Origin of the sequence: Micromonospora rhizosphaerae, from assembly GCF_900091465.1 — a bacterium.
GTDB classification, from domain to species: Bacteria; Actinomycetota; Actinomycetes; order Mycobacteriales; family Micromonosporaceae; genus Micromonospora; species Micromonospora rhizosphaerae.
The window spans coordinates 2,869,772-2,985,114 of sequence record NZ_FMHV01000002.1 but is presented as its reverse complement, the minus strand read 5'-3'; the positions used below and the strand labels follow the sequence as shown (position 1 = coordinate 2,985,114).

The 115,343-nt window shown below is 72.1% G+C and carries 91 protein-coding genes, 1 pseudogene and 1 riboswitch (2 of these 93 running past the window's edge); of the genes and pseudogenes, 49 read left to right on the top strand and 43 right to left on the bottom strand.

All coding sequences use genetic code 11. From position 1 onward, the window contains the following. From GA0070624_RS14320 to GA0070624_RS14305, 4 genes are all read right to left on the bottom strand, one after another. Positions 1–682, bottom strand: the 5' end (the start) of a protein-coding gene (locus GA0070624_RS14320) for an NADP-dependent succinic semialdehyde dehydrogenase (protein ID WP_091341289.1). 731 nt of this gene lie to the left of the window's left edge; only the first 682 of its 1,413 coding nucleotides appear in the window; the start codon lies at positions 680–682; its stop codon lies beyond the left edge, outside the window. A gap of 12 nt (positions 683–694) precedes the next feature. Next, positions 695–958, bottom strand: coding sequence for a DUF6343 family protein (locus GA0070624_RS14315; RefSeq protein WP_091341288.1), 264 nt, complete (start codon positions 956–958; stop codon positions 695–697). Between the two features lie 160 nt (positions 959–1,118). After that, positions 1,119–1,865: an EcsC family protein gene (locus tag GA0070624_RS14310; protein WP_091341287.1), complete on the bottom strand. Its 747-nt coding sequence runs from the start codon at positions 1,863–1,865 to the stop codon at positions 1,119–1,121. A 67-nt stretch (positions 1,866–1,932) separates the two neighbouring features. Further along, on the bottom strand, positions 1,933–2,865 hold the full coding sequence (locus GA0070624_RS14305) for a peptidase M23 (RefSeq protein WP_091341286.1): 933 nt from the start codon (positions 2,863–2,865) through the stop codon (positions 1,933–1,935). A gap of 433 nt (positions 2,866–3,298) precedes the next feature. Here GA0070624_RS14305 and GA0070624_RS14300 point away from each other — a divergent pair, with 433 nt between their 5' ends. Genes GA0070624_RS14300 through GA0070624_RS14290 form a run of 3 tightly spaced genes read left to right on the top strand, consistent with a single transcriptional unit; the run spans position 3,299 to position 5,385 of the window. Continuing rightward, positions 3,299–4,219 carry a proteasome assembly chaperone family protein gene (locus tag GA0070624_RS14300; protein WP_091341283.1) on the top strand — a complete coding sequence of 307 codons (921 nt, stop codon included), beginning with the start codon at positions 3,299–3,301 and terminating at the stop codon, positions 4,217–4,219. 37 nt (positions 4,220–4,256) lie between these two features. Next, the gene (locus GA0070624_RS14295) at positions 4,257–5,054 is read left to right on the top strand and encodes an exodeoxyribonuclease III (RefSeq protein ID WP_091341282.1); all 798 of its coding nucleotides are present in this window, start codon (positions 4,257–4,259) and stop codon (positions 5,052–5,054) included. 19 nt (positions 5,055–5,073) lie between these two features. Continuing rightward, positions 5,074–5,385 carry an antibiotic biosynthesis monooxygenase family protein gene (locus GA0070624_RS14290; RefSeq protein WP_091341281.1) on the top strand — a complete coding sequence of 104 codons (312 nt, stop codon included), beginning with the start codon at positions 5,074–5,076 and terminating at the stop codon, positions 5,383–5,385. Positions 5,386–5,505: 120 nt separating this feature from the next. On the opposite strand, the gene GA0070624_RS14285 is transcribed toward GA0070624_RS14290, so the two are convergent. After that, the gene (locus GA0070624_RS14285) at positions 5,506–6,174 is read right to left on the bottom strand and encodes a class F sortase (protein WP_091341280.1); all 669 of its coding nucleotides are present in this window, start codon (positions 6,172–6,174) and stop codon (positions 5,506–5,508) included. A gap of 3 nt (positions 6,175–6,177) precedes the next feature. Then, a complete protein-coding gene (locus GA0070624_RS14280; RefSeq protein ID WP_091341279.1) occupies positions 6,178–6,783 on the bottom strand; it encodes a hypothetical protein in 606 nt (201 codons plus the stop codon). Positions 6,784–6,911: 128 nt separating this feature from the next. Between GA0070624_RS14280 and trmB the strand changes: the two genes are divergently transcribed. From trmB to GA0070624_RS14225, 11 genes are all read left to right on the top strand, one after another. Then, the gene (gene trmB / locus GA0070624_RS14275; RefSeq protein WP_425413506.1) at positions 6,912–7,619 is read left to right on the top strand and encodes a tRNA (guanosine(46)-N7)-methyltransferase TrmB; all 708 of its coding nucleotides are present in this window, start codon (positions 6,912–6,914) and stop codon (positions 7,617–7,619) included. Between the two features lie 96 nt (positions 7,620–7,715). Further along, a complete protein-coding gene (locus GA0070624_RS14270) occupies positions 7,716–10,235 on the top strand; it encodes a DEAD/DEAH box helicase (protein WP_091341277.1) in 2,520 nt (839 codons plus the stop codon). A 574-nt stretch (positions 10,236–10,809) separates the two neighbouring features. After that, positions 10,810–12,318, top strand: a complete 1,509-nt coding sequence (locus GA0070624_RS14265) for a glycosyltransferase family 4 protein (protein WP_141715017.1) — start codon at positions 10,810–10,812, stop codon at positions 12,316–12,318. After that, complete coding sequence (locus GA0070624_RS14260) at positions 12,319–16,230, top strand: polysaccharide biosynthesis C-terminal domain-containing protein (RefSeq protein ID WP_091341275.1); 3,912 nt, start codon at positions 12,319–12,321, stop codon at positions 16,228–16,230. Next, a complete protein-coding gene (locus GA0070624_RS14255; RefSeq protein WP_091341274.1) occupies positions 16,227–17,366 on the top strand; it encodes a glycosyltransferase family 4 protein in 1,140 nt (379 codons plus the stop codon). The genes GA0070624_RS14260 and GA0070624_RS14255 overlap by 4 nt, the downstream gene beginning before the upstream one ends. Next, positions 17,363–18,031: a protein-tyrosine phosphatase family protein gene (locus GA0070624_RS14250; protein ID WP_091341273.1), complete on the top strand. Its 669-nt coding sequence runs from the start codon at positions 17,363–17,365 to the stop codon at positions 18,029–18,031. The genes GA0070624_RS14255 and GA0070624_RS14250 overlap by 4 nt, the downstream gene beginning before the upstream one ends. A 10-nt stretch (positions 18,032–18,041) precedes the next feature. Further along, complete coding sequence (locus GA0070624_RS14245) at positions 18,042–19,241, top strand: glycosyltransferase family 4 protein (protein ID WP_176731696.1); 1,200 nt, start codon at positions 18,042–18,044, stop codon at positions 19,239–19,241. A 17-nt stretch (positions 19,242–19,258) separates the two neighbouring features. Continuing rightward, positions 19,259–20,146: a hypothetical protein gene (locus tag GA0070624_RS14240; protein WP_091341271.1), complete on the top strand. Its 888-nt coding sequence runs from the start codon at positions 19,259–19,261 to the stop codon at positions 20,144–20,146. Continuing rightward, on the top strand, positions 20,125–20,967 hold the full coding sequence (locus tag GA0070624_RS34720) for a hypothetical protein (protein ID WP_091341269.1): 843 nt from the start codon (positions 20,125–20,127) through the stop codon (positions 20,965–20,967). Before GA0070624_RS14240 ends, GA0070624_RS34720 begins: the two co-directional genes overlap by 22 nt. Further along, positions 20,964–22,121, top strand: a complete 1,158-nt coding sequence (locus tag GA0070624_RS14230; RefSeq protein WP_091341268.1) for an alpha-amylase family protein — start codon at positions 20,964–20,966, stop codon at positions 22,119–22,121. Before GA0070624_RS34720 ends, GA0070624_RS14230 begins: the two co-directional genes overlap by 4 nt. Positions 22,122–22,228: 107 nt before the next feature. Next, positions 22,229–22,495 (top strand): hypothetical protein, encoded by a 267-nt coding sequence (locus GA0070624_RS14225; protein WP_091341265.1) that lies wholly within the window; start codon positions 22,229–22,231, stop codon positions 22,493–22,495. A 49-nt stretch (positions 22,496–22,544) separates the two neighbouring features. On the opposite strand, the gene GA0070624_RS14220 is transcribed toward GA0070624_RS14225, so the two are convergent. Further along, a complete protein-coding gene (locus tag GA0070624_RS14220) occupies positions 22,545–25,181 on the bottom strand; it encodes a right-handed parallel beta-helix repeat-containing protein (protein WP_141715014.1) in 2,637 nt (878 codons plus the stop codon). A 468-nt stretch (positions 25,182–25,649) separates the two neighbouring features. Between GA0070624_RS14220 and GA0070624_RS14215 the strand changes: the two genes are divergently transcribed. Together GA0070624_RS14215 and GA0070624_RS14210 are read left to right on the top strand one after the other, a co-directional pair. After that, positions 25,650–26,294 carry a hypothetical protein gene (locus GA0070624_RS14215; protein ID WP_091341261.1) on the top strand — a complete coding sequence of 215 codons (645 nt, stop codon included), beginning with the start codon at positions 25,650–25,652 and terminating at the stop codon, positions 26,292–26,294. 222 nt (positions 26,295–26,516) lie between these two features. After that, entirely contained in the window at positions 26,517–27,410 is an 894-nt protein-coding gene (locus tag GA0070624_RS14210) for an endonuclease domain-containing protein (RefSeq protein ID WP_141715013.1), read from the top strand. Positions 27,411–27,529: 119 nt separating this feature from the next. Here GA0070624_RS14210 and GA0070624_RS14205 read toward each other — a convergent pair whose 3' ends face one another. From GA0070624_RS14205 to GA0070624_RS14190, 4 genes are read right to left on the bottom strand one after another with little or no spacing between them, the layout of a single operon-like run. Beyond that, complete coding sequence (locus GA0070624_RS14205; protein WP_091341258.1) at positions 27,530–28,477, bottom strand: ABC transporter substrate-binding protein; 948 nt, start codon at positions 28,475–28,477, stop codon at positions 27,530–27,532. Continuing rightward, positions 28,477–29,319 (bottom strand): ABC transporter ATP-binding protein, encoded by an 843-nt coding sequence (locus tag GA0070624_RS14200; RefSeq protein ID WP_091341256.1) that lies wholly within the window; start codon positions 29,317–29,319, stop codon positions 28,477–28,479. The genes GA0070624_RS14205 and GA0070624_RS14200 overlap by 1 nt, the downstream gene beginning before the upstream one ends. A gap of 25 nt (positions 29,320–29,344) precedes the next feature. Further along, on the bottom strand, positions 29,345–30,427 hold the full coding sequence (locus GA0070624_RS14195; RefSeq protein ID WP_245718786.1) for a FecCD family ABC transporter permease: 1,083 nt from the start codon (positions 30,425–30,427) through the stop codon (positions 29,345–29,347). A gap of 35 nt (positions 30,428–30,462) precedes the next feature. Beyond that, positions 30,463–31,509, bottom strand: coding sequence for a FecCD family ABC transporter permease (locus GA0070624_RS14190; protein ID WP_091341254.1), 1,047 nt, complete (start codon positions 31,507–31,509; stop codon positions 30,463–30,465). Between the two features lie 125 nt (positions 31,510–31,634). Here GA0070624_RS14190 and GA0070624_RS14185 point away from each other — a divergent pair, with 125 nt between their 5' ends. Beyond that, on the top strand, positions 31,635–31,994 hold the full coding sequence (locus GA0070624_RS14185; RefSeq protein ID WP_091341252.1) for a YciI family protein: 360 nt from the start codon (positions 31,635–31,637) through the stop codon (positions 31,992–31,994). A gap of 5 nt (positions 31,995–31,999) precedes the next feature. Here GA0070624_RS14185 and GA0070624_RS14180 read toward each other — a convergent pair whose 3' ends face one another. Further along, positions 32,000–32,449, bottom strand: coding sequence for a cytidine deaminase family protein (locus GA0070624_RS14180; RefSeq protein ID WP_245718785.1), 450 nt, complete (start codon positions 32,447–32,449; stop codon positions 32,000–32,002). A gap of 291 nt (positions 32,450–32,740) precedes the next feature. On the opposite strand from GA0070624_RS14180, the gene hrpA reads away from it, so the two are divergent. Beyond that, positions 32,741–36,784, top strand: coding sequence for an ATP-dependent RNA helicase HrpA (gene hrpA / locus GA0070624_RS14175; RefSeq protein ID WP_091341248.1), 4,044 nt, complete (start codon positions 32,741–32,743; stop codon positions 36,782–36,784). Positions 36,785–36,886: 102 nt separating this feature from the next. On the opposite strand, the gene GA0070624_RS14170 is transcribed toward hrpA, so the two are convergent. Next, a complete protein-coding gene (locus tag GA0070624_RS14170; RefSeq protein WP_091341246.1) occupies positions 36,887–37,819 on the bottom strand; it encodes a LysR family transcriptional regulator in 933 nt (310 codons plus the stop codon). 77 nt (positions 37,820–37,896) lie between these two features. On the opposite strand from GA0070624_RS14170, the gene GA0070624_RS14165 reads away from it, so the two are divergent. The 5 genes from GA0070624_RS14165 (at position 37,897) to GA0070624_RS14145 (ending at position 44,453) form a co-directional block, all read left to right on the top strand. Then, positions 37,897–38,586 (top strand): succinate dehydrogenase cytochrome b subunit, encoded by a 690-nt coding sequence (locus tag GA0070624_RS14165; protein ID WP_281180974.1) that lies wholly within the window; start codon positions 37,897–37,899, stop codon positions 38,584–38,586. Position 38,587: 1 nt separating this feature from the next. Then, entirely contained in the window at positions 38,588–40,525 is a 1,938-nt protein-coding gene (locus GA0070624_RS14160; protein ID WP_091341212.1) for a fumarate reductase/succinate dehydrogenase flavoprotein subunit, read from the top strand. Next, a complete protein-coding gene (locus GA0070624_RS14155; RefSeq protein ID WP_091341210.1) occupies positions 40,522–41,283 on the top strand; it encodes a succinate dehydrogenase/fumarate reductase iron-sulfur subunit in 762 nt (253 codons plus the stop codon). The genes GA0070624_RS14160 and GA0070624_RS14155 overlap by 4 nt, the downstream gene beginning before the upstream one ends. Positions 41,284–42,032: 749 nt before the next feature. Continuing rightward, positions 42,033–43,217 carry a zinc-dependent alcohol dehydrogenase gene (locus GA0070624_RS14150; protein ID WP_091341208.1) on the top strand — a complete coding sequence of 395 codons (1,185 nt, stop codon included), beginning with the start codon at positions 42,033–42,035 and terminating at the stop codon, positions 43,215–43,217. Positions 43,218–43,310: 93 nt separating this feature from the next. Next, complete coding sequence (locus GA0070624_RS14145) at positions 43,311–44,453, top strand: MBL fold metallo-hydrolase (RefSeq protein ID WP_091341206.1); 1,143 nt, start codon at positions 43,311–43,313, stop codon at positions 44,451–44,453. Between the two features lie 24 nt (positions 44,454–44,477). Here GA0070624_RS14145 and GA0070624_RS14140 read toward each other — a convergent pair whose 3' ends face one another. Further along, positions 44,478–45,989 (bottom strand): deoxyguanosinetriphosphate triphosphohydrolase family protein, encoded by a 1,512-nt coding sequence (locus GA0070624_RS14140; RefSeq protein WP_091341204.1) that lies wholly within the window; start codon positions 45,987–45,989, stop codon positions 44,478–44,480. A gap of 97 nt (positions 45,990–46,086) precedes the next feature. Here GA0070624_RS14140 and GA0070624_RS14135 point away from each other — a divergent pair, with 97 nt between their 5' ends. Then, complete coding sequence (locus GA0070624_RS14135) at positions 46,087–48,534, top strand: Tex family protein (RefSeq protein ID WP_245718784.1); 2,448 nt, start codon at positions 46,087–46,089, stop codon at positions 48,532–48,534. A 52-nt stretch (positions 48,535–48,586) separates the two neighbouring features. Here the strand turns inward: GA0070624_RS14135 and GA0070624_RS14130 are convergent, their stop codons facing one another. Next, complete coding sequence (locus tag GA0070624_RS14130; protein WP_245718783.1) at positions 48,587–49,582, bottom strand: LCP family protein; 996 nt, start codon at positions 49,580–49,582, stop codon at positions 48,587–48,589. A 230-nt stretch (positions 49,583–49,812) separates the two neighbouring features. Then, positions 49,813–50,838, bottom strand: a complete 1,026-nt coding sequence (locus GA0070624_RS14125; protein WP_091341199.1) for a DUF389 domain-containing protein — start codon at positions 50,836–50,838, stop codon at positions 49,813–49,815. A 236-nt stretch (positions 50,839–51,074) separates the two neighbouring features. Between GA0070624_RS14125 and GA0070624_RS14120 the strand changes: the two genes are divergently transcribed. From GA0070624_RS14120 to GA0070624_RS14100, 5 genes are all read left to right on the top strand, one after another. Beyond that, positions 51,075–52,202 carry a DegT/DnrJ/EryC1/StrS family aminotransferase gene (locus GA0070624_RS14120; RefSeq protein ID WP_091341197.1) on the top strand — a complete coding sequence of 376 codons (1,128 nt, stop codon included), beginning with the start codon at positions 51,075–51,077 and terminating at the stop codon, positions 52,200–52,202. Beyond that, on the top strand, positions 52,199–53,239 hold the full coding sequence (locus tag GA0070624_RS14115; RefSeq protein ID WP_091341195.1) for a GNAT family N-acetyltransferase: 1,041 nt from the start codon (positions 52,199–52,201) through the stop codon (positions 53,237–53,239). Before GA0070624_RS14120 ends, GA0070624_RS14115 begins: the two co-directional genes overlap by 4 nt. Beyond that, on the top strand, positions 53,236–53,871 hold the full coding sequence (locus tag GA0070624_RS14110; RefSeq protein WP_218105155.1) for a sugar transferase: 636 nt from the start codon (positions 53,236–53,238) through the stop codon (positions 53,869–53,871). The genes GA0070624_RS14115 and GA0070624_RS14110 overlap by 4 nt, the downstream gene beginning before the upstream one ends. A gap of 65 nt (positions 53,872–53,936) precedes the next feature. Further along, complete coding sequence (locus tag GA0070624_RS14105) at positions 53,937–55,004, top strand: hypothetical protein (RefSeq protein ID WP_091341193.1); 1,068 nt, start codon at positions 53,937–53,939, stop codon at positions 55,002–55,004. Continuing rightward, the gene (locus tag GA0070624_RS14100) at positions 54,998–55,633 is read left to right on the top strand and encodes a GNAT family N-acetyltransferase (protein WP_091341191.1); all 636 of its coding nucleotides are present in this window, start codon (positions 54,998–55,000) and stop codon (positions 55,631–55,633) included. The genes GA0070624_RS14105 and GA0070624_RS14100 overlap by 7 nt, the downstream gene beginning before the upstream one ends. Before the next feature lie 152 nt (positions 55,634–55,785). Here GA0070624_RS14100 and GA0070624_RS14095 read toward each other — a convergent pair whose 3' ends face one another. Both GA0070624_RS14095 and GA0070624_RS14090 read right to left on the bottom strand, forming a co-directional pair. Further along, positions 55,786–56,856 (bottom strand): 3-oxoacyl-ACP synthase III family protein, encoded by a 1,071-nt coding sequence (locus GA0070624_RS14095; RefSeq protein WP_091341189.1) that lies wholly within the window; start codon positions 56,854–56,856, stop codon positions 55,786–55,788. Between the two features lie 22 nt (positions 56,857–56,878). After that, a complete protein-coding gene (locus tag GA0070624_RS14090; RefSeq protein WP_141715012.1) occupies positions 56,879–58,084 on the bottom strand; it encodes a glycosyltransferase in 1,206 nt (401 codons plus the stop codon). An 829-nt stretch (positions 58,085–58,913) separates the two neighbouring features. On the opposite strand from GA0070624_RS14090, the gene GA0070624_RS14085 reads away from it, so the two are divergent. Then, complete coding sequence (locus tag GA0070624_RS14085; RefSeq protein WP_245719154.1) at positions 58,914–60,104, top strand: glycosyltransferase; 1,191 nt, start codon at positions 58,914–58,916, stop codon at positions 60,102–60,104. An 86-nt stretch (positions 60,105–60,190) separates the two neighbouring features. On the opposite strand, the gene GA0070624_RS14080 is transcribed toward GA0070624_RS14085, so the two are convergent. From GA0070624_RS14080 to GA0070624_RS14070, 3 genes are all read right to left on the bottom strand, one after another. Beyond that, positions 60,191–61,561 carry a glycosyltransferase gene (locus tag GA0070624_RS14080; protein WP_091341183.1) on the bottom strand — a complete coding sequence of 457 codons (1,371 nt, stop codon included), beginning with the start codon at positions 61,559–61,561 and terminating at the stop codon, positions 60,191–60,193. A 93-nt stretch (positions 61,562–61,654) separates the two neighbouring features. Continuing rightward, positions 61,655–62,938, bottom strand: a complete 1,284-nt coding sequence (locus tag GA0070624_RS14075; protein WP_176731695.1) for a lipopolysaccharide biosynthesis protein — start codon at positions 62,936–62,938, stop codon at positions 61,655–61,657. 41 nt (positions 62,939–62,979) lie between these two features. Next, positions 62,980–64,323 carry an O-antigen ligase family protein gene (locus GA0070624_RS14070; RefSeq protein ID WP_091341179.1) on the bottom strand — a complete coding sequence of 448 codons (1,344 nt, stop codon included), beginning with the start codon at positions 64,321–64,323 and terminating at the stop codon, positions 62,980–62,982. 436 nt (positions 64,324–64,759) lie between these two features. On the opposite strand from GA0070624_RS14070, the gene GA0070624_RS14065 reads away from it, so the two are divergent. Together GA0070624_RS14065 and GA0070624_RS14060 are read left to right on the top strand one after the other, a co-directional pair. Beyond that, positions 64,760–66,625 carry a nucleoside-diphosphate sugar epimerase/dehydratase gene (locus tag GA0070624_RS14065; protein ID WP_091341177.1) on the top strand — a complete coding sequence of 622 codons (1,866 nt, stop codon included), beginning with the start codon at positions 64,760–64,762 and terminating at the stop codon, positions 66,623–66,625. 87 nt (positions 66,626–66,712) lie between these two features. Then, complete coding sequence (locus GA0070624_RS14060; protein ID WP_091341176.1) at positions 66,713–67,642, top strand: NAD(+)/NADH kinase; 930 nt, start codon at positions 66,713–66,715, stop codon at positions 67,640–67,642. Positions 67,643–67,648: 6 nt separating this feature from the next. On the opposite strand, the gene pgm is transcribed toward GA0070624_RS14060, so the two are convergent. Both pgm and glgC read right to left on the bottom strand, forming a co-directional pair. After that, complete coding sequence (gene pgm, locus GA0070624_RS14055; RefSeq protein ID WP_091341174.1) at positions 67,649–69,292, bottom strand: phosphoglucomutase (alpha-D-glucose-1,6-bisphosphate-dependent); 1,644 nt, start codon at positions 69,290–69,292, stop codon at positions 67,649–67,651. Between the two features lie 74 nt (positions 69,293–69,366). Next, positions 69,367–70,599, bottom strand: coding sequence for a glucose-1-phosphate adenylyltransferase (gene glgC, locus GA0070624_RS14050; RefSeq protein WP_091341172.1), 1,233 nt, complete (start codon positions 70,597–70,599; stop codon positions 69,367–69,369). A gap of 70 nt (positions 70,600–70,669) precedes the next feature. Here glgC and glgA point away from each other — a divergent pair, with 70 nt between their 5' ends. The 4 genes from glgA (at position 70,670) to GA0070624_RS33965 (ending at position 76,453) form a co-directional block, all read left to right on the top strand. Then, positions 70,670–71,890 (top strand): glycogen synthase, encoded by a 1,221-nt coding sequence (gene glgA, locus GA0070624_RS14045; RefSeq protein WP_091341170.1) that lies wholly within the window; start codon positions 70,670–70,672, stop codon positions 71,888–71,890. A gap of 38 nt (positions 71,891–71,928) precedes the next feature. Further along, positions 71,929–74,025: an alpha-1,4-glucan--maltose-1-phosphate maltosyltransferase gene (locus GA0070624_RS14040; RefSeq protein ID WP_091341168.1), complete on the top strand. Its 2,097-nt coding sequence runs from the start codon at positions 71,929–71,931 to the stop codon at positions 74,023–74,025. Beyond that, on the top strand, positions 74,013–76,115 hold the full coding sequence (gene glgB / locus GA0070624_RS14035) for a 1,4-alpha-glucan branching protein GlgB (protein WP_091341166.1): 2,103 nt from the start codon (positions 74,013–74,015) through the stop codon (positions 76,113–76,115). The genes GA0070624_RS14040 and glgB overlap by 13 nt, the downstream gene beginning before the upstream one ends. Before the next feature lie 119 nt (positions 76,116–76,234). Continuing rightward, a complete protein-coding gene (locus GA0070624_RS33965) occupies positions 76,235–76,453 on the top strand; it encodes a hypothetical protein (protein ID WP_141715011.1) in 219 nt (72 codons plus the stop codon). Between the two features lie 29 nt (positions 76,454–76,482). On the opposite strand, the gene GA0070624_RS14025 is transcribed toward GA0070624_RS33965, so the two are convergent. Next, positions 76,483–77,523, bottom strand: a complete 1,041-nt coding sequence (locus tag GA0070624_RS14025; RefSeq protein ID WP_091348821.1) for an App1 family protein phosphatidate phosphatase — start codon at positions 77,521–77,523, stop codon at positions 76,483–76,485. A gap of 84 nt (positions 77,524–77,607) precedes the next feature. Between GA0070624_RS14025 and GA0070624_RS14020 the strand changes: the two are divergent. The 4 genes and pseudogenes from GA0070624_RS14020 (at position 77,608) to GA0070624_RS14005 (ending at position 81,910) form a co-directional block, all read left to right on the top strand. Further along, a pseudogene (locus GA0070624_RS14020) lies at positions 77,608–79,258 on the top strand (ArnT family glycosyltransferase). A 21-nt stretch (positions 79,259–79,279) separates the two neighbouring features. Then, on the top strand, positions 79,280–80,077 hold the full coding sequence (gene yaaA, locus GA0070624_RS14015) for a peroxide stress protein YaaA (protein WP_091341162.1): 798 nt from the start codon (positions 79,280–79,282) through the stop codon (positions 80,075–80,077). A 95-nt stretch (positions 80,078–80,172) separates the two neighbouring features. Then, positions 80,173–80,850: a hypothetical protein gene (locus tag GA0070624_RS14010; RefSeq protein ID WP_091341160.1), complete on the top strand. Its 678-nt coding sequence runs from the start codon at positions 80,173–80,175 to the stop codon at positions 80,848–80,850. A 97-nt stretch (positions 80,851–80,947) separates the two neighbouring features. After that, positions 80,948–81,910: a TAXI family TRAP transporter solute-binding subunit gene (locus GA0070624_RS14005; protein ID WP_425413505.1), complete on the top strand. Its 963-nt coding sequence runs from the start codon at positions 80,948–80,950 to the stop codon at positions 81,908–81,910. Here GA0070624_RS14005 and GA0070624_RS14000 read toward each other — a convergent pair. The 3 genes from GA0070624_RS14000 to GA0070624_RS13990 all read right to left on the bottom strand — a co-directional run bounded on the left by GA0070624_RS14000 (position 81,907) and on the right by GA0070624_RS13990 (position 84,458). Then, a complete protein-coding gene (locus GA0070624_RS14000; protein WP_091341157.1) occupies positions 81,907–83,382 on the bottom strand; it encodes a sensor histidine kinase in 1,476 nt (491 codons plus the stop codon). The two genes, GA0070624_RS14005 and GA0070624_RS14000, sit on opposite strands and share 4 nt — an antisense overlap. A 9-nt stretch (positions 83,383–83,391) precedes the next feature. Further along, positions 83,392–84,060: a response regulator transcription factor gene (locus GA0070624_RS13995; protein ID WP_176731694.1), complete on the bottom strand. Its 669-nt coding sequence runs from the start codon at positions 84,058–84,060 to the stop codon at positions 83,392–83,394. 86 nt (positions 84,061–84,146) lie between these two features. After that, on the bottom strand, positions 84,147–84,458 hold the full coding sequence (locus GA0070624_RS13990; RefSeq protein WP_091341151.1) for a hypothetical protein: 312 nt from the start codon (positions 84,456–84,458) through the stop codon (positions 84,147–84,149). A gap of 101 nt (positions 84,459–84,559) precedes the next feature. Here GA0070624_RS13990 and GA0070624_RS13985 point away from each other — a divergent pair, with 101 nt between their 5' ends. Together GA0070624_RS13985 and GA0070624_RS13980 are read left to right on the top strand one after the other, a co-directional pair. Continuing rightward, on the top strand, positions 84,560–84,898 hold the full coding sequence (locus tag GA0070624_RS13985) for a DUF952 domain-containing protein (RefSeq protein ID WP_091348812.1): 339 nt from the start codon (positions 84,560–84,562) through the stop codon (positions 84,896–84,898). A 156-nt stretch (positions 84,899–85,054) separates the two neighbouring features. Beyond that, positions 85,055–85,597: an acyltransferase gene (locus GA0070624_RS13980; protein ID WP_091341149.1), complete on the top strand. Its 543-nt coding sequence runs from the start codon at positions 85,055–85,057 to the stop codon at positions 85,595–85,597. 66 nt (positions 85,598–85,663) lie between these two features. Here the strand turns inward: GA0070624_RS13980 and GA0070624_RS13975 are convergent, their stop codons facing one another. The 3 genes from GA0070624_RS13975 to GA0070624_RS13965 all read right to left on the bottom strand — a co-directional run bounded on the left by GA0070624_RS13975 (position 85,664) and on the right by GA0070624_RS13965 (position 90,455). Further along, entirely contained in the window at positions 85,664–87,412 is a 1,749-nt protein-coding gene (locus tag GA0070624_RS13975; protein WP_091348807.1) for a CDP-glycerol glycerophosphotransferase family protein, read from the bottom strand. 192 nt (positions 87,413–87,604) lie between these two features. Next, positions 87,605–88,888: a nucleotide sugar dehydrogenase gene (locus GA0070624_RS13970; RefSeq protein ID WP_091341146.1), complete on the bottom strand. Its 1,284-nt coding sequence runs from the start codon at positions 88,886–88,888 to the stop codon at positions 87,605–87,607. Between the two features lie 4 nt (positions 88,889–88,892). Further along, complete coding sequence (locus tag GA0070624_RS13965) at positions 88,893–90,455, bottom strand: glycosyltransferase family 2 protein (RefSeq protein ID WP_091341144.1); 1,563 nt, start codon at positions 90,453–90,455, stop codon at positions 88,893–88,895. Between the two features lie 333 nt (positions 90,456–90,788). Here GA0070624_RS13965 and GA0070624_RS13960 point away from each other — a divergent pair, with 333 nt between their 5' ends. Beyond that, entirely contained in the window at positions 90,789–91,973 is a 1,185-nt protein-coding gene (locus GA0070624_RS13960) for a mannosyltransferase family protein (RefSeq protein ID WP_245718782.1), read from the top strand. A gap of 80 nt (positions 91,974–92,053) precedes the next feature. Here the strand turns inward: GA0070624_RS13960 and GA0070624_RS13955 are convergent, their stop codons facing one another. The 3 genes from GA0070624_RS13955 to GA0070624_RS13945 all read right to left on the bottom strand — a co-directional run bounded on the left by GA0070624_RS13955 (position 92,054) and on the right by GA0070624_RS13945 (position 97,350). After that, complete coding sequence (locus tag GA0070624_RS13955; RefSeq protein WP_091341141.1) at positions 92,054–94,000, bottom strand: DUF6311 domain-containing protein; 1,947 nt, start codon at positions 93,998–94,000, stop codon at positions 92,054–92,056. Between the two features lie 47 nt (positions 94,001–94,047). Then, on the bottom strand, positions 94,048–95,592 hold the full coding sequence (locus GA0070624_RS13950) for a glycosyltransferase family 4 protein (protein ID WP_091341138.1): 1,545 nt from the start codon (positions 95,590–95,592) through the stop codon (positions 94,048–94,050). A 288-nt stretch (positions 95,593–95,880) separates the two neighbouring features. Further along, positions 95,881–97,350 (bottom strand): glycosyltransferase family 39 protein, encoded by a 1,470-nt coding sequence (locus GA0070624_RS13945; protein WP_091341136.1) that lies wholly within the window; start codon positions 97,348–97,350, stop codon positions 95,881–95,883. A gap of 356 nt (positions 97,351–97,706) precedes the next feature. On the opposite strand from GA0070624_RS13945, the gene wecB reads away from it, so the two are divergent. Beyond that, positions 97,707–98,795: a non-hydrolyzing UDP-N-acetylglucosamine 2-epimerase gene (wecB, locus tag GA0070624_RS13940; protein WP_091341134.1), complete on the top strand. Its 1,089-nt coding sequence runs from the start codon at positions 97,707–97,709 to the stop codon at positions 98,793–98,795. Positions 98,796–98,851: 56 nt separating this feature from the next. Here the strand turns inward: wecB and GA0070624_RS13935 are convergent, their stop codons facing one another. The 4 genes from GA0070624_RS13935 to GA0070624_RS13920 are packed head-to-tail and all read right to left on the bottom strand — an operon-like array spanning position 98,852 to position 102,655. Next, a complete protein-coding gene (locus GA0070624_RS13935; RefSeq protein WP_141715010.1) occupies positions 98,852–99,463 on the bottom strand; it encodes a hypothetical protein in 612 nt (203 codons plus the stop codon). Further along, on the bottom strand, positions 99,460–100,848 hold the full coding sequence (locus GA0070624_RS13930; RefSeq protein ID WP_176731692.1) for a glycosyltransferase: 1,389 nt from the start codon (positions 100,846–100,848) through the stop codon (positions 99,460–99,462). The genes GA0070624_RS13935 and GA0070624_RS13930 overlap by 4 nt, the downstream gene beginning before the upstream one ends. Continuing rightward, positions 100,845–101,411: a hypothetical protein gene (locus GA0070624_RS13925; RefSeq protein WP_141715009.1), complete on the bottom strand. Its 567-nt coding sequence runs from the start codon at positions 101,409–101,411 to the stop codon at positions 100,845–100,847. The genes GA0070624_RS13930 and GA0070624_RS13925 overlap by 4 nt, the downstream gene beginning before the upstream one ends. Positions 101,412–101,440: 29 nt before the next feature. Next, positions 101,441–102,655: a glycosyltransferase gene (locus GA0070624_RS13920; protein WP_245718781.1), complete on the bottom strand. Its 1,215-nt coding sequence runs from the start codon at positions 102,653–102,655 to the stop codon at positions 101,441–101,443. Positions 102,656–102,790: 135 nt separating this feature from the next. On the opposite strand from GA0070624_RS13920, the gene GA0070624_RS13915 reads away from it, so the two are divergent. Then, on the top strand, positions 102,791–104,455 hold the full coding sequence (locus tag GA0070624_RS13915; RefSeq protein ID WP_091341126.1) for a glycosyltransferase: 1,665 nt from the start codon (positions 102,791–102,793) through the stop codon (positions 104,453–104,455). A 66-nt stretch (positions 104,456–104,521) separates the two neighbouring features. Here GA0070624_RS13915 and GA0070624_RS13910 read toward each other — a convergent pair whose 3' ends face one another. The 3 genes from GA0070624_RS13910 to GA0070624_RS13900 all read right to left on the bottom strand — a co-directional run bounded on the left by GA0070624_RS13910 (position 104,522) and on the right by GA0070624_RS13900 (position 107,461). Next, complete coding sequence (locus tag GA0070624_RS13910) at positions 104,522–105,565, bottom strand: Gfo/Idh/MocA family protein (protein ID WP_091341124.1); 1,044 nt, start codon at positions 105,563–105,565, stop codon at positions 104,522–104,524. Further along, on the bottom strand, positions 105,562–106,671 hold the full coding sequence (locus GA0070624_RS13905; RefSeq protein ID WP_091341122.1) for a DegT/DnrJ/EryC1/StrS family aminotransferase: 1,110 nt from the start codon (positions 106,669–106,671) through the stop codon (positions 105,562–105,564). The genes GA0070624_RS13910 and GA0070624_RS13905 overlap by 4 nt, the downstream gene beginning before the upstream one ends. A 157-nt stretch (positions 106,672–106,828) precedes the next feature. Further along, positions 106,829–107,461 carry a TetR/AcrR family transcriptional regulator gene (locus GA0070624_RS13900; protein WP_091341120.1) on the bottom strand — a complete coding sequence of 211 codons (633 nt, stop codon included), beginning with the start codon at positions 107,459–107,461 and terminating at the stop codon, positions 106,829–106,831. A 167-nt stretch (positions 107,462–107,628) separates the two neighbouring features. On the opposite strand from GA0070624_RS13900, the gene GA0070624_RS13895 reads away from it, so the two are divergent. The 4 genes from GA0070624_RS13895 (at position 107,629) to GA0070624_RS13880 (ending at position 112,726) form a co-directional block, all read left to right on the top strand. Then, entirely contained in the window at positions 107,629–108,531 is a 903-nt protein-coding gene (locus GA0070624_RS13895; protein WP_091341117.1) for an ABC transporter permease, read from the top strand. After that, the gene (locus tag GA0070624_RS13890) at positions 108,524–109,324 is read left to right on the top strand and encodes an ABC transporter ATP-binding protein (RefSeq protein ID WP_091341115.1); all 801 of its coding nucleotides are present in this window, start codon (positions 108,524–108,526) and stop codon (positions 109,322–109,324) included. The genes GA0070624_RS13895 and GA0070624_RS13890 overlap by 8 nt, the downstream gene beginning before the upstream one ends. 140 nt (positions 109,325–109,464) lie before the next feature. After that, entirely contained in the window at positions 109,465–110,976 is a 1,512-nt protein-coding gene (locus GA0070624_RS13885; protein WP_091341114.1) for a bifunctional cytidylyltransferase/SDR family oxidoreductase, read from the top strand. A gap of 31 nt (positions 110,977–111,007) precedes the next feature. Next, complete coding sequence (locus GA0070624_RS13880; RefSeq protein ID WP_091341113.1) at positions 111,008–112,726, top strand: CDP-glycerol glycerophosphotransferase family protein; 1,719 nt, start codon at positions 111,008–111,010, stop codon at positions 112,724–112,726. A 66-nt stretch (positions 112,727–112,792) separates the two neighbouring features. Here the strand turns inward: GA0070624_RS13880 and GA0070624_RS13875 are convergent, their stop codons facing one another. From GA0070624_RS13875 to GA0070624_RS13865, 3 genes are all read right to left on the bottom strand, one after another. Continuing rightward, complete coding sequence (locus GA0070624_RS13875; protein ID WP_091341111.1) at positions 112,793–113,545, bottom strand: alpha/beta fold hydrolase; 753 nt, start codon at positions 113,543–113,545, stop codon at positions 112,793–112,795. A 117-nt stretch (positions 113,546–113,662) separates the two neighbouring features. Further along, entirely contained in the window at positions 113,663–114,490 is an 828-nt protein-coding gene (locus tag GA0070624_RS13870; protein ID WP_176731691.1) for a C39 family peptidase, read from the bottom strand. A 213-nt stretch (positions 114,491–114,703) separates the two neighbouring features. Continuing rightward, positions 114,704–114,845: riboswitch (cyclic di-AMP (ydaO/yuaA leader) on the bottom strand. Positions 114,846–115,132: 287 nt separating this feature from the next. Beyond that, positions 115,133–115,343, bottom strand: the final stretch of a protein-coding gene (locus GA0070624_RS13865; RefSeq protein ID WP_091348792.1) for a hypothetical protein. 563 nt of this gene lie beyond the right edge of the window; the window shows 211 of its 774 coding nt (coding positions 564–774); its start codon lies off the right edge, out of view — the gene reads right to left on this strand; it ends in the stop codon at positions 115,133–115,135.

The following is a 115,343-nucleotide window of genomic DNA, read 5'->3' as shown; positions in this document are numbered from 1 at the left end:
TCTTCTTCAGCTCGCGGCCGGCGATCTGGGCGATCGAGCGGCCGGCGCCCTCGCTGCCGGTCAGCGTGGCGGCCCGGACCCGCGGGTCGCGGAGGATCCGGTCGACCGCGTCCGAGCCGACCAGCAGCGTGGTGAACGCGCCCTCCGGGAAGCCGGCCCGCCGGAACAGGTCCTCCAAATAGAGCGCAGCCTGCGGAACATTGGAGGCGTGCTTGAGCAGGCCGGTGTTGCCGGCCATCAACGCCGGCGCGGCGAAGCGCATCACCTGCCAGAGCGGGAAGTTCCACGGCATCACCGCGAGCACCGCCCCGATCGGCTGGTAGCGGATGAACGCCCGGGTCGCCTTCACCGCGCCGGCGTCGGCCGGTTCGTCGGCGAGCATCTGCTCCGCGTTCGCGGCGTAGAACCGGCAGGCGGTGGCGCACTTGGTCACCTCGGCCTTCGCCGCCGCGTACGTCTTGCCCATCTCGGTGGTCATCAGCCGGGCGGTCTCGTCGCGCTCGGCGTCGAGCAGGTCGGCCGCGGCGGTGAGCCACTGCCCCCGTTGGGCGATCGTGGTGCCGCGCAGCTGCCGGAAGGCCAGATCGGCCCGTTCGATGGCGGCGTCGATCTGCTCGTCCGACATCGGGTCGTACGTCTTGAGCACCTGTCCATTGACCGGGTTGATGGTGGCGATGGGCATCTCGTACTCCTGTCACTCGAAGAGTGAGTGCCGCTTACCCGGCTCCTCGCGGTGGCGGGCGGCGCGGCGGCGCTGGATGACGAACAGGTCGACCAGGGCCACGACGGCCAAGACCGCGCAGAGGACGCCCAGCCCGGCCACGCCGGCCCGGAAGGCCAGCACCGCGAAGATGGTCATGGTCACCAGGCCGAAGATGGCGAGCGCGAGCCGCATGTTCAGCGCGCTGTACGCGTGGCCGACGGTGCCACGGGCACCGCGGGGCTGTGATCGCGTCATTTCTTCGTGCTACCCGGCCCCCGTGGCGGCTAACCTGCCCCGGTCCTCCCACCTGACCCGGCGACGGACGGGGGTAACGAGCCGGCGCCCTGGCGGAGCGGTCGCGTACCACGCCGTTTTTGAGGGGTTGACCGGGCGCGAGCGGCTCCGTCGGAGTCCGTCAGAGACGTCGGTTGAGCAGGCCCTCAGGGCCGTTGCGGTAGAGGGCGCGGGCCCGCTCGGCGAGGTCCCTGGTCGCCGAGGAGTTGGCCCAGGTGCCGAGGATGATCGCCGCGCCGGGGACCACCTTGGCGAAGATTCGCTTCGCCGCCCGCACCCCGGCCATCTGCGCCAGCCGTACGCCCAACTGGAGCATCACCCTGCCGATCGGGCGCTCCCCGGCCTTGCCGAAGAGCGCCCCGGCGCGTTCCCGGCCGGCGGCCACCCCGAGGGCGAGCCGCGCGGTCTCGGCGACCTTGTGCACCTTCTGCAGCACCAGCAGGTCGGTGGCCCGGTCCGGATGCACCGGGTCGACGCCGTACGCCGCTGCGACGTGCAGCACCAGCCGGGCCTGGGTCCAGGCCAGCACGCCCACGTCGATCACCGCGCCGGGCAGCCCGGCGGCGCCGGAGACCGCGCCGGAGAGCCGGGCGTGGTTGACGAACCGGCGGACCGCCTGGTCGGCCAGTTCGTCGGCGGGGAAGTCGGGTCGCTCCGAGCGTTCCCGGGCGGCCCAGTGCGCCGCCTCCGGCCCGAGCCGGCGAACGGCCTCCAGGGCCAGGTGCTCCGGGGCGTACTGCGGGTCCTCCCGCATCCGGTCCCAGAGCCTGGCCGGCGGCGCCTCAGGGGCGTCCGGCGGCGCGGCCGGCGTCACCGCGGGCGGCGTGGGGACGGCGGACTCGCCGTCGACGGGCGCGGAGTCGGTCACGAGGGCTCCTCCTGTCGATTCTCCCCATCATGTGTACCCGCGACCGGGCGGTGCCGGGTACCCGCGGTCAGCCGGCGATTGCGTTGACCACCTCGTTGGCCCGCCACTCGTGCTGGGCGTAGGCCCAGGGGAAGGCGGAGACCTGCACGGTCTGGGCGGCGAGGGTCAGCGGCATGTCCTGCCAGCCGGGGACCGCAACCAGGGCGGTGAGGAACTGCCGGGTGGCGAACTCCGGCTTCATCAGGTCGGGCACCGACCCCCACCCGCTGCTCGGGCGCTGCTGGAACAGGCCGACCGAGTCGTGGTCCCAGCCGATCGCCTGGTGCGGGTAGTTCTGCGACTCGGGCAGCACACCGCTGGCGTAGTTGTAGAGGTTGCTCTCCTGCATGGCGGTGGCAACCGCGATGACCAGCGCCCGGCGGGGCACGCCCATCTCCTGGCCGGCCTTGACGATCGCCTCGGCGTTGTCCATCTGGGCCTTGTCCAGCCCGGCAACCGGGGCGATCTCCTTCGGCTTCGGCTTGTCCTCGGGCTTCTTGTCCTCGGGCTTCTTGTCCTCGGGCTTCTCGTCCTCGGGCTTCGCGACATCCGGGTCGGCCGTCTGGGCGACCGGCGCGGACGACTGGCGATCAGCGTCCCGGGAGGCGGCGTCCTCGGTCGCCCGCGGGGCGGCCTGCACCGGCTGGGCGGCCTCCACCGGCTGGGCCGGCGCCTCGGAATCGCCGGCGGCGCCGGCGCCGACCTGGGCGAGGCCCACCAGGCCGAGGCAGCAGACCGCGCCGGTGGCCACCGCCACGCGGGCCCGGCCGGGCCGATCGGTGAGGGGGTTTGTCAGGCCGCCGAAGCGGGTACGGAGGAAGTCGAGCCGGGCTGCGAGGTCGAACCGGGAGGCGAGGCGCTCGAGAGGCGTGGTTGACCGATCGGTGGAGTGGGTATCGTCCGAACGGTCAGCCGAGCCGCCGAGGCCGTCGTGGTCGTCGAGGGTGCCGTCGTTACGCATTCGACGAGGCTAGGCAGGTGGAACGCTGGTGACCCAGCGTGACCGAGTGGTCCTGGCCACATTCTTGCCCATTGAAGCCGGACCTCGTGTACGGCAGCGACGGCGATCGACACAAACCTCGCGGAACCGGCAAACCTCCAACCGGGCACGAGGCGTGTGCTCGAAGGCAGCTACCACGCGTCCGGCCACCCACCCCCCGATGATCAACTAACTCATACTTTCGGGCGAAGGATGACTCGACCTTCCGGCCTGGCGGTCAGGGAAGATCAGTGGGTTCGCCCCGATTTGATCACCCGGTTCGCCGAATTGTGATCATCCATTGCCCACCGGACCCACCCGGAACGGAATGGATCACTATTGGCGGTACGTTGCCCGAACCGGGTGCCGTCCACGCACGGCCGCCGTACGCGCGTTTCCAGGGAGGTCCCAACCGGTGCTCGACCCACACGAGCTCTACGAACTCGCCGACGATCTGCCCGACCTCGGTCAACCGGTGCTGATCCAGGCGCTCACCGGCTTCGTCGACGCCGGCAGCGCCACCCGGCTGGCCCGGGAGCAGCTGCTCACCTCCCTCGAGGCGCGCCCGATCGCCCGCTTCGACGTCGACCAGCTCTTCGACTACCGCTCCCGCCGCCCGATGATGACCTTTGTCGAGGACCGCTGGGCCGAGTACGACGCCCCGGAGCTGGCGCTGCACCTGCTCCACGACGATGACGAGACCCCCTTCCTGCTGCTCACCGGGCCCGAGCCGGACCTGCAGTGGGAGCGGTTCGTGGCCGCGGTCGCCGGCCTCACCGCCCGGCTGGACGTCCGGCTCACCGTCGGGCTCAACTCCATCCCGATGGCGGTGCCGCACACCCGCCCCAGCGGGGTGACCGCCCACGCCACCCGGCGGGAACTGATCGCCGGCTACGAGCCGTGGCTGCAGCGGGTGCAGGTCCCGGGCAGCGTCGGGCACCTGCTGGAGTTCCGCCTCGGCGAGCAGGGCCGCGACGCGCTCGGCTTCGCCGCGCACGTGCCGCACTACGTCGCCCAGACCGAGTACCCGGCCGCGGCCGAGGTGCTGCTCGCCTCGGTGTCGCGCAGCACCGGCCTGCTGCTGCCCCGGGACGGGCTGCGCGCGGCCGCCGAGGTGGTCCGGGTGGAGATCGACCGGCAGGTCGCCCAGACCGAGGAGGCGGCCACCCTGGTCCAGGCCCTGGAGGAGCAGTACGACGCGTTCGCCCGGGGTCGCGGTGAAAAGAATCTGCTGACCCCTGAGACCGGCCCACTGCCCACCGCCGACGAACTCGGCGCCGAGCTGGAACGCTTCCTCGCCGAGCAGACCCGCCCGAACGACACCCCGGGGAGCTGACCCGGCGAGTCGGCCGCCGATGCGGCAGGCTGGAGCCATGCGCCTGGCGACGTGGAACGTGAACTCGGTGAAGGCCCGCCTGCCCCGGCTCCTCGACTGGCTGGCCACCACGAAACCCGACGTCGTCTGCCTCCAGGAGACCAAGTGCCCCGACGGGGCGTTCCCGGTGGCCGAGGTGGGTGAGCTGGGCTACGAGGCGGCCAGCCACAGCGACGGCCGGTGGAACGGGGTGGCGATCCTGTCCCGGGTCGGGCTGGCCGACGTGGCGGTCGGTTTCCCCGGCGAGCCCGGGTTCCCGGAGCCGGAGGCCCGGTCGATCTCGGCCACCTGCGACAGGCTGCGGGTCTGGTCGGTCTACGTACCGAACGGGCGCACGCCCGTCGACCCGCACTACGCGTACAAGCTGGCCTGGTTGGCGGCGCTGCGGGACGCGCTCGAACCGGAGCTGACCACCGGGCTGCCGCTGGCCGTCTGCGGTGACTTCAACGTCGCGCCGACCGACGCCGACGTGTGGGACCCGGCCCTCTTCGTCACCTCCACCCACGTCACCCCGGCCGAGCGGGCAGCCCTGGCGGCGCTGCGCGACCTCGGGCTCAGCGACGTGGTCCCCACCCCGATGAAGGGCCCGCACCCCTTCACCTACTGGGACTACCGGGCCGGCATGTTCCACCAGAACAAGGGCATGCGGATCGACCTGGTGTACGCCTCGGCGCCGTTCGCCCGCGCGGTCCGCAGCGCCTACGTGGACCGCGAGGCCCGCAAGGGCAAGGGCCCTTCCGATCACGCGCCGATCGTGGTCGACGCCGACCTGGTCCCGGCCGTCGAGGCGTTCTGAGGCGGTTAGGGTGGGTCGCATGGCAGTCGTGAAGATCAACGCGATCGACGTCCCGCCCGGCGCCGGTGAGGAACTGGAAAAGCGGTTCGCCGCCCGGGCCGGCGCCGTGGAGAACTCGCCCGGCTTCCTCGGCTTCGAACTGCTCCGCCCGGTCGCCGGGGAGAGCCGCTACTTCGTCTACACGAAGTGGGAATCGGAGGAGGCGTACCAGGCGTGGGCCTCCGGGCCGTCCCGGGCCGCGCACGCCGGTGGCGAGCAGCGCCGGCCGGTCGCCACCGGGGCCACGCTGCTGGAGTTCGAGGTGGTCCAGCAGGTGCCCGGCAAGGGCTGAGGCCGTCACTTTGGCCCTGCCCCTTGCGCGGTCCCCATATGCCTCAGCAGCGATATGCCTGAGAGTCATGAACATGCCGGAGAGTCATATTGCTCTCGGCCTCGAACGCGGCAATGACGGTCAGGGCTGGCGAGTGTCCACAAGGGACGCGAAGGCGATGACGTTGTCCCGGTAGCCGGTCCTCCCGCCGACCCACTCGCCGCCGCAGGTGATCAGCCGCAGCCCCGGCGGGCCCTCGTCGCCGTACACCCGGTCGGCGGGCAGTTCCGCCTTGTCGAAGTGCTCGACCGTGTCGACCTTGAAGATCACCACGCTCCGGTCCGACCGGGTCACCTCGATCCGGTCGCCAGGCTTGAGCTTGCCCAGGTTGTAGAAGACCGCCGGGCCGCTCTTGGTGTCCACGTGCCCGACGATGATCGCCCGGCCCGGCTCGCCCGGAGTCGGGCCCTTGTCGTACCAGCCGGCGTCGTTGTGCTTGCTCAGCGGCGGCACGTCGATGGAGCCGTCCCGGGCCTGCCCGACCCGCATCACCGGGGCGGTGACCTTGATCGCCGGGACGGAGAGGCTCACCGGTCGGCTGGCCTGAAGCTCGCCCCGCTCGCGCGACTGGCGCGGGACCTCAGCGGCCCAGTCGAACGGCCCGACGGTGCGGCCCAGCCCGGCCCCGGTGGCGAAGACGCCGACCAGCACCAGCACCACCGCCAGCGGCGCCGACCAGGGGCGACGCCCCGGCCGCCGGTCGCGGCGCGCCACGCGGGCGGCCGGCTGCGGGGCGGAGTGGCTGGCCATGGCTCACCGTCGCGCGGCGCCACGGACGGTACGGGGGCGGCGCAGCGCCACCAGGCCGACGATCACCCCGGCCAGGGTCAGCGCCAGTCCCAGGGGTACCAGCAGGTTACCGAGGTTGAATCCGGCGGTGCCGCCGAAGCCGGTCGCCGGCCCGCGGCTGGGGGCGGTCGCCGGCCCGGGACCGGGGTCGCTCGCCGGCCCGCGGCTGCGCTGGACGCCCCGCACCACCTGGAGCATCGTCGAGGCGCTCTGACCGCCCGGGCACTCCAGCTTGACCCGGTAGCTGCCGGGAAGGGCGCGCTCCTTCACCATCGGCGAGGCGGTCAGCAACCCCCGCTGCGGCTGCACCTGGATCCGGCCGAAGGCGTCCGAGACCACGATGGCGGGCACCGAGTTCTCCCGGCAGCTCGCCCGGATGCCGACCAGGAAGCCGGCCTCGACCGTGCTCGGTGTCACCTCCACGAAGATCACGTCTGCCGGCGGCTGCGCGGTGGGCGCCGGCTCGGCGACGGGGAGCGGGCCGGCCAGGGCCGGGGCCGCCCCGAACAGGAGGGCGGCGAACGCGGCGCACGCGATCACCGACGCCGTGCGTCGTGTGACTGACACCATGTCCCCTCCCGGCGCCGGAGGCGGTACCGGGCAGCGGGCCGCCCGTCCTGCCGTACGGGATGAATCCTCTCACCCCCGGCCGCACCTCACATCCGATCCGCGGAACCGTCGCGTACGCTCGAATCGCTGTGACCTCCACCGACCAGACCCTCACCGCACGGCCGGTCCACGCCGCCCCGATCCGCACCTTCCATCCCCGCCGCGGCCGGATGAGCGACCGCCAGCGCGACGCGCTGCAGCGGCTCTGGCCCGCGTACGGCCTGGACATCGGCGCCCCCGACGGGCCGTTCGATGCGACGGCGCCGTTCGGCCGGCGGGCCCCGCTGGTGCTGGAGATCGGCTCCGGCATGGGTGACGCCACCGCCGCGATGGCGGCGGCCGACCCGGACCGACACTATCTGGCGGTTGAGGTGCACACGCCCGGAATCGCCAACCTGCTCGAGTTGGTCGAGCGGCACGGGCTGAGCAACGTCCGGGTGGCCCGGGGTGACGCGTTGGACCTGGTCCGGGCGATGCCGGAGGGCTCGCTGGAAGCGGTGCACGTCTTCTTTCCGGACCCGTGGCCGAAGGCCCGGCACCACAAGCGGCGGCTGATCCAGCCGACGCACGTCGCGCTGCTGCGCTCCCGGCTGGTCCCCGGCGGGACGCTGCACTGCGCCACCGACTGGGCCGAGTACGCCGAGTCGATGCGGGAGACCCTGGCCGCCGACCCGGGCCTGGTCGACGCCCACGACGGGTTCGCGCCGCGCCCGGGGCACCGGCCGGTCACCAGGTTCGAGCGCCGCGCCCTCACCGCCGGCCGCTCGATCTTCGACCTCGTCCACCACCGGCGCTGAGGCGCCGCCCGGCCGACGCGGTTTCGCTCCCGGCGGAGCAGGGCCGGACGACCCGGTTGGCGCGGCGGACCATGATCCAGGCACGATAGAACGGCTATGACGCTCACCGCCGCGCTGCCGAGAAGCGCCGACCCCGACACCCTTTACGACACGTTTGCCGGCTGGGCGAAGGAGCGCGGCCTCGACCTCTACCCCCACCAGGAGGAGGCGGTCATCGAGATCGTCTCCGGGGCGAACGTGATCATGAATACGCCGACCGGCTCCGGCAAGAGCCTGGTCGCGATCGCCGCGCACTTCGCCGCCCTGGCCGACGACCGCACCACCTTCTACACCGCGCCGATCAAGGCCCTGGTCTCGGAGAAGTTCTTCGCCCTCTGCGAGGTGTTCGGCGCGGAGAACGTCGGCATGCTCACCGGCGACGCCAGCGTCAACGCCGACGCGCCGATCATCTGCTGCACCGCGGAGATCCTGGCCAACCTCGCGCTGCGCGAGGGCACCCGGGCCGACGTCGGCCAGGTGATCATGGACGAGTTCCACTTCTACGCCGAGCCGGACCGGGGCTGGGCCTGGCAGGTGCCGCTGATCGAGCTGCCGCAGGCGCAGTTCATCCTGATGTCCGCCACGCTCGGCGACACCACCCGCTTCGTCGACGACCTGACCCGGCGCACCGGGCGGCCGACCGCCGTCGTCCGCTCGGCCGAGCGGCCGGTCCCGCTCCTCTTCTCGTACGCGATGACCCCGCTGCACGAGACGCTGGAAGAGCTGCTGGAGACCAGGCAGGCCCCGGTCTACGTGGTGCACTTCACCCAGGCCGCCGCGTTGGAACGCGCCCAGGCGCTGATGAGCGTCAATGTCTGCACCCGGGCCGAGAAGGACATGATCGCCCAGGCGATCGGCGGGTTCCGGTTCACCTCGGGCTTCGGTAAGACGCTGTCGAGGCTGGTCCGGCACGGCATCGGCGTGCACCACGCCGGCATGCTGCCCAAGTACCGCCGGCTGGTGGAGACGCTGGCCCAGGCCGGGCTGCTCAAGGTCATCTGCGGCACCGACACCCTCGGCGTGGGCATCAACGTGCCGATCCGCACGGTGCTCTTCACCGGCCTGTCCAAGTACGACGGGACGCGTACCCGGCTGCTCAAGGCCCGCGAGTTCCACCAGATCGCCGGCCGGGCCGGGCGGGCCGGCTTCGACACCCTCGGCCGGGTCGTCGTGCAGGCCCCCGAGCACGTCATCGAGAACGAGAAGGCCCTGGCCAAGGCGGGCGACGACCCGAAGAAGCGGCGCAAGGTGGTCAAGAAGAAGCCGCCGGAGGGGTCCGTCGGGTGGGGCAAGCCCACCTTCGAACGGCTGGTCGAGGCCGAGCCGGAGCCGCTCACCTCCAGCTTCCAGGTCAGCCACTCGATGCTGCTCAACGTCATCGGCCGCCCCGGCGACGCGTTCGCCTCGATGCGGCACCTGCTGACCGACAACCACGAGGACCGGGCCGCCCAGCGCAGGCACATCCGGCGGGCCATCGCCATCTACCGGGCGCTGCGGGCCGGGGGTGTCGTGGAGGAGCTCGACGAGCCGGACGAGACCGGCCGGCGGGTCCGCCTCACCGTCGACCTCCAGCTCGACTTCGCGCTCAACCAGCCGCTGTCCCCGCTGGCGCTGGCCGCCGTCGAGCTGCTGGACATGGAGTCCCCGTCGTACGCCCTCGACGTGCTCTCCGTCATCGAGTCGATCCTCGACGACCCGCGCCAGGTGCTCTCCGCGCAGCAGTTCAAGGCCCGCGGCGAGGCGGTCGCCGCGATGAAGGCCGAGGGCATCGAGTACGAGGCCCGCCTCGAACTTCTCGACGAGGTCACCTGGCCCAAGCCCCTCGCGGAGCTGCTGGAGTCGGCGTACGAGATGTACCGGCAGGGCCACCCGTGGGTCGCCGACCACCAGCTCTCCCCCAAGTCCGTCGTCCGCGACATGTACGAGCGGGCGATGACCTTCACCGAGTACGTGCAGTTCTACGGGCTGTCCCGGTCCGAGGGCCTCGTCCTGCGCTACCTCGCCGACGCGTACAAGGCGCTGCGGCAGACCGTCCCCGAGGACGCCAGGACCGAGGAGCTGGTCGACCTCATCGAATGGCTCGGCGAACTGGTCCGCCAGGTCGACTCCAGCCTGATCGACGAGTGGGAGCGGCTGCGCAACCCGTCCGACGTGGCCGAGGCGGCCGAGGCGCACGCCTCCCTGGACGACCGGCCGCCGGCGGTCACCCGCAACGCCCGGGCGTTCCGGGTGCTGGTGCGGAACGCGCTGTTCCGCCGGGTCGAGCTGGCCGCCCTGCGGCGGTGGGACCTCCTCGGGGAACTGGATGCGGAGAACGGCTGGAACGCGGACGCGTGGGCGGACGCGCTGGAGCCGTACTTCGATTCCTACGACTCGATCGGGGTCGGGCCGGACGCGCGCGGGCCGGCGCTGCTGATGATCGAGCAGGGCCGGGAGCGCTGGCTGGTCCGGCAGATCCTCGACGACCCCGAGGGCGACCACGACTGGGGCATCAGCGCCGAGGTCGACCTCGCCGCCTCCGATGAGGCCGGTGCGGCGGTGGTCCGCGTTACCGAGGTCGGTCAGCTTCAGCCCTGACCGGGCGTCACCGCCGGGCGGGTGAGCGGCGCAACCGCACCCGCCCGCCGGACACGCCCGACACGGGATTCGGTTTTCCCGGTTCGCCCTCATTAGGGGGTTTTCCCTCGCTACTCTCGTTCACTGTACGCACCGCCGCCATGACTCTTCGCATGGCCCGGTCCACGGACCCAGGTGGCGCGCTGGCAAGCGAAAGCATCCAGTGATCGAGTGAACGTCGAGGTCTAATCGTGATGTATCGGGCAACCCCGAGCGCTCGTCCACCTGAGTCGGACACGGACCGCGGCGGTCGCCGCGCTCCACGAGGCGCGCCCGGTTCGCCGAGCCCCGGACAGGCCGAGCGGCGGACGTAGTCCAATCTCCTCCCCCGCTCCGCACGCCCGCCCGGTCGGCCGCGCGTCGACCAGCCGGCAGGGTCGCACTCCTTCTCATCGCATCCGCGGACGGTGGCGCTGCGCCCTGCGTGACCTGCGCCGCGCAGCCTCCCCGTGCTTTGTCCGCACGACCGTTCGCCAGCGCCCCGGCACTCCGACCGCGAGAGTTTGTAGAGGTACCTGTGCGCATCCTCATCCTGGTGTCAGAAGCGCCACCCATCGTTTCGGGCATCTCCCGCTGCATCGACCGGCTCACCCAGGGCCTGCAGTCGCGTGGGCACCTGGTCGACGTCATCTCGGCCATGGACATCCCGCGCATGGTGCTGGGCGAGATCCGGATCAGCTCCTTCGGGCTGTTCTGGCCCCGGATCGCCCGACGACTGTCCCAGTACGACATCGTCAACCTGCACGGGCCGGCGCCCACCATGAGCGACGTCTTCCTGCTGCTCAACCGCCTGTCCCCGGGAAGGCGGCGGCCGCAGATCGTCTACACGCACCACAGCGCCATCGAGATCAGCGGCGTGCGGGCGGCGTGCGCCGTCTACAACCGGGTGCACGAGGGGCTGGCTCGCACGGCGGACCGCATCATCGTCACCTCCCGCGCGTACCGGGACCTTCTTGCCAGACCGCTCGGGCCCACCGTGGAGGTGGTGCCGTGGGGGGTCGACGGCGCGGACAGTTCCCTCCCGCGTCCACTCCCGAAGACCGGGCCGCTGAAGGTCCTCTTCGTCGGCCAGATGCGTCCGTACAAGGGAGTCGACACCCTGCTCAGGGCCGTGGCCGGGCAGCCGGCGCTCAGCGTGACCCTCGTCGGGTCGGGCCCCCTCCTCGACCAGTACCGCGCCCGGGCTCGCGCGGCGGGCGCAACCAACGCGACCTTCACCGGCCGGGTCAGCGACGAGGAGCTGCAGGCTCATTACCGCGCCCACGATGTCGTCGTCCTGCCGTCGACGACCAGGGCCGAGGCCTTCGGTCTGGTGCTGCTCGAGGGAATGGCGGCCGGCTGCGTCCCCGTCGCGTCCGACCTTCCCGGGGTGCGGGACGTCGCCTCCCCCACGGGCTTCGTGGTCCCCCCACGCGACCCGCACGCCCTCCGCCGAGCCTTGCTGTCCCTCTCCGCCGATCCCGCTCGCCTGCACCACCTCCAACAGGTCTCACAGGAGGCGGCGCGCCGGATGGGCTGGAGCCGGGTGGTGGAGCGCTACGAGCAGGCGTTCGTCAAAACGGTCGAAGCCTGGCAGGCAAGGCAGCCAAGAGCGCTGCCGACGCCGTGGGCCAGCGGGCGGCTCACGCTGACCGGCCTGGTAGAGGACTTCAAGGCGAGCTCCGCGTCGCTGCTCCTGTTCCGCCGGGGACACGTGCCTCGGGTCGCCGTCGCGTGGGGATCGGCGACGTTGCCGGAGCGCCGGCTCGCGCAGCGCACCTGGACCGCGGGTCGCCCCCAGTTGCTCGATCCGACCACTTCGGACTCCGACCTCACGGACTTGATGACGCTCGCCGGCATCGGCAGCGCGATGTCCGTCCCGTTCTCGTGTCGCGCCGGCATGACCGGGGTGCTGAACTTGTCGTTGGCCAGCACCGAGGAAAGGGCCTTCACCCCGTACGACCTGGAACGACTGGTCGGGCTGTTGTCCTCGGATCGGCGGGGGGAACTCGCCGACACGAGCAGTCACTCCCGCGAGGTGGCGTCCGACCCCACGGGGCACTAGGTGTCGGTCGCCACACGTGATGAGACGGCCGCCAAGGGCGGGGTGCTGCTGGTGGCCCGTTTCGCGGTCATCGCCCTGCTGAACTACGCCCTGGGCATCGTCCTCGCCTGGCTGCTGTCCGACGAGGAGTACGGCCAGGTCAGCACCGTGCAGGCCGCGCTGCTTCTCGCGGCCTACACGGTCAATTCCGGATTCCCGTGGATCGTGGCCACGACCGAGGCCCGGCGGGGGCGCATCGATCCCGGCTACGCCGGGGCGGTCTTCCGAAGTTCCCTGCTCGGCAACACCGCCTTCGGCCTGGCGCTCGCTTTCGGCTTCGTCTTTCTCCAGGCGGCCGGCGTCCGACTGCTACCGCCGGAATCACTGCTGATGGTGGCGATGGTGGCCGCCTCCTTCCCGATCTTCGCGGTCAACGCCGTGTTCAAGGGGGCGCTGCACGGCCGGCGTCGCTTCAGCGCCTTCGGGCTCGTCCAGGTCGCGGAAGTGCTCGTCAAATGTCTGGTCGCGGTGGTCCTGGTCGTTGCGCTCAACCTCGGCGCCGCCGCCGTGGCCTGCGCCTTCCTGGCCGGCAGCCTGGTCGCGGCCGTACTGGGCGCCTGGCGACTACGCGACGACCTGCCGCTGCGCGGCGGACGTCTGGCCGGGATCAGCACCTACCGCAGCACCCTCCCGATGTTCGTCGGGAGCGCGGGTTTCGCCCTGTTCGCCACCGCCGACGTGCTCGGACTGCACAGTATCGGGTACGCCTCCGGCCTCACCGCCACCACGGTGGCGATGTACCAGGTCGCGGTCCTGCTCGGCCGGGCCCCGTACTTCGTCGCCGACGCCCTCGTCGACGCGGTCTTCCCGTTCATCGCCCGGAGGCACGACTCACCGGAGTCCTCCCACCGGTGGTTCAGCGCCGCGGCCCGGTGGATCTTCCTCGCGGTCGTCCCCATCGAACTGGTCCTGGTGGTACGGCCGCAACCGTTCCTGCAGTTGTTCTTTCCGGCGGCGTACCAGGCGGTGCTCCCGCTCATCCAGGTGGTGTCGCTGGGCGCACTAGGGATGATCGGCTGCGGGATCTACGGAAAGAGTCTGCAGGCGCTGGGACGGCGCGGAGCGGTCGCGACGGTGATGCCGGCCGTGCTGGTCGTCGAATTCACGGTCCTGGCGGTCCTGGTGCCCCGGCTGGCGGCCATGGGAGCGGCGATCGCGTTCGCCCTCGCCGGCTGGACCGGAGCGCTGCTGCTCGCGCTGACATACCACCGGCATCAGCGGATCGGATTGCCCGGGAGAGACCGGGCGGCCCGCTACGCCGCCGCGCTGCTGGCGCTGCTCGGCGGCCTGGCCGTGACACCGCAGGCGCCGGCGGTCCTGACCCTCGGACTCGTCACGGTGGCCGGCCTGGCGTACCTCGGGGTGGCCCGGTCGCTCAACCTGATCACGTCGGCGGACGTCTCGCGGCTGCGGGGCCTGGCGGATAAGGCCCGGCTGCTTCCGGTCGGGGCCATGCCGCCCATCGCCACCGCCACCGTCCGAGCGCTTCGCACCGGGTGGGGCAGGTACGGGTGGCGAAGAGCCCGTCTTCCGGCAGCGCTCATGCTGGCCCTGCTCGCGCTGACCGGATTGCTGTTCACGGCCAACATCACGACCAGTCCGGACACCCAGTACGACGAGGTGGTCTACACCCGCGCAGCGCAGCAGGTGGCAACGACCGGGGAGCTCACCTGGTCCACCGAGCCGGTGTTCGTACACCCACCGCTGTACTTCCTCCTGCAGTCGGCCTGGCTGAAACTGCTCGGCCTCGGCGACGCCCCGCTGTTCGACGCCATCCACGCCGCTCGGCTGATCACGGCCACCGCGGGCGCCGTGGACGTCGTCCTGCTCGGACTGCTCTGTCTCGCGGTGACTCCGACCGTGCGGCGGGGCCGGCGCCTGCTGCTCGTCGCCGCGGTGGTGGTCGTGGCCGCGACCGACCCGGTCCTGCTGCGCTACAGCAGGCTGGCGATGATCGAGCCGCTGGCGCTGCTGGGTTGTCTGGTCACGATTCTCGTCTCGTGGCGTGCCCGCCACTGGAGTACCCGCCGCCACCTCCTCGTGGTCGGACTCCTGACCGGCATGACGCTGCTCGTCAAGGAGATCTCGGTCTTCCTGCTGCTGTCCCCGGTCGTCTTCGGAGCCCTCGCGTCCGAGCGACGCTACCTGAGGCGAGCCGCCGGCTCCCTGGCCATCGGTTGCACCTTCTGGCTGGCGTTCCCGCTGTGGGCCGCCCTGCTCGGCGCGTCGGGCCGGTTCTGGGAGGTCAAGCTCTTCACGCTGCAGCGCCTGCTCGGTCTGCTCCAGGTCACCGGGTGGAACCGCCCCGGCGTCTCGTTCACCGCGGCCGTGACCCGTTCCGCCCCGCAGTATCTGAGCACCTATCTGCTCCTCGCGCTGGGCGCGGTCGCCCTGGTCTGGTTGTTCCTCCGACGCAACAACGAGGCCGCCACCTACCTCCTGGCGTTCCTCGGCTGCAGCTACACGTTCGCGGCGTACATCCTGGTCCAGGGCACGCTGAACGAGCAGTTCTTCGTGTACATCGTGCCGGCGGCGATCATCGGCGCCCTCCTGGGACTCGACGCGCTGCTCACCGCGCTGCTGTCCCGAGCCCGCACGAGCTTCCTGCCGGCGATGGGCACGCTGCTGGCCGGCGGCCTCGCCGTCGGACTCGCCGCCCTGCTGCCGGTCACCGCGCTCCTCAGCTGGGGATCCCAGTACGCCCGCAGCCACAACAACGGCATCGAACAGATGTCCGGCTTCGTCGACACGCACTTCCCGGCCTGTGCCACCTTCAACACCAGCGGCGACGTCCAGAAGTACGTCTACTCCCTGCAAGGCCAGACGGTCACGCGGTTCGGCAGCGGGCCGGGAGCGCTCGCCCACGGCGTCCACTTCTTCTTCCTCAATCCCAAGGACGCGATTTCCGGCTACGGGCGGATGTCCCCTGACCTGGCGGACTGGATCCGCAGCAACGGCCATCCGGTGGCCACCTACGCCAGCAACACCCACCACGGTGTCCAGCTGTGGGAGGTGAAACCCGACCAGTACGAGCAATCCGCCGACCTCGAGCCGATCCACGGTGGCGTGTTCGTGCACACCGTGGGTTCCCGCTGCGGGGGCTTCTCGGTCAAGGACGACGCGGACGGCCTGTTCCTCCGCGAGTTCGGGGCCCTCGGTGGCAAGAGCGTCGTCGGCGCGCCGATCAGCCGTCCCTGGCGGCAGGGTGATCGGGCGTATCAGGCGTTCAACGGCGTGCTCATGGAGAGCTCGCCGCGGGCACCCGGACGACTACCGGCCGTCCGTTCCGTTCCCGCAGTGGCGGGTCTCGCCACCCAACACCCCGCCACGTACCGGCGGTACCAGCTGCCCCCGATCCGCTACCCGGACACGGCGCGACCTCCGACGAGTCAGGTGCTGGGGCACCTGAACGACGTACGGATCGCCCGCGCGTATCTCGGCGTGCCGCTGGCGGAGGCGACGGACTCCGATGTGGCACGCGCTCTGGACCACCTGGGATCGCCGTTGGGCCCCGCCACCACCATGCCGGACGGGGCCGTCCGGCAGGCGTTCTCGGCGGTGATCTTCGAGCGGCCGGCCGTCGCTGCCGACGTGGTGCGGCTGGCACCGGTCGGCCGGGCACTGGACGAGGCCCGGCACGTCGTGCCGGCATCAGCCGCTCAGCCGCAGGCCCCTCCGCCCCTGCCGGCTGCGCCACAGGCCCGGCTGCCCAGCACGGTGGCGCCCCTGATCACGTCACTCGCCGGACTACTCCTGGCCCATCTCGCGGTGAGCGCGGTCCTGGCCCGCCCGCGGCGGCTGCCCCGCAGAACCGTACGCCCCTCTCCCGCCTCCGTGTGGACGCCTGACACATCGAAAGGACCGGCGTCATGAGAGTTCTGGTGGACGGACGCGTCATCGCGGACCGCTATCACGGCATCGGACGGCACACCCTCGAACTGTTCCGGGCGCTACCGGTCTCCACCGACGTGGAGCTGGTGGTCCTGGCGGCCGAGCCGCCCGGGCGCCTCACCGCGTGGGAACTGGGTGCACGCCCGGACGTCTGGCTGGTCCCGGTGGGCGCGCCCGTGGTGTCCCTGTCGGGACAGGCCTGGTGGGTGCGGCTGCTCCGGCAGTGGCGTCCCGACGTCGTGTTCGCGCCCTACCACCTCGCGGTCCCCTGGCTGCACGGGCGGGTGCCGGTCGTCACCGTCGTACACGACTGCATCTTCGAGACCGAGCCGGCATTCGCACCGAGCCTGCGGATGCGCCAGTTGTACCGGCTGGCCACCCGGATGGCGCTGGCCAGGGCAGACGCCGTCGCGACGATTTCCCACGCCAGCCGCCGGGACCTGCGGCGCCACTACGGCCTCGCGATCGACGAGGAGAACGTCATGCCGCACGCCGTGGGTGACCAGTTCCGCATCGGTGCGGACGACCGGACGCCGCGGCCGGCGAACCTCCCGTCGCGGTACATCCTGCACGTCGGCGTGCGGCGCCCGCACAAGGACCACGCGACCCTGCTGCGGGCGTTCCACCTGCTGAGCCAGCGGTGCGCGGACGTGACGTTGGTCCTCGTCGGAGAGTCCGACAAACGGTTCCCAGATCCCGTCCCGGAACTGGCGTCCCGGCTGGGCCTCCAGCGGAGGCTGTTGTGGTTGCCCCGGGTGAGCGAGCAACGCCTGGTCCAGTTGTACCGCCACGCCGACCTCTTCGCGTTCCCGAGTCTCATCGAAGGCTTCGGGCTACCCGTGCTGGAGGCGATGGCGGCGGGCGTGCCGGTGGTGGCAAGCGACGCCCCCGCGGTCGTCGAGGCGGGCGGCGGTGCCGCGCTGATCGCGCCAGCGGGGAACCCGGTGGCCTGGTGCGAGGCGATGGAGCGGGTCCTGGCGGACCCCTCGCTCGCCGACCGGCTGCGCCGGGCGGGGCGCGCCGCGGCGGACCGGACCTCCTGGCAGACCTCGTCCATGGCCACGCTGAACCTGCTCAGAAGAGTGGCCGGCCACGCGGTCGAGGAGGTTATGGCGTGAACTGGCCGACTCAGCTCGCCACCTGGTTTCGCCCCCCGCTTCCCGCGGCTGTCGGGCCCGGGCACCTCGTCCGGGGCCGAGCGCTCGCTGCCCGCCTGCTGGTGCTGGTCACCTTTGCGGTGCTGGCCGGCGGGGCGCTAGGGCTCAAGGCCGCCGGACGGGGCGAGCGGGAGCCGCTGCCGCCGCTGCCCGGCGTCGCGCGCGTCACGCCGCATGTCCTGCGCGGCGGCCAACCGGACGACTTCCAGCTGCGACTGCTTCGCGACTCCTACCACGTACGGGCGATCGTCAACCTGCGCCACGCGTCCGGCGCCGAGTCGGACATCGCGGCCAGCTTCGGTCTGGACTTTCTCGGACTTCCGCTGGCTGTCGGGGAGGCTCCGACGACCGCGGATCTGGCGACGCTCGCCAGCTTCGTCCGGCGCTACGAAAACGGCTCGGCCGTCGTCCTCGTGCACGACGACGTCGGCGGCGGACGGGCCGTCACGACCGGCCTGATGCTGCTGATGCTGCGGGGTGAGTCGCTGGACGCCGTGACGGGCACGCTGCCGGCGGCGGACAAGCGGCACCTGAGCGCCGGCCAGTGGGACGCGCTGAGGGCCTTGAACCAGGTGTTGGCCGGGCCCGGGCGCGCGACGCCCGGAACCCGTGTGGGCGGGCGGTGACGCGGCGATGATGAACCGGCCAGTTCCGCGGGTGGCCCTGGTCACCAGCCATCCGCTGTCGGCGCCGTGGGACAGCGCCGACAAGCATCTCGCCGAGGTGGTGGCGCGCATGCTGCCGGAGTACCGGTTCCTCTCGGTACGCCGGGTCGGCGCGAACCGGGACGTTCCCGGCCGCCAGGTTCCCGTGCTGTCCCGGACGGGCCGGCCCGGACCGCTGGTGAGCGCCCAGGTCGCCGCGTTCGCCCTGGGGGCGCTCCCCCTCGTCGACCTGGTGCACGCCGTGGTCACGATCGGCTCGGGCTTTCCCCTGCTCGCCCGGTGTCTCGGCTCGGCCGCGGCGCGTCTCGGCCGACCGGTCCTGCACACCGCGCCCGGGGTGGTCGACCCGTCGGGCCTGTCGGCCGGTCCGGGCCCGGTGCCACACCTGGGCACCACGGTCGTGCTCTCCCAGCAGTCGGCCCGGGCACTGCGGGCCGCCGGGTTCCCGGACGTCCGGGTCGTGCCCCCCAGCCTGCCTCTGCACCGGTGGCGGGTGGCGCCGCGGCCCACAGGTGAGCCCGTCGTGCTCTTCGCCGGCCATTACGACAACGGTGGCGGCGCGGAGATCGCCGTGGCAGCCTTCGCTGCCTCCGCGATGCGTGACCGAGGGCGCCTGGTCCTGGCCATGCGGAGCCGGCCCGGCCAGGACGAGGCGAAGCTCGCCGAGCGGTTGCGCCGGCACGCGGAGTCCCTGGGCGTCGACCGCATCGACGTACGGGGGCACGTCGCCGACATGCCGGCGCTCGTCCGGTCCGCCACGGTGGTCGTCCTCCCGGCGGCCACCCTCGCCGGCAAGGCGGACATCCCGCTGGTGTTGCTGGAGGCGATGGCGGCGGGCCGACCCGTCGTCGCCTCCGACCTGCCCTCCCTGGCGGTGCTGGACCCGGCCGTCGCCCGGGTCCGGCCCGAGGCCGGTGCCACCGCCCGTGCGATCGACGAGATCCTGACCGACGACGGCGTCTGGCGGCATCGCGCACTCGCCGGCCGCCAGCTCGTCGAGCGGAAGTTCAGCGAGGCGGCCGTGGCCCGCCGCTACCGCGAGGTCTACCGCGAACTGCTGGATCGTGGCCCCGGCGGCGCCCCGCGCGCCGGCGCGGGGTCACCGCCGGTCGGGCGGTCGGCGCCCGGCCGGGAACCGATGGTCGTGTTCGAGAGAGGTGAGCGACGGTGAACGCCAGGAGACGGCGATTGGCGACGGCCGCCGTGACGGCGGCCGTCTGGCGGGGCGAGGGCGGGCGCATCGGCGACGACCTGCTGGCGCTGGCCCTGCGCGAGGCGGAACGGAACCAGGTGCAGGGCCTGCTGGCGCGGGCCTGCCCCGATCGGTTGTCCGGTCTGCTGCGGTCCGTGGAGGAAGCGACCGGGCAGTTCCGGTACAACCTCGCGGTGGCAACCGCCCGGCTGCGCGACGCCGGGGTCCGACCCGTACTGATCAAGGCCGATCCGGACGGCGACTACGTCTACACGAACTTCGACCTCGTGGTCGGCGACCAGTGGGAGGCCGCCCGCGACGCACTGGCGGGTTGGTACGTCCGCACCAGCGCCCACTCCCTCGAACCGGACAAGCTGCTGCTCCATCCGGCCCGCGGACCGGCGGCGCATCTGCACCGGACGGTCTCCTGGTTCGGCATCCCCGTCGTCGCCGCCGATCGGCTGGTCGCGGACGCCGGGGAGGCCGCCGCGGGGTGGCTGGTGCCCAGCCCGGACGACCAGCTGCGCATCTGGCTCGCGCACGCGGTGTTCCAGAACCTCGCCTTCGACCTGTCCGAGCTGATGGCGATCCGCTCACTGCTCCGACCGGAGACGGTCGCCGAGGCCGAGGAGGAGGCGCAGCGCGAGGGCTGGCGAGGAGCCTTCACCGCCGCACTGCGAACCGCCCGCCAGGCGATCCGCCGCCTCGACGACGGGGACCCGCTGCCCCTCCCGGTACCGCTCCCGGCGTCCGCGTCGATCGCGGTGGCCCGGGAACACGTCCGTCACCTCGCGCGTACCGGGCAGGGCGCGGCCGCGAGACGCGAGGTCGTGCTGCGCGGGCCGTTGACCATGGTGAAACGATGCCGGCTCGCGCTCGCCTGACGCCCCGAACGCCTCGCCCGGCGCGGCCGGTAGGTGGCCGGCGGATCGTCATCGGCTTCTGCGGCCCGGACGGGGCCGGCAAGAGCAGCCTCGTACGTGAGCTGTGGGGGAATCTCGCCGAGAGCGGCTTCGCCGTGCGCCGCGGTTACGGATACGGCTGCCTGCTCTGTCGGCGGTTTGATCAGCCGTCCGGGATCGCGGGGGCCGCCGCCGGGGCCGTGTCGAACGGCCGGGCCGCTGATCGGCTCTCCTCGACCACCGAGCCCCCGACGTGGCGCGGGCGTCTGCTGCGGCTCGCTCGTCGCCTGCACGGACACATCGACGCCGCGGAGCTCGCGGTCCGGCTCGCCGCGCTGCGTTGCACGGCACGGCTGACGAGGTCGGCGGTGGTGATGACCGACCGCGGTCCGCTCGACGGGCTGGCCAAGCACGATCCGCCACCCGGCTCGTCGCTGGCCCGGCGCTATCTGCGGCTCACCTCCAGGTACGACATCCTCGTGCTCCTGGACGCGCCGGCGGAGCTGTTGGCACGACGGGACGGCGAACACACGCCGGAGGAACTTGAGCACTGGCGACTGTTGTACCGGCGCTGGGCATGCCTGGCCGACGCTCTCGGCAACCGGGTCCTGGTGACCGACACGGCGGCCCGGACACCCGGCTCGATCGCTGTCGACCTGCGGCGCACGGTGCTGTCGGGGGTACGGCACGCTGCGCCGCACCGGGAGCCGGCGACGGTCCCCGGGTGGGAGCCGCGGGACCTCTCGGGCGCCGGTGGCCAACCCGGTTCGGGCGACGACGTCCCGCGGTCGGGCGAGACGTGACGCGTCCTCGGTCCCGGCGCGGCCGGCACCGCGCCCTCATCGCACTGCTCGTGGTGACGGCACTGCTCGGCGTGGTGGGGTGCGGCCGGGGCGGGTCCGACAACGGCACGACCCCGTTGTGGGGCCTCATCGGCCCGTACGACGGGGTCGATCTGCGGACGCTGCGCGACCGCGGCATCGACGTCGTCCTGCTGGAGATGTCGTGGGCGGCCGCGGAGCCCGCCGACGGCCGGTTCGACGAGAGGTACCTGTCGGCGATGCGCGCCCGGGGCGACCGGCTCCGGGCAGCAGGCTTCAAGGTGGTGCTCAACTTCGGGCTGCAGCACGCTCCGACGTGGATCCTGGCCAGGCCGGGTGCGCGCTTCACCAACCAGCACGGGAGCCAGTACGTCGGCCATGACGTGGCCGACCTGGTCTTCGGGCTGGGGCTGCGCCCGCTGGCCGAACGGTACACCGCGCGGGTGTTCGCGGAGTTGGGTACCGAGTTCTACGCCGTGCGCGTCGGGGGCGGGCCGAACGGGGAGCTGAGCTACCCGGCACCGGCGCGCCGGCAGGGCCGCAGCAGCAACGACTACTGGGCCTTCGGCCGGCTGGCGGTCCCCGGCAACCCGGTGCCGCGGTGGCGCCCGTGTACCCCGAGCCGTCATGACGAGGCCCGACGGTTCCTGGATTGGTACCTGGCGTCGTTGCTGGCCTTCCAACGCTGGCAGATCGACTCCGTACGGCGCTGGTACCCAGGCACGATCGCGGTCCTCTACCCGTCGTGGGGAATCAGTAGCCGGGACATCGAGGCGGCCGTCAAGGACGACCTCTGCGGGAACACGGCCGCGCAGCGCAGCGGTGACCTTCAGCGCGGCTACGACCACGCGGCGCAGATATCGGCCCTGCCGGACAGCGGGGTCGCGGTCGGGGCGACCTGGGTGGACAACGCGGATGCCGTCCATCGGCTCGCCACCCTGGCGCGGAGCCGCCGCCTGCCGGTCATCGGCGAGAACAGTGGGCGGGACGGTCCGGAGGCGATGAGGAGGGCGGTGACTCAGGCCAGGCGGTGGGAGATGACGGCCTTCCTCTGGGTGCGGGCACCGGAGGCGTACTGCTCGTGCAACGGGTACGCGTCGATCGACCAGTACACGGCGGCGATCAGAGCCAGTTGAGCCCGAGGCGTCATGATTACCTGGTCTCGTCGTTGAGAGTGAGGAACGGCAGGCGCCAAGATCCCGACCGGTGCGCTGTGGATCAGGGGAGGGGAAACGATCGAGTGGTGAGCGGCACCAGTGACGCCCTGCGGCGTATCGCCGGGTTCCTCGACGGCATTCCCGAGCTACCCGACCATCTCGTCACCGTCCACTCGGACGGCGGTCGGATCGGAGTGTTGTTCGGCGCCGGCCCCGAGGAGCAGGTTCGCGTTGACGCTGTCCGCCGGGTGCTCGCGGCCCTCGGCGCCACCGCCGACCAGCACGACTTCGAGTACGGCGGCACGGGGACCCTCGGACCGTACACGGTGGAGGTGTGCACCGGTTTCGACTAGTGCCGCCGGTGGGTCTTCGTTCGCCGCCCAGCCGGACCTGGACGGTTGACTACCCGGGCGCGGAGGCGGTGAAGTCGTCCACCTCGACCCCCGCCGGACCGGCGGCGCTGTTGGAGAGGAGGCGTACGCCCACCCCTCCTTGTCCCTGCAGCGACGGCGTGGTGTCCGACGCCGTCACGGCCCATCCGGCGGGTTCGGTCGTTCCGTCCCGCCACACCTTCCCGCGAACGGTCGTCGTGGTCCCGTCACCCCGCACCTCCAGCTGCAGCCAGTACCACCCGCCGCCGGAGAACTCGGGGACGGCAGCGCCGGCGCCCACCTTGACGATGCCACCGGCGCTCGTGCTCCGGTTGATCTCCACGTCGTCGGTCCCGCCCGCGACGGATCGCACCCGCAGGCCGTACCAGTCCCCCGAGCCGTTCACTCGGCCGAGTTCGTAGAAGCCGATCCAACTGGACGACGGGACGGCCGTGAAGCGGAACCGGGTCCTGACGGTGACGTTCTGCTGGCCGATGGGGACGGTGGAAATGCGAGCACCGGTGGTGGACTGTTGGATGACCCCGGCGGCCCCGTTCACCGAGTAGTCGGCTGAGGGCCCCGTGCCGGACCAGGTGAACCCGTCGATCGACCCCCAGCCGTTGGTCACAGACCGCGAGAAGGTGTCGGAGACGAACACCGTCGGCGCGGCGCAGAGGAGGTCCGTACCTGCCGGAGGCACGTTGGCGGAGAACTCCGAGGTGTTGCCCCGGTCGTCGGTGGCGGTGGCGGTCACGCCTCCGGTCACCGAGAGGCCGCCGACGCACCAGGCTCCGCTGTCGTCGGCGGTGACGCTGGCGAGAAACGCCGCTCCCTCTCCGTTCGTCTCGCCTGTGCCGGGCTGGGCGAGGAAGACCTCCACGGCCGAGCCTGCCGGTGCCGTTCCCCGCACCGAGGTCTCGGTCGCGGCCTGGATGACCGGAAAGTCCAGCCCAAGGTTGCCGACCGTCGCCGAGGTGGCGCCGTCGTTGACGTTGACACCGGCCACGGGAAGCAGGTCGATGCCGAGCCGACCGTTGTTCCGGATCTCGTTGCGGCTGATCCGGTTGCCGTCGGTGGCGGTCGCCGCACCCTGCGGATCGACCGCGACGCCGGCGAGACTGTTGCCGGCCACGATGTTCGTCGCGATCGTGTTGCCGACGGTTCCCCCCGCGACCAACACGCCGTGTCCCCGGTTTCCCCGTTGCGTCGAGCCGTCGCGGGCAAGCCCGATGAGGTTGTTCCGAACCACGTTCCGCATGGCCAGGGAGGTCTCGATGGCCACCCCACTCATGCCGTTGGCGGCGATGGTGTTTCCGTCGACGGTGTTGTCGGTTGACGCGAAGCGGATGTGCACGCCATGTTGCTGGTTCGGCTGACTCGTCAGGCCGTCCGCGGCGAGGCCCACGGTGTTGGCGGTGATCTGATTCCCGCTCGTCTTCGCACCGTTGGCGTTGCGCTCGTGGAGATCGATGCCGTCGCTGCTGTTTCCCGCGACGACGTTACGGGTGACCGTGTTGTTGCACGCCCCTCGATCGAGGTCGATGCCGTCGTCGATGTTGCTCCGGGCGGCGGAACCGGTGGGATCGAGGCCCGCGATGTTCCCCTCGATGGAGTTTCCACAGACCGCGCCCGTGCCGCCCGGCCCGTCTCTGCCGTCGAGCTGGATGCCGTCGTCGTGATTGCCGGACGCAACGTTGCCCGCGCCCGCCGAGGATCCGCCGATGGTGTTGTTACGGGCGCAGACGCCGAGCTCGATTCCGGCGCCCTGGTTTCCGTACGGTGACGGCTTCCGCCCGTTGACGTCCAAGCCGGCATAGTTGCCCTGCACCAGGTTCTGCTCCGGGCTGGCGCACGTCCCGTCCGTACGCATCGTGCCGAGGAGCTGGATGCCGATGCCGTTGTTCCCGGACACGACGTTCCGCTCCGCGGCGGTCGTGCCGCCCACTCGGTTGCGCAGCGACGCGCCGGTGATCTGGATGCCACTGTCGGAGTTCGGCAGGCGGGACAGGCCGTCGGCGGTCATGCCGACGTAGTTGCCGACGACGACGTTGTCCGAGGAGTTGGTGATCTGGATTCCGTCGTTGGCTCCGCCCGCCACCAGGTTGCGGTCGGCCGGGTCCGTTCCGCCGATCCGGTGCCCGCCGCCCTGCACCCGCATCCCGTCATCCGTGATCCCGAGTGGAGTGACGCCGTCCGCGGTGCCGATCCGGTTGCCGGCGATGACGCTGTCCCGTGAGGTGGAGGTCAACCAGATGCCGAAGCCACCGAAGCGGGTGATCGAGAGGCCCCGCACGGTGACGCGCTGGCCCTGCACGACGAGGCCGTTCTCCCGGTCGCCGGTGTCCGGGTCGTCGAGGCGGACGCCGACAGCCCCGCCGCCGGGCTGGGTGGACGCGTCGAGAACGACGTCGCTACCGGTGATCGGGGGCAGGGGATTGTTCCCGCCGGCGCCGACCGCGATCGTCTTCGGGCCCGACGGGGCGATGTTGAAGGTGATCACCGCGCCGCCCGCGGACGCGTTCGCCGCCGTGATGGCGCCGCGCAAGGTGCAGGAGGTCGGCGTACAGGACGTGGAATCGTCGTCGGCAGTGGTCACGGTCACGGTCAGCACGTCCGCTGCGCGTGCCGGCGCGGCGAAAACCACCGCCGCGAGCAGTTGGACGGCCACGACGATCCCGGCGCGGCGTGCTCCGGTCGCGATCCGGGACCGGCGTACCCGAGGGTGAGCGTGCGTGGCGGAGGGGGTGAGCCGCCTGCGACCCGCGTCAACCGCGGGCGTCGGATGCCGGCCGGGACCATCAGCGGGCGGGCGCGCGAGCCCCGAGACTCGAGACAAGGTCGTACTCCGTTCCGCTGACGACGACGGGTCCGATCGAGGGGGCGGGAGAGACGCCCCGCCAACGGAATGACCGTTACCCGCCGACGGTAGCCCGGAGTCCGGTTCGGAGGGATCGCTCGATCGGTTATTTTTCAGGCGTTCTCAATATGAATGCGACCAATCTTCGCGAACATCTCCCGCGCCTGCGCATCAGCAGCCGTCCGCCGGGCCCGGGACGACCCCACTTTGGCTGGGCGAAGCGGCCTCCGTCGATTAGAATATGTGTACTAATCGAGTTCCTGACCTGGGAGGACGCTCGTGACCGCGCCTACCTCCACCCCCCTCACGCCGTACGCCACCCTCCTCGGTTTCACCCGGTACGTCGACCGCACCGGGCCCACCAAGGCCACCTTCGTCGGGGGCCTGCGGAAGCAGCGGGCCAGCCGCTCCGGCTTCAACCCGCACGGCCAGTTCGTCAAGGCGCTCAAGGCCGACATCGCCTTCCACACCGGCGGCACCCACCTGGCACAGGTGGCCGACCTGGTCAAGCCCCGCTGGCGCCCGCTCTACCAGGCGCTCGTCCCCGGCGCTACGGCCTGGCTCCAGTCGCTCAGCGAGCCGACCGCCGTCGACCTGGCCCAGACCCGCGACGCGCTGGCCATGCTCGGCGACCTGCCCGTCAAGATCAACCCCCACTTCGGCGTCCGGTACGCCGACGGCCGCGCCGAGGCGGTCCGACTGCACTTCGACGAGGCCCCGCCGAGCGAGGAGGCCATCCTCGCCACCCTGCACCTGATGGCCCGGCACATGGACGCCGTCCTGCCGCACGCCGAGCCCGTCCTGGTCGACGTCCGCCGCGGCGAGGCCCACCACATGCCCGACTCGGCGAAGCCGGACCAGGTCGAGCAGTGGCTGGCCGGCGAGGCCGCCGCCTTCCGCGCCATCTGGTCCACCGCCGCCTGACCCACCCCCCCACCCCCCCCAAGCCCCCACGCCCCCCGCGCCCCGCCTGTCACGGCGGGGCGCGCGGCGCAAGATCCGGGCAACTTCGGGGAAGCTGCTGCCTCAACCGGGGACGAGACAGCAGTTGCCGTGCAGTTCCGCGGATCTAGCTTTGCCTGGCGGCCGAACCGGGGTTATCCACAGGGGGTGGTGGGGGGTGTGGCGGTCGGCCAGGGTGGGCTCATGCCCGTTTCTCCTCGACGGCCGGCCGAGCTACAGGGGCGCGTCTTCCGGGGCTCGGACGTGGTGGCTCGGGGGCTGCTGACCCGCACCGAGCTACGCAGCAGCGCGTGGCGTCCCCTGTTCAAGGATGTCTACGCCGACGCCCGACTGACGATCTCGCACCGGACCCGATGCACCGCTGCAGCCCGTTGGCTGCTCCCACCCGGCGCCGCGATCGCCGGCCGGAGCGCGGCGGCCCTCTTCGGCGCTTGCACGGTCGGCACCAGCGAGCCCATCGACGTCCTGGTCCCGGTCAACCGGCGCTTCGGGCCGGTCACGGGCCTCGTCGTGCACACCGGGGAGGTGGCGGAGACAGACGTGCTGACGCGCTCAGGGACTCCGATCACCACGCCATCCCGCACCAGTTGGGACCTGGCGCAGTGGCTGAGCACCGAGGAAGCCGTCACGGTGGTCGACGGGCTTCTCCGGCGGCGGCTGGTCAGCGCTGGTGAACTCCGGGATCTCGCGCACGCGCGGCTCGGGGCGCGAGGGTGGAAACGCATGCTCCGCGTCGCCGGCCTGGCGGACGGAGGAGCGGAGTCACCGCAGGAATCCCGGCTGCGGGTCGGGCTGGTGTTGGCTGGACTTCCGACGCCGGTCACCCAGTTCGTGGTGGAACGCGACGGCTGTTTCATCGCCCGACTCGACCTCGCCTGGCCCGAGCTGCGGGTCGGGGTCGAGTACGACGGCCTCTGGCACGACGACCCGGAACAGTTTCACCGCGACCGCCATCGACTGAACCGCCTGATCGGCAACGACTGGATCGTCCTTCACCTGACGGCGAAGCGCTTCAAGGAAGACTTCCCCGGCTTCCTCATCGAGGTCCGCCAAGCCCTCCGCTCCCGTGCCCGCTGACGCGCACGCACACCAAGATCCGCGCAACTTCCGAGGACATGCCGGCTCCAGACGGAGCGAGGCAGCACCTTCGGTGAAGTTGCGCGGATCTTGGGCGCGGCCCGCGCGGCCCGCGCGGGTCAGGCGGTGGTGAGGTAATGCTGGAGGTCGTCGAGGATCTTGTTGGCGGCGGTGACGCCGATGCCGGTCATCCAGGTCTCGTCGGCGACGACGTGGGCCTTGCCCGCCTTGACCGCGGAGAGGCCCTGCCAGAGGCTGCCCGCGGTGACCTTGGCCTGCTCGGCGGCGGCCTTCTCGCCGTACGCGGTCACGAAGATGACGTCGCCGTCGACCTCGTTGACCCGCTCGGGGCTGACCTGGTCGAAGCGCTTGTCCTCCTTGCCGTCGAGGCGCTGCCGCTCGGGGCGGCCCAGGCCGGTGTCGCCGATGACGATGCCGGAGAACGAGTCCGGGCCGTACACCCGGATGTTGCCGGGCATGAAGCGCACGATGGAGATCTTCCGGGACGCGGCGTCGCCGAGCTTCGCGCCGAACTCCTTGGCCCGCTTCTCGTAGGCAGCGAGAAGATCGCGAGCCTGCTGCTCCTTGCCCAGGGCCTTGCCGTCGAGGAGGAAGTTCTCCTTCCAGGTGATGCCCACCTTCTCGGTGAAGACGGTCGGCGCGATGGCGGACAGCTCGTCGTAGAACTTCTCCTGGCGGAACTTGCTGCCGAGGATCAGGTCGGGCTTCAGCGCGGTGATCGCCTCCAGGTCGGGCTCGGTGAGCACCCCGACCTCCTTGATGCCGGCGAGCTTCTCTTCGCCGAAGTACGTGGGCCAGCTCTTGGCCTGACCGGCGGTGGCGGCGCCGACCGGCGTCACGCCGAGCGAGAGCGCGGTGTCGATCTTGTCGGTGTCGAGGACGACGACCCGCTTCGGGTCCGCCGGCACCTTGGTGGTGCCCATGGCGTGGGTGATCTCCCGGGTCTCCCCGGTGGCGGTGCCGGTTACCGGGTCGCTCTCACCGCAGGCGGTGAGTCCGACGCCGAGGGCGAGGGCCGCGGTGAGGACGGCGGCGAGACGACGCATCAGATTCCTTTCGAGGATTCAACGACAGCAGCCGGGGCGGCAGGTGCCGGCACGGCGGCCAGGGTGGGAGAGGTGAGGGCGGGCACCACGAGCGGCGCCCCGGTCACCGGGCAGGGCACGACGACGCAGTCGAGCCCGAAGACCTCGCGGACGAGATCGGCGGTGAGGATCTCGCGCGGCGGCCCGGCGGCGACCACCGCGCCGGCCCGCATGGCGATCAGGTGGTCGGCGTACCGGGCGGCCTGGTTGAGATCGTGCAGCACGGCGACGACGGTCCGGCCGCGCTCGGCGCGCAGCCGGTGCAGCAGGTCCAGCACCTCCACCTGGTGGGCCAGATCGAGGAAGGTGGTGGGCTCGTCGAGCAGCAGCGCCTCGGTGTCCTGGGCGAGGGTCATCGCGATCCAGACCCGCTGCCGCTGCCCGCCGGAGAGGGTGTCCACCGGCCGGTCGGCGAGCCCGGCGACGTCGGCGAGGGCCATCGCCCGGTCGACCGCGGCGCTGTCCTGCTCGGACCACTGCCGCCACCACCGCTGGTACGGCTGCCGGCCGCGGCCGACCAGGTCGGCGACGGTGACGCCCTCGGGCACCAACGGGCTCTGCGGCAGCACCGCCAGCCGGCGGGCGACCTCGCGGGTCGGCAGGTCCCGGATGGCGGCGCCGTCGAGCAGCACCGTGCCGCGTCGCGGCGTGAGCAGGCGGGCCATGGTGCGCAGCAGGGTGGACTTGCCGCAGGCGTTCGGCCCGACGATCACCGTGAACGCGTCGGCCGGCAGGTCCAGGTCGAGCCCGTCGAGCACGGTCCGCTCGTCGTAACCGGCGACCAGATCTCGGGTGGAGAGCATCACGCCTCCTTGACAGGGGTGGACGTCACGAGGGCCTCCGGCGGCCGCGGAGCAGCAGGAACATCAGGTACGGACCGCCGATCGCGGCGGTCAGCACGCCGGCGGGCAGCTGGGTCGGCGCGAACAGCCGCCGGCCGGCGAGGTCGGCCAGCACCAGCAGCAGCGCCCCGAGCAACGCGGCGCAGAGCAGCGGCGGCCGTTCCGCGCGGACCAGCCGCCGAGCCACCTGCGGCGCGACCAGGGCGACGAAGTCGACCGCGCCGACCTGGGCGGTGACCATCGCGGCGACGAGGACCCCGGTGCCGGCGAGGCCGATCCGGCGGGCCGTCGGGCGCAGGCCGATGCCGCGGGCCGTGTCGTCGTCCAGCGCGCTGCTGTTCAACGCCCAACCTGCCCAGGCCAGCACCGGCAGGAGCGCGGCCAGGGTCAGCGTGATCCAGACGGTCTCGGTCCAGCCCTTGCCGGCGAGCGTGCCGATCAGCCAGATCTGCGCCCGCAGGCCGTCGATCGGGTCGGCGGTGAGCATGACCACCTCGGTCAGTGCCCGCAGCGCGAACGCCACCGCCACCCCGGCGAGCACGAAGCGCTGCGCGGCGAGACCGTGGCGGGCACCGAGGGCGAGCAGCAGCACGGCGGCGGCCAGCCCGCCGACCAGCGCGGCGGGCGCGACGAGGACGGCGGCGACGCCGCTGGTCAGGGCCACCGTGGCGGCGAAGCCGGCGCCCTGGGTGATGCCGATGACGTCCGGGCTGGCGAGGGGGTTGCGGGCCACGCTCTGGATCAGCGTGCCGGCGACGCCGAACGCCGCCCCGGCCACCGCCGCGAGCACGATGCGCGGCAGCCGCAGGTCGAAGACCACCAGGTGGTACGGGGTGTCGGCGCCGGAGAGCGCACGCAGCACGTCGGCCGGTGCGACGTACGGCGTGCCGAGGGAGAGGCTGAGCATGCCGGCCACCGCCAGCAGCCCGGTCAGAGCGACCGCGACCAGCACCGAGCGGCGGCGGATCTGCACGCTCACCGGACCGAGCCGCAGCAGCGACCGACCGGGGAGCCCGGCCGGACCGGCCCCGGTCCGAACCCCCGGGTCGGCCGGGAGGTCGCCAGGCACGCGCGGGTGGGGAGCGACTGGGCGGGAGGGGGCGATCACGCGGTCACCACCCGGGCGCGGCGGACCAGGTAGGCGAGGAGCGGGGCGCCGATCAGCGCGGTGACGATGCCGGCCGGCACCTCTCCGGGCGGGTCGACGAGCCGCCCGATCACATCGGCGGCGAGCAGCAGCGCCGGGCCGAGCAGCGCGGAGACCGCGAGGGTCCAGCGGTGGTCGGCGCCGACCAGGGCCCGGGCCAGGTGCGGAACGGCAAGGCCGACGAACGCGATCGGGCCGGCCGCGGCGACCGCTGCCCCGGTCAGCAGCACTGCGGCGGTGCCGCCGCCGAGGCGTACCAGGCCGATGCGGTGGCCGAGGCCGCGGGCGACATCGTCGCCGAGGGCGAGCGCGTCCAGGCCCCGGGCGACCATGGCGGCCAGCGCGAGCCCGGCGAGCACGAACGGCAGCAGCTGCGCGGCGACGGTGAGGTCCCGGCCGGTCAACCCGCCGACCACCCAGAACCGGTACTCCTCGAAGGTCCGGGCGTCGATACTGAGCAGCGCGTACACCACGGAGGCGAGGCTGGCGTCGAGGGCCGCGCCGACCAGCGCGAGGGTGACCGGGCTGGCGCCCTCGCGGGCGCGGGCGGCGACGGCGAAGACCAGCAGGCCGGCGAGGAACGCGCCGGCGATACCGAACCAGACGTACCCGGCGAGGGTGCCCACGCCAAAGACGGAGATGGCCAGCACCACGCCGAACGAGGCGCCGGCGCTGATGCCGAGGATCCGCGGCTCCGCGAGGGGGTTGCGGGTGAGCGCCTGGAACAGCACCCCGGCCACCGCGAGCGCGATCCCGACGGCGAGCCCGAGGGCGGTACGCGGCAGCCGCAACTCCCGGACGATCGTGCTGGCCTCCCCGGCGTCCGGCGCGGTGAGCGCGTGCCACACCTGGTCGACGGCGAGCGGCCGGCTGCCGAGAGCGAGGCTGGCGAGGAGTGCGACGGCCAGCAGCAGGGCCGCCGCGACGGCGACCGCCACCCGGCGGCCCCCGCGCCGACGGGTCGGGGTGCCGGCCCGGGCGGGCCTGGCGGCGACGGTGGTCACGAGTCCCTCGCACCTCTCAGCTTAGGTTCGCCTTACCTTAACGGAAGGGGTTAGGGATCCCTAACTCGCCACCGTCGATCCAGTTACCGGGAGACCTGATCCGGTCGCGGCCATACCCTGGACGCATGCGATTCGACCAGCACACGGTCGTGCTCCTGGTCCGCCCGACGGACGCACCCGAGCTGCCACGGGACGCGGCCGACCGGCTGCAGGACGCCCACCTGGCCCACCAGGCCGGGCTGGTGGAGCAGGGCGCCGTCCTCGCCGCCGGGCCGTTCCTCGGCGCCGACGACGAGCGGCTGCGAGGCTTCGTCGTGCTCTCCGTCGACCCGGAGATGGCCCGCGAGCTCTACGCCAACGACCCGGCGGTGCGGGCCGGACGGCTGGCCGTGCAGGTGATGAGCTGGATGGTGCCGGAGGGCAACGTGCGGTTCGAGACGGTGCCGGTCCCCCGCTCGATGCTCGAGGCGGCGTCCGGCGACTGACTCGGCTAGTCCTCGACGGCCGGGCGAGTGCCGGGCACCATCGGCCCCGGCCCGGCCGGCGCCTCGACCTGCTGTTCGGCCCAGACGTAGGTCTCCGGCAGCAGATCGGCGACCGGGACCGCGCGCAGCGCGTCCATCGGTCCCACGATGACCCGGATCGACGGGAAGTAGTCCAGCAGCACCTGGCGGCACCGGCCGCAGGGCGGGAGCACGCCCCGCCCCCGGTCCCCCACCGCGACGATGGTCTCCAGCTCGCCCGCGCCCTGGGTGGCGGCCGCGCCGATGGCGACCACCTCGGCGCACGGGCCCCCGGTGAAGTGGTAGACGTTCACGCCGGTGAAGACCCGTCCGTCGGCGGTCCGCGCCGCGGCGGCGACGGTGTGGTTGTCGCTGCGGCAGCGCAGCTTGGCGACGGCCGTGGCGGCCTGCACCAGCGCCCGGTCGGTGTCCCGCATGATCATCTCGTCCCCGTGCTCGACGTCGGTCGGCGGCCACTCTAATCCGGTCGCCGAAGGTGCCCGGCCCGACGCCACCGCTAGCCCGACCGGCTCTGCGGGCCTCGTCCTGTCCGCGGCGCCGATGTTCACCCGCCGGATCCGGTCCGTGCACACGCCGGACGACGCGCGGGCTGCGGCCGCCGATCGGGCAGGCGAGCCCGCCGGGCAGGACCGCGGCCGGGTGAGCCTGCTCGGCGGGCGGTAACCCGGGGGCGGCACGCGGCCCGGCTGCCTATCCTTGGCGACGACATGCAGAATCCAGCCGCACCCGCCGAATCCGTCACCGTCCGCGAGCTGCACCGCCGCCTCTCCTCGCTGATGTTCCGCGACCAGCGCCGCCTGCAGCGGCGGCTGGACGGCGTACGGAAGCTGCGGGACCCGCAGCGGCGGGACGGCGCGCTCGCCGAGATCGCGGCGGACGTGGCGCAGGCCGAGGCGCGGCTGGAGAGCCGGCGGGCCGCGGTGCCGGTGATCACCTACCCGGCCCAGCTGCCGGTCAGCGAGCGCAAGGACGACATCGCCGCCGCGATCCGCGACCACCAGGTGGTGATCGTGGCCGGCGAGACCGGCTCCGGCAAGACCACCCAGATCCCCAAGATCTGTCTGGAGCTGGGGCGCGGGGTGCACGGGCTGATCGGGCACACCCAGCCGCGCCGGCTGGCCGCCCGGACGGTGGCGGACCGGATCGCCGAGGAGCTCGGCACCGAGCTGGGCGACGTGGTCGGCTACAAGGTGCGCTTCACCGACCAGGTCAGCGACCGCAGCCTGGTCAAGCTGATGACCGACGGCATCCTCCTGGCCGAGCTGCAGACCGACCGGATGCTGCGCCAGTACGACACGCTGATCATCGACGAGGCGCACGAGCGCAGCCTCAACATCGACTTCATCCTCGGCTACCTCAAGCAGCTCCTCCCCCGCCGCCCCGATCTCAAGGTGATCATCACCTCGGCGACCATCGAGACCGAGCGCTTCGCCCGGCACTTCGCGGCGCCGGCGGCTGACGGCGGGGAGGAGAAGCCGGCGCCGATCATCGAGGTGTCCGGGCGGACCTATCCGGTCGAGGTGCGCTACCGGCCGCTGATCGAGGTGACCGAGGCCGAGGAGGAGGACGACGGGGACGAGGAGAACGTCCGCGATCAGATCCAGGCCATCGGCGACGCGGTCGAGGAGCTGGCCGCCGAGGGGCCGGGCGACATCCTGGTCTTCCTCAGCGGCGAGCGGGAGATCCGGGACACCGCCGACGCGCTCGGCAAGCTGGTGCAGAAGAAGGCCGCGCTGCGCGGCACGGAGATCCTGCCGCTGTACGCCCGCCTCTCCACCGCCGAGCAGCACCGCGTCTTCGCCCCGCACGCCGGACGCCGGGTGGTGCTCGCCACCAACGTCGCCGAGACCTCGCTGACGGTGCCCGGGATCAAGTACGTGGTGGACCCGGGCACCGCCCGGATCTCCCGCTACTCGAGCCGGCTCAAGGTGCAGCGGCTGCCGATCGAGCCGATCTCCCAGGCCTCGGCCAACCAGCGCAAGGGGCGCTGCGGGCGTACCTCGGACGGCATCTGCATCCGCCTCTACGACGAGCAGGACTTCCTCGCCCGGCCGGAGTTCACCGACCCGGAGATCCTGCGGACCAACCTCGCCTCGGTCATCCTCCAGATGACCTCGATCGGGCTCGGCGACATCGGCGCCTTCCCGTTCATCGACCCGCCGGACCGGCGCAACATCACCGACGGCGTCAACCTGCTGCACGAACTGGGCGCGTTGAACCCGGCCGAGACCGACCCGGCGAAGCGACTCACCCCGCTGGGCCGGCGGCTGGCCCAGCTCCCGGTCGACCCGCGGCTGGCCCGGATGGTCGTGGAGGGCGAGCGCAACGGCGCCGCCACCGAGGTGATGGTGATCGCCGCCGCGCTCTCCATCCAGGACCCGCGGGAGCGGCCGGCGGAGAAGCAGGCCCAGGCCGACCAGGCGCACGCCCGGTTCGCCGACCGGGAGTCGGACTTCGTCGCGTTCCTCAACCTCTGGCGCTACCTGCGGGAGCAGCAGCGGGCGCTGTCGTCGAGCGCGTTCCGCCGGATGTGCAAGGCGGAGTACCTGAACTACCTGCGGGTCCGCGAGTGGCAGGACATCGTCAGCCAGCTGCGCCAGGTGCTGCGTACCCCCGAACAGGCCGGCGGGGGCGGGCGAAGCGCGAAGGGGGCGGACGGCGGACGGCGGGCGGCCGGCGCGGACCTGCCGGAGGAGATCGACACCCCGAAGGTGCACCAGTCGCTCCTGCCCGGCCTGCTGTCGCACATCGGGCTCAAGGACGCGCAGAAGAACGAATACCTGGGCGCTCGGGGGGCGAAGTTCGCGCTCTTCCCCGGCTCGGCGCTGTTCAGGAAGCCGCCGCGCTGGGTGATGGCCGCCGAACTGGTGGAGACCTCCCGGCTCTGGGGCCGGGTGAACGGCCGGATCGAGCCCGAATGGGTCGAACCCCTCGCCCAGCACCTGGTCAAGCGCAGCTACAGCGAGCCGCACTGGGAGAAGAAGCAGGCCGCGGTGATGGCCTACGAGCGGGTCACCCTCTACGGCATCCCGCTGGTCACCTCCCGCAAGGTCAATTTCGGTCGGATCGACCCCGCGCTGTCGCGCGAGCTGTTCCTCCGGCACGCCCTGGTCGAGGGCGACTGGCAGACCCACCACCAGTTCTGGCGGGACAACCAGCGGCTGCTGACCGAGATCGAGGAGTTGGAGCACCGGGCGCGGCGCCGCGACATCCTGGTCGACGACGAGACGATCTTCCAGTTCTACGACGAGCGGATCCCCGCCGACGTGGTTTCCGGCCGGCACTTCGACGCCTGGTGGAAGAAGACCCGCCGGGAACGCCCCGACCTGCTCACCTTCACCCGCGAGCTGCTGATCAACACCGGTCGCGGCGGCGTGGACGAGGCCGACTACCCGGACGAGTGGCAGGCCGACGGGGTGGCGCTGCCGCTGACCTACCGGTTCGAGCCCGGCACCCCCACCGACGGGGTGACCGTGGACATCCCGCTGCCGATGCTCAACCAGGTGCCGGCGGAGAGCTTCGACTGGCAGGTGCCCGGGCTGCGCGAGGAGCTGGTGGTCGGGCTGATCCGGTCGCTGCCCAAGGCGCTCCGCCGCAACTTCGTCCCGGTGCCGGACTACGCCCGGGCCGCGCTCGCCTCGATGCCGGCGGGCGAAGAGCCGCTGCTCGACGCGCTCACCCGGCAGCTGCGCCGGATGACCGGGGTCACCGTGCCGCGGGACGCCTGGGATCTGACGAAGCTGCCGCCGCACCTGCGGGTGACGTTCCGGGTGCTCGGCGAGGACGACGCGCCGGTCGCCGAGGGCAAGGACCTGCCGGCCCTGCAACGCCAGCTCCGCCAGGAGGTACGCCAGGTCGTCGCCGCCGCCGCGCCGGACGTGGCCCGGACCGGCCTGACGGAGTGGAGCATCGGCGCCCTGCCGCGCACCATCGAGCAGGTCCGCGCCGGGTACGCGGTGACCGCGTACCCGGCCCTGGTCGACGAGGGCAGCACGGTCGGGGTACGGGTCTTCGACTCCGAGGCGGAGCAGGCCGCCGCGCACTGGGCGGGCACCCGACGCCTGCTCCGGCTGACCGTGCCGTCGCCGGCGAAGTTCCTCCAGGGGCGCCTCTCCAACGAGGCGAAGCTGGCGCTGAGCCGCAACCCGCACGGCGGGGTGCAGGAGCTGATCGAGGACGCGACCGGGGCGGCGATCGACAAACTGATGGCCGACGCGGGCGCCCCGGCCTGGGACGCCGAGGGCTTCGCCGCGCTGCGCGACAAGGTCCGCGCCGACCTGGTGGACACCGTGGTCGAGGTGATGGACCGGGTGCGCAGGGTGCTCGCCGCCGCGTACGCGGTGGAGCAGCGGCTCGGCAGGACCCAGAACCTCGCCGTGGTGGCCGCCCTGGCGGACCTCCGCGCCCAGCTCTCCGGCCTGGTGCACAAGGGCTTCATCACCGAGACCGGGTACGCCCGCCTGCCCGACGTGCTGCGCTACCTCACCGCGATCGAGCGCCGGCTGGACCGGCTGCCCGGCAACCCGCAGCGGGACCGCCACCAGCAGGACCGGATCGCCGTGGTGCAGAAGGAGTACGCGGACATGCTCGCCGCGCTCCCGCCGGCGCGCCGCCAGGACCCGGCCGTCCGGCAGATCCGGTGGATGATCGAGGAACTCCGGGTGAACATCTTCGCCCAGGCCCTGGGCACCCCCTACCCGGTCTCCGAGCAACGCATCTACCGCGCCATGGACGAGGCCGAGGGGCGCTGACGGCGCCTCACCCGCCTGCCGGCCCCTTTGCTCTGCTGCAGTCCAGGCAACACCGAAGCGCTCCCTTTGTCGCGTCTGCTGCAGCAGAGCAAAGCGCTCCGGTCAGGTCAGCGGCTCGACGCCCGGCGGCAGCTGGTGGTTCGTGGTGGCGTCGTGCACGTACTCGAGCAGGATGCGGCGCAGCTCGCGGCCGGCGTGGGTGGGCACCACGTCGCGGCGGCGGGCTACCGCGATGGTCCGCCGTACGCCCGGCGGGGCGAGCCGGGTGACCCGGATGCCGGGCCGGCGGTTGACCACGATGCCGGGCAGCAGGGCGACGCCGAGCCCGGCCTCGACGAAGCTGAGCACCGCATCCATCTCCCCGCCGTCGACCGAGAGGGTCGGCTCGAAGCCGGCCTCCCGGCACGCCTGCAGGGTGGCGTCGCGCAGGTCGTAGCCCTCCCGGAACATGACCAGGGGCTGGTCGCGCAGGTCGGTGATGCGCAGCTCGCCGGTGGCGGAGGTGGCCGGCAGCGGGTCCACCGAGGCGACCACCAGACTCTCCCGCAGGATCGGGTCGGCGCGCAGACCCGAGTCGGCGCCCTGCCCGGGCATGATGATCAGGGCCAGGTCGAGGTCGCCGCGCAGCAGGTCCCGGACCAGGTCCTGGGAGCCGCCCTCCACCACCTGCAGGTCGACGGTGGGGTGGGCGTCGCGGAACCGGCGCAGCACCGGCGGGGCCAGCGAGGTGGCCAGGCTGGGGGTGGCGCCGAGCCGGACCCGGCCGCGACGCAGCCCCACCAGCTCCTGCACCTCCCGGGTCGCCGTGTCCACGTCGGCGAGGATGCGCTTGGCCAAGGGCAGCAGCACCTCGCCGGCCGCGGTGAGGGCGATGTTGCCCCTTACCCGTTCGAACAGCGGGGCCCCGAGGTCGGTCTCCAGGGCGTGAATTTGCTTACTCAGCGAGGGCTGGGTGATGCCCACCAGTTCGGCGGCTTGGGTGAAATGTCGTAGTTCTGCGACCGCGACGAAGTACCGGAGCTGATGCAGCTGCATCTACATAGCCTACGGCTATCAAGACTGCGAATTCGATGCATTGGACGCCTGATCGAAGTGCTCCTAGCGTCGGTCGTGTGGTAGTCACGAGAACCCGGTCGCCCATCCGCTCGAATGTCGGCCTCAAGGCCGTCATGGCGGTGACGGGCATCATCCTGGTGCTGTTCCTCATCGCGCACATGCTCGGCAACCTGAAGGTGTTCACGGGGGAGACCTCGTTCGACCACTACGCGCACTGGCTGCGCGACATCGGCAAGCCGCTGCTGCCGGGCGTCTGGTACCTCTGGATCCAGCGCGCCGTGCTGAGCGTCGCCGTCCTGGGGCACATCGCCGCCGCCACCGCGCTGGCCCGGCGCTCCCGCGCCGCCCGCCCGGTCCGGTACGCACACCGCCCGAAGGTCCAGGGCAGCTACGCGGCCCGCACGATGCGCTGGGGTGGGGTGATCATCCTGCTCTTCGTGATCTACCACCTGCTGGATTTGACCTCCGGTCACCTGAACCCGGTCGGCGACCAGACCAAGCCGTACGCCAACGTCGTCGCCGACTTCGCGCCGGAGCGCTGGTACGTCACGCTCTTCTACACCCTGGCGATCGTCGCGCTCGGCTTCCACCTGCGGCACGGCGCGTTCAGCGCGTTCCGCAGCCTGGGGCAGCAGACCCCGAAGGGTGAGCGCCGGGCGCGCACCGCCGCCCTGGTCTTCGCCGTCGCGCTCAGCGCCGGCTTCCTGGTGGTCCCGTTCGCCGTACTCACCGGATTGGTGTCCTGACATGGAGCTGTTCACCGAGGGCGACCCGATCGCCGACACCAAGGCTCCCGACGGCCCGATCGAGACCCGCTGGGACCGCCGCCGTTTCGAGGCGAAGCTGGTCAACCCGGCCAACCGCCGGAAGATGACCGTGATCGTGGTGGGCACCGGCCTGGCCGGCGGCTCGGCCGCGGCCACCCTGGCCGAGCAGGGCTACCAGGTCAAGTCCTACTGCTACCAGGACAGCCCGCGCCGGGCCCACTCGATCGCGGCGCAGGGTGGCATCAACGCGGCGAAGAACTACCGCAACGACGGCGATTCGGTGCACCGGCTCTTCTACGACACCGTCAAGGGCGGCGACTTCCGCTCGCGGGAGTCGAACGTGCACCGGCTGGCCGAGGTCTCGGTCAACATCATCGACCAGTGCGTCGCGCAGGGCGTGCCGTTCGCCCGCGAGTACGGCGGCCTGCTGGACACCCGCTCGTTCGGTGGGGCGCAGGTACAGCGCACCTTCTACGCCCGCGGCCAGACGGGCCAGCAGCTGCTGCTCGGCGCGTACCAGGCGCTGGAGCGGCAGATCGGCCTCGGCAACGTGGAGATGAACGCCCGGCACGAGATGCTGGAGCTGATCGTCGTCGACGGCAAGGCCCGGGGCATCGTGGTCCGGGACCTGGTCACCGGCGAGATCACCACGGAGTTCGCGGACGCGGTCGTGCTCGCCTCCGGCGGCTACGGCAACGTCTTCTACCTCTCCACCAACGCCAAGGGCTGCAACGTCACCGCCACCTGGCGGGCGCACCGCAAGGGCGCGTACTTCGCCAACCCCTGCTACACGCAGATCCACCCGACCTGCATCCCGGTCTCCGGCGACCACCAGTCGAAGCTGACCCTGATGAGCGAGTCGCTGCGCAACGACGGCCGGGTGTGGGTGCCGAAGGCCAAGGGCGACAACCGCCCGGCGCGGGACATCCCCGAGGACGAGCGGGACTACTACCTGGAGCGGATCTACCCCTCCTTCGGCAACCTGGTCCCCCGGGACATCGCCTCCCGGGCCGCCAAGAACGTCTGCGACGAGGGTCGCGGCGTCGGCCCCGGCGGACTCGGCGTCTACCTCGACTTCGCCGACGCGATCAACCGGCTCGGCCGCAAGGCCATCGAGGCGAAGTACGGCAACCTCTTCGAGATGTACGAGCGGATCACCGGCGAGGACCCGTACGAGGTCCCGATGCGGATCTACCCCGCCGTGCACTACACGATGGGCGGCCTCTGGGTCGACTACGACCTCCAGTCGACCATCCCGGGCCTGTTCGTGATCGGCGAGGCGAACTTCTCCGACCACGGCGCGAACCGGCTCGGCGCCTCGGCGCTGATGCAGGGCCTCGCGGACGGCTACTTCGTGTTGCCGAACACCATCGCCAACTACCTGGCCGCCGGCCCGCTCGAGAAGATCGACGCCAGCCACCCGGCGGCGGTCGAGGCCCGGGCGGACGTCGAGGACCGGATCCAGCGGCTGCTGGCCGTCAACGGCGACCGGACCGTGGACTCGTTCCACCGCGAGCTGGGCCAGATCATGTGGGAGCACTGCGGCATGGAGCGCAGTGAGGCCGGTCTGCGCAAGGCGATCGACGAGATCCGGACGCTGCGCGAGGAGTTCTGGCAGCGGGTCCGGGTCCTGGGCGACGGCGACGGGCTCAACCAGTCGCTGGAGAAGGCCGGCCGGGTGGCCGACTTCTTCGAGCTGGCCGAGCTCATGTGCATCGACGCCCTGCACCGCGAGGAGTCCTGCGGCGGCCACTTCCGGGCCGAGCACCAGACCCCCGACGGTGAGGCGCAGCGCGACGACGAGCACTTCGCGTACGCGGCGGCCTGGGAGTTCACCGGCACCGGTCAGCCGTCCGTGCTGCACAAGGAAGACCTGCAGTTCGAATACGTCCACCCCACGCAGCGGAGCTACAAGTGAATCTGACCCTGCGCATCTGGCGCCAGAAGGGCCCTGAGGACAAGGGTCGGATGGTGACCTACCAGGTCGACGACGTGTCCCCGGACATGTCGTTCCTGGAGATGCTCGACGTGCTCAACGAGCGGCTGATCCTCCAGGGCGAGGAGCCGATCGCGTTCGACCACGACTGCCGCGAGGGCATCTGCGGCATGTGCGGCCTCATGATCAACGGCAACGCGCACGGTCCGCAGCGCGGCACCACGGCCTGCCAGCTGCACATGCGGCAGTTCTCCGACGGCGACACGATCGACATCGAGCCGTGGCGGGCCCGGGCCTTCCCGGTCATCAAGGACCTGGTGGTCAACCGGAACGCCTTCGACAAGATCATCGCCGCCGGCGGCTACATCACCGCGCCGACCGGCAGCGCGCCCGAGGCGCACGCCACGCCGGTGGCGAAGGCCGACGCGGACGCCGCCTTCGAGTCGGCCGCCTGCATCGGCTGCGGCGCCTGCGTGGCGGCCTGCCCCAACGGCTCCGGCATGCTCTTCACCGCCGCCAAGGTCACCCAGCTCTCGCTGCTGCCGCAGGGCCAGCCCGAGCGGTACACCCGGGTGATCGGCATGGTCGACGCGCACGACGAGGCCGGCTTCGGTGGCTGCACGAACGCCGGAGAGTGCACGGTGGTCTGCCCGAAGGGCATCCCGCTGAACACCATCGGCCGACTCAACCGCGACTACCTCGCGGCGACCGCCAAGCGCGGCGACACCGCGGGCTCCTGAGCCCTGCAGTCACGTCAGCGCCGTCACCGACCGCCGTGCCCCGATAGGGGTACGGCGGTCGGCCCGTTTCCGGCCCGGCCGCCGACCTGCCGCCGGTGGCCAACCTGCCAGACTGCCAGCCTGCGGACCGACTGCCAGCCTGCGGCCCGGCTACCAGCTGGCGCCGGCTTCCGGCCCCGGCGCTCACGACACCGGCGGCTCGCCCTCGCGGCCGGGCTACAGGTGACCCATAAAAAGCGTTTGGAGCTGCCCCGTCCATGCGCCCGGAGTTCCCCAATCGGACCGGACAGCGAGCGTGATCGGACTGCGTGTAGGCCCTGCCGTCGATGCGGCTGGCCAGCCCGGTGAGGACCGCCCGCCCCACCCACGCCGACACAGCCCCAGCCCCGACACGCACACCGCCCACCCACGCACGCCGACACAACCCAGCCCCCAACACGAACGCCGCCCACCCACGCCGACACAGCCCCAGCCCCCAACACGCACGTCACCCACCCACGCCGACCAGCCCCCAGCCTCGACACGTACACCCCGCGCCATCCAGCCGACACAGCTGCCAGCCCGGCACGCGTCCCCTGCCCCGTTTGTGCGGGCAGCTCCAAAGGAGCTCTCGGACGATCCGCCGGCCGCCAGCTGGGCGGTCCGCCGGGGGAGGCCGGACCGGTCCAGGGTGCCGACGGACCGCCGGTTCAAGTCCCCGAGCGCGGGTAGCAGATCTCTGGACGGCGCCGGAGAGGGGACATTCAGGCATGAAGGCACTGACCTGGCAGGGCAAGCGTGACGTCCGGGTCGAGGAGGTACCGGACCCCCGCATCGAGGAGCCCACCGACGCGATCCTCCGGATCACCTCGACCGCTATCTGCGGATCCGACCTGCACCTGTACGAGGTGCTCGGGCCGTACCTGAAGCCGGGCGACGTCCTGGGTCACGAGTCGATGGGCATGGTCGAGGAGGTCGGCCCGGGGGTGAGCCGGCTCGCGCCGGGCGACCGGGTGGTGGTCCCGTTCAACATCTCCTGCGGCACCTGCTGGATGTGCCAGCGCCAGCTCTACGCCCAGTGCGAGACCACCCAGGTCACCTCCGAGGGCAAGGGAGCCGCACTGTTCGGCTACACGTCGCTCTACGGCTCGGTCCCGGGCGGGCAGGCAGAGTACCTGCGCGTCCCGCAGGCCCACTTCGGGCCGATCACGATCCCGGAGACCGGCCCGGACGAGCGGTGGCTCTACCTCTCCGACATCCTCCCCACCGCGTGGCAGGCGGTGAAGTACGCGGACACCCCGCCCGGCGGCACCCTCGCCGTCTTCGGACTCGGGCCAGTGGGGCAGCTCAGCGCCCGGATCGGCCGGCACCTCGGCGCCGGCCGGGTGATCGGGCTGGACCTGGTGCCGGAACGGCTGGAACTGGCCCGCCGGCACGGCATCGAGGTGCTCGACGTCTCGGAACTGGACGACGTGCCCGGAGCGCTGATCGACCTCGTCGACGGGCGCGGGCCGGACGCGGTGATCGACGCGGTCGGCATGGAGGCCCACGGCGCCCCGCTGGGCAAGCTGGCCCAGACCGCCACCGGGCTGCTGCCGGACAAGCTGGCGCAGACTATGGCGGACAAGGCCGGCGTGGACCGGATGGCCGTGCTGCACGCCGCCCTCAAGGCGGTCCGGCGCGGCGGCACCGTCTCCGTCGCCGGCGTCTACGGCGGCGAGCTGGATCCCATGCCGATGATGGAGATGTTCGACCGGGGCATCCAGCTGCGGATGGGCCAGTGCCACGTGCGCCGCTGGACCGACGAGATCATGCGGCTGCTCTCCGGCGACGACGACCCGCTGGGCGTCGAGGACCTGCGGACCCACCGGCTGCCGCTGGAGCAGGCGCCGCAGGCGTACGAGATGTTCCAGAAGAAGCAGGACGGCTGCATCAAGGTCGTCCTCGCGCCGTGAGCCGCATGGTGGTGATCACCGGCGCGACCAACGGGACCGGCCGGGCGTCGGGGTGGCTACGGTGTACTCCGGGACGCGGCGGAGGGGACGACGATGAGCGCACCAGCGGAGCGGGCGGTAGAGCGGGCACTCGCGGGCCGGCTGTGGCGGATGGCCGGGGTGGCGGCGCTGGCGGGCGTGGCCTGGGTGGGCCGGGACGTGCCGGCTCAGCTCGGCGGTCGGCTGACCGGGGCCCGGTTGGAGCGGGCGGCCCGGTCGCCGCAGTTCCGCGACGGCACCTTCCGCAACCGGACGAACACCCGGGCGATGGTCGCCGACCCGGGCCGGAACCTGGTCAAGGAGCTGATCTTCGGCAAGCAGAAGCGGCGGCCGACCAGCCCCGTCCCGCTGCTGCGACCGTCCGCCGACACCCCGTCCGACACCGCGCGCCAGCTCAACGTCGTCTGGTACGGCCACGCCTCGGTGCTGATCGAGATCGAGGGGCGCCGGGTGCTGGTGGACCCGGTGTGGAGCGACCGCTGCTCCCCGTCCTCCCTGATCGGCCCGCTCCGGATCCACGAGCCCCCGGTACGCCTCGACGAACTGCCGCCGGTGGACGCCATCCTGATCTCGCACGACCACTACGACCACCTGGATTTGGAGACCGTCCGCGGCCTGCTGACCAGCCAGTCCGCACCGTTCCTGGTGCCGCTCGGCGTCGGCGCCCACCTGGACCGGTGGGGCGTGCCGGAGGAGCGGATCGTCGAGCTGGACTGGTCGGAGAGCCACCGGGTGGGTGGGCTGACGATCACCTGCACCGAGGCCCAGCACTTCTCCGGCCGGGGGCTGCGCCGCGACGGCACCCTCTGGAGCTCCTGGGTGGTCGCCGGGGCGCACCGCAGGGCCTTCTACACCGGGGACTCGGGCTACTTCGACGGCTACCCGGGAATCGGTGCCGCGCACGGGCCGTTCGACGTCACGCTGATGCAGATCGGCGCGTACGACCGGGCCTGGCCGAGCATCCACATGTTTCCTGAGGAGGCGGTGAGCGCCCATCTCGACCTGCGCGGCGGGCTGTTCATCCCAGTGCACTGGGCGACATTCAACCTCGCCCTGCACGACTGGGCCGAGCCGGTGAACCGGCTCTGGGCGGAGGCCAAGGCCCGGGACGTACGCCTGGCGGTGCCGCGACCGGGCGAGCGGGTCGTGGTGGACGACCCGCCGCCGGTGGACGGCTGGTGGGAGGCGGTCGCCTGAGCCGGCTGGTCCCGGCCGGGCCGCTCAGAGCACGAAGGCGTCGGTCCAGAGCGCGCCGGAGCGGCCTGACAGGGCGTCCAGCATCGCCACCGCCTGGCCGTCGGTGAGCTGCGCGACGAAGTCGACGATGGCCCGGCCCCGGGCCTTGCCGACCCGATCCGGGGTGCGCGGGTGCAGCTCGGCCTCGGCCAGCTCGACCAGGTCGTGCAGCCGGCGGGGCAGCCGGGACTCCTCCTCCGGGTCGAGCAGCCACTCCCAGAGCGCCTCCACCAGCGTGCCGAGCAGCCGGGCCTGACCCCGCTGGTGCAGGGCCAGGTCGGGCCGGGCCAGCACGAACCGGTGGTGCACGAATTTCAGCACCTGCACCTCGTGCCACTGAGCCTTGGCCAGCAGCACGTACCCGGAGCGCGGGGTCGGCTCCGGAACCACCCTGATCGCCTCCACGAACCGGGTGGACCAGCGGGCGGAGAACCGGGCGACGTACTGCTCCGCCTCGATCGAGCCGTCGAAGGGCTGGGCGAGCAGCCCCTCGACCAGTTCCTCGCGGACGTGCTCGACCGCGGCGGCGAACGCGTTGTCGTCGGCGATCCAGTCGTCCTTTCGGTGCAACTGCCGGCGCAGCCGCTCGATGGCCGCGCCCGGCCGGCGGGCCGCGGTGGCCAACGCCGGCTCGGTGATCGCCCGGAAGTGCCCGCTCTCCCGCTGCCAGGCCATCAGCTCGGCGGCCACCGCGCCCTGCTGGAGCACCCCGACCCGGTAGAAGTCCTCCACGTCGTGGATGGCGTACGCGATGTCGTCGGCGGTGTCCATGATGGACGCCTCGACGGTCTGCTGCCAGTCCGGAATCCGGCCGACGAACGGCTCCCGGGCCTGCCGCAGGTCGTGCAGCTCGGTCCGGTACGCGCCGAACTTCGACGAGCCGCTCTCCGGTTCGTCGGGCGGCGGGGTGGCCCCGCGCGGCGCCGGATCGAGGTGCCGGGGATGCGGGTCCGGGTGGTCCAGCCGGGTCCACGGGTACTTCAGCATCGCGGCCCGCACGGCGGCGGTGAGGTCCAGCCCGGTGGTCGCCGCGCCCCGGATCTCGGTGCTGGTGACGATCCGGTACGACTGCGCGTTGCCCTCGAAGCCGTCGGCCAGGCCGAGGCGCTGCCGGGCCAGCCGGTCCAGCACCCGCTCCCCCAGGTGCCCGAAGGGCGGATGGCCCAGGTCGTGAGCGAGCGCGGCGGCCTCCACCACGTCCGGGTCACAACCGCCGAGCTTCTCCAGCAGGGCGCGGTGCTGCTCGTCGGCGGTCAGCCGCTCGGCCACCGCCCGGGCCACCTGGGCCACCTTGAGGCTGTGGGTGAGCCGGTTGTGCACCAGCAGGCCCGAGCCGCCCGGGCTGACCACCTGGGTCACCCCGCCCAGCCGGGCGAAGAAGGGCGAGGCCACGATCCGGTCCCGGTCGGCCCGGAACGGGCTCGCGGCCAGGTCGCCGAGGGCCCGGGCGCTGCCGCCGAAGAGCCGCCGGGCCCGGGGATCGGCAGGTGGTTCCATGATCGCAACGCTAGCGCAGCGGCCGGGGCCGACGGCAGTCGTCCGGACGGACCGGCACAATGCACTGCGGAACCAACCCGAGAAGGCGGATCAGATCGTGACCCAGTCTGTGCACCAGCGGATCGCCGACGAGCTCGGCGTCACCGAACGGCAGGTACGCGCGGCCGTGGAGCTGCTCGACGGCGGCGCCACCGTGCCGTTCATCGCCCGCTACCGGAAGGAGGCCACCGGCCTGCTCGACGACGCGCAGCTGCGCACCCTCGAGGAGCGGCTGCGCTACCTGCGCGAGCTGGACGAGCGGCGCGCCGCGGTGCTGGAGTCGATCCGGAGCCAGGGCAAGCTGGACGAGGCCCTCGAAGCGCAGATCATGGCGGCCGACTCCAAGTCCCGGCTGGAGGACATCTACCTGCCGTACAAGCCGAAGCGGCGGACCCGGGCACAGATCGCCCGCGAGGCCGGGCTGGAGCCCCTCGCCGACGCGCTGCTGGCCGACCCGTCGCAGGACCCTCGGGAGACGGCCGCCGGGTTCGTCGACGCCGAGCGGGGCGTCGCCGATCCGGCCGCCGCACTGGAGGGCGCCCGGGCCATCCTCATCGAGCGGTTCGCCGAGGACGCCGACCTGATCGGCACGCTGCGCGAGCAGATGTGGTCGCGGGGCCGGCTGGTCTCCCGGGTACGCGACGGCCAGGAGGCCGCCGGGGCCAAGTTCGCCGACTACTTCGACTTCGCCGAGCCGTACACCAGGCTCCCCTCGCACCGGATCCTCGCCATGTTCCGGGGCGAGAAGGAGAAGGTGCTCGACCTGACCATGGACCCGGAGACCGAGGGCGACTCCGACGCCGTGCCGGCCGGCCCGAGCCGGTACGAGGCGGCGATCGCCGGCCGGTTCGGCATCAGCGACCAGGGCCGCCCGGCCGACCGGTGGCTGGCCGACACCGTGCGCTGGGCCTGGCGTACCCGGATCCTCATCCACCTCGGGGCGGACCTGCGGATGCGGCTCTGGCAGGCGGCCGAGGAGGAGGCCGTCCGGGTCTTCGCCACCAACCTGCGCGACCTGCTGCTCGCCGCGCCCGCGGGCACCCGCCCCACGATGGGGCTGGACCCGGGCCTGCGCACCGGTGTGAAGGTGGCGGTGGTGGACGCCACCGGCAAGGTGGTCGCGACCGACACCATCTACCCGCACGAGCCGCGCCGGCAGTGGGACGCCTCGGTCGAGACCCTGGCCCGGCTCGCCGGCGCGCACGGGGTGGAGCTGATCGCCATCGGCAACGGCACGGCCAGCCGGGAGACCGACAAGCTGGCCGGCGACCTGATCAGGCGGCACCCGGAGCTGACGCTGACCAAGGTGGTGGTCTCCGAGGCCGGCGCGTCGGTCTACTCCGCCTCCGCGTACGCCTCGCAGGAGCTGCCCGGGTTGGACGTGTCGTTGCGCGGCGCGGTCTCCATCGCCCGCCGCCTCCAGGACCCGCTCGCGGAGCTGGTCAAGATCGACCCGCGCTCGATCGGCGTGGGGCAGTACCAGCACGACCTGTCCGAGGTGAAGCTGTCCCGCTCGCTGGACGCGGTGGTCGAGGACTGCGTCAACGGGGTCGGGGTGGACGTGAACACCGCCTCCGCGCCGCTGCTCACCCGGGTCTCCGGCATCGGTGCCGGGCTGGCGGAGAACATCGTGCTGCACCGGGACGCCAACGGGCCGTTCCGGTCCCGCGCGGAGTTGAAGAAGGTGCCCCGGCTCGGCCCGAAGGCGTTCGAGCAGTGCGCCGGCTTCCTGCGCATCCCCGGTGGCGACGACCCGCTGGACTCCTCCAGCGTGCACCCGGAGGCGTACCCGGTGGTGCGGCGGATCCTGGCCGGCACCGGGCGGGACCTCCGCTCGCTGATCGGGCAGAGCGCGATCCTGCGCGGACTGAAGGCGACTGACTTCGTCGACGAGACCTTCGGCCTGCCCACCGTCACCGACATCCTGCGCGAGCTGGAGAAGCCGGGACGGGACCCGCGGCCGGCGTTCCGGACGGCCTCCTTCGCGGAGGGCGTGGAGAAGATCAGCGACCTGGTCCCCGGCATGCTGCTGGAGGGCGTGGTCACCAACGTCGCGGCCTTCGGGGCGTTCGTCGACGTGGGGGTGCACCAGGACGGCCTGGTGCACGTGTCCGCCATGTCGAACACGTTCGTCAAGGACCCCCGGGACGTGGTGAAGTCCGGTGACGTGGTCCGGGTCAAGGTGCTCGACGTGGACGTGCCCCGCAAGCGGATCTCGCTCACCCTTCGGCTGGACGACGAGACGTCGGCCGGTCGCCCGCAGAGCGACGCCGGCCGACGCGAGCGCGGCGACCAGGGCGCCGGACGCGGCGACCGGGGCGGCTCGCGTGGCGGCCAGGGCGGATCGCGCGGCGACCGGGGCGGGTCCCAGGGCGGGCCGCAGCAGCGGCAGGGCCGGGGCGGGTCCCAGGGCGGGCCGCAGCAGCGGCAGGGCCGGGGCGGGGCTGCCGCACCGCCGGCCAACAGCGCCATGGCCGACGCGCTCCGCCGGGCCGGACTGGCCTGACCGGGCAGCGGCCCGGTGCCACCGACGTGGTGGCCCCGGGCCGCTGCCGCGGTCAGTTCGGGTGGAGGGCCGTGGGGTTCTCGGCCAGCCACTGCTCCATGGTGTCGTCGCGCACCGCCGCGAAGAGCTTCGCCGAGGCTGGCGTGTCGGGGAAGATCACACTCTGGTCGCCGACCATCCCGGTGCCGGTTGTGGGAGTGGTCAGCATGGTCAGGTCCTGGACGCCGAGCCCGCGCAGGCTCCAGATGGTGTCGAAGAGCGGCAGCTCCCGGTCCACCTGCACGGCACCGGCGGTGGCCCGGAGGAAGTCGTCGAGCTGCGCCGGGTTGGCCAGGATGCCCCTGCGCCGCACCTCCTGCATCACGGCGGCCACGATGGCCTGCTGGTGACGCATCCGGCTGTAGTCACCGTCGATGAATTGATGGCGCTCCCGGGCGTACTCCAGGGCGACCGCGCTGTTCATGCGATGCACGCCGGGCTGGTAGACCTGGCCGCCCGCCGCGTCGGAGGTGAACGGACGGTCGACGGTGACGTCCACCCCGCCCAGCGCGTCGATCACCTTCGCGAAGCCGACGAAGTCCACCAGGACGACGTGGTCGATGCGGACTCCGGTGAACTCCTCGACCGTCCGGACCAGCAGCGGGGTGCCACCCCAGGCGTACGCCGCGTTGATCTTGGCCATCCTCGGTCCCCCTCCGACCTCCGGAGGAGATTCGGGGATGGTGGTCCAGGTGTCCCTCGGTATCGAGATGACCTGGGCCTGGTTCCGACTGTGCGGCACGTGGACGAGCATGATCGTGTCGGTACGCGAGGTGGCCTCGCCCGGCTCCAGCTGGTCCTTGCCCACGACGAGGAAGTTCAGCGCCGAGTCCGCGGCCCGGACCGGTCGCTGCGCCTCCTGCAGCCCGTTGAAGGCCTCAACCTTCTGGACCTGCTTTTCCAGTGACCGCACGTAGAGCCACCCGCCGACCCCACCGCCGCCGATCACCAGCAGGAGCACGAGGGCAGCGACGAGGATCGTCAGCCGGGCCCACCGACTCCTCGGCACCCACCGTCGACGTCGCCGTCGACCGGGGTGGTCGTCCCGCGGATTCCATGGCGGTCGGGACGACCGCCCTATTGCGCCAGGAAGCTGCTCCACCATGAATCGTGACATTAGCGGCTAAAAACGGCGCGGGCGGTCGAATCGAGGAATGCCCGCGCGGAGCTACCTGGGACCGTCCCGGCCGGCGTGCGGGCGGGACTGTTCGGCGCCGCGGCCGCAACCGCCGCCGTTTGTCATCTGAGCGGGCGGTCGGGATGGCGACTCTGTCCCGGTGCGGACGCCGCCGAATCGGCGGCTGGACCCCGAGGGCGCCTTCGGGTGATCGGCCCGGTGGTACGGCGGGCCACGTTCCACCACCAGAGATGCTGCACGGCCAGGGTCAGCAGGCCGGCGAGCACGATCGCGCACATGTTGATCAGCAACTGAAGCGCCGACCCGGCGGCCTCGGGCCAGACCCCGTAGGCCGCCGCGACCCCGACGTTCGCGGCGGCCGGCACGGTGGTGACCGAGATCAGCACACCGACCAGGGAACCAGACTTCTTCGACGTCAGTGAGAGCATGCCGGCGACCCCGGCCAGCAGGCCGACCACCCAGGAGAGCGCGTCCGGCCGCCAGATGAAGTCGGTGAGCGGCCGGTCGGCCAGCAGCATGTCCCGGTTGACCAGACCGGCGGCCGTGAGCGCCCAGGTGCTCAGCACGGTGGCGACCATGGCGACCAGGAAGCCCACCACCAATGCCTGGACCGAGCGTCCGATGATCTTCGCATTGCGGCGCAGCAGGGCGACACAGAGGGCCGCGAGCGGGCCGAACTCGGGTCCGACCACCATCGCGCCGATGATGAGGATGGGCTGGTCGAGGAGGACGCCAACGCCGGCGATCATGGTGGCGACCACGATCAGGGCGAGGAACGTCCCGGACAGTTCCGTCTGCTCACCGGTCTTCGCGGCGATCTCGTCCCAGACCAGCGCGTCGGCCCCGCTGCCCGGAGCGTCCCGGGCGGCCCGGACGGCCGCCCCCGACAGGGTCAACTCCACGTCGTCGGCGGCGATCCCACCGTGCGCCTCGACCCCCAGTTCGCGGAGTCCGTGCAGCACGCCGTCCGCGCTCTCCCGCACGACGTCGCAGAGGATCAGGTCACCAGCGGGCTGGCGGGCGGCTCCGCTGAGCACGGCCAGGTGGGTGACCCCGGGATCCGCGGCCAGCAGGTCGGCCACCGCCGCCGACTGATCGGCGGGAGCGATGATCCTCAGGTGCAGCATTGGGTCCCCCAACCAGCCGGTTGGTAAGCATTCGTGGCCGGACCACCCTACTCGACCCTCGGCGGCAGTACGGGTCCCCGTTCTCGCTCGGAGATATGGACGTTTCCCCACCTACTGGTACAGAACGGTCCTAATATTCCCAGGGCGTACCACGAGCGTGGGAGGACCTTCATGGCTGTTCCTGTCCGGACACCCGGTCGACCGACGGTCGCCTACCGCAAAGCACCTCTTCGGTGATGGATCGGATCCTCCTCTCACCTGCCGACGTCGGCCCCCTCGAGGAGTCATACGTCCTGAACGCACTCCGCTCGGGGTGGGTGGCACCGGCAGGTCCTGACCTGGCGGCATTCGAGCGCGAGGTCGCCCAGCGGGTGGGCTGCGGGCACGCCGTCGCGTTGGCATCGGGTACCGCGGGCCTGCACCTGGCCCTACTCGCGCTCGGCGTGGGGCCCGGGGACACGGTCGTGGTACCCACACTCACGTTCGCCGCCACGGCCAACGCGGTCGTCTACACGGGCGCGGAACCCGTTTTCATCGACTGTGAGCCGGCGACGGGCAACCTTGATCCCGGCCTCCTGCAGGAACTGCTCCGCGACCTACGAGACAAGGGCCGCCGGGTCGGGGCCGTGATGCCCGTGGACATGTTCGGGGCGTGCGCCGACTACACCCGAATTCTTCCGCTCTGCGCGGAGGCCGAGGTTCCCGTCGTGGAGGATGCCGCCGAGGCGCTGGGGTCGACCCATCGGGGGCGGGCCGCTGGATCCTTCGGCCGAGCCGGGGTCTTCTCGTTCAACGGCAACAAGATTATCACCACGTCCGGTGGGGGGATGCTCCTGTCCGACGACGGCGATCTCGTCGCTCGCTGCCGGTACCTGTCGACCCAGGCCCGTCAGCCGGTCCCGCACTACGAGCACACCGAGGTGGGCTACAACTACCGGTTGAGCAACCTGCTCGCCGCGCTCGGCAGAGCCCAACTACACCGGTTGGACGACATCGTGACGCGGCGCCGACGATTGCGGGAGCGCTACTCCAAGCTCTTTGCCGCGGTTCCCGGCGTGCGACTGCTCGCCGAGGAGGACCACGGGGCCAACTGCTGGCTCACCACCATCGTGGTCGATCCGCTGGTTGCCGGGTGGCGGGCCAGGGAATTCGCCGCCCACCTCAGCGCGCAGCACATCGAAACCCGACCGGTATGGAAGCCGATGCACCTGCAGCCGGTCTTCGCCGGCGCGGAGGCGCTGCTCACCGGCACGGCCGAGCGCCTCTTCGCGGACGGCCTCGTCCTACCGAGCGGCTACGGTATGACCGAGGACCAGGTCGTCCGCGTCCTCGATGCGATCGAGCAGTTTGTGGACCTCCGATGAGCGTCAGCTTCGACCTCCGCACCGACGCCGCCCCGTCGTCCTACCCGGACGTCTACTTCACGCCGGGATACGGGGCGGCGGTGGCATCTGCCGAGGGCGCCACCTGGCACCTCGCACACGCCTCGGACCGCATGATGGTCCCGTACCTCGTCCGACCGGTCGCCGACGGGATCAGTGACGCGGCGAGCCCCTACGGTTACTCCGGCGTTCACATCAACCCCGATATCCCCAGGAGCGAGGTGAACCGCGTCTGGTCGCTGCTCCTCGAGCATTGGCGGGACAGCGGCCTCGTGACCGTCTTTCTGCGCTTCTCTCCGCTGGAACCAGGGTCGGTCGAGGTCATGCGTACGCTCGGCCTGGTTCCGATGACGCGACGAGCCGACACCGTGACAGTGGCGGTCTCCCAGGGCTCCGGCACGACCTGGGATCGCCTGGCGGGAAGGTGCCGCACGGCGATACGCAAGGCCCGGCGGGTCGGGATGGAGGCGTCGGTACGGCCGGTGGAGGAGGCCGACCTGACGGCCGGCTCGACATTCCGGCGGCTCTACGAGCGGACCATGACGCGGGTCGGTAGCTCGCCCAGCTACATCTTTCCCGACCGCTACTACCGAATGCTGCTCGACGGGCTCGGCAAGGCACTCTTGATCGGAGAGGTTCGCGACCGCGACGGCATGGTGGTGGCCTCGACCCTCCTGATGCAGCACGCGGATCGGGTGCATTACCACCTCGCCGGCTCGGACACCGCGGCAGCACGGAGCGGCGCCAACAACCTGCTGCTCTGGACCGTCTTCGAGTGGGCGGCGAACTGCGGCTACGCATGGGTACACCTGGGCGGAGGCGTACGGGCGGACGACAGCCTGTTCCAGTTCAAGCGCTCCTTCGGCGGCGCTCGAACGGAGTTCTGGACGGGATCGCTCGTCCTCGACAAGGCCCGGTACGACGCCCTGGTGGCTCAGCACGCTGCGCGGCTTGATCGGCCGCCAACCGAACTGCTCGACTCGGGATTCTTCCCGGCCTACCGGTGGGAGGTCGGATGACCACACCGACCGCGCAGGCGATCAAACGGGTCCTGGACATTTCGCTGGCAAGCATCCTGTTGCTGCTGCTCAGCCCGGTCATTGCGGCCGTCGCCCTGACCATCTTCGTCACCTCGGGACGACCGATCCTCTTCCGGCAACTCCGTCCCGGTCTACACGGCAGACCATTTCTGCTCTGCAAGTTCCGGACCATGCGCGCCCCACTGCCTGGCGAGCAGCGATGGACCACCGACGATGTCCGGTCCACCAGGATCGGCCGATTCCTCCGGCGGACCAGTCTGGACGAACTGCCCGAGCTCGTCCAGGTGGTCACCGGGAGGATGAGCCTGGTTGGCCCCCGACCGCTGCTGATGGAGTACCTGCCCCGCTACAACGCGCGGCATGCGCGGCGGCACGTGATGAAGCCCGGCATCACCGGTCTGGCCCAGGTGAGCGGGCGACGCTCGCTGACCCTCGGCCAGCGGCTCGACCTGGACATCGACTACATCGACAACTGGTCGCTGCGCCTGGATCTGCGGATCCTCGTCCGCACCCTCGGTGAACCGTTCCGTCGAGGCGAGATCCGCGGGCAGTCGCTGACAGAGGTCGACGATGTCGGCCTGCTCGTGCCGACGCTGGAGCGGAGCGAATGAGCCGCACGGCACGCTGGGAGGTTGGCTCGTCCTTCCCGCTCTGGTCGGGCAACGGATCAGGATGGGTGGACGCCCCCCAACCGCTGCGACTGTACGGCTCGGGCCGGCAGGCACTCGCCGCACTGCTCCGCTTCGGCGAGCGAACGTACGGATGGACGCGGGTCCATCTCCCGGCCTACTACTGCCCCCCGGTGGCCCGGGCAGTGTCGGAGATCCTGCCAGTGTCCCGGTACGACACGGGCCCGGAATCACCCGCCGTGCGGCCCGACCCCGGGCCGACCGAGGTGGTGCTTTCGGTGTCCTACTTCGGCGGATCGCCGGTGACGCCCGTCCAGCCCGGTGCCGGCCTCATCGTCGACGCCACTCACGACCCGCTGGCACCGTGGCTGACAGAGCTCCGTCCGGACTACGTCGTCGCCGGGTTGCGCAAGACCCTCCCCTTGCCGGACGGCGGTGCCGTCTGGTCCCCGCAGGGGCACAGCCTGCCGCCGAAAGCCGCACTGACCCGCACGCATCTCGCCACCGTCGCGAGAATCCTGTCCGCGATGGCGATGAAGGCCAGCTACCTCGCCGGCGTCGGCGACGACGCCGAGAAGGAGCGCTATCTCGCTGCTTATGCCTCTGGCGAGGAGGGTCTGGGCGACCCGGGGATCAGCGGGGCGTCCGACTACACCCGGCACCTGCTGAGGCTGCTGCCGGTCCACGACCTGCGGCGGCGGCGCCAGCGGAATGCGAGGACGCTGGCGGATGCCCTGGGTGAGCTTCCGGGCGTCGAGGTGAGACGGTACCCGTACGGGGTGGTCCTGGTCGTCGAGTCCGCTCGACGCCGTGCGGAGGTCAAGAGCGGACTGATCACGGAGCGCATCTACCCGGCGGTGCTGTGGCCGATGGACGGACAGGACGCTCCGGAGCGGCTCCACGCGTACTCGGAGCGGATGCTGCTGCTGCACAGCGACTTCCGCTGGCGGTCGAGGGACATGAAACGTGTGGCGGCTGTTGTTCGTGCACAGCTGATCGGAACACGGGACACGGTGGTGGACGACATCCGTGCCGTGGACCCCGGCCTGCCGGGGATGCGCAGGCCGGCACCGACAAGGGCCGCGACGGCGGGCCCGGAAGGAGTGGCATGTTGAACGGGAGACTCGTCGAGCTCCGACCCATGATCGCTGAGGACCTGGGCTTCCTGGCCACGCTGGCCAACACCACGTCCGTACGCGCGAACGTGGTGGGGTGGGACTGGCCGGTCGCGCCGGACGGGCAGCGGGAGTGGCTGGACAAGGCGATCCGCGACCCGAAGAACCACCGGCTGACGGTGACCGATCTGGCCACCGGAAAGCCAATCGGGCTGGCCGGCCTCTGGGAGTTCGACTGGCACAACCGCTCCGCCATTGCTCCCATCAAGATAATGCCAGGGCTGGCGCCGAAGGGCGCCGGCACCGACACGATCATGCTCGTGATGGCGTGGGCCTTCTACGAGGTGGGCCTGCACCGGGTGCATGGCAGCATACTGGACCTCAACGCGGCGAGCTTGGGCTTGTACCTCCGCCGCTGCGGCTGGCGGGAGGAGGGACGGGAGCGCGAGTCCATCTTCCGCCGCGGTGAGTGGCACGACCTGATCCGGGTCGCGGCGCTCCGGTCCGACTTCGACGCCCTACCGGACGCGGAGGAGTACGTGGAACGGGTCTGCGGCACGCAGATGCGTTCCTCCCCCGCGCCTCTGGTGAACCAGTGGCAGGCCGCGGAGGCAGTGGCCCGTGCGTAAGCGGCCGGGACGCCGGCGGCGGGGCGGCCGAACCTGGGAAGGTCGGCCGCCCCGCTTTCTCTGGAGTGACGTACGCGAGCTGACGAGCGGCTCGCGGGCGTTCGAACCGGTGTCCCGCGCCGCCTTGCCGGCTCAGCCGTCGGCGGTGACCGTCACACGGGGTTCAGGCCCAACAGGTCCGCCAGCCGGAGCGGTCCGGCCGGTTGCGCAAACCCACGAGCGCTGGCTGAATCCGACCAGCGCAGCAGGCAGGCTCCGACCGACATGCCGCCCCCGAAGGCGGTGAGCAGCACGAGGTCGCCGGCACGCAACGCGCCAGATCGACTGGCTTCGTCGAGCGTCACAGCGACCGATGCGCATCCGGTGTTGCCGTACCGTTCGAGGGTGCGGTGCACGACCGCCTCGGTGAGGCCGACGTGCTTCACCAGTTCGTCGAGCATGACGCCGTTGGCCTGATGCGGTACGAAATGCTCGACCATGCTCGGCAGCACATCGTTGCGGGCGAGCAGCGTGGCAAGGGCCGGCGGGACGTGCTCGGCGACGAACTCCCGGACTGCCCGACCCTGCATGCGAAAGAAGTGCTCACCAGCGGCAACCGTCTGCGGCGATGCGGGCCGACGCGATCCGCCGGCCTCGATCCGGATGAGCTGGCATGCGTCGCCACAGCTGGTCAACTCGAAGTCGATGAGTCCGTACTCGTCCGAGGCCGGGCCCACCACTGCCGCTCCGGCACCGTCGCCGAAGAGCACCGCGGTCGCCCGGTCCCGGAAGTCGAGGGTCCGGGAATAGACGTCCACACCGACGACGAGCGCGTGCGCGCCGGGACGCGTCGCCACCAGGGCCCGGGCGACGTCGAGCGCGTACACGAAACCGGCGCAGACCACGTTCAGGTCGAGGCAGGCGGCGTTCGACGCGCCGAGGACGCGTTGCACGAGGTGGGCGGTGGGTGGTTGAGGTGAATCCCCGGTGGACGTGGCGACGATGAGGTAGTCCATTCGGCTCGCCTCGAGGCCCGCGTCGCACAGGGCGCGGACTGCCGCCGCCGCGGCCAGGTCCGACGCCGCCTGGCCCGGCGCGGCGAACCTCCGTTCCTGGATGTGCGTCTTGCGCTCGATCCAGTCGGCGGTGACGCCGACGAGTTCACCGATCCGCTCGTTCGGCACCGCACGCTCTGGGACGTACGAACCCGTCCCGATGATGCTGATCTGCCGCGCCGCGGTCATACAGTTCTCCGTCCTCACTGTGTTACACCTTGTTGGCGACGGTGGACGCCGGACGCAGGGAGACATCGCGAACAGCCTCGTAGAAGCGGCGCCAACTCGCCTGCAGGATCTCTGCCGAAAAGTCCCCTGCCCGTGCGAGATTTCGTGCCGATTCCTTGGACATCCGCTCCGGGTCCGCCAACATGCGATCGATTGATTCCGCCAACCGGGCGGGGTCGCCTGGGGGCACCAGGGCATGTCTCGGCAGGACCTCCGGTATGCCGCCCGCCGCTGAACCGATTGCTGGGAGGGCTCTGGCCATTGCTTCAACGAGGGCCCGAGGCAGACCTTCGATACGTGACGGCATGACGAAAAGATCGCCCGCGTCAAGCTTGTCTCGTACCGCATCGCCGGCGGGTAGGGCGCCGGCGAACGTGATCCGACCGGAGATCCCCAGGTCCGCCGCCATGCGTTCGAGCTGCGGTCGGAGCCTGCCATCCCCGACATGGACGAGATGGAGGGCTGGGCGGCTCGCCGCGAGCCGGGCAACCGCGGCGATGAGTACATCGACTCCTTTGGACTGCTGCTCCAGCATTCCTACCGAGACCAGCCGGTGGGCGCCCTGAAACACGCTCGCCGGCCGCGAAGACGGGGCATAGGCCGCCGCGGCAAGATCGACATCGGAGCAGGCTATGGCGGGGGCGCCGGCACGGACAGGGTACTTGGACTGCAAGGATGCTTCGGTCACATACGAAGCGGCTGCGGCGAATCGGCATTGCTCCACCATCCGTGAGGTGAAGACGCGACGGAAAACCGGTCGGAGTGGATGATCGGCCGCGCCCCGCGCGAACTCCTCGTACGGATCGCCGATCACCTCGAGGGCGTACGGCTGCCGACGGCGCCGTAGCTCATCACTGAGGACGGTGGCAATTTGACCTGGAACGCGGAGGATGTATGCGTCATGAGGCCCAACCGCGGCCGTGACGGCTCGGCGGATGCTCCTGCGTTTCATCAGGTACTGGCGGGGGCCCTGGTAGTAGGGCACCGGCCATACCTCGACGTCCGGACCATCAACGGAGTAGGCGCCGTCGGGTAACGAGGCGACGTCCCTGACTCGCGCCACGATCCGCACCGCGTCGAAGGCCATCAGGTAGCGCGCCCATACGGAGTAGCCAGGGCCGGACCGGGTCCACACCCGCCCGTCAGGAGTGCGCGCGAAACGCGACTCCGACGCCACCACCACCCTCACCGCGCGCCTCGCACAACAGAAGAACACGGCCTGCCCTGGATCCGCCGGTCGGCAATGTATGCATTCATGGAGTCCACCTCGACGCTTGTCGAATGATCAGAGGCGTGGTCGGAAATGGAACAAGGTCCGCCGCGGGCGGCCCTGGACCGGGGCGTGCCGCGAGGGCATTCGGCCGGGGACAGCGTTCCGCCCCAGCCGCACGACCCCCAATGCGGTGACAGTCGCCAGCCACCCGCTCAGCGCCCTGACCAGGAAGACGACCGGGCCGTTCGGCAGGGGCTGCCTCCTGCCACTGCTTGCCGGTCCACCTGGATACCTCGTCAGCCTAACCCGGGCAATACGGATGTAAGGAACATACGGGGAAAACCTGCGCGAGACCTCCCTGGCCTGCGGCCCACGTCCCGCACCGTCCGGTTTGCTCATTCCGGAGACACCCACGCCTGGCGGCCGTAGCCTTACTCTGCTCCGGAACATCCGGTTTAGGAACGTTTGATGGATATTGCCGGGTTAGCCGTCCGGCATGACCTGGTCAAGCGGGTGCTCGAGTTGTTCTCAGCGATGCGTGCGGCCCACTGACCGCCCAGCCCACTGGGACTCCGCCGATGCCGAGACACCGGCTCACCACCGGCCGAGCGCCTCACCGGGCGGCACACCAACAGGCCGCCCGGTGCCCTACCCGATCCAGATTGGAGCCCCCATGTCCACCCACGCCCGTCGCCCCTCGCCCAGGCCCGAGCCCTCCGCCGAGGCCCCGCGTCCGGGGGCCGGGGTACGGTCCGGCCCCGGGGTCACCCCCCGCCGGGAGGAACCGGCACACCGTCCGTTGCGGGTGGTCGTCCTGCTGAAGACAAACAGCGGAGGATTGTGGGTCCTTCCGCAGATAGAGGAACTTCGTCGTCGAGGGCACCAGGTGACGCTGATCATCCCGCCTGGCCCCGGACGCCTGACCGCGGAACTGCAGCGACGCGACTTCGAGGTGATCGCTTCGCCCTTCACCTTCTCCTTCCGGAAGACCGCGGCGACCCTGCGCGGCCTGTGGGAACTGCGGAAGCTGCTGCGCCGGCTCCGGCCGGACGCCGTCCAGTACCACCTCTACGCGTCAGCGCTCGCGGCGCGGCTGAGCACCCTGGCGCTGCCGCTACGGCGGATACACGGCGTCGCGGGACCGCTCTACCTCGAGTCTCCCCTGATCCACGCGGTGGAACGGCTGATGTGGCGGCTCGACCACGTGATCATCTGCGGCACGGAACACACGTCAGCGCTGTACGGAGCCCTTGGGTGCCCGGCCGACCGACGGCCGGTGGCTACGTACGGCATCGACATCGAGCACTTCGCCCCGGATCGAACCGCTGACTCGACCGCCGCAACGGATGACGGGGCTCCAGCCGACCGTCGCGCCAAGGCGCGGGCCGACCTGGGCATCGCCCAGGATGCCTTCGTCGCGGTCATGGTCGCCTTTGTGTACCCGCCCAGGCGTCTGGTCCATCGGGGCCGGGGCATCAAGGGCCACGACATCCTGCTGGAAGCGTGGCGGCGCTTCCGGGCCGAACACCCCGGGGCCCACCTGCTGCTGGTGGGTGGCGGATGGGGGCCCGCCGGTGAGGCCCACCGCCGGGACCTGATCAACCAGTTCGGCGTCACGGACGACCGGACCGTGACATGGCTGGACACGGTGGCCGATGTCCGACCCTGTTACATCGCCGCGGACGTCAGCGTCAGCCCTTCGCTGTCGGAGGGCCACGGGGCCGCGGTCGGCGCGAGCGCGATGGGCGTGCCGAGCATCGTCAGCGATGCCGGCGGACTGCCGGAGACCGTGGACGAGAGCAGCGGCTGGGTCATTCCCCGAGGCGACGTGGCGGCCCTTGCCGATGCGCTCGCGACCGCTTACCGGGAGTTCGAGGCGGGCCAGCTCGCCGCACGTGGTGAGCGGGCCCGCCAACGCGCCGTGGACCTCTTCGATGAATGCGCGACCGCGGTCCTGGTGGCGGACGTCATCGAAGACAGCGTGCTGCATCGATGAGAACCGTCCTTCCCACGACGAAAGGTCCCTCCCACCGGTGCGCGGTCTGAGGGACCTTTTTCGTCGTATCAACCAGCCGGGCGCCGTCAGCCTCCGTCCTTGTCGGAGCGCCGGGCGGGGGCGTGCCGAACAACGACCCCGCGCAGGATCTCCAGGAAGCGGGCGAGCTGGTCCTCCCGGAAGAGCCCGTCCAGGGCAGAGGACGGGGTGGCCGGAATGCGGCCGGTACGCTCCTTGACGGCCAGCCACTCGCGGAGGTGGGCCGCGATCGCCTGCGGGTCGTTGCAGACGAGCCCCGCACCTCGTTCGTGGAGCAGCTTCGCCGCCACCCCCCCTTCGTACCCGAGCAGCAGGATCGGACGTCGCGCCAGGAGGTAGTCGTAGATCTTGCCGGTCATCGTTCCGACGTCCCTCGGGTCGTTCCACAGCAACAGAACGAGCGCGTCCGCGTCGGCCTGAATCCGCCAGGACTTCTCGACGGAGACCGGTCCGAGGATGGTGACAGATTCGGCCACGCCGGCGCGCTCGACGGCCGCGCGAACGAGACCGTGGTCCTCACCCGCGAAGACGACATGGACACGTGCGGCGTCCGGGCCGAGGAGCGCGATCGCGTCCAGCAACGGACCGGGATCATACTTCCGCGGGTAGATGTAACCGGTGTATGCCAGGGTCAGGGTGGGCGCCGCCCGGTCGGCGATGTCGGAATCGGAGCGGGCACCGACCGAAGCAGCGGTCACGTGGACCGGCCGGCGGTCGATACCGTTCATGATCACGTGGGCGTCGACCCCGAACGTGCCCCGCAGGCCCTCAGCGATCGGCTCGGAGACGGCAACGCACACGGCAACCGAGCGGAGCACTCGTTTCTCTATCCGGCGGTCGACGGCGCGGCGCAGCGCCGACCGCACCCAGTACTCGTCGGCCGACCAGGGGTCCCGGTAATCGGCGACCCAGGGCGCGCCGAGCCGGCGGGCCAACGCTGCGGCCACCACGAAGCCGGAGAAGGGCGGACCGGACGCGACGATCACGTCCGGCCGCCAGCCGTCGTGCCTGCGGAGGAACCCCCGGATGGCCGGCCGAACCCAGTTGACCTGCGTATCCGGGACAAGGAGTTCCGTACCGGCCCTCCGTATCCAACGGAAAGCCGTGCGCCGGACGCCGGCGAGCCTGAGCGTTCCCATCGCGGGCCGGGCGGCGGTCGAGTCCGGGCCCGCGCCGCTCGTCCCTTTGAACCGGGGAAGCGGGGGCGCCGGTAGGGCCCGGACGACCCGTTCCTCGGGGATCCTGGTCGACGCCTCGCCCTCCTCGACCGGGAAGGCGGTGAGGACACGTACGTCCCACCCTTGTTGCAGGGCGAAGGCAGCGAGGGCCGCCGGCCTCCGCGTGCCCACCGTATCGGAGGGCGGGAAGTGGTAGGAGACGAGCAGCATCCGGGGCGGCGTCTCGGGATCACTCTGCATATCCTGAATACCCTCTTTTCCGGCGGATAACCAGAGCAACGACGCAGAACGCTCGGAGGAGCGCAATACCCCCGCACAAGGTGCAGCGGACCGTCAGCTTCTTGGCGACAGCTGGCGCTCGTCGGTGTCCTCGACCTGCTCCGCCTGCCGGCTGCCGGCCGTCACTGCCTGCAGCGACATCAGCCACGACGCGGCGTAGGCGAGGGATCCGGAGATGCTGAGGGACCAGACCGCAACCAGCGGCGACGCGCCAGCCATGGCAACGGCGGAGACCGTACCTGCGACCACCAGGACGCGGCCCACGTCCCAGGCCAGTTGGAGGCCCTGACGCTCGAAGACGACGAGCGTCTGCGACAGCGGCGAGGCGACGAGTTGGACGCCCGTGTAAACCGCCAACGCCTGCGCATACACGCCGCTGATCGCCCACTCCGGACCGAAGATGACCGAGAACAGCGGCGGCGCGGCGACGGCGAGGGCGAGCGCGCTAAAACCGGCGAACAGCGTCAGCTTCCGGCTCGCCAGGACGAAGATGAGCCGGCTGTGGCGGGGGTGTTCCCGCGCCGCTCGGGAGATCTCCGCCAGGTAGACCTGGGCGACCGCCGTCGCCACCAGGGCGGCGGGCATCGCAATCACCCGCTGGGTCAGTCCCAGCCAACCGGCGACGGAGCTGCCGTACCAGTAGGCGATGAGCAGCACCGGGAGCTGGGTGCCGAGGATGTTGAGCAGCCCCGACGGCGCCAGCAGGAACGGGAATCGGCAGTACCGGCGGGCCATGTCGCGCAGGTGCCGGCGGTCGCGTCCCGCCCGGGCCTCCGCGCCGCGCAGGCCCGCGTCCCGCAGCAGGACGAGGGCGGCGGCGACCGGCCCGACACCGAAGCCCAGGACCATGCCGCCGGGGCGCAACCCGGTGACACCCGCGGTGAGCTGCGTGACCACGGAGACCAGGGACTGGAAGAAGTTGCGCCGGCCGATCGACCCGTAGCGGCGGTGTCGGATGGCGAGCTGGTTGAGCACGAGGACGACTCCCATGGCGGCCGCCGCCGGCGAGACCACCCACAGCCAGAGTTCCAGCTCGGGCTGACCGAAGAGCCGGGCGATCTCGTCACCGACCGCCAGCACCCCAACCGTTCCCCCCACCGCCGTGACACCGGTGGCGGCCAGCCCGAGGGCGACCAGCGCCTGGGCGTCGCGCTCCCGCTCGGGAAGCGGAATGGCCAGGTCGAAGCGGAAGGCGGCCACCGTTCCGATCGTCGTCGCCAGCGCCGCGACGACGGCCAGGACCCCGAAGTCGGCCGGACCGTAGATCCTGGACAGCAGCGGGGCAGCCGCCAGGGCGAGCAGCTGGCCGCCGGCTGACCCGGCGACGATGGCGACCACGCCTCGCCGGCTTCCCGACATTCGAGCAGCGCGCAGCCAGCTCACCGGCGGGTGTACTCCCCCCCGACTCCTCGGGCCGTTCCCGCCCAGCCCGACTCCCGCAGTACGCCACCAACAGGCAGACGGCGATGATCGTCCGGAACCCGGCCACGCCGGTCCCCGCCCCGGTCCAGGGTCGCGCCGGTCAGCACGAGCAGGCCGAGGGCCAGCGAACTGAAGAGAGCGCGATTGCCGTTGATGTCCCCGGATGTCGACACGGCGACCACGTTGAACGCCAGCAGGGCGAGGGCGAAGCCAGCCACCGCGTCGACCCTGGCCGCACGCCAGAGCCCCACCGCCACGACCGTGACCGCCAGGATGAGCGCCCCGCCCACCAGCCAGCCAGCCTCGGCGGTGAGTTCGAGCCAGAGGTTGTGCGGATAGTCGTGCTTGAGCATCCCGGAGTAGTGGGCCCAGTTCCCGAACCCCACCCCGGCCGGGTGTTCGGCGATGATCGGCAGGGTGGCCTTCTGCATCTCCGGCCGGACGCTGAGTTCCAACTCGTCGGACGGGTCGACGAGGAGGGCGTACATCCTGGGCGGAAGCAGCGAGGGAAAGGCCACGAAGGTGGCGGCCAGGCCGGCCATCAGGCCGACCCCTATCCACTCGCGCCGTCCACGCCCGACCTTCTGACGGAGCCCGGCGAGCGCGAGGACGAGGAGGGCGACGACGGTCGCCACCATCGGCCCACGGGACCCGGTGGCGAACAGTCCCAGGGCGAGGATCAGCGCCAGCGCGGCCGCCCACCACCCGGACAGGCGCTTCCGGTAGTACAGCCAGGCGACGGCCACGACGGCAGCCCCGGTGGCGCGCCCCAGCCAGATCGGATTGGCCCCGAATCCCTGCGACCGGCCGTCCGGCGAGCCAGCGGCCAACGCCGCGAGCGCCAGCACGACACCGCAGACGACGAACATCGCCGCGAACATCTCCACGTCCCGCCGCCCCCGGATCAGCGCGACCGCCGCGGCGGACAGCAGGGTCAGCGTGACCAGGAAAAGCAACTTCTCCTGACCGTACTCGGTCTCCGGGGGGCGCAGGACCCCGGGCGCGGCGAGGATCCCGAAGGTCAGCAGGACCCAGAAGACGACCACCCGCGCCCGGGAGGTCGGACGGAGGAGTTCGTGGAAGCCCAGCAGCACCACCAGCACCGCCCCGATCATCAGGAAACTCCTGCCGACCAGGCGCGGAAACAGGTCGAAGTACAGCAACAGCAGGACCGGGGTCGCTCGGATGGTCGTGGACACGATCCCGGAGCGCCGCCCCGGCGCCGCGGCCGAGTCCGCCGTAGGGGAGGAGTGGACGGAGTTCTCGATCCCCGGCGACCAGCCGTCGCCACGCGCCATCATCACTTCAATCCTTCCGTCCGGAGCCACCGCCCGCTCAGCGAGCGGCTGGGCTCGGCCCGTCCACGGGGTGAAGTCGGAAGTGGGCGCACACCGCGCGGTCCGACCGGTAGCGGGGAGTGGTTGGCGGGCATCGCCCCTCCACTCGTCGCGCGACGCCCTTCATCGCCCGCCCAACGAGCCTAACCCGCTCAAGCCGCGCAGATCACTGGTTTAGGCCCGCAAGCGGAACAATGGCGACATAAGCACCTTGAGTCGAGTCGGGCGTCATGCAGGAGAAAGCGGCGGCGACACCCTTCTGGGTGGCTTTGTGGGCTGAAGGGTCATTCACGCGGACTGTCCGCATTGATCCCATTACTGTGCGTCGTGACGGATAGCAGCCCCTCCTGCGGTTTGCACTGGCCGTGGCCCCGAACCTCGAGTACGTACAGGAGCATTCATGCTGCCCATCACCGCGTCTCAGCACGCTTCGGAACCGCGCCGGAAGGGGCCGCGCCTACCACTGCCGGCGCTCTTCGCCGCCGACTGCGGGGCCTGGGTGGGCGGCCTGATCGCGGCGGTGTGGAGCCGATACGAGTTCGATGTCACCGCCCGGGAGCTGACCGCGGCGATCACCGCGGGTCTGGCCGCCGCCGTGTTGCATCTCGGCATCTCGCGGGCGCAGCGAAAGTACCGGGGGCGATACCCGCTGGGCAGCGCAGCGGAGGCGCAGGCCCTGGCCGTGACGACCGCCTGCACCGGCCTCGCGTTGCTGGTCACCGTCACCGTGGTCATGGACCGGCCGGTGCCGGCCAGTTCGCCACTGGTCGGGGGCGCGATCGCGCTGCTCTGCATGCTGGTGACCCGCTTGGTGTACCGCCGCCGCACCGACCGCGCACTACGGCCGGACGCGCGCTCCGCGACCGCCGTACTGCTGTTCGGGCTGGGCTCGGCCGGGCAGGCGCTGCTGCGGGCGTTGCTCAGCGACCCGCGTGGCCGGTACCTCCCAGTCGGGCTCCTTGACGACGACCCGGAGAAAATGCACCTCCGCATCGAGGACGTACCGGTACTCGGCGGTCGCGGCGAGATCGCCGACGCCGTCCAGCGGACCGGCGCCAGAACGCTGATCTTCTCCGTCGCCAACGCCGACGCGGAGCTGGTCCGGGAGATCCGCGCGTTGACCCTGACCGCCGGTGCCGAGTTCAAGGTACTGCCCCCGGTTCGCGAACTGGTGGATCACCGGATCAGCGTGACCGACGTACGCAGCCCCAACATCTCGGATCTGCTAGGTCGACGGCAGGTGGTGACCGACCCGGTCACCAACGAGAGCGCACTGGCCGGTCGACGGATCCTGGTCACCGGGGCCGGCGGGTCGATCGGCTCGGAACTCTGCCGGCAGATCATGCGGGCCAACCCAGGTGAGCTGATGATGCTCGACCGGGACGAGTCGGCCCTACACAGCCTGCAGCTCTCGCTCTCCGGCCGGGCCCTGCTGGACGGCTCCGAGTTGATCCTCGCCGACCTCCGCGACCACGAGGCCATCCGGCGCGTCATCCACCAGCGGCAGCCCGACATCATCTTCCACGCCGCCGCGCTCAAGCACCTCACCCTCCTGCAGAGGCACCCGGGTGAGGCGGTCAAGACCAACGTCTTCGGAACGCTGGCGGTCCTCGACGCGTGCCGGGACGTGGCCAAGTTCGTCAACATCTCCACCGACAAGGCCGCGGATCCGGTGAGTGTGCTCGGCTACTCCAAACGGATCACCGAGCGGCTGACCGCGCACGCCGCGCAGACCTACCCGGGCACCTTTCTCAGCGTGCGCTTCGGCAACGTACTCTGCAGCCGCGGTTCCGTGGTGACCGCGTTCCGCGCCCAGATCGACGCGGGGCTGCCGATCACAGTGACGCATCCCGACGTCACCCGGTACCTGATGACCGTTCAGGAAGCGGTGCACCTGGTGCTGCAAGCGGCGGCGATCGGCCGGGACGGCGAGGCGCTGGTCCTCGACATGGGCGAACCCGTAGGGATCGACTACCTCGCCCGCCAACTCGCCGCCCAGGCGCCCGGGCCCACCCGCATCGTCTACACCGGGCTGCGTCCTGGCGAGAAGCTGCACGAGGATCTGTTCGGCAGGGACGAGCCGGACCTACGCCCCCTGCACCCGCTCATCTCGCACGTACCGGTTCCACCGCTCGACCCCACCGAGGTCACGGCGCTCGACCCGTTCGACGACCCGGAGAAGATCATCGAACAACTCGCCTGGCTCTGTGGGCAGTCAGCAGGTCGGGCTGCCGGTGTCGCCCTGAATGCCGCGCTCGCCAACTAGTGCCCGGGTGCGCCGGCGGTGAATCCACCGCCGGCGCACCTGCCCGTACGACCGCCGGGCACCCCGCCGATATGGTGAGCTGTACGGGTGGCGGGATACCGGCTGGGTCTGGTGCTGCACCCCACGCGGGACGTCTCCGAGGTGGTCGGGATCGTCGAACGGTGGGCGGCGCTTCACCGCAAGACGCTGCTCGTGCGGGCGGAGGACCGGCACCGGGTGCCGCCCACGGTCGAGCCGGTCCCCGCCGACGAACTGGCCGACCGCGCGGACGCCCTGATCAGCATCGGCGGCGACGGCACCATGCTGGGCGCGCTGCGGTCCGCGGCCCGCGATCCGAAGCCCGTGCTCGGCGTGCATCTGGGCGTGCTCGGCTTCCTCGTGGAGGTCGAGCCGCCGGACCTGCCGGCCGCGCTGGACCGGATGGCCGCCCACGACTTCACCATCGAGGCGCACGCCTGCCTGGTCTGCGACGTGTGCGGGGACGACGTGGTGGCCTTCAACGACTTCGCGCTGGTCCGCCGGCCCGGTTCCGGCTTCGTCAACGCCACCCTCGGGGTGGACGGGCAGCGGTACGGCTACTACCGCTGCGACGCGCTGGTGGTCAGCACGCCGACCGGCTCCACGGCGTACAGCTACGCCGCCGGCGGGCCGCTGATCTCGCCGGCCACCCAGGCCGTGGTGGTCACGCCGTCGGCGCCGATGGCCGGCATCTCCCGGTCCGTGGTGCTCTCCCCCGACGAAACCATCCACCTGGAGCTGCGCCCGGGCTCCGCGGCGGTGACGGTGGAGATGGACGGGGTGGTGATCCGGGATGCGGCGACCGAGGGCACGGTGGTCATCCGCTACCGCCGGGACGCCGGTCAGGTGGTCCGGTTCGACCCGCGCCGCCTTCAGGAGCGCAACCAGCTGAAGCTGAGCCTGCTGGACCTGCCGCTGCTGCCGGACCAGCTGCGGGAACTGCTCCCGGACGAGCTGCGCGAGCAGCTGAAGCGGCGGGCGCTGCCGCCACCACGCTGACCCCGCTCAGGCCCCCTTGAGCACCTCGGAGACCAGGGCCTTCGCCTCCTCCTGGATCCGGCCCAGGTGCTCCGTGCCCTTGAACGACTCGGCGTAGATCTTGTAGACGTCCTCGGTGCCGGAGGGGCGGGCGGCGAACCAGCCGGAGTTGGTGATCACCTTGAGCCCGCCGATCGGGGCGTTGTTGCCCGGCGCCCGGGTGAGCGTGGCGGTGATCGGCTCACCGGCCAGCTCGGTCGCCGGCACCTGCTCCGGGGAGAGCTTGGCCAGCACCGCCTTCTGCTCCCGGCTGGCCGGCGCATCGATCCGGGCGTACACGGGCGCGCCGAAGCGCTCGGCCAGCTCGCTCCAGTGCTGGCTCGGGGTCCTGCCCGTGGTCGCGATGATCTCCGAGGCGAGCAGGCAGAGCAGGATCCCGTCCTTGTCGGTGGTCCAGGCGCCGCCGTCGCGGCGCAGGAAGGACGCGCCGGCGCTCTCCTCGCCGCCGAAGCCGACCGCCCCGTCGAGCAGGCCGGGCACGAACCACTTGAAGCCGACCGGCACCTCCAGCAGCGGCCGGCCCAGGTCTTCGGCGACCCGGTCGATCATCGAGGAGGAGACCAGCGTCTTGCCGACCGCTGCGTCCGGCCCCCAGCTCGACCGGGTGCGGAACAGGTGACGGATCGCCACCGCCAGGTAGTGGTTGGGGTTCATCAGCCCGCCGTCCGGCGTGACGATGCCGTGCCGGTCGGCATCGGCGTCGTTGCCCGTGGCGATCTGGTAGTCGGAGCGGGTAGCGATCAGCGAGGCCATCGCGTTCGGCGAGGAGCAGTCCATCCGGATCTTCCCGTCGCCGTCGAGGGTCATGAACCGCCAGGTGGGGTCGACCGTCGGGTTGACCACCGTCAGGTCCAGCCGGTGCCGGTCGGCGATCTCACCCCAGTACGCCACGCTCGCCCCGCCCAGCGGGTCGGCGCCGATCCGCACCCCGGCGACCCGGATCGCGTCGACGTCGATGACGGCCGGCAGGTCGTCGACGTAGTGGGCGAGGAAGTCGTACCCCCCGGTGGTGTCGGCGGCGCGGGCCCGCGCGTACGGGACCCGGCGGACCTCCTTGAGGCCGCCGGCGAGGATCGCGTTGGCCCGCTCCTGGATCCACTTCGTGACGTCGCTGTCCGCCGGCCCGCCGTGGGTGGGGTTGTACTTGAACCCGCCGTCGTCCGGGGGGTTGTGCGACGGGGTGATCACGATGCCGTCGGCGAGCCCGTTGGGGCGGCCCCGGTTGTGGGTGAGGATCGCGTGCGACACCGCCGGGGTCGGGGTGTAGCCGTCCCGGCTGTCCAGCAGCACGGTGACCTCGTTGGCGGCGAGCACCTCCAGCGCGCTCACCGCCGCCGGGGCGGAGAGCGCGTGGGTGTCCCGGCCGAGGAAGAGCGGCCCGTCGACGCTCTGCTCCCGCCGGTAGTCGCAGAGCGCCTGGGTGACCGCGAGGATGTGGTCCTCGTTGAAGGCGTTCTTCAGGCTCGACCCCCGGTGCCCGGAGGTGCCGAAGGAGACCTGCTGCGCCGGGTCCTCCGGATCCGGGTGCTCGGCGTAGTAGGCGGTCACCAGCCGGGGCACGTCGACCAGGTCGGCGGGCTCGGCGGGCTGGCCGGCACGGGGATGGGCCACTGCGGGAACCTCCTCTTCGCGGGGCGGACCTGACTCTTTTCCCGGTGTCGGCCGGGGTCATGCGTGGCGGCGGCTCACGGCTCCACGCGCTGGCCCTTGCCGATCACCACGATGCCGTTGTCGGAGACGGTGTAGCGCTGCCGGTCCTTCTCCAGGTCGACGCCGATCTCGCAGCCCTCCGGGACGAACACGTTCTTGTCCAGGATGGCCCGGCGGACCACCGCGTGGCGGCCGATCTCGACGCCCTCCATGAGCACCGCGCCGTCCACATGCGCCCAGGAGTGGACCTTCACCTTCGGCGAGACGACCGAATTCTCCACCAGGGAGCCGGAGATCACCGCGCCGGGCGAGACCATCGACCCGACCGCCCGGCCGACCCGCTCCCCCCACTGGTGGACGAACTTCGCCGGCGGGTACGGCGGCTGCTGGCTGTAGATCGGCCAGTCGAAGTTGTAGAGGTTGAACACCGGGTGCACGTTGATCAGGTCCATGTGCGCGTCGTAGAAGGAGTCCAGCGTCCCCACGTCGCGCCAGTAGCCGCGGTCCCGGTCCGTGCTGCCCGGCACCTCGTTGTCCTTGAAGTCGTAGACGTTGGCCTCGCCCCGCTCGACCAGCATCGGGATGATGCTCCCGCCCATGTCGTGCTTGCTGGTCTTGTCCTCCGCGTCACGCTCGACCGCGTCCAAGAGCGCCTTGGTGGTGAAGACGTAGTTACCCATCGAGGCATAGATCTGGTCCGGCGCGTCGGGCAGCCCGACGGCGTCGGTGGGCTTCTCGCGGAACGCCCGGATCCGCCGGCCGTCCTCGCCGACCTCGATCACGCCGAACTGGTCGGCCATCGACAGCGGCTGCCGGATGCCGGCCACGGTCACCCCGGCACCCGAGGCGATGTGGTCCTCCACCATCTGGCGCGGGTCCATCCGGTAGATGTGGTCGGCGCCGAAGACGATCACGTGGTCCGGCTGCTCGTCATAGATCAGGTTGAAGCTCTGGTAGATGGCGTCGGCGGAGCCGGCGAACCACCACGGACCGCGCCGCTGCTGGGCCGGCACCGGGGTGACGTAGTTGCCGAGCATGGTCGACATCCGCCAGGTCTGGGTGATGTGCCGGTCCAGCGAGTGGGACTTGTACTGGGTCAGCACGACGATCTTGAGATAGCCGGCGTTCGCCAGGTTGGAGAGGACAAAATCCACCATCCGGTACATCCCGCCGAAGGGGACGGCCGGCTTGGCGCGGTCCGTGGTGAGCGGCATCAGGCGCTTGCCCTCTCCGCCGGCCAGGACGATCGCGAGCACCTTGTCAGCCATGTCCCGACGCTATCCATCCCCGTCGTACTTCACCACTTGTACGCGCACACTTCTGCACTATGGTGCGGGGATGACCGACTCCTCCCCGGCCACCCGGCAGCTGCGCGTCGATCTGCTCACCCGGGAGTACCCCCCGGAGGTGTACGGCGGCGCCGGGGTGCACGTCGAGTACCTGGCGCGCGAGCTGCGCCGACTCGCCGACGTACGGGTGCACTGCTTCGGCGCGCCGCGCACCGAGCCGGGCGTCACCGCGTACGCCGAACCGGTCGAGCTGGCCGGCGCGAACCCCGCGCTGCGCACGATGGGCGTGGACCTGGAAATGGCCGCCGGGTGCGCCGGCACCGACGTGGTGCACAGCCACACCTGGTACGCCAACCTCGCCGGGCACACCGCGAAGCTGCTGTACGGGGTGCCGCACGTGGTGACCGCGCACAGCCTCGAGCCGCTGCGGCCGTGGAAGGCCGAGCAGCTCGGCGGCGGCTACGCTCTCTCCTCCTGGTGCGAGCGGACGGCGGTGGAGGCCGCCGACGCGGTGATCGCGGTCAGCCAGGGGATGAAGCGGGACGTGCTGAAGGCCTACCCGGCGGTCGACCCGGACCGGGTCCGGGTGGTCTACAACGGCATCGACACCGCGCAGTACGCCCCGGACCCGCGCACCGACGTGGTGGAGCGGCTCGGCATCGACCCGTCCCGCCCGAGCGTGGTCTACGTCGGCCGGATCACCCGGCAGAAGGGCCTGCCCTACCTGCTGCGGGCGGCCCGGGAGCTGCCGGCGGACACCCAGCTGGTGCTGCTCGCCGGCGCCCCGGACACCCCGGACATCGCCGCCGAGGTGGAGGGGCTGGTCGCCGAGCTGCGGGCCAACCGGTCGGGGGTGATCTGGGTGGCCGCGATGCTCCCGAAGCACGAGGTGATCCAGGTGCTCACCCACGCCACCATCTTCGTCTGCCCGTCGGTCTACGAGCCGATGGGCATCGTCAACCTGGAGGCGATGGCCTGCGAGACGGCGGTGGTCGCGACCGCCACCGGCGGCATACCGGAGGTGGTGGTGAACGGCGAGACCGGGCTGCTGGTGCCGATCGAGCAGGCCACCGACGGCAGCGGCCGCCCGCTGGACCCGGAACGGTTCGTCGCCGACCTGGCCGCGGCCATCAACGAGCTGCTGGCCGATCCGGCGCGGACCGACGAGTTCGGCCACGCCGGACGGCGCCGGGCCGTGGAGCACTTCTCCTGGGACGCGATCGCCAAGCGGACGCTGGAGGTGTACCGGTCGGTTGGCGCGGCCGGCTGACCCGAGCGGGAACGGATCTCGCGCAGTAGGTTGACGGGGTGACTCGACGGTTCCCGATCGAAGACGTCTCCCCCGTCGTCTCCTGCGGTCGCTACCCGGCCAAGGCGGTGGTCGGCGAGCTGGTGCCGGTGTCGGCCCGCGCCTATCGCGAGGGGCACGATGCGCTCGGCTGCAACGTGGTCTGGCTCGGCCCGGACGGGGCCGCCCGCCCGTTCACCCGGATGCGCCCGGTCGAGCCCGGCCAGGACCGCTGGCACGCCACCATCCGGCCGGACGCGGTCGGCGAGTGGGTGTTCACCGTGGAGGCGTTCCATGACCCCTACCTGACGTGGCAGAACGCGGTGACCAAGAAGCTCGCCGCCGGCCAGGGGCCGGAGGACCTGGCCAACGACCTGGCCGAGGGGGCCCGGGTGCTGGAGGCGGCGCTCGACCTGGTGCCGGCCGCCGAGCGCGAGCGGGTCCGGGTGGCGGCGAAGGCGCTGCGCGACGACGACCGGCCGCTGGCCCGCCGGGTCGCCCCGGCCCTCGAGCTGGCCGGGCTGCTCTGGGACCATCCGGTGCGGGAGCTGGTCACCACCGGCGAGGAGTACCGGCTCTGGGTGGATCGCCCCCGGGCGCTCTTCTCCGCCTGGTACGAGTTCTTCCCCCGCTCCGAGGGCGCCGTTCCGGCCACCGTGGACGCACCCGCGCAGTCCGGGACGTTCGGCACCGCCATGGAGAGGCTCCCCGGCGTGGCCGCGATGGGCTTCGACGTGCTCTACCTGCCGCCGATCCACCCGATCGGGCGGATCAACCGCAAGGGCCGCAACAACTCGCTCACCGCCGGGCCGGACGACGTCGGCTCGCCGTGGGCGATCGGCGCCGCGGAGGGCGGCCCCGACGCCATCCACCCCGACCTTGGTACGCCGGAGGACTTCCGGGACTTCATCGCCGCCGCCGCCGAGCAGGGCCTGGAGGTGGCGATGGACCTGGCGCTGCAGGCCGCGCCGGACCACCCCTGGGTGACCGAGCACCCGGAGTGGTTCACCACCCGGGCCGACGGCACCATCGCGTACGCGGAGAACCCGCCGAAGAAGTACCAGGACATCTACCCGCTGAACTTCGACAACGACCCGGAGGGCATCCGCGCCGAGATCCTCCGGGTGGTGCTGCACTGGGTGGGCGAGGGCATCCGGATCTTCCGGGTCGACAACCCGCACACCAAGCCGTTCGACTTCTGGCACTGGCTGATCTGGCAGGTCAAGCAGGTCGAGCCGGATGTGCTCTTCCTCGCCGAGGCGTTCACCCGGCCGGCGATCATGCACGGGCTCGGCAAGATCGGCTTCACCCAGTCGTACACGTACTTCACCTGGCGCACGTCCGCGGCGGAGATGCGGGAGTACTGCGCGGAACTGGTCGCGGCGGCCGACTACATGCGACCGAACTTCTGGCCCAACACCCCCGACATCCTGCCCGAGTCGCTGCAGCACGGCGGCCCCCCGATGTTCAAGATCCGGGCGGTGCTGGCCGCCCTGCTCTCCCCCTCCTGGGGCATCTACGCCGGCTACGAGCTCTTCGAGCACGTCGCCCGCCCCGGCGCCGAGGAGTACCTGGACAACGAGAAGTACGAGCTGCGCCCCCGGGACTGGGCCGGCGCGCAGGCGCAGGGCCGCTCGCTGGCGCCCTTCATCGCCATCCTCAACCGGGTGCGCCGGGACAACCCGGCCCTGCACCGGCTGCGGAACCTGCGCTTCCACGACATCGACAACCCGGCGCTGCTCTGCTGGTCCAAACACGACCCGGAGACCGGCAACACGGTCATCGTGGTCTGCTCGTTCGACCCGCACACCGTGCAGTGGGGCAACTCCACCCTGGACATGCCGGCGCTCGGCCTCGACTGGCACGACCGGTTCACCGTGCACGACGAGCTGACCGGGGCCAGCTACGACTGGGGGCAGCGCAATGCGGTCCGGCTCGACCCGTACCTGCAGCCCGCACACGTGTTCACCGTGCGGCGGCCGGTGCCCCCGGCCGCGCCCGAACCACCCGGGCCGCCATCGCCGGACCTGACCGTCGAAGACGTACCCGCCGACCTCTCCGGCGGCACCGCCCCGACCGCACCGGCCGAGAAGGACGACGCACGATGGAGCAGCTGATCGCCGGCGAGGCGCACGACCCGCACGCCGTGCTCGGCGCGCACCCCGCCGACGGGCGCACCACCATCCGGACCATGCGCCGGGGGGCCGGCGACGTGGCGGTGCTGGTCGGCGACGAGCGGCACCCGATGAAGCGGGTGCACGACGTCGGCATCTTCGAGGCCACCGTGCCGGGCGAGGTGCTCGACTACCGGGTCGAGGTGGACGGCGCGGTGCACGACGACCCGTACCGCTACCCGCCCACCCTCGGCGAACTGGACCTGCACCTGATCAGCGAGGGGCGGCACGAGCGGCTCTGGGAGGCGCTCGGCGCACGGGCCTTCGACGAGGGCGTGGCGTTCGCCGTGTGGGCGCCGAACGCCCGCGGCGTGCGGGTGGTCGGCGACTTCACCGGCTGGGGCCCGCACGACGGCTGGCCCATGCGCTCGCTCGGCGCCAGCGGGGTGTGGGAGATCTTCGTCCCGGACGCCCGGATCGGCGCCCGCTACAAGTACCGCGTCCTCGGCGCCGACGGGCACTGGCGGGACAAGGCCGACCCCCTGGCCGCGTACGCGGAGACGCCACCGGCCACCGCCTCCGTGGTGCACCACTCGAGGTACGAGTGGTCCGACGCCGCCTGGCTGGAGCGGCGGGCGCGGCGGCGGCCGCACCAGGAGCCGATGAGCGTGTACGAGGTGCACCTCGGCTCGTGGCGGCCCGGGCTCGGCTACCGGGAGCTGGCCGAGCAGCTCACCGCGTACGTCACCGAGCTGGGCTTCACGCACGTCGAGTTCCTGCCGGTGATGGAGCACCCGTTCGGCGGCTCCTGGGGCTACCAGGTCACCGGCTACTACTCCCCCACCGCCCGGTTCGGCGATCCCGACGACTTCCGCTACCTCGTGGACCGGCTCCACCAGGCGGGCATCGGGGTGATCCTGGACTGGGTGCCGGCGCACTTCCCCAAGGACGAGTGGGCCCTGGGCCGCTTCGACGGCACCCCGCTCTACGAGCACCCCGACCCGCGGCGCGGCGAGCACCCCGACTGGGGCACGTACGTCTTCGACTTCGGCCGCCGCGAGGTGCGCAACTTCCTGGTCGCCAACGCGCTCTACTGGTGCGACCAGTTCCACGTCGACGGGCTGCGGGTCGACGCGGTCGCCTCGATGCTCTACCTGGACTACTCCCGGGCGGAGGGGCAATGGGTGCCCAACCAGTACGGCGGCCGGGAAAATCTGGAGGCGATCGCGTTCCTCCAGGAGGTCAACGCGACCGTCTACAAGCAGCACGCCGGCGTGGTGCTGGTCGCCGAGGAGTCGACGGCCTGGCCGGGGGTGACCCGGCCGACCAACGAGGGCGGGCTGGGCTTCGGGTTCAAGTGGAACATGGGCTGGATGCACGACACCCTGCTCTACATCTCGAAGGACCCGATCTACCGGCAGCATCACCACCACCAGCTCACCTTCTCCCTGGCGTACGCCTGGAGCGAGAACTATGTGCTGCCGATCAGCCACGACGAGGTGGTGCACGGCAAGGGCTCGCTGGCCGGCAAGATGCCCGGCGACACCTGGCAACGGCTGGCCAATGTGCGGGCGCTGCTCGCGTACATGTGGGCGCACCCGGGCAAGCAACTGCTCTTCATGGGCTGCGAACTGGCCGACGACCGGGAGTGGAGCGAGGAGCGCGGCCTCGACTGGTACCTGCTGCACGACCCGGCCCGGGCCGGCGTGCAGCGCCTCGTCACCGATCTCAACGCCGTCTACCGGAAGACCGCGGCCCTCTGGGCGCAGGACACCGAACCGGCCGGCTTCCGCTGGATCGCCGGCGACGACGTCGCCAACAACACCGTCTCGTTCATCCGGATCGCCCCGGACGGCGCGACCCTGGTCTGCGTGGCGAACTTCTCCGCCGTGCCGCTGGAGGGCTACCGGGTAGGCCTCCCGGCCGCCGGAAAGTGGACCGAGGTGATCAACACCGACGCCCATCACTACGGCGGGTCGGGGGTGGGGAACCTCGGCGCGGTGCACGGGGAGAGCGTGCCCTGGCACGGGATGCCCGCGTCCGCGGCGCTGCGGGTGCCCCCGCTCGGCGTGCTCTGGCTGCGCCGCGACTGACCGCGAGGCCGCCCTGCGGGCGGGCGGGTCGCGTCCCGCAAGCGACAACTGATGAGGCGATATGACTCTGAGTCATATTTATGCCTCACAGTCATTTCGCTCCTCCGCAGCTTCGAGGGATGGCCATTACACAACGTAGGCAGAGGCGCGGGACGACGGGCTCGTCGGGCCTGCGCAACAACCTGACCTTCATCGCGAACCAGCGACAGAACCCGGACGCCAACTCGGCCGCCCGGATCGCCAACCGGCAGGCCGTGGTCGACCTCATCCAGCAGCGCCGGGCGGCGGCCGCCCGCGCCGGCCAGATCCAGGTGGCGGATTCGGGCACCGGCGGCTGACGGTGTGTGCGGGGCGGGGCCCGGCGTACTCAGACCAGGCCCGCGTTCCGCAGCAGCTGCCAGAGCCCGGCGCCGTCCGGCGCGGAGAGCCACTTCTGGCCTACCGGACCGGCGGACGGGCGGCCGGCCGGCGCGGGCAGGCTGCCGGCGAGCACCGACTGGGTCGGCGAGAGCCGGCGGATGGCCACCCCGGCCACGTTGTCCGGGTGCGCGGCGGCGAACTCGCGGTAGATCTCCTGGTCGTGCTGCCCGTCGTCGCCGATCAGCAGCCACTTGACGTCCGGGAACTCCCGGGCCAGCCGGGCCAGGGTGGCCCGCTTGTGCTCCCGGCCGCTGCGGAACCAGCGGTCGGCCGTCGGCCCCCAGTCGGTGAGCAGCACTGGTCCGGCCGGGTAGAGGTGCCGGGAGAGGAACCGGGTGAGCGTCGGGGCCACGTTCCACGCGCCGGTGGAGAGGTAGAAGACGGGCGCGCCGGGGTGCGCGGTGACCAGCCGCTCGTAGAGCACCGCCATGCCGGGCACCGCGGCCCGGGCGTGCTCGTCGAGGACGAAGGTGTTCCACGCGGCGAGCAGCGGCCGGGGCAGCGCGGTGACCATCACCGTGTCGTCGATGTCGGAGAGGATGCCGAACCGGACCTGCGGGTCGAGGATGCGCACCAGCGCCTCGACCGGCTCGGCGTCCGGCACGCTGAGGCGGACCGGGGCCCAGCCGGGGGCGAAGTCGGCCTCGATGACCGTGTCGACGAAGCCGCTGCGGTCGGCGACCGCCTCGTGTCGTACGCCGCCGGCCTCGATGGTCACCGTGACGTGCTTGGCGGGCAGGGTGGCGAAGCTGCGCCAGCCGCGCACCTTCTCCGGCCGGGCCCGCTGCCGGGTGTCCGGCCGGCCGAGCAGCACCCGGCAGAGCACCCGCGCCCAGCCGGGCGCGCCGTAGCCGGCGTACGCGATGATGTTGATCTTCCACCCGGTGCGCCGCAGCCGATGCTCGACGATCTTGTGGATGGCGTCCTCGATCCGCGCGGCCCGGTGCAACTGCGGTACGGCGAGCTCTCCGGCAGGTGTCGGTGGCACGGTGCCACCCTGCCACACCTGCCCGGAAGCGGCCACGCGAGAGCCGGCCGGCTCGGCCGATCCACCCCGCCGCGCGCCGGCGCCGTGAAAAACTGCGGTCGGGACGACGACGGGGGCGTTGGTCGTGTCGACACCAGTGCAGCACCCGGGACGGTGGCGCCCGGCGCTCGACCGGCCGGCACTGGTCGCGCTGCTGCTCGGGCTCGTCGGGGTCGGCTACCGACTGGTCCTGGCCCTGCAGACCCTGCCCACCTCGAACAGCGACGAGGCGACCTTCGGGCTCGCCGCGATGCACATCGCCGCCGGCCGGGAGCGGCCGATCTTCCTCTACGGCCAGCACTACATGGGGATGCTGGAGTCCTACCTGGCGGCGCCGTTCATCCGGCTGGCCGGGCCGAGTTGGCCAGTACTGCGGCTGCCGCTGCTGGCGCTCTACGCGGTCTTCCTCTGGCTGATGTACCGGCTGACCCGCCGGCTCTGCTCCCCGTGGTTCGCCACCTTCGTCGTCGGCCTGCTGGCGCTCGGCTCCGAGCGGGTGATCCGGGACCAGCTCACCGTGGTCGGCGGGCGGCCCGAGGTGAAGCCGGCGGTCGTGGCGATGCTGCTGATCGCGGTGGGGCTCGCGGAACACCGGATCCGGCACCGCTGGCTGGCCACCGGCCTGTTCGGGCTGCTCGCCGGCGTGGCGCTCTGGTCCGACTGGTTGATCGTGCCGTACCTGGCGGCGGCCGGGCTGCTGCTGGTCTGGGCGGCACCGCGCGACCTGGTGGGCTGGCCGGGAGTGCTGCTGGTGGCCGGGTTCGCGCTCGGGGTGGCGCCGATGGTGCGGGACAACCTGCTCGCGCCGGACGGTCGGGACTCGCTGTCGGTGCTCCGGGAGATCAGCACCAAGCCCGGGCCGGTGCCGCCCTGGTCGGACCGGGTACACGGCGGGCTGCTGGAAGGGGTGCCGCTGGCCACCGGCCTCTGCCCGCCGGCCGGCTGCACCCGCTGGCAGCAGTGGTTCGGCCTGCTCTACCCGGTGCTGCTGGCGGCCGCCGCGGTGCTCGCGCTGGTCGCGTACCGGCGGGCCGCCGACCGGGCCGGGCGGCTCCGGCCGGTCGCGCAGCTCGCCCTGATCGCCGGGGCCGCGCTGACCCTGCTGGCGTACGTGCGCAGCCCGCTCGCCGCAGTTGAACCGCTGGCCTACTCGCGGTACCTGTCGGTGCTGCAGATCTCCCTGCCGGCGGTGCTCTGGCCGCTCTGGCTGGCGGCGGTCCGCGCCTGGCGGGGCACCACAGGAGCAGTCGGCCGGCTCGCCGGCACGCTGGCCACCGCGCTGTTGGCCGGGCTCACCGCCGCCGCGCTGGTGGGCACCGGCCTCTTCGTCGCCGACAGCCGCTCGCTGCGTACCGAGGAGCGGCAGGCCCACGAGCTGGCCGACGCAACGCGCCGGGTGGGCCTGCGGGACGTGTACGGCGACTACTGGACCTGCAACCGGCTCATCTTCAACACCGGAGAAAGGGTGGTCTGTGCGGTCCTCGAGGGCAACCTCAGCCCCGGGCAGAACCGCTACCAGCCGTACTGGGACCAGGTGGGCCGGGCGGCCCGGCCGGGTTACGTGCTGGAAACGGGTTCGTCGGAGGAGCGGGAGCTGCGCCGGCTGCTCGGCGACCGCGCCGACGCGGCCCTGGTCACCGAGGTCGGCGAATATCGCGTGTACCACCCGGAGACGGCCGTGCGGCCGTGGCGCTGAGCCGGGCCGTACGCTGATCCGATGCTCATCCTGCTGCCGCCCTCGGAGGGGAAGGCCGACGCCGGCACCGGGCGGCGGCTCGACCCGTCCCGCCTCTGCCTGCCGGAGCTCACCCCGGCCCGGGAGGAGGTGCTGACCGCGCTGGTCGCGCTCTGCGCCGGGGCGGACGAGGCGGCGGCCCGGGCCGCGCTCGGGCTCAGCGAGGGCCAGCGCGGCGAGCTCCGGCGCAACGCCCGGCTGCGGGAGGCGGCCACCGCGCCGGCCGCCCGGATCTACACCGGGGTGCTCTACGAGGCGCTCGACCTGGCCTCGCTGCCGCCGGCGGCGGACCGGCTGGCCCGCCGCTCCGTGCTGATCAGCTCCGGCCTCTGGGGCGCGGTACGCCTCACCGACCGGATCCCGCCGTACCGCTGCCCGATCGGGGCGAAGCTGCCCGGCGTGGGCGCGCTGTCGGCGTACTGGCGGCGGACCCTCGCCCCGGCGATGGCGGCGGCGTCCGGCGACCGGCCGGTGCTGGACCTGCGCTCCGGCGCGTACGCGGCCACCTGGACCCCGCGCGGGGAGCTGGCCGGGCGGACGGTGACCGTCCGGGTGCTGCACGAGCGCGAGGTCGACGGGGCGGTGACCCGCTCGGTGGTCAGCCACTTCAACAAGGCGACCAAGGGCCGGCTGGTCCGGGACCTGCTCATCGCCGACGCCCGGCCGCGCACCGCCGACGCCCTGATCGGCGCCCTGCGGGACCTGAAGTACACGGTCGAGGAGCAGCCGGTCGCCACCAGCCGGCCGCGCCAGCTCGACGTCGTGGTGACCGAGCTGTAGCCGCAAATTTTGCTCAAGGCTGGCGCGCACCCGTTTCGCCGCACCGGCGCCGGGGTCACGGTATGGGAACCCCGATGCCGACAAGGAGCGGTCCGATGGCCTCCGAACCTCTCACCCTGCTCGACCGGCCCCGCCTGCCGTCGACACCGCCACCGCTGGACTGGCTGACCCTGGCCGACGCGTTCGAGGTCGCCTGCCTGGTGCGCTGCACCCCGCCACCGGCGACCGAGGGCCGCCGGCCCGCCGTCGGGACGTACCGGGGCGGGGTCGCCGAGTTCAACCGGGAGGACGCGGCGCAGCGCATGCGGCAGCTGCTCACCCGGCTCGACGTGCCGGTGGAGCACCAGGTGGCCACCGGTGGCCTGCGCCGCCGGTACGAGCTGCACCGGCTGCACGTGCCCCGCGAGCACCGCTCGGCGTACGCGACGCTGCTGGAGGCGGGCTGGCGACAGGGCCGCCGGGAGCTGCTCGGCGGCCCGGTGCCCGGCGCCTCCACCGCCCGCCGGATCTGGCGAACCCGGCTGGCGGCCGCGGCCTGGCGCTCGGCGCTGCTGGCCGGCGGCCGGCACGTCCGCCGGCACATCCTCGGCATCCGACTGGCCGACCGGGAGCTCGCGGCGGTGCTGGTCCGCGGGGCCGCCCTGCTGGACGTCCCGGCGGTGCTGCGCCCCGGCGCCGGCTGCTTCGTGGTGAGCGTCGCGCACGGCCCGCACCGGGACCGGATCCTGGCGAGCTCGGCCCTGGGCCCCGCGCCGGTCGCAAAGAGCGCGTAATCGGCCGACCGGGCCGATCGGCGTCACCCGCGGCGGGCGGAGGGCGCCGCGGGCGCGGGCTTGCGCGCGGGCGGCTGCACGGCGCACAGTGCAGCCCGTGAGCCGTAGCTGGTCTGTCCGCGGCCGCCGCCGTGCCGCCGGGCCGGTGGCGCTGCTCATGCTGCTGGTGGCGGTCCTGCCCGGGCTCGGCGCGTGCCGGGAGGAACGGTCCCAACCGGTGCCGATCCGGATCGCGACGGGCAGCCCGACGGCGGTCTACCACGCCTTCGGGCAGTCGCTGGCCGCCATCCTCAACCGGGAACTGCCCGAGGTACGGGCCAGCGTGGTGGTCACGGCAGCCTCGGCGCAGAACGTCCGGCTGGTCTCCTCCGCCGAGGCGGAGCTGGGCTTCACCCAGGCCGACGTGCTGCCGACCGTGCCGCGGCAGCAGCCCGGCGTGCTCGCCGTGGCCCGGGTCTACGACGACCTGCTGCACCTGGTCACCACCGCCGGCGGCCCGGTGCGGACGCTGGACGACCTGCGCGGGCGGCGCGTCTCGGTGGGCGCCCGAGGCTCAGGCACCGAGGTCACCGCCACCCGGCTGCTGGACGTGGCCCGCCTCGGCGGCGACCAGGTGCGGCAGGAGCACCTCGGTCTGGACGACTCGGTCGCGGCGCTGCGGGCCGGCCGGATCGACGCCTTCTTCTTCTCCGGCGGCCTGCCGGTACGCGGCGTCGCGGAGCTGGCCGCCGCCACCGCCATCCGGATCGTCGACCTCGGTGACTGGACCGAGCCGCTGCGCCGCGGCTACGGCGAGGTCTACGTGACCCGGGACATCTCCCGCTCGGTGTACGGCCTGGAGCCGGTCACCACCGTGGCCAACCCGAACTACCTGATCGTCCGCGCCGACCTGCCGGAGGCGCTGGTCCGCGAGGTGACCCGGCTGCTGATGGAACGGCGGGCGGAACTGGCCGCGGCGCATCCGGCGGCCGGCCGGATGAGCCCGCGCGCCGCGATCGTCACCACCCCGCTGCCGCTGCATCCGGGGGCCGCGGACTGGTACCGCGCGAGCAAGCCCTAGTGGGCGTCCACCGGCCGTTCCGGTGCGGCGGGCGGCCGGGGCTCCGGCAGGACGCCGGGAGCGGGCGGCTCCCCGTCCGGCCCGCCGGTCGGCGCGACGTCCCCTGCCGGGGCGGGGAACCACAGCTCGGCGACCAGTCCCCGGGGTTCCCCAGGACGCATGGTCAGCCGGCCGTCGGAGGCGTCCACCAGCACCGCGACGATGGTGAGCCCCAGCCCGGCGCCGTCGACGTTCTGCACGTCCGGGGCCCGCCAGAACCGCTCGGTGGCCTGGTCGAGCTGGCTCGGCGTCATGCCCGGGCCGGTGTCCCGGACCTCCACGGCGGTGCCGCCGTCGGCCGACCGGACGGTCACCGTCACCTCTCCCCCGGCGCCGCTGAACTTCACCGCGTTGTCGATCAACGCGTCGAGCGCCTGGTCGATGGCGGTCGGCACGGTGCGGGCGTACGCGGGGGCGTCCACCGCGGCCAGCCGGAGGGTGACCGACCGGTGCCGGGCCAGCGGCTGCCAGGCGGTCACCCGGGAGGCGGCCACCGCGGGCGCGTCCACGGTGATCCGCTGATTCTCCTCGCGTTCGGCGCGGGCCAGGGTGAGCAGCGCGTCGAGCACCATGGCCAGCCGGTCGGTCTCCTCCAGCGCCAGCCGGTGCTCGGTGCGGCCGTCCGGGTCGGTCAGGCTCGGCCCCAGCTCCTCCACGCGCAGCCGCAGCGCGGTCAGCGGGTTGCGCAGCTGGTGGCTGGCGTGCGCGACGAAGGCGCGCTGCCGGTCCATCACGTCGGAGACCACGTCCGCCATGTTGTTGAAGCTCGCCGCCAGGCGGCGAAGCTCGGGCGGGCCCAGCCGGGGCCGCACCCGCGCCCGCCGGTCACCCTCGGCGATCTCGTGGGTCACCGAGTCCAGCTCGGTGACCGGGCGCAGCACCCACCCGGCCAGCCCGAACGCGGTGGAGATGCAGGCCAGCACCGCGATCAGGCCGAGCGCCGCGAGCAGCAGCCACCAGGTGGTGACGGTACGCCGGACCGCGTCGGGCGGGGTGGCGGTAATCACCGCGCCGAGCACCTCGCCGCCGTCGTTGATCGGGACCGCCACCACCACCGGACCGTCCGTCCAGGGCCACACCGACTCCGGCCCGCTGGACTGTTGCCCGGCCAGCGCGGTGGCCAGCGCCGACTCGGTGCCGGGGCCGGCCTCCCAGCTGACGGAGGCGGTCACCGTGCGGCGGTCCCGGTCGACCACCGCCGCGCCGATGCCGTACAGCTCGTCGTACGCGCCGAGCTCCGAGTCGAGCGGGCCGACCACCCCGCCGCGCAGCGCCGGCCCGGCCAGCGAGGCGAAGCGGGTGGCGTCGGCGAGCCGGTCGGCGCGGACGCGGTCGGTCTCCCGGGTGGCCAGGGTGGCCGCCAGTGGCGTCTCCAACGCCATGAGCACCAGCACCATCAGCAGCAGGTAACTGACCACCAGCCGACGACGCACCGGGCCCCCTCACTCGCTGCGGAGCCGGTAGCCGACCCCGCGGACGGTCTCCACCAGGGTGGGGTCGCCGAGCTTGCCGCGCAGCGAGCCCACGTGCACCTCCACGGTGTGCCGGTCGGCCCAGGTGGTGCCCCAGACGTCGAGCAGGATCCGGTCGCGCGGCACGGCCACCCCGGGCTGCCGGGCGAGGGAGAGCAGGATGTCGAACTCCTTGCGGGTGAGCGCGACCGGTCGGCCGGCCACGCTCACCGTCCGGCCGCCCACGTCGATGCGGACGGGGCCCGCCTCGATCAGGTTGCGCTCCGGCACGGTGTGCGCGGCGCGCCGGAGCACCGCCTCGATCCGGGCCTGGAGCTCCACCATCGAGAACGGCTTGACCACGTAGTCGTCGGCGCCCAGCCGGAGGCCGAGCACCCGGTCCCGTTCCTCGCCCCGGGCGGTCACCGCGATGATGCCGAGCTGGCTGCTGCGCCGGCGCAGCTCCCGGCAGAGGTCGGTGCCGTCCCCGTCGGGCAGGGTCAGGTCGAGGAGCACCAGGTCGCAGGGGGCGGCGGAGAGCGCCGCGGCGACGGTGGCGGCGTGCTCCACCTCGTATCCGCGGCGGGTGAGCGCGGACGACAGGGCGGCCGCCACCCGACGGTCATCCTCGACCAGCAGGATCCGCACCCGTGCTCCCATCTCCTCGACGTGCTGCCCAGAATGGTGGCAGAAGCGTCGGCGGGACGGGAGTCCCGGGGATCGCGGCGGACGGGTGCCCGGGACGCTCAGAGGCCGAAGACCTCGTCGGCGGTCGCGTCCCGGACCCCGTCGACGAAGCCGCGGAACCCCGGGTCGGAGTGGCTGGCCGGCACGCTGGTCACGTTCTCCCCGGTCGCCTCGGTGACCGCGTCGACCAGGGGCGGGTAGTCGGTCTCCGAATCGCCGAAGGTGTCGTCGTCCGCCTCCCCGAGGTTGATCACGTGCTGTACGTCCTCCGAGGGGGTGTCCGGGTCGTCCGCCCACTCCACGCCCGCCTGGTAGACCTCGTCGTAGACGGCCCGCTCGCCGTCGGTCCAGTCATCGTCGTAGCTCTTCATCACCCATCCCTCCGCGGCCACTCCCACCCGAGCATGCCGCCTCCGGCGACGCGGTCGGAGCGGTACCGACGAACCGAACACGTCCCGCCTAGGCTGCGGTGGTGATCTACAAGATGCTGGCGACCAGCGAGTGGGAGCGGGCCCGCGGGGCGGGACACTTCACCGGCACCGCGATGGACCACCAGGACGGATACATCCACCTCTCCGGAGCCGACCAGGTGGTGGAGACGGCCCGCCGGGTCTTCGGGGGCGTCACCGGGCTGACCCTGCTCACCGTCGACCCCGCCCGGCTCGGCGACGAGCTGCGCTGGGAGCCGTCCCGGGGCGGCGCGCTCTTTCCGCACCTCTACGGCGTCCTGCCGGTGTCCGCGGTGGTGGCGGCGGAGGCGTTGCCGGCGGACCGACCGGCCGCCGACGCGGTGGCGGCGCTGCTCGGCTGAGCGGCTCGGTAAGCTACGCCGAGCCCGCACGCCGGCCTCGAGAGCCGGCCGGCGGCGGGGCGGTCCTGGCCCGCGCCGACCCGCGTCGGCCACCCGACGCGGTCGGCGCAGGGCACCGACGGCGCGACACGCGCCCCCGACGATGCGAGTTGAAGGATGACTGACACCAACGACCGGTCCCCCTCCGTCTTCGTCCACCCCACGGCCGACGTCGAGGAGGGCGCCGAGATCGGCGACGGCACCAAGGTCTGGCACCTGGCCCACATCCGCTCGACCGCGCAGATCGGCGCCGGCTGCGTGCTCGGGCGCAACGTGTACGTCGACGCCGGCGTCACCGTCGGCGACCTGGTGAAGATCCAGAACAACGTCTCCGTCTACCAGGGCGTCACGATCGAGGACGAGGTCTTCGTCGGCCCCTGCGCGGTCTTCACCAACGACTTCCGCCCGCGCGCCCAGAACCCGGACTGGAAGATCACCCCCACCCTGATCCGCCGGGGCGCCTCGATCGGCGCCAACGCCACCCTGGTCTGCGGCATCGAGGTCGGCGAGTACGCGATGATCGCCGCCGGTTCCGTGGTGACCAAGGACGTCAAGCCGTACCAGCTCGTCGCCGGCAACCCGGCGCGCCCGAAGGGCTGGGTCGACGAGCAGGGCGAGGTCGTCTCCCGCGACGTCGACAACCCGCCGCAGCGGGGCTGAACGCGACGGAGGGCGACGGTCGACGGCTGCCCGCCGTCGACCGTCGCCCTCCGTCGGCTCCGCGCCTCAGCCGCAGAGCCGGCCGATCTCCTCCCGGAAGCGGTCCATCGGGTTCGCCCCGGCCGGCCCGAGCAGGTACTCCTTCAGCTCCCGCCGCGCCTCGGTCATCGGGTCATCGCCCGCCCGGGTGACGGCGAGGATCTTCTCCAGCTCGCCGCAGTCGGCGGAGAACAGGTAGGCCGCCCGGGCGGTCGGGAACGTCTGGCGGAACTCGTCCTCTGGCAGGCCCGCCGGGTTGGCCACCACGTACGGCCGCTCGCTCTGCACGAAGTCGGAGACCACGCTCGAGACGTCGCTGACCAGCAGGTCAGTGGCGTTGAAGCAGTCGAACAGGGCCGGCGTGCGGCCGGTGACCACCAGGTGGGCGGTGCCGTCCAACGAGGTGGCGTCGGTGTCCCCGCCGGCGGCCCGGATCAGGGCGACGATCCGCTCGTGGGCCGCCCGGGCCTGCCTCGACCGGGAGCCGGTCAGCGGGTGCGGCTTGTAGATCAGCCGGACGCCGCCCGCGGCGAGCAGGCCGGTCACGATCAGCTCCCCCATCAGCACCAGCGAGGTGTGGTACTGGTCGTCGTCGAGCCAGCCCTCCCAGGTGGGGGCGTAGAGCACGGTGAAGGGGTGATCGGCGGCCGCCGAGCCGAAGGTGTGCACCCCGGCGAGCTGGGGCCGGCCGATCTCGACGATGTTCCGGTCCAGCACCCCCACCCCGGCCCGGGCGTACCGCTCCCGCCCGGCCGGCCCGGCCACCCACACCTCGTCGTACACCTTGCTGTAGGGGTTGACGCTGGCCTGCTTGTCGCTGTCGCCGTGCCCGACGAAGACGTGCTTCATGCCCGGCTCGCGCAGCATGTGGATGTTGGCGCCGACGTTCGCGGCGTAGAGGGCGACCCGGATGCTGCCCAGGTCGAGGTTCATGAAGTCCACCCCGGCCGGTACGCAGATCACCGGCAGGCGGGTGTCGGCGAGCTCCCGGAAGGCGTCCTCGTGGCGCAGCAGCACCACCGCGCGGCGCCCGGCCGCCTCGGTCGGGGCGAGCCACATGTTGGCCTGGTACACGTCCTTCGCCGGGCCGGCGAAGTAGAGCGCCACCTCCGGCCGCTCCCGGGCCAGCCAGGCGTGCACCTCGGGCAGGATCCCCGGCGTCCGGCCGCGCCCGCGCAGCCAGCTGAGCGCCAGCACCGCCGCGGTCACCAGCCCGGCGGCGAGGGTGACCAGCCCGGTCACCACCACCGGGGTCACCCGGTCAACCAATGCGGCCACCACGGCGGCCGGCACGAGCAGCACGTTGAGCAGCGGCAGCTGGAGGCCGGCGATCCGCTGGGCCCACGCCGGCGGGGCGGGGACCCGACGCAGCGCGCTGAGGTCGATGTTGCGGGTGAACGCCGGGGTTGCGGCGCGGCCGTCGGTGATCTTGGCCAGGGCGGTGGTGCCGACGGCCACGGTCCAGAGCGCGGCGGGCAGCAGGATGACCGCGACGGTTCCGCCCACCCCGGCCCGAACCGCGCTGACGATCAGCAGGACGACCGACAGATCGCGGATGAGCCGCCGCCAGACCAGCCCGAGGCCGGCCTTCTGCAGCAGCTCGCCTGTCTCGGCGAACCGGGTGGCGAGGGCGAACTCACCCGCGATGGCGACCAGCCCGGCCGCCGCGAACGGGACCACCCAGCCGAAGGCGCCGGCCAGGATCATGATCCCGTACGCCAGCAGCACCGCGCCGACCGCGGCGAAGCCCTGCTGGCTCCGTACTCTGCTGAACAACGACATGCTCCCTATCTGCCCACCGGTAACGATCGCGTCCGATACCGGGCAGCTGCGACCCTAACGCGGCAAGTACTTCAAGTATCGCCGGGGTATCCGGCCGACAAAGCACCCGTGGCACCGGTCACCGCGCGTGTCGCAAACACGGTGGGCCCCGGCCGTGACCGGCCGGGGCCCACGCCGGGCGGCGGGTCAGCCGCCGATGACCACCCGACGGACGCCCGTCCAGCGGGCCGGGTCGGTGACCCGGCGGCCATCGACCAGCACCGTCACGCCCGGCAGGTCGGCCGGGGAGAGGGTGCGGTACTCGGCGTGGTCGGCCTGGATGACGGCGGCCTGCACCGGCTGGCCGTCGTACGCCGGCAGGCCGTGCGCCGCCAGCTCCTCGTTGGTGTACATCGGGTCCGACACGTACGGCTTGGCGCCCCGCTTGCGCAGCGCCTCGACGGTCGGGAAGACGCCGGAGAAGGCGGTCTCCTTGACGCCACCCCGGTACGCGGCACCGAGCACGAGCACCCCGACGTCGGTCAGGTCGCCGTACGCGGCGGCGAGCAGGTCGACGGCGTACTCCGGCATCGCGGCGTTGGCCTCGCGGGCCGAGCGCACGACGGTGGCCGCCGGGTCGTTCCACAGGTACATCCGCGGGTAGATCGGGATGCAGTGCCCGCCGACCGCGATGCCCGGCTGGTGGATGTGGCTGTACGGCTGGGTGTTGCAGGCCTCGATGACCTTGGTCACGTCGACGCCCACCGTGTCGGCGAACCGGGCGAACTGGTTCGCCAGGCCGATGTTGACGTCCCGGTAGGTCGTCTCGGCGAGCTTGGCCAACTCGGACGCCTCGGCCGAGCCCAGGTCCCAGACGCCGTTCGGGCGGTTCAGGTCGGCCCGCTCGTCGAAGTCCAGCACCGCCTCGTAGAAGCGCACGCCGTGCTCGGCCGACGCCTCGTCGATGCCGCCGACCAGCTTGGGGTAGCGGCGCAGGTCGGCGAAGACCCGGCCGGTGAGCACCCGCTCCGGGCTGAAGACCAGGTGGAAGTCCTTCCCGGCGGTGAGGCCGGAGCCCTCCTCCAGCATCGGCGCCCAGCGGTTGCGGGTGGTGCCGACCGGCAGCGTGGTCTCGTAGCTGACCAGCGTGCCCGGCTTGAGCCCCGCGGCGATGGCCCGGGTGGCGTCGTCCATCCAGCCGAAGTCCGGCACCCCGTCGGCGTCGACGAAGAGCGGCACGACCACGACGACCGCCTCGGACTCGGCAACCGCCGCCGCGGTGTCGGTGGTGGCGGAGAACAGCCCGGCGGCGACCGCCTCCTTCAGCTTGACGTCCAGGTCGGTCTCACCCGGGAACGGCACGGCCCCATCGTTGACCAGCCGCACCACCCGCTCGGACACGTCGGCACCGATCACCCGGTGCCCCTTCGAGGCGAACTGCACGGCGAGCGGCAGCCCGATCTTTCCCAGCGCGACGACGCAGATGTTCATGGAACTACTTTCCTCCAGAGGGCCACATTCGGCGGAGACGGGCAATGAACCGACGGGGCGTCACCGGGGTGATCGCGACGATCACCTGGCCCTTGTGGTTCGTGGTGGGCGTGACGATGTGGAGCCGGCCACCGCGCCGCGCCAGCAGGCGTGGTGCGGCGAGCCGTCGCTCCGTGCGCAGCGGCGCCGAACCGGTCCCGCCCAGCGCGGTGACCTCGGCCCGTACCGCCCGGCGCTCCCCCGCGACGACCTCGAGGAGCCGGTCCACCGGGAAGTCGGCCCGTACGACGGTACCGGGACCGCCCGCGACGACCGAGGTGACACCGGTCAGCCCGCCGACGCTGACCCGCACCGCGTCCACCGCGAGCTCGGCCAGGTCGGCCCACCGGCTGTGGGCCGTCACGATCAGCGCCCGGGCGCCCGCGGCGTCGCGGCCCCAGGCCAGCTCGGTCGCGGTGAGCTTGGCCATCATCTGGGCGGCGTTCTCGGTGACGTCGTACCACTCGGCCGGGAAGCCCAGCTCCCGGTCGCGGAACCCGACGTAGTGGGCGTACCAGCGGCCGTCGGCGACGGTCACCTCGGGCAGGTCCTTGTCGGCCTGCTGGCGGATCAGCTTCCGCAGCCGGTCCAGGTCGGCGTCCCGGGCGATCAGCAGCCGCAGCCGCACGTCGGGGGCGAGCTGATCCCGGATGTTGTCGGTGAGGTACGTCTCGGCCAGCTTGCGGATCCGGATGTGGACCTGCTCCTGGACGTCGGGCTGCAGGTCCAGGAACTCGGGCCGGAGCAGCTTCGCCACCTCCCAGGTGAAGTGGCGCACCAGGATCGCGTCGCGCTGCCGGCCCGGCCCGATCAGGCCGGCCACGAAGCCGATGATCTCCTCGGCGCAGCGCAGCCGCTCCTCGAACCGGCTGGCGTAGGTGATGTTCTGCGCGTTGTCCCGCTTGACCGCGTAGTAGTACTCGTAGTCGGCGAGGACCGAGATCCGCTCGGCGCGGAGGCAGGCCTCCAGCGTGAAGGGCTGGTCGCTGCCCATCGGCATGTCCTCGCGGAACCGCAGCCCGTGGCGTTCGATCAGGTCACGCCGGAACAGCTTGGTGTTCGACAGGGACCAGGGCAGCGCGCTGTCGAAGAGGTCCACCTGCGCCTCGGTGCTGGCGTAGATCGCCTGGTGGACGTAGCGCTTGTTGGCGCCCACCATCCGGCCGAGCACGATGTCCGAGTGCCAGCGGTCGGCGGCGGCGACCAGCCGCTCCAGCGCCTCCGGCCCCAGGTGGTCGTCGGAGCCGATGAAGAAGACGTAGCGCCCCCGCGCGCGGTCCAGGGCGCGGTTGCTCGGTGCCGCCGGGCCGCCCGAGTTGGGCTGGTGCAGCACGGTGAAGGTGCCCGGGTACCGCTGCGCGAACCGGTCCAGCTCTGCCCCGCTGCCGTCGGTGGACCCGTCGTCCACCGCGACGACCTCCAGCCGCTCCAGACCGATGGTCTGCTCCACCAGCGAGGTGAGGCACGTGGTGAGGTACGGCATGGTGTTGTAGACGGCGACGATCACCGTCACATCGGGCTGGCTCACGCCTCCGCCTTCCCCGCCCTGGAATCCCCGTTGGTCCGGTTGTCGACGGGAATGGCGCCCCGTCCCCGGGTGTCCACCGCCGCGGTCGTGCCGTCAGATCCCATTATCGTCCGTCTCCGTCCCAGCCAGCACCGCGCCCGCGGACGCGAGCGAGTCTACGACAGTCACCGGACGGCGTCCGGTGCGCCGTCGGTGTTCCCCACCCCGGTGCGCCGGTTGCTACCCTGCATCCGGTTCCCGGCCCGGCGCGCACGCCATCACCGCAGGCCAGGCCGGCGCCGTCGCCCCCGGCGGCCGCACCCACCCCAACTCCGGCGCGGACAGGAATCAGACATGGACGTGGTGATGACCGACGAGCGCGACCAGGAGCGGCGGACGGCGCCGGACGCGACCCGGCCCCACCACCCCGCCGGGCGGCTGGGGCGGCTGCGCTCCGCCGCGCGCCACGCCCTCCCGGCCCTCGCCGGGTACCTGGCGGTCCGGCTGATCGGGCTGCTGACCCTGCACCTCTGGGCCCACAACGTCGGGAAGGGTACGGGCGCCCTGCTCGCCAAGTCGGACGGCGCCTGGTACCTGGGCATCGCCCAGCACGGCTACGACGGATACGAGCGGGTGCAGAGCAACATGGCGTTCTTCCCGCTCTACCCGGGCCTGGTCCGGGTGCTGGAACCGCTCTCCCCGCTCTGTGCGCGCAACACGGCGCTGGTGGTGGCCTGGGTGGCCGCGCTCGCCGCCGCCTGGGCGCTGTTCGCGATCGGCGACCACCTGTACGACCGCCGGGTGGGCATCATGTTCGCGGTGCTCTGGGGCGTGCTGCCGCACAGCATCGTCCAGTCGATGAGCTACAGCGAGGGGATCTTCACGGCGTTCGCCGCGTGGAGCCTGTACGCCCTGCTGCGCGCCCGCTGGGTCACCGCGGGCGTGCTCTGCCTCCTCGCCGGGCTGACCCGGCCCACCGCCTCGGCGCTGCTCGCCGTGGTGTGCCTGGCCGCGCTGATCGCCGTCGTCCGGCGCCGGGACGGCTGGCGCCCGTGGGCCGCCCTGCTGCTCGCGCCCGCCGGCTGGCTGGGCTACCTGGCCTGGGTGGGCTGGCGGACCGGCCGCCCCGACGGCTGGTTCCACATCCAGGACGAGGGCTGGGGCACCACGTTCGACTTCGGGGCGGACACGGCGCGGGTGGCCCAGAAGGTGCTGGGCCACCCGTCGGCGCTCACGCTGTACGTGGTGACCCTGGTGGTGCTGCTGGCGATCGCGCTCTTCGTGCTGAGCCTGCTCGACCGGCAGCCCTGGCAGCTGCTGCTCTACAGTGGCCTGCTGCTGGTCACCACCCTGGGCGCGGCCGGCTACTACCACGCGAAGGCGCGGTTCCTGCTACCCGCGTTCCCCCTGCTGCTGCCGGTCGCCGTCACCCTGGCCCGGGCCGGCTGGGCGAGGGCGGTCACCGTCCTGGCGACCCTCACCGTCGTGTCGGCCTACTTCGGCGGGCACCTGCTGATCATCTGGACCTACTCGCCGTGACGCTGGGGTCCGCGGCCGGGTGACCCCGGGCCGGCGACCCTGACCGGCCGGGGCGTGGACGACTGGCAGACCGGCGAGATTCAGCGGGTGTACGGGCGGACGTCCCAGAGCCACACGTCGTCGACCCGCTGGCCCGGGCCGTACAGGGCGTCCAGCACCGCCCGCAGGCGGTCCTGACGGGGGTGCCGGGGCAGGACCACCACGTCCGCCTTCCAGTGCCGGACGTCGGCGCGGGCCTGCGTCACGTCGGCCGGGGTGACCATGGTGTCCCGCTGACCGCGGGCGACCGCGGTGAGCAGCTTCGCCGTCGGCTGTGGCTCGACGCCCCACCGCCCGGTGGGGTCGGTGGCGGAGGTGGGAGCGAGGAAGTAGCCCTGCGGCACGGCGAAGCCGGCCAGCGCGGCCGTGCTCCAGTGCAGCGAGGTCATGTCGGCGACCGGGACCGGCACCAGGGTCCGCCCGGGTGCCACGTGCTCCCGCCACTCGCCGCTCGTCACGAAGTGGGGCACCGGGGGCCGGCCGGTCGCCGGCAGCGGGGTCGGCAGGACCGGCAGCAGGGCGGCCAGCGCCGCGACCGCGGCCAGGCCGCCGGCCAGCCGGCCAGCCGGCTGCTCGCGCAGCGCCGGCGCGGTGAGCCGGTCCCCCGCGACCGCCAACAGCACGCCGAGGGCCGCGGTGGTGATCAGCGCGAAGCGGGCCGCCACCATCGAGTCGAACACCGGCAGGTTGTCCACCAGCGCGAACGGGGCCGGGACGGTGGTGCGCCGGGTGTCCCAGGTCCAGGTGGTGCCGACCGAGAAGACCGCGGACGCGACGGCGACGAGTGCGAGCACCCGGACGACGACCTCTCGCCGCAGCCACCAGGCGGCGGCCAGCGCGACCACCAGCAGCGACCAGCCGTAGAAGCTGGCCTGCTCGGTGAAGTTCGGGGCCCAGCCCGACGCGCTGGTCGGGCTGCCGGCGATCGACTCGGTGGCGTACCTGACGTACGAGCCGAGCTTCAGCGCGTAGGCGTCCGGGTTCCCGGGGTGGCCGACCCGGTGCTGCGGCCCGGCGAACTGCATCCAGAGCGGGTACGCGGCGGCCGCCGCCACCAGCACCCCGGTGATCGCCAGCCCGGCGACCAGCGGGCGCGCCCGCCGCAGCGCCTCGCGGGGTCGGACGAGCAGAAACCCGACCACCACCATCAGGCAGCCGAGCGCGGTCAGGAAGAGGATCTCCAGGCTGACGAAGAACTGCGCGGTGACGAGGGCGCCCAGCACCAGCCCGTCGCGGACCACATGGCCGCCCCGGGCCAGCCGGACGACCCGCCAGAGGATGAAGGGCACCAACCACTGCGCGGTGATGTGCGGGTGTCCGTTGCTGTGCGACACCAGGGCCGGGGCGAAGCCGCAGCAGAGTCCGCCGACGAAGGCGGCCGCCCGGGACCGCACCAGGTGCCGGGAGAGCACGTGGTACCAGGCGTAGCCGGTGCCGGCGAGGTTCAGGGTGATGAACAGCAGGTACGAGAAGGCGGGGCCGAAGAGCAGGGTGACCGGGGTGAGCACCAGGCCGGGCAGCTGCAACCCGACGTTGGTCATCAGGTTGACCCCCGAGGGGGCGTTCTGCAGGGTGGTGAAGAACGGGTTCTCCAGGTGGCTGACGGCGTGCGCCGCGTACGCCAGCATCCATTCGTTGAAACCCTGGTCGTCGGGGCGGCTGCCGAGGAACCGGCCGTCGACGTCCCGCCAGCCCCGCGCCGTCACCCAGAAGGCCCAGGCGAGATACACCAGAGCCACCAGGAGGTCCACCCGACCGCGGCCCAACCCCCACCTGGGCGCGGCGTCGGCCGAGGCCCCGCCCGGGTCGACGGCCGACGCCGCCTGGTCCGTGCGCTCCGCCCGCCGTCCGGGCGCCGACACCTCCGGTGGCTCGGTGGTGCTCGTGCTGGCGGGTGCATCCGTCAGCACACCGCGCTTCCCCACCGCCTCGGTGCCGTCAAGCGGGGCAGGATCGTGGCTGCGGGCGTCGGGCCCAGGGGCGGTCATGGCGCAAGAGTCTACGAAAGGCCGCGCGGGACCTGGGGGCCGGCCGCTCAGGCCTCCGCGCCGACCGGGGTCGACTGCTCGTCCGCGGCCGGGCTACTCGCCGGCGCCGGGCCGGGCCGGCCCGGCAGCAGCCGGGAGTAGACCCCGTCCAGCACCCTCGCCTGCGCCTCCCAGGTCCACTCGTCGAGCAGGCCGGGTCGGTCGTACACCGCGCGGTAGCGCTGCGGGTCGGCCAGGACGGCGCGCACCGCGCGGGCGAAGTCGGCCACGTCCTCGGCGCGGAACACCTCGCCCTGCCCGGTCGAGCGGACCGTCTGCGCCATCGTCTTCACGTCGGACACGACCAGCGGCAGCCGCGCGTGCGAGTACTCGAAGAACTTGGTGATCAGCGCGATCTCGTGGTTGGGCCAGTGGTGGATCGGGATGACGCCCGCGTCGGCGGCCGAGAGGAAGGGCACCACCTCCCAGTGCGCCACGTAGGGCAGCGCGTGCACCCGGTCGGCCACGCCGAGCTTCGCCGCGCGGGCCAGCACGCCGGAGACGTACGGACCGGCCGGCTTGTTGACCACGAGCGCCACGTGCACGCCGGGCAGCTCGGGCAGCGCGTCGACCATGATGTCCAGGCCGCGCTGCTTGGCGGCGGCGCCACTGTAGACCAGCAGCGGCACGTCCGGGCCGATGCCGCAGAGCGCGCGCAGATCGGGTGCGGGGGCGTCCGGCACCAGCTCGCCGTGGTCGGCGGCCGGGGCGTTGAGCACCACGTCCGGCGTCCGGGCCAGCCCGTGCTCGCGCTGGAGCAGCTCGGCCAGGCCGTCCGACACGGTCATCACCGCGTCGGCGTACGGGGCGTACTCCCGCTCGTGCGCCCGGTGCGCCGGGAGCCAGCGGCCGTTGTCCTGCCAGGGCTTGATGCCGGGGAGGAACTCGTGCGCGTCCCAGACCAGCTTGATCTCCCGACCGGCGGCGGCCGCGCGGATCTTCGCCCGGGCGCCGACGCCCAGCATCCGGAAGTCGTTGGCGTGGATCAGGTCCGGCGCCAGCTCGTCGATCACCGGTCCGTACGCCAGCTCGTAGTCCCACAGCCCGGGCTCCAGCCGGCGCCAGGCGCGGTCGCCCTGCATCGCCTGCCAGAACCAGGTGTAGGCGCGGTCCCACGGGCTGCGCAGCTTGCGCCGGGTCCGGGCGTTGGTGAGCGACCAGTAGCGCAGCGACACCCACTTGCCGGTCACCTTCGCGGCCAGCTCCTGGGCGGTCAGCGCGGTCACGCGCAGCCCGCCACCGCCGGCGAGCTGCGCCCGCCGCAGCGCGAGGTCGGCCTTCCAGGCCTTGACCGCCTGCGCCCGGTGCGCGGCGATCCCGGTGGGCGGGTACGCCAGCGGCCAGCGCAGCCACGCCCGGCGGAACTCGTGCCGACGCTTGGCCAGCGGGGTCGGCATGGCCAGCAGTCGGACCTGGGCCGCGCCGAGCTGCCAGTGCCGCTCCTCGCGGACCGGGGAGCGGCCCAGCAGGATGACCTCCCAGCCGGCGTCGGCCGCCGATCGGGCGGCCTTCTGCACCCGGGAGTCACCGTTGACGCCGTTGTCTACCAACATGACGATCCGACCACGTGCGGGGGGCCGGGCGGCAGCGCCGTCGAGTGCCATGGTGCCGGTATCCGCCTCTCTGCGGGCTCTGGTCCGTCTTGGGCGGCTCGTACCGGAGCACGGGCCGCGAGGCTCGGGCACGGGAGCACCGCCCGCGAGCCTCCGCGAGTCTACGGCAGGACGTCGCCAATCGACCTCCGCCTCACGGTACGCCCGGGATGCCCAACCTCGCCGCCGCATCAGCGCAGCTCAGCGACGGTCGGGCACGCGACGGGCGACGGTACGACGCGCGACACCTCAGAAGAAGTTGTTGTACAGCCCCTGGATGAACACGGCCTGCCCGACCGACAGCAGCACCAGACCGGCCACCACTGCGCCGCGCAGCCAGCGCCGGTCGAACCCGGCGGTCCATCGGTCGACCACCAGGCCGGCCGTGGCCGCGGCCATCGGGTAGAGGAACATCCAGGTCCGCTCCACCTCGCCCGGCCGAAGCTTGGTCAACTCGGTCGGCAAACCCGCCCAGACGACCAGGAAGAGGACCAGCACGGTCACCAGCACCGGCCGCCCGGCGCCCGGCACCTTGCGGAACAGCCCGTAGATCCCCAGGGCGGCCAGTGGCAGGCCGGCGTAGATCAGCCAGGCGGCGGGGCTCCCCAGCAGCCAGTACCACTTGTACGGCGTGGAGACCTTCGGGGAGACCTGGTAGGAGGCGAGTACATCGAAACCGAGCGTGAGCCAGGCCAGGACCAGCACGGCGACGCCGCCGGCCGCCGCGGCGGCGAGCAGCCGCGCCGCAGTCCGCCAGCCGGTCTGGACGACCAGCGCGATGGTCGCCGCGAGCACGATGAACGAGGTGGCGAACGTCATCAGGGTGCCCAGCCCCAGCACGGCGCCGGCGGCCGCTGCCACCGTCACCGACCGCCGGTGGGCGGCGAGCACGAAGAGCGCGACGCTGAGGGTCATCGGCACCGCGAAGACGGTGTCCAGGTTGCTGTACGCCAGCATGAGCGGCCCCGGCGCCGCCGCGAACAGCACGGCGCCGATCCGACCGGCCCGTTCCCCGCCCAGCGTGCGGCCGATCAGCCAGGCGGAGATGGCCGAGGCGAAGGCGACGACGGCGATGGCCGCGGCGATCCGCAGGCTGTGCGAGGCGCCGAAGATCCGGAACAGCAGGTAGAGGAAGACGAAGACGCCCGCCGGGTGGGTGCGGGAGTTGTACGAGTGGAACTGCTCGCTCAGCTCGGGGTGCCGCTCGACGAATTCGCGTACCCCCAGTTCGTAGACGAAGTGCAGGTCCGAGGTGTAGTAGGGCGACTTCGGGCCGGTCGCGATGCCCTTGGTGAGATCGCCGACCTCGCCTCGGACCAGGTTGACCGTGGTGGCGGTGGCCACGCCGGCGACCATCACCAGGGCCAGGGCGACCCAGGTGGGCAGCCGCCGCCAGGAGGTGATCATCCAGCCGACCCCGGCGAGCAGCACCCCGGCCGGGATCACGGTCAGCGCCAGCCGGTCCCAGATCGGGATCAGGACGCCGTAGACCGGGGGACGGGCGAAGTAGCCGTACCCGATCGGCGGCAGGACCTGGCTGATCTTCCAGAAGGCGTACAGCGCGACGCCGGTGGCCACGATCGCGATCGGCGGCCAGTACCGCCAGCGGGGCGGGGGGCTCTCCTCGACCTGCCCGGCGGGCGGGTCAAGTACGGCCGTCGCAGCTCCACCGGCCCCGTCGCCGCTCTCGGGCAGATCGTCTCCGCGCCGTTCGTTCACGTAACGTTCCCTCGCTCGTAAAATCCGTCGCACCCGTCGCCGCGACCGCCGTCCAAGCGGCGACCCATACTGTAGGTGACGGGGCCGGATCACGGGGAACGCCGATCATCCTGCGGATGTGGGGGGGCGACGGGGGCCGGCGCGGCCACGGCGCCGGATGGATGTCGCCAACCTCGACGGGGGCGGGGCGATGTTAGCCTAGGCCGCCCTCAACCCGACGAGACGGACACCGCGCTCGTTCTGGCTCCCGGTCAGCTGGGGTCGCCGACGGTCGTCCACCGCGCCGAGCCGGTGGACTGGGGGCGCTGGGGCCGCACCGGCCGATCGCGGACAGGAAACCGGAGGAAACAATCCAGATGAAGGTTGTCAGCATCGTGGGGGCCCGGCCGCAGCTGGTCAAGCTCGCGCCGATCGCCGCGGCGTTCGCCGCCACCGACCACCAGCACGTCATCGTGCACACGGGTCAGCACTACGACGCGGACCTTTCGGACGTCTTCTTTTCCGGCCTCGGCATCCCCGACCCGGACGTGCACCTGGGCATCGGGTCCGGCAGCCACGGTGTGCAGACCGGGCGGACGCTGGCCGCCCTCGACCCGGTGCTCGCCGAGGAGAAGCCGGACTGGGTGCTCGTCTACGGGGACACCAACTCGACGCTGGCCGGCGCGCTCTCCGCGGTGAAGATGCACCTGCCCGTCGCGCACCTGGAGGCCGGGCTGCGCTCGTTCAACCGGCGGATGCCCGAGGAGCACAACCGGGTCCTCACCGACCACTGCGCGGACCTGCTGCTCGCCCCCACCGAGGAGGCGATGCGGCACCTGGCCGCCGAGGGGCTTTCGAAGCGTTCGGTGCTGGCCGGCGACGTGATGGTCGACGTGTGTCTGCGGGTCCGCGACGCGGTGCTGGCCGGCGGGCAGCCGCGCCCCGAGCTGCCCGAGGGGATCGACCCGGACGCGCCGTACCTGCTGGCGACGCTGCACCGGGCGGAGAACACCGACGACCCCGAGCGGCTCGCCTCGCTGGTCGCCGCCCTGGCCGACCTGCCTGTGCCGGTCGCCCTGCTCGCCCACCCCCGGCTGCTGGCCCGGGCCGATGAGTACGGCCTCAAGCTGGCCGGCGGCTCGCTGCACGTCGGGCGGCCGCTGCCCTACGCCGCGATGGTCGCCGCGGTGCTCGGCTCGGTCGGCGTCGTGACGGACTCCGGCGGTCTGCAGAAGGAGGCGTACCTGCTCGACCGGCCGTGCACCACGCTGCGGCCGGAGACCGAGTGGGTGGAGACCCTGCAGGACGACTGGAACCGGCTCGTCCCGGACCCGACCGTGCTGGGCCGCTCCGACTGGGTGGAGACGGTGACCCGGGCCGCGCCGGTCGCCGGCCGCGGCACCCCGTACGGCGACGGCCGCGCGGCCGAGAACGTGGTGCGGATCCTCGCCGAGCACGCCCGCTGAGGTACGACGTCGGGGGTGGTCGCGGTCGCGACCACCCCCCGATCTGTCTCCCGCGGTCAGCGCCGCGACGCCGCCTCGGCCGCCGAGGGCGGGTCCAGCGAGGTGGTCGCGATCGCGTTCGGGAAGCGGCGGGCCAGCTTCCAGCCGAGCGTCACGGACATCGCGTCGGAGGCCACGATCATGTCCACGTGGTCGAGGTCGAGCGCCGGCAGGTGCCGCGCGAAGATCCGGGAGAGCACCATCGGCCGGAAGTTGGCGTACGTCTTCATGAAGACCCGGCGGTGGAACGCCCTGGACACCCGCTCGTGTCCTTGGGCCAGGCTGCGCACCGGGCGGCCGGCGGCGCCGTCGCCGCTGAGCCGGCCCAGCCCGTTGAGCACCTTCTGCGGCCCGCGGGTGACCAGGATCCGCTCCATCCGCAGCACCGGGTGCCGCTTCTCCTCCCCGTTGAGGGCGAGGATGCGCAGGTTGGCACGGTCGGCGAAGTCGGCCCAGTTCTTGTCGCTGATCACCAGCAGGTCGACCCGGGCGCCCTCGGCGAGCAGCCGCTCGGCCAGCGCGACGACCCGCTCGTGCGGACGCAGGTTGAACGAGAGCAGCACCACCCTCGGCTGCCGACTGACCGCCACCTCTGCAGACCTCTCCTCGTGTTCCCGGACGGTGGTCACGATCCCGACCCCCCGCCGGCGATGCCCCGCTTGACCATGCCGCGCAGCCGCGCCTCCAGCGGTGCGGTCACCGCCTCCCGGGTGAAGGTGGCGCCGTGCGCGCGCGCCGCCGCCCGCTGCTCGGGGGACATGTCCCGGGCCGCCTTGCCGGCGGCGATCATCGCCTCGGCGATGTCGTTCACGTCCAGGCTGTTGGGGTTGAACCAGAGCGGGTAGCCGTCCAGCACGTCCTGGGCGGCGATGCCCGGCGCGTGCACCGAGACGATCGGGCTGCCGCTCGCCATGTACTCGAAGATCTTGCCCGAGGTCACGTACCGGGCGCCGCCGGCGAGGAACACCAGGACGTCGCTCTCCTGGTAGACCTCGCCGACCTCGGTCTTGGAGACCGGTCCGCGGTAGTGGATGCCGGTGTCCGGCACCGAGTGGCCCTGCTCCCCGCCGGGCAGCCCGAGCCGGCCCATCAGTTGAGCCTGGCTCTGCTTGAAGTAGCCCAGGTGGCCGTAGATGTTCAGCTCGGCGTCGGCCAGGTCGGGGTGACGGCGGGCCAGCTCGAAGGCCGCGGCCAGCTGCTCGACGGGCTGGGTGTTGTTCATCGTGCCGAGGAAGCTGAATCGCAGCGGCCGGTTGCCGTCGTGAGTCGTCGTCGCGCCGGTCGGCTCCAGCTGGGTGAGCAGGTCCGGGTCCCAGCCGTTCGGCACCACCATCATCCGGTCCGCCGAGTCCGGGTAGCGCTCGGCGTACCAGGCGCGCAGCGGCTGATTGACGAAGATGGACGCGGAGGCGTCACGGAGGATCCGCTTCTCCCACTTCCACGCCGGGTGGTCCGGGTCGTACGCGGGCTCCTCGGTGAACATGTTCAGCGTCCAGGCGTCCCGGTAGTCGACCGCGAACGGCACTCCGGTGAGCTTGTGGATCACCCAGGCGGCGGCAAACGAGGCGAACGGGTTGCCGGTGGCCAGCACCACGTCGAAGCGGCGCCGGGCGTGCATCTTCAGCGCCTTGCGGACGGCCGCGGTCGCCCAGGAGAGATAGTGCTCGGGGAAGAACTTCCTCAGCCGGAAGTTGTAGATGTTGCGGGCCAGGATCGGGGACATCGCCCGGAACCGGCTGAAGCGCCGCAGGTCACGTTCCCAGGCGAAGTGGCTCAGGTTGGGCCGCTCCACGCGGATCCGCGGGTCCACCGTCTCCGCGAGCTGCTCGTCCACCGAGCCGATCACGTTGTGCAGGAACTTCAGCGGCGAGGCGAACGCCGTGACCTCCCAGCCGTGGCCGGCGAGGTAGTTGGCGGTGGCCCGGGCACGGTAGACACCGCTGGCCCGCGAGGGCGGGAAGTAGAACGAGAGGTAGAGAATGCGTGGTCGGCGCGGCTCCCGCGTCCGATTCATGAGTTGTCCCCCTGGACGGCATCCGGCATCGACCCGTGCTGACGTTTCGGCGTACAACCAGAGTAGTCGTAACTGAAGCAGACTTCCGGTCTCGCGGACCGGGGGGCACCACTCACCAGGCGTGCCGCGTACGGCATGGCGAGCGGATCCGTGACCACCATCACGTCCACCGACGCGCCGCGACGGACCAGCGCGTCGACCAGCTTGGGACGTACGTCACCGCGCATCCGCAGGAACGCCCGGTGGGCGCGCGACGCGATCCGCCGCTCGTACGACTTCTCCGCCCGGTGGGCGAAGCGGCGCAGCGGACCCCGGCCGACCGTGCGCAGCACCTTCCGGGGCGCCTTGAACAGCACGGCCTGCTCGACCCGCAGCGCCGGCTGGCGCTGCTCCAGCCGGGCCAACTCGACCAGGGTCACCCCGGCGGCGAAGGTCTCCCTGCTCCACTGCGCCGCCCGGTCGACGACCACGGTGGCCGCCCCGCCGTCGGCCACGACCTGGGCCGACTCCTCCACCACTGCACGCCGCCGGGTCCCTCCGACGGACAGGAAAAGAACGTGCATCTCACTCCATCAGCTCTGGTCGCGCCGGCTCAGGCCGACGGGGCCGCCTCGTCGGAGAACCAGAGACGGTGGTGGGTGCGGGCGACCGCAGCGTACCCGTACCGGTCGGCCAGCACCTTGCGGGCGAGTGACGAATCGAGGCCGTGCGGGAGACGGGACCGCAGCGTCCGGTAGCCGCTGACGATGGTCTCCGGGTCGTCCGTCACGTCGATCATGACACCGGCGGCGTCCTCCACACCGGCCAGCGTGCGCTCCGGACCGCCGCAGCGGGTGACCAGGACCGGCAGGCCCGCGGCCACCGCCTCGATCACCGCGACGCCGAACGTCTCGGCCCGGCTCGGGTGCACCAGCAGGTCGTGCTCGCGCATCAGCCGCAGCGCCTCGTCCGGCGGGATCGCGCCGGTGAAGGTGACCGCGTCGGCCACCCCCAGCTCGGCTGCCCGGGCGGTCAGGCTGGCCAGGAGCGCGCCCTCGCCGACCAGGGTGAGGGTCAGGCCCGGCTCCTCCGCCCGGCACCGGGCGAACGCCTCCAGCAGCAGCGGGACGCCCTTCAGCTCGGACAGCGCGCCGACGAAGAGCCACCGGCGCAGCTCGGTCACCGGCGTGGGCCGGGGCTGGTCGAAGGAGATCGGGTTGGAGATCGACCCGATCCGGTCGGCGTGGTGCGGGAACGCCTCGACCAGCGGTCGGCGCACGCCCTCGCCGACGGCCAGGAAGCCGGTGCAGCGGTGCAGCACCTCGTCGTACATCTCCCGGCCGCGCGGGGTCTCCAGGACCTTGTCCAGGAAGCTGGCGTGCTCGGTGACGAAGATCTTGGCGTCCGGGCGGGCGTTGCGGATCGCCGCCCAGCCGCTGGGCAGCCCGACATGGGCGTGCACCACGGGGGCGTCGATCGGCCTCCCGCCGAGGGCGGAGCGCAGCGCGAGGTCGTGCCGGTCGGCGATCTCCGGATGCCCCTGGCCGCGCGGCACCGGGACCGGCACGTAGACCAGCTCGGCCCCGCCAACGGTCGGGTTGGGGGGCAGCGCGTGCGGCATCAGCGACCGGTGCGCGGCGAGGACCGCCCGGTCGGCCCGCTCGTCGAGCGCGGCCACCCAGGCGTCGCAGTGAAAGACGGTCATCCGGTCGCAGCCGGGGGCGGTGGCGTCCACCATCGCCCGGACGAACGCACCCCGGTAAGGCAGCTCCCGGGTCGGGTACCAAGGGGTGAGAACAGCGACGTCCCGGTCAGAAGATGCAGGCACCCGAACCTTCCCTGCCATTTTGTCCAGTCCCACTGACGTTAACATGCACGCTGTCCATCACGCCCTCCCGGCCCGCCGGGCCGGGGGGCGCACGCCGAATGACCGGAGACCATTCGTGACCCGAGACGGCCAGCCATGAAGGGCCCGCTGGATCCGGTGCTGCGCCGGGTCACCTCGCCCGCCGTCGTACGCCACCGCGCCGCCGCCCGGCTGCTGCGCGGGATCGCCGCGGCGCCGGTGCTGCCGACCCGGGCCCGGGTCACGCTGGCGAAGCGGCTCCGGACCGGGATGACCCGGGCCGGCTGGCCGGCCGCCGAGGCCCGGGCGGCGCTGGCCGCGGTGGCCCGGACCGTCGACCACGACACCCGGGCGGACCTGCTGATGCAGGAGGCCACCGAGGAGTTGAAGGTGGGCCGGACCCCCGCCCACCTGACGGAGGCAGTGCGCGCCGAACTGGACGCGGCCGACGCGGCGTACGCCCGGGGCGACCGGGCGGCGGCGGCCCGGCGGCTGCACCGGGCCCTGCGCACCCTGTTCCATCGGGTTCCGCACTTCGACCAGCTCACCTCGCCGCTGGCCGGCGATCCGGCGGCGTTCCTCGCCCCGCTGCGGGACAGCGCGGTCGGCCGGGCGCTGCTGGCGCCCCGGGGCCGGTCCGTCCCGGCCGCGCCGCCCCCGACCGACCGGCCGCTGCGGCTGCTGCTGATGACCAACGGCAATGATCACTTCCTCCGGGAGATCCGGGACCGGTACGCCGACCACCCCGGGGTGGAGTTCCGCTACCTGCACCTGGCCGACGACCCGGTCGCCGCGCCGCTGACCCGCCGGGTCGACGCGATGGTGGCCGACCCGGTGCTCGGCGGTTCCGAGTACGGCGAGCAGGTCGAGCGGTGGCTCCGGCCGCACCTGGAGTGGGCGGACACGGTCTTCGTCGACTGGGCGGTGGCGACCGCGGCCATGGTCACCCTGGTCGACCCCGGGGACACCCGGATCGTGCTGCGGCTGCACAGCTTCGAGGCGTTCAGCTTCTGGCCCCACCTGATCGACTTCACCCGGCTGGACGACGTGGTCTTCGTCTCCGACCACCTGCGCGATCTGGCCACCGCCGTCGCCCCCGAACTCGCCGGCGCGAAGGCGCCGCGGCTGCACGTGATCAGCAACGCGATGGATCTGCACGCCTACCCGCTGCCGAAGGATCCCGCCGCCCGGTTCACCCTGGGGCTGGTCGGGATCAGCGCGGTGGCCAAGGACCCGAGGTGGGCCATCGAGGTGCTCCGGCTGCTGCGGGCCGAGGACCCGCGCTACCGGCTGCTGCTCGTCGGCGAGGGCCTGAAGACGGGGGCGAGCGAGGCGGTCCGGCACTACCAGGAGGCGCTCGACGGCGACCTCGCCGAGTTGGAGCCCTCCGGCGCGGTGGTCCGGGTCGGCCAGGTCAGCGACGTGCCGAAGGTGCTCACCGGGATCGGGGTCATCCTCAGCACCTCGGTCCGGGAGAGCTTCCACTGTGCGGTGGTGGAGGGCGCGGCCAGCGGCGCCGTGCCGGTGATCCGGGACTGGCCGTTCTTCGCCGGACGCGAGCACGGCGCGCACAGCCTCTTCCCGGCCGACTGGGTGGTCGGCACCCCGGCCGAGGCGGCGGCCCGGATCCGGGCCGAGACGGCCACCGAGGAGCGCTGGCTGGCCAGCGGAAAGGCGGCCGCCGAGCATGCCATCGCGACGTGGGACTGGACGGTCACCCGGCACCGGTTCGACGCGCTCCTCGGCGTCGAACCGGCCGCCGACGACCAGACGGACCGCTGAGGACTCCCGGGCAGCGAAGAGGCCGGACCGCCGCGGCGGTCCGGCCCCTTCCACGTACGCCCGGCGTCAGCCGACGGCGACCCGTCCGTTCCGCTCGCCGCCGTCCGAGGTGGACGAACCCACGTTGACCGTGACGCCCACGGAGGCGGACTCCAGCAGGCACGCGGCGACCTGCACGGTCCGCAGACCCTGCCGGAGAGTGACGATGTCGCTCTGCTTGCCCTCGACCGCGTCGCGGAACCGCTCGTGCTCGACGAGCAGCGGCTCCCGCTTCGGGATCGCGTACCGGACCATGTCGCCCTCGGCCACCCCGCGGAACGCGCGCAGCGCCTCCCACTCGGTGTCGATGGCGCCGTTGGCGTAGAAGGTCAGGTCGGCGGTGAGGGTGTCCGCCACGAAGCAGCCCCGGTCACCGGTGATCACGGTGGACCGCTCCTTGAGCGGGCTGAGCCAGTTGACCAGGTGGTTGACCATCGTGCCGTCGACGAGCTGGCCGACCACGGCGACCATGTCCTCGTGCAGCCGGCCGCTGCGGGAGACGGTACGGGCCGACACCGAGGTGTATTCCTGGCCGGTCACCCACGCGGTCAGGTCGATGTCGTGGGTGGCCAGGTCCATCACCACGCCGACGTCGGCGATCCGGTGCGGGAACGGGCCCTGGCGCCGGGTGACGACCTGGAAGACCTCGCCCAGCTCGCCGGCCTCCAGCCGGGTGCGCAGGTTCTGCAGAGCGGGGTTGTAGCGCTCGATGTGCCCGACGCCGGCAACCAGGCCGGCGGCCTCGAACGCCTCGACCAGGCGGGTCGCGGCCTCCACCGACTGGGCCAGCGGCTTCTCGATCAGCGCGCAGACCCCGTTGGCCGCCAGCTCCAGGCCGATCTGCTCGTGCAGGCCGGTCGGGCAGGCGACCACGGCGTAGTCGATCCCCATGGCCAGCAGGTCGCCGAGCTCTGGCACCACCGGCGCCCGCAGCGTGCCGGTGACGTCGCCGGCCGGGTCGACGACGCCGACCAGCTCGACGCCGTCCAGGTTGGACAGCACCCGGGCGTGGTTGCGCCCCATCGCGCCCAGGCCGATCAGGCCGGCGCGGAGCTTGCGAGCCCCGCTCATCGGGCACCGCCCGCGAGGTTGGCGCCCTCGGCGATCCGCTCGAGGTCGGCCTGGCTCAGCGACGGGTGCACCGGCAGCGAGATCACCTCGGCGGCGGCCCGCTCGGTCTCCGGCAGCTCCCACGGGCCGGGCTTGCCGTCCTCGGTCAGGTACGGCTTGAGCCGGTGGATCGGGGTCGGGTAGTAGACCGCGTTGCCGATGCCCAGCTCGGTCAGGCGCGCCTGGGCGGCGTCCCGGTCGCCCCGCACCCGCACCGTGTACTGGTGGTAGACGTGCTTGGCGGCGTCGGCCACCGGCGGGACGACCATGCCGGTGATGTTCGAGTCGAGGAACTTGGCGTTGGCCCGACGCTGCTCGGTCCACTCCGGCAGCTGCCGCAGCTGCACCCGGCCGATGGCGGCGGCCACGTCGGTCATCCGCATGTTGGCGCCGACGATCTCGTTGGCGTACCGCTGCTCCATGCCCTGGTTGCGCAGCAGCCGCAGGGTCCGGGCCAGCTCGGCGTCGGCGGTGGTGACCATGCCGCCCTCCAGGGCGTGCATGTTCTTGGTCGGGTAGAAGCTGAAGCAGCCCGCGGTGCCGAAGGCGCCGACCGGGGCGCCGTGCAGCGTCGCGCCGTGCGCCTGGGCGGCGTCCTCGACGACGGCCAGGTTGTGCTGCTCGGCGATGGCCATGATCCGGTCCATCGCGGCGGGGTGGCCGTAGAGGTGCACCGGCATGATCGCGACGGTCCGCGGGGTGACCGCGGCGGCGACCGCCTCCGGGTCGACGCAGAAGCTGCCCGGCTCGATGTCGACGAAGACCGGCTCGGCGCCGACCAGCCGGACGGCGTTGGCGCTGGCGGCGAAGGAGAACGACGGCACGATGACCTCGTCGCCGGGGCCGAAGCCGAGCGCCATCAGGGTGAGCTGCAGGGCGGACGTGCCCGAGTTGACGGCGACGCAGTGCCGGCCGTTGACCAGCTCGCTGAACTCCTCCTCGAAGGCCGCGACCTCCGGGCCCTGCACGACCCGGCCGCTCCGCAGCACCCGGACAGCCGCCTCGATCTCGGCCTCACCGATGATCGGTCGCGCTGGGGGGATGAACTCTGAGTGCGGCCCAGCCATGGGGCTTCCTCCTGTCGACGAAGTGCTCATTTGGGGGGTTCCGGCTTTCGGGGGGCGATGGTAACTGGTTCAAATGAATCGACTGACCGTATGTCTCTCACCGGCCAGGTGCATCCAGGTGGCGCCGGGCGGCAGGTCACGGACGACGGCGCCGGGGTCACACTTCCACCTCGTCGCGGACGGGCCCCAAGCATGCTACTCGGAGCGCCGCGACGATCGCGGCGGCCATCCGGGGCACCTCCGCCGCGCTCAGCGGGGCCCGGGCGATCGCCAGCCGCCAGTAGATCGGCCCGACGATCAGGTCGACCGCGGCCCGCGGATCGGTGTCGGCCGGCAGCTCCCCGCGTTCCACCGCCCGCCCGATCAGGATCCGGCCGACCGCCTGCTGGTAGTCGTCGAGCGCCTGCTGGAGCTTCTCGCCGATCTGCGGGTTGCGGGCGGCCTCGGCGAGCAGGTCCGGGATGATCTGCGAGGCCAGGCGGTGACGCAGCGCGCGGGCCATCACGTGCAACAGGATCTCCAGGTCACCCAGCAGGCTTCCGGTGTCGAGCAGGGGCAGGTTGCGCCCCGCCACCGCGGAGACCATGTCCAGCACCAGGTCGAGCTTGGAGCGCCAGCGACGATAGACCGCCGTCTTGCTGACCCCGGCCCGGCGGGCCACCGCCTCGATGGAGAGGCGACCGTAGCCGACCTCGGCCAACTCCTGCATGACGGCGGCACGGATGGCCGTGGTGATCTCACCCCGGAGCACCGCCGCACCCGCCGGGACACGCCTCTTCTCGGTCGTCACGTGGGACAATGTAGCGCAACGACGGTACGGTTGCGTCCCGACGTGTTTTGGACTACCTTCCACGCAGCGGCGAGGGCGGCGCTCCACGGCTTGGCCACGCTAGATTTCATCGCCGCGACACATTTTCTTCAGCTCCCTGACAGTACGAAAGATCGGAGCGCCTGACGATGGCCAACACCGCGGTGGCCGACCCCGACTCCGGGCTGACCCAGGCCCAGCTCGCCAAGCGGTACGGGCTCCGGGTCGCCGGGGAACGCCCGACCCTGGCCGAGTACATCCGCAAGCTCTGGGCCTACCGGCATTTCATGATCACGTACTCCCGGGCGAAGGTGGCCTCCTCCTTCAGCAACACCCAGCTCGGGCAGCTCTGGCAGGTGCTGACCCCGCTGACCAACGCGGCGGTCTACTACCTGATCTTCGGCCTGATCCTGTCCCAGCACCGGAACGTGTCGAACTTCATCGCCTACCTCTGCACGGGTGTCTTCATCTTCATGTTCACCCAGACCGCGGTGCAGAACGGCACCAGCGCGATCACCTCGAACCTGGGGCTGATCCGGGCGCTGCAGTTCCCCCGGGCGGCGCTGCCGATCACGGTCACCCTGGTTCAGCTCCAGCAGCTGCTGATGTCGATGGTGGTGCTGGCCGGCATCGTCCTGTTCACCGGCGAGCCCCTCACCTTCCGGTGGCTGCTGACCGTCCCGATGCTACTGCTCCAGACGGTGTTCAACGTCGGGCTGACCATGATCATGGCCCGGATCGGCGCAAAGGTCACCGACCTCAAGCAGGTCATGCCCTTCGTCATGCGGACCTGGCTGTACGCCTCCGGCGTGCTCTACCCGGTCGCGCTGTTCCGCCAGCACCTGCCCGGCTGGGCGGCGACCCTGCTGGAGGGCAACCCGGCACTCGTCTACATCGAGCTGGCCCGACACGCGCTGCTGGAGTCCAACCAGCAGAACCTGGTCTCGTCCCCGACCCAGCTGTGGCTGCTCGGCCTGGCCTGGGCCGTGCTGGTCGGCGTGGGCGGTTTCATCTACTTCTGGCGTGGCGAAGAGGAGTACGGCCGTGGCTGACCAGACCCAACCGGCGGGCACCACCGTCACCGCGGATCGGGGGCGCGTCCCGACCGTCGTGGTGGACGACGTGCACGTGATCTACCGGGTACACAAGGGGGCCACCGGCGGCAGCAGCCCGGTCTCCGCCCTCAAGCGCATCGTGTCCCGCACCAACGCCCCGAACATTACCGAGGTGCACGCGGTGAAGGGGGTCACCTTCACCGCGTACCAGGGTGAGGCGATCGGGCTGATCGGCAGCAACGGCTCCGGCAAGTCCACCCTGCTGCGAGCCATCGCCGGCCTGCTGCCGGTCAACCGGGGCGCGGTCTACACGCTGGGCCAGCCCTCGCTGCTCGGCGTGAACGCGGCGCTGCTCAACGACCTCTCCGGCGAGCGCAACGTGGTGCTCGGCTGCCTGGCCATGGGCATGCCGCCCGAGGAGGTCAAGCGGCTGACCCCCGAGATCATCGAGTTCTCCGGGATCAACGAGCGGGGCGACTTCGCCTCACTGCCGATGCGCACCTACTCCTCCGGCATGGGCGCCCGGCTGCGGTTCGCCATCGCCGCGGCGAAGAAGCACGACGTGCTGCTGATCGACGAGGCGTTGGCCACCGGCGACCGGAAGTTCCGCCGCCGCAGCGAGCAGCGGGTCCGGGAGTTGCGGGAGAGCGCCGGCACCGTGTTCCTGGTGAGCCACTCGCTCAGCTCGATCGTGGACACCTGCGAGCGGACGATCTGGCTGGAGGGGGGCATCCTGAAGATGGACGGCCCGACCGACGAGGTGATCGCGGCGTACGAGAGCCAGAAGTAGCTTGGTGGAGCGCACCGGCCGGACGTGCCCGGTCGGTGCGCTCCGTCGTACGCGTTAAGGTTTTCTGGTTGCCGGCGACAGTTCACCACCCGGTCATCCAGGCGAAAGCCCACCAACCCCCGCAGAAGTGAGGAACGGCAATGACGCAGGACCCCACCACCGCACCGGACGCCCCGCCGGCCAGCCCGGCACCCTGGCGCCCCTCGCGGACGGTGGCCGTGATCCTCGCCGGGGGGACCGGGACCCGCCTCGGGCTGGGCATCCCGAAGCAGCTGCTGAAGATCGCCGGCAAGCCGATCATCGAGCACACCCTGGCCGTCTTCGAGGCCGCGCCGGAGATCGACGAGATCATCGTGCTGATGGCCGCCGGCCACCTCGCCGACGCCCAGCGGATCGTCGCGGACGCCGGGTTCCGCAAGGTCAGCAAGGTGATCGAGGGCGGCGACACCCGAAACGCCACCACCCGGATCGCGCTGGACGCGATCGGCGAGGGCGACGTCAACATCCTCTTCCACGACGCGGTGCGGCCGCTGGTCAGCGCCCGCATCGTGCGCGAGTGCGTCAACGCGCTCTGGACCTACTCCGCGGTCGACGTGGCCATCCCCTCGGCCGACACGATCATCCAGGTCGACGAGCTCGACTGCATCACCGACATCCCGGTGCGCGCGACGCTGCGCCGCGGCCAGACCCCGCAGGCCTTCCGGTCCGGCACCATCCGGGAGGCGTACCGGCGGGCCGAGGGCGACCCCGACTTCGCCGCCACCGACGACTGCGGCGTGGTGCTGCGCTACCTGCCCGGCACGCCGATCAGGGTGATCGACGGCTCGGACGAGAACATCAAGGTCACCCACCCGGTCGATGTGCACCTGGCGGACAAGCTCTTCCAGCTCGCCGCCGCGCAGGCGCCCCGGCTCACCGACCACCGCAGCTACACCGAGGAGCTGACCGGCCGGACCATCGTGGTCTTCGGCGGCAGCTACGGCATCGGCCACGACCTCGCCGAGCTGGCCCGCCGCTACGGTGCCCAGGTCTTCCCGTTCAGCCGGTCCACCACCGGCACCCACGTCGAGCGGGCCGAGGACGTGGCGTCCGCACTGAAGACCGCCTTCGAGGCCACCGGCCGGATCGACCACGTGGTGGTCACCGCCGGGATCCTGGAGAAGGGCGCGCTGGCCGAAATGGACGAGGAGACCATGGACCGGCTCCTGCACGTCAACTTCGTCGGCCCGGTCACCGTCGCCCGGCAGTCGCTGCCCTATCTCCAGCAGACCAAGGGTCAGCTGCTGCTCTACACCTCCAGCTCGTACACCCGGGGCCGGGCCCGGTACGCCCTCTACTCGGCCACCAAGGCCGCCCTGGTCAACCTGACCCAGGCCCTCGCGGACGAGTGGGCCGAGTTCGGCGTACGGGTCAACTGCATCAACCCGGAGCGCACCGCCACGCCGATGCGGACCAAGGCGTTCGGCGAGGAGCCGGAGCACACCCTGCTCTCCGCCGAGGCGGTCGCCCAGGCGTCGCTGGACGTGCTGATCTCCGAGCTGACCGGCCAGGTCATCGACGTACGACGGACGCCGGGCGAGCAGGTCGCGGCGGTGCCCGCCCAGCCGGGCGCGCATTCGTCCGAGCAGCTCTCCGCCGGCATCGAGGCCTGATCCGACGGATCGGCGGGACGGGACGAGCGAGATGAGTGGTGACCTGGTCCGGAAGCTGCTGGCCCGGGCGCTGACCACCGGGCTGGCGGTGCTGGCCTTCCTCATCGTGGCGCTGACCGGGGCGACCGGCTGGGGGCTGGCGATCGCGGTCGCCGCCCTGGCCGCCGCCGCCGTGGAACGCCGGGTCCGCCCGGGCGCCGACGGCGTCGCCGAATCGGTGCTGGTCGCCGCGGGCATCCTGGTCGGGTACGCCCGCCGGCTCGACGACGGCTTCGACCCGGCGCTGGCCGCCACCGCGCTGGTCCTGCTCGGGCTGGTCCTGCTGGTCGGGCCGCTGCGCGACGCGGGTGCCCTGGAGATCCGCGCCGGCAACCTGCCGGTCCGCTCCTGGACGCCGCTGGTCGCCGCCCGGCTCGGTGACGCGCTGCTCGTGCTCCTCGGCGCGGTCGCCGTCGCCGCCGCGTTCGCCCTGCCGGCCTGGCTCGCGCTGGCCGCCAGCCTGCTGGTCGGGGCCGGCTGCGCCGCGGTCGGCCTCGACCTGGCCCGGCGGCGGTTCCGGCCGCCGGCCGGCGGTGGTCCGGTGGGTCGGGCGCTGCGCCGCCACCAGCCCGAGTTCCTGCTCTACTTCTCCGCCCCACCGGGGTCGGAGTACCAGGTCACCATGTGGCTGCCGTACCTGGAGCGGATCGGCCGGCCGTTCATGGTGATGCTGCGCGAGCCGGAGTTCCTGCCGACGATCGCGGCCGCCACCACCGCCCCGGTGGTCTTCTGCCCGACCCTGAAGACGATGGACGAGGCGCTGGTGCCGAGCCTGCGGGTGGCGTTCTACGTCAACCACGCGGCGAAGAACAGCCACTGCATCCGGTTCAACCAGCTCACCCACGTGCAGCTGCACCACGGCGACAGCGACAAGGCGCCGAGCGCGAACCCGGTCTCCGCCATCTTCGACCGGATCTTCGTGGCCGGGCCGGCCGCGATCGAGCGGTACGCCCGGGCCGGCGTGGAGATCCCGGCGGAGAAGTTCGTGGTGGTCGGCCGCCCGCAGGTGGAGGCGATCGAGGTACGCCGGGAGCCGGCGCTTGGACTGACCGACCCCACCGTCCTCTACACCCCGACCTGGACCGGGCACCACGCCGACACCAACTACTGCTCGCTGCCGGTGGCCGAGACGGTGATCCGCCGGCTGCTGGACCGGGGCGCCACGGTGATCCTGCGGGCCCACCCGTACACCTCGCAGAACCCGGCGTCGGCGCGGCAGCTCGCCCGGCTGACCGAGCTGCTCGCCGCGGACCAGGCCCGGACCGGCCGCCAGCACCGCTGGGGCGCCGCGGCGACCCGCGAGCTGAGCCTGACCGAGTGCGTCAACCGCTCCGACGCGCTGATCTCGGACGTCTCCGGGGTCATCTCGGACTACCTCTACTCCGGCAAGCCGTACGCGGTGACCGACATGGGCGACGAGGGGGACCGCTTCGCCGAGCGGTTCCCGTTGGCCGGCTCGGGTTACGTGCTGCGCCGGGACATGTCCAACGTGGACGAGGTGCTGAAGGAGCTGCTCGACACCGACCCGTTGGCATCGGCCCGGTGGGCCACCCGGAGCCGCTACCTCGGCGACTTCTCCGCCGAGTCGTACGCCGAGGCGTTCCTGGACGCGGCCCGCCGGGAGCTCGAGCCGGGCTGGAACCCACCGGCCCCCCGCCGCGCAGCCGACGCCCTCGTTCAGGACGGCTCACCGCTCTCCCCCACCGCCTGATCAACGGCGGGGACGGTCACCAGGGCGAGCCTCGCCCTCGGATGGCGACGTTGGTCCGAACCGGGATCAGTGATAGGGGTCCAGGAGGGAGAGGACGACCTCCGGGTCCTCCACATGGGCGTTGTGGCCGAGGCCGGGCAGGGTCGCCACCGGCACGCCCAGCTCCTTGAGCTGGGCGTCGGTGACCATCGGGTCGTGCTCGCCCCGGGCCAGCAGCACCGGCACGTCGGTCGCGGCGAGCAGCGCCGGCAGGCGCGGCTCGCCCACCGCGAAGGCGGCCGGGTCCATCGCCAGCCGCCACCGGCCGTCCTCTCGGCGCAGCCCGGCGTCCACCACCGGGTGGTCCGGTGCGAAGAGCCCGGCCAGGCCGGAGACCCGCAGGTAGCGGCGGGCGGCCTCGTCCCGGCTGGCGAACCAGGTGACGGGCCGCTCGGCCAACTCGCGGGCCTTGTCGAGCTCGGCGGGCGACCAGACGGCCTTGATGCCGAGCCCCACGACGGCATCCACCGGCAGGCCGACGCTCCGCGCGGCCAGCGCCAGCGCCACCACCCCGCCGAGCGAGTGCCCCAGCACCACGAGTCGGTCCCGCGGCCCGAGCCGCTCGGCGACCGGCCCCAGGCTCGCCACCACCCGCCGGGCCAGGCCCTCGAAGGAGTACGCCGGCAGCGGCGGCGACCAGCCGTGGCCGGCCAGGTCGGGGGCGAGCCACCGGCCCGGCCACCGGTGCTCCAGCAGCGGCGCCCAGGGCAGCCACACCTCGCCGGTGGCGCCCATGCCGTGCAGCAGCAACAGGTGGCGGGTACCCGTCTCATCGGCCATGGCCGCAGTCTGCCATCGGTCGGACATCATCCGCGAGAGCGCGGACGGCGTTGGGCCCGCAACGACGTCGGGCGCCGGCTCCCGATGGAGCCGGCGCCCGACGGTCAGTGCAGGTGATCAGGCGGAGTAGCCGCGGGTGGCCGCCCAGTTCGCCAGGTTGATGGTGGTGATCCAGTACGACGGGTACGACGGGTTGGCCGAGTCGGCGATCCGCACGGTCCGGCCGTCGTCCTTGTAGCCGACCACCGCGATGTAGTGGCCGCCCGGGAACGAGTGCCAGCCGCCGTCGGTGTCGGTGGCGGAGCCGGCGATGTTCACCACGACGCCGCGGCCGTCGGTGATCGCGTTGACGACGTCGGCCTGGAGCTGGTCCATCTGCGCCGGCGTCGCGGCCTGGCCCGGGATTTCGTGGGTCTTGTACGGACTCCCCTTGACCATCTGGTTGAGCCCCCGGGTGGTGTCCTCGGCCGAGTTGGTGCCGTTCACGGTGGCGCCCAGCGGGGCGACCATCGCGTCCTGGGTGGTCTCGACGCCGCTCGCGCTGAGCGCGTTGCGCACCGCGGCCGGGCCGCAGTTCCAGTAGGCGGTCTGCGCCTCGTAGTTGTAGTCGAGGACCTTGGTCGACGGCGGCTTCGGCGCGGCCTTGCGGGTCAGGTCCGGGTCGGGCTTGGCCGAGGTGGCGCTCGCCGACGGCGAGGCGCTCGACGGGGACGCGCCGATCCGGGCCTGGCCGCGGGTGGCGACGTCACCCAGCCGGGGGGCCAGCTCGGCCACGGCGGCGGCGCTCTCCTGGCGGACGGGTGCGTCGTCGGAATGGGCGAGCAGGGCGCCGGCGCCGGAGGCCAGCACGAGCGCGGCGGCGGAGCCGGCGACGATCTGGTAGGGGCGCTTGGCGGCGAGAGCGCGCAACTGCTGCTTACGGCGGTGCTTCACGTGATCCTCCACGAGCTGGAGCGGCACACGCCGGCCCGGCGCGCGGAGAAGCTCACGCGCGACGATGGTCGTGGGCGGGGGTGGGCCGCGGGGAACGGGGGCGCCCGGTCAGCCGGGCATCGGGGCGGGTGCCGGAATCAGCTCGCCGAGCGGGCGAGCGACGGCACCGCGGCGCCGTGGAGGCGGGGGGACGACCGAGGGGCGGGACCAGGCTGCACGAGATGGAACTCCTTCCGACACCGCCTACCGGGTTAGCTGACGGATTCGGGCGGGAAGTCGCCCTACCGCGGGCCGTGGCTCGCGGATTCACCCCGGACGTGCACTGGGTCCCCGGTTCGTGATGGTCACGATTGAGCGGGTCGGCGCGGCGTCGCCTGTTGCGATCGGAAACCGCACCGGACGCGCAGACACTACCGGCGGGCACGGCCCCAAACAAGCACCCCCACCTGCGTAAACCTCGAACATCATTACTCTGACCGGAACAGCCCGTCACTGACGTCACTCAATGGGACAAGCAGTTATGACGGGACCGCCGGGCGACAATCGGACATCCGGTGGCGACCGGCCCGCAATTGCGGGGGTCAATCACCCGACCTGATCCAGATGACCGTTTCGGTGTTTGCGTGACCGGGCTCACCAGATTCACATCACAATTCAGCCAACCCGCGCCGGACGCCAGCGGGCCGTCCGCGCCCCCGCCGGGGCGATCGGGGCCAGGGCCGGCGCCGCCGATCGGCGTACCGGGGCATGGCCGGGGCGCAGCCGCTGCGCCGCGGCGTACGCCTCGACGGCCAGTGCCCGGGCCGCCTCGGCGGCCAGGTCGGCGTCCCGCCAGGCCCGCCGCTCCCGTTCGGCCGCCGCCCGA

Coding starts and splice junctions, on each gene's coding strand:
- GA0070624_RS14315 (WP_091341288.1), bottom strand. CDS start 958: ATGACGCGATCACAGCCCCGCGGTGCCCGTGGCACCGTCGGCCACGCG.
- GA0070624_RS14305 (WP_091341286.1), bottom strand. CDS start 2,865: ATGCGTAACGACGGCACCCTCGACGACCACGACGGCCTCGGCGGCTCG.
- GA0070624_RS14295 (WP_091341282.1), top strand. CDS start 4,257: ATGCGCCTGGCGACGTGGAACGTGAACTCGGTGAAGGCCCGCCTGCCC.
- GA0070624_RS14290 (WP_091341281.1), top strand. CDS start 5,074: ATGGCAGTCGTGAAGATCAACGCGATCGACGTCCCGCCCGGCGCCGGT.
- GA0070624_RS14285 (WP_091341280.1), bottom strand. CDS start 6,174: ATGGCCAGCCACTCCGCCCCGCAGCCGGCCGCCCGCGTGGCGCGCCGC.
- GA0070624_RS14280 (WP_091341279.1), bottom strand. CDS start 6,783: ATGGTGTCAGTCACACGACGCACGGCGTCGGTGATCGCGTGCGCCGCG.
- GA0070624_RS14270 (WP_091341277.1), top strand. CDS start 7,716: ATGACGCTCACCGCCGCGCTGCCGAGAAGCGCCGACCCCGACACCCTT.
- GA0070624_RS14255 (WP_091341274.1), top strand. CDS start 16,227: ATGAGAGTTCTGGTGGACGGACGCGTCATCGCGGACCGCTATCACGGC.
- GA0070624_RS14245 (WP_176731696.1), top strand. CDS start 18,042: ATGAACCGGCCAGTTCCGCGGGTGGCCCTGGTCACCAGCCATCCGCTG.
- GA0070624_RS34720 (WP_091341269.1), top strand. CDS start 20,125: ATGCCGGCTCGCGCTCGCCTGACGCCCCGAACGCCTCGCCCGGCGCGG.
- GA0070624_RS14210 (WP_141715013.1), top strand. CDS start 26,517: ATGCCCGTTTCTCCTCGACGGCCGGCCGAGCTACAGGGGCGCGTCTTC.
- GA0070624_RS14205 (WP_091341258.1), bottom strand. CDS start 28,477: ATGCGTCGTCTCGCCGCCGTCCTCACCGCGGCCCTCGCCCTCGGCGTC.
- GA0070624_RS14200 (WP_091341256.1), bottom strand. CDS start 29,319: ATGCTCTCCACCCGAGATCTGGTCGCCGGTTACGACGAGCGGACCGTG.
- GA0070624_RS14185 (WP_091341252.1), top strand. CDS start 31,635: ATGCGATTCGACCAGCACACGGTCGTGCTCCTGGTCCGCCCGACGGAC.
- GA0070624_RS14180 (WP_245718785.1), bottom strand. CDS start 32,449: ATGCGGGACACCGACCGGGCGCTGGTGCAGGCCGCCACGGCCGTCGCC.
- hrpA (WP_091341248.1), top strand. CDS start 32,741: ATGCAGAATCCAGCCGCACCCGCCGAATCCGTCACCGTCCGCGAGCTG.
- GA0070624_RS14170 (WP_091341246.1), bottom strand. CDS start 37,819: ATGCAGCTGCATCAGCTCCGGTACTTCGTCGCGGTCGCAGAACTACGA.
- GA0070624_RS14160 (WP_091341212.1), top strand. CDS start 38,588: ATGGAGCTGTTCACCGAGGGCGACCCGATCGCCGACACCAAGGCTCCC.
- GA0070624_RS14150 (WP_091341208.1), top strand. CDS start 42,033: ATGAAGGCACTGACCTGGCAGGGCAAGCGTGACGTCCGGGTCGAGGAG.
- GA0070624_RS14145 (WP_091341206.1), top strand. CDS start 43,311: ATGAGCGCACCAGCGGAGCGGGCGGTAGAGCGGGCACTCGCGGGCCGG.
- GA0070624_RS14140 (WP_091341204.1), bottom strand. CDS start 45,989: ATGGAACCACCTGCCGATCCCCGGGCCCGGCGGCTCTTCGGCGGCAGC.
- GA0070624_RS14125 (WP_091341199.1), bottom strand. CDS start 50,838: ATGCTGCACCTGAGGATCATCGCTCCCGCCGATCAGTCGGCGGCGGTG.
- GA0070624_RS14120 (WP_091341197.1), top strand. CDS start 51,075: ATGGATCGGATCCTCCTCTCACCTGCCGACGTCGGCCCCCTCGAGGAG.
- GA0070624_RS14115 (WP_091341195.1), top strand. CDS start 52,199: ATGAGCGTCAGCTTCGACCTCCGCACCGACGCCGCCCCGTCGTCCTAC.
- GA0070624_RS14110 (WP_218105155.1), top strand. CDS start 53,236: ATGACCACACCGACCGCGCAGGCGATCAAACGGGTCCTGGACATTTCG.
- GA0070624_RS14100 (WP_091341191.1), top strand. CDS start 54,998: ATGTTGAACGGGAGACTCGTCGAGCTCCGACCCATGATCGCTGAGGAC.
- GA0070624_RS14095 (WP_091341189.1), bottom strand. CDS start 56,856: ATGACCGCGGCGCGGCAGATCAGCATCATCGGGACGGGTTCGTACGTC.
- GA0070624_RS14080 (WP_091341183.1), bottom strand. CDS start 61,561: ATGCAGAGTGATCCCGAGACGCCGCCCCGGATGCTGCTCGTCTCCTAC.
- GA0070624_RS14070 (WP_091341179.1), bottom strand. CDS start 64,323: ATGATGGCGCGTGGCGACGGCTGGTCGCCGGGGATCGAGAACTCCGTC.
- GA0070624_RS14065 (WP_091341177.1), top strand. CDS start 64,760: ATGCTGCCCATCACCGCGTCTCAGCACGCTTCGGAACCGCGCCGGAAG.
- glgC (WP_091341172.1), bottom strand. CDS start 70,599: ATGGCTGACAAGGTGCTCGCGATCGTCCTGGCCGGCGGAGAGGGCAAG.
- glgA (WP_091341170.1), top strand. CDS start 70,670: ATGACCGACTCCTCCCCGGCCACCCGGCAGCTGCGCGTCGATCTGCTC.
- glgB (WP_091341166.1), top strand. CDS start 74,013: ATGGAGCAGCTGATCGCCGGCGAGGCGCACGACCCGCACGCCGTGCTC.
- GA0070624_RS33965 (WP_141715011.1), top strand. CDS start 76,235: ATGGCCATTACACAACGTAGGCAGAGGCGCGGGACGACGGGCTCGTCG.
- yaaA (WP_091341162.1), top strand. CDS start 79,280: ATGCTCATCCTGCTGCCGCCCTCGGAGGGGAAGGCCGACGCCGGCACC.
- GA0070624_RS14010 (WP_091341160.1), top strand. CDS start 80,173: ATGGCCTCCGAACCTCTCACCCTGCTCGACCGGCCCCGCCTGCCGTCG.
- GA0070624_RS13995 (WP_176731694.1), bottom strand. CDS start 84,060: ATGGGAGCACGGGTGCGGATCCTGCTGGTCGAGGATGACCGTCGGGTG.
- GA0070624_RS13990 (WP_091341151.1), bottom strand. CDS start 84,458: ATGAAGAGCTACGACGATGACTGGACCGACGGCGAGCGGGCCGTCTAC.
- GA0070624_RS13980 (WP_091341149.1), top strand. CDS start 85,055: ATGACTGACACCAACGACCGGTCCCCCTCCGTCTTCGTCCACCCCACG.
- GA0070624_RS13970 (WP_091341146.1), bottom strand. CDS start 88,888: ATGAACATCTGCGTCGTCGCGCTGGGAAAGATCGGGCTGCCGCTCGCC.
- GA0070624_RS13960 (WP_245718782.1), top strand. CDS start 90,789: ATGGACGTGGTGATGACCGACGAGCGCGACCAGGAGCGGCGGACGGCG.
- GA0070624_RS13955 (WP_091341141.1), bottom strand. CDS start 94,000: ATGACCGCCCCTGGGCCCGACGCCCGCAGCCACGATCCTGCCCCGCTT.
- GA0070624_RS13950 (WP_091341138.1), bottom strand. CDS start 95,592: ATGTTGGTAGACAACGGCGTCAACGGTGACTCCCGGGTGCAGAAGGCC.
- wecB (WP_091341134.1), top strand. CDS start 97,707: ATGAAGGTTGTCAGCATCGTGGGGGCCCGGCCGCAGCTGGTCAAGCTC.
- GA0070624_RS13930 (WP_176731692.1), bottom strand. CDS start 100,848: ATGAATCGGACGCGGGAGCCGCGCCGACCACGCATTCTCTACCTCTCG.
- GA0070624_RS13925 (WP_141715009.1), bottom strand. CDS start 101,411: ATGCACGTTCTTTTCCTGTCCGTCGGAGGGACCCGGCGGCGTGCAGTG.
- GA0070624_RS13915 (WP_091341126.1), top strand. CDS start 102,791: ATGAAGGGCCCGCTGGATCCGGTGCTGCGCCGGGTCACCTCGCCCGCC.
- GA0070624_RS13910 (WP_091341124.1), bottom strand. CDS start 105,565: ATGAGCGGGGCTCGCAAGCTCCGCGCCGGCCTGATCGGCCTGGGCGCG.
- GA0070624_RS13905 (WP_091341122.1), bottom strand. CDS start 106,671: ATGGCTGGGCCGCACTCAGAGTTCATCCCCCCAGCGCGACCGATCATC.
- GA0070624_RS13895 (WP_091341117.1), top strand. CDS start 107,629: ATGGCCAACACCGCGGTGGCCGACCCCGACTCCGGGCTGACCCAGGCC.
- GA0070624_RS13885 (WP_091341114.1), top strand. CDS start 109,465: ATGACGCAGGACCCCACCACCGCACCGGACGCCCCGCCGGCCAGCCCG.
- GA0070624_RS13880 (WP_091341113.1), top strand. CDS start 111,008: ATGAGTGGTGACCTGGTCCGGAAGCTGCTGGCCCGGGCGCTGACCACC.
- GA0070624_RS13875 (WP_091341111.1), bottom strand. CDS start 113,545: ATGGCCGATGAGACGGGTACCCGCCACCTGTTGCTGCTGCACGGCATG.